Origin of the sequence: Mesorhizobium sp. M0659 (genome assembly GCF_040320605.1) — a bacterium.
Classification (GTDB): domain Bacteria; phylum Pseudomonadota; class Alphaproteobacteria; order Rhizobiales; family Rhizobiaceae; genus Mesorhizobium.
On record NZ_JAMYPY010000011.1, the window covers coordinates 1 to 111,828 of the forward strand.

At 63.2% G+C, this 111,828-nt stretch carries 107 protein-coding genes, 1 tRNA gene and 1 pseudogene (1 of these 109 only partly in view); 57 read left to right on the forward strand and 52 right to left on the reverse strand.

All coding sequences use genetic code 11. The features are described from left to right. Positions 1-243: 243 nt before the first annotated feature. From NKI31_RS18440 to NKI31_RS18460, 5 genes are all read right to left on the reverse strand, one after another. The gene (locus tag NKI31_RS18440) at positions 244-2,277 is read right to left on the reverse strand and encodes an aldo/keto reductase (protein ID WP_352652273.1); all 2,034 of its coding nucleotides are present in this window, start codon (positions 2,275-2,277) and stop codon (positions 244-246) included. 29 nt (positions 2,278-2,306) lie between these two features. Then, a complete protein-coding gene (locus NKI31_RS18445) occupies positions 2,307-3,386 on the reverse strand; it encodes an ABC transporter ATP-binding protein (protein ID WP_352652274.1) in 1,080 nt (359 codons plus the stop codon). Between the two features lie 13 nt (positions 3,387-3,399). Then, positions 3,400-4,236 carry a carbohydrate ABC transporter permease gene (locus NKI31_RS18450; RefSeq protein ID WP_023745910.1) on the reverse strand — a complete coding sequence of 279 codons (837 nt, stop codon included), beginning with the start codon at positions 4,234-4,236 and terminating at the stop codon, positions 3,400-3,402. A 13-nt stretch (positions 4,237-4,249) separates the two neighbouring features. Then, positions 4,250-5,110, reverse strand: a complete 861-nt coding sequence (locus NKI31_RS18455; RefSeq protein WP_023726710.1) for a carbohydrate ABC transporter permease — start codon at positions 5,108-5,110, stop codon at positions 4,250-4,252. Between the two features lie 201 nt (positions 5,111-5,311). Then, entirely contained in the window at positions 5,312-6,580 is a 1,269-nt protein-coding gene (locus tag NKI31_RS18460; protein WP_023726709.1) for an ABC transporter substrate-binding protein, read from the reverse strand. 106 nt (positions 6,581-6,686) lie between these two features. On the opposite strand from NKI31_RS18460, the gene NKI31_RS18465 reads away from it, so the two are divergent. Continuing rightward, positions 6,687-7,556 carry a helix-turn-helix domain-containing protein gene (locus NKI31_RS18465; protein WP_023706782.1) on the forward strand — a complete coding sequence of 290 codons (870 nt, stop codon included), beginning with the start codon at positions 6,687-6,689 and terminating at the stop codon, positions 7,554-7,556. Between the two features lie 192 nt (positions 7,557-7,748). Here NKI31_RS18465 and NKI31_RS18470 read toward each other — a convergent pair whose 3' ends face one another. From NKI31_RS18470 to NKI31_RS18490, 5 genes are all read right to left on the reverse strand, one after another. After that, positions 7,749-9,137, reverse strand: coding sequence for a HAMP domain-containing sensor histidine kinase (locus NKI31_RS18470; protein ID WP_352652275.1), 1,389 nt, complete (start codon positions 9,135-9,137; stop codon positions 7,749-7,751). 56 nt (positions 9,138-9,193) lie between these two features. Continuing rightward, positions 9,194-9,865 carry a winged helix-turn-helix domain-containing protein gene (locus NKI31_RS18475; protein ID WP_023740151.1) on the reverse strand — a complete coding sequence of 224 codons (672 nt, stop codon included), beginning with the start codon at positions 9,863-9,865 and terminating at the stop codon, positions 9,194-9,196. A gap of 120 nt (positions 9,866-9,985) precedes the next feature. Then, positions 9,986-10,606, reverse strand: a complete 621-nt coding sequence (locus NKI31_RS18480) for a cytochrome b (RefSeq protein WP_245260308.1) — start codon at positions 10,604-10,606, stop codon at positions 9,986-9,988. After that, a complete protein-coding gene (locus NKI31_RS18485) occupies positions 10,607-11,407 on the reverse strand; it encodes a COG4705 family protein (RefSeq protein ID WP_352652276.1) in 801 nt (266 codons plus the stop codon). Between the two features lie 33 nt (positions 11,408-11,440). Beyond that, the gene (locus NKI31_RS18490) at positions 11,441-11,731 is read right to left on the reverse strand and encodes a hypothetical protein (protein ID WP_352652277.1); all 291 of its coding nucleotides are present in this window, start codon (positions 11,729-11,731) and stop codon (positions 11,441-11,443) included. A 229-nt stretch (positions 11,732-11,960) separates the two neighbouring features. On the opposite strand from NKI31_RS18490, the gene NKI31_RS18495 reads away from it, so the two are divergent. After that, entirely contained in the window at positions 11,961-12,593 is a 633-nt protein-coding gene (locus NKI31_RS18495; RefSeq protein ID WP_023685059.1) for a methyltransferase family protein, read from the forward strand. On the opposite strand, the gene NKI31_RS18500 is transcribed toward NKI31_RS18495, so the two are convergent. Both NKI31_RS18500 and NKI31_RS18505 read right to left on the reverse strand, forming a co-directional pair. Beyond that, positions 12,587-12,802: a hypothetical protein gene (locus NKI31_RS18500; RefSeq protein ID WP_023672157.1), complete on the reverse strand. Its 216-nt coding sequence runs from the start codon at positions 12,800-12,802 to the stop codon at positions 12,587-12,589. The genes NKI31_RS18495 and NKI31_RS18500 overlap by 7 nt on opposite strands. Further along, complete coding sequence (locus NKI31_RS18505) at positions 12,799-13,554, reverse strand: COG4280 domain-containing protein (protein ID WP_352652278.1); 756 nt, start codon at positions 13,552-13,554, stop codon at positions 12,799-12,801. Before NKI31_RS18505 ends, NKI31_RS18500 begins: the two co-directional genes overlap by 4 nt. 339 nt (positions 13,555-13,893) lie before the next feature. Here NKI31_RS18505 and NKI31_RS18515 point away from each other — a divergent pair, with 339 nt between their 5' ends. After that, positions 13,894-14,895 (forward strand): LacI family DNA-binding transcriptional regulator, encoded by a 1,002-nt coding sequence (locus NKI31_RS18515; protein WP_352652279.1) that lies wholly within the window; start codon positions 13,894-13,896, stop codon positions 14,893-14,895. Positions 14,896-14,900: 5 nt separating this feature from the next. Here the strand turns inward: NKI31_RS18515 and ocd are convergent, their stop codons facing one another. Then, on the reverse strand, positions 14,901-15,962 hold the full coding sequence (gene ocd / locus NKI31_RS18520) for an ornithine cyclodeaminase (protein WP_352652280.1): 1,062 nt from the start codon (positions 15,960-15,962) through the stop codon (positions 14,901-14,903). Next, a complete protein-coding gene (gene rocF, locus NKI31_RS18525) occupies positions 15,959-16,894 on the reverse strand; it encodes an arginase (RefSeq protein ID WP_023687618.1) in 936 nt (311 codons plus the stop codon). The genes ocd and rocF overlap by 4 nt, the downstream gene beginning before the upstream one ends. 146 nt (positions 16,895-17,040) lie before the next feature. Between rocF and NKI31_RS18530 the strand changes: the two genes are divergently transcribed. From NKI31_RS18530 to NKI31_RS18545, 4 genes are all read left to right on the forward strand, one after another. Next, positions 17,041-17,481 (forward strand): Lrp/AsnC family transcriptional regulator, encoded by a 441-nt coding sequence (locus NKI31_RS18530; RefSeq protein WP_023685065.1) that lies wholly within the window; start codon positions 17,041-17,043, stop codon positions 17,479-17,481. A gap of 591 nt (positions 17,482-18,072) precedes the next feature. Beyond that, on the forward strand, positions 18,073-19,287 hold the full coding sequence (locus tag NKI31_RS18535) for a glycosyltransferase family protein (RefSeq protein ID WP_352652281.1): 1,215 nt from the start codon (positions 18,073-18,075) through the stop codon (positions 19,285-19,287). 1 nt (position 19,288) lies between these two features. After that, positions 19,289-20,533, forward strand: coding sequence for a glycosyltransferase (locus NKI31_RS18540; RefSeq protein WP_352652282.1), 1,245 nt, complete (start codon positions 19,289-19,291; stop codon positions 20,531-20,533). Next, positions 20,530-21,678 carry a glycosyltransferase family protein gene (locus NKI31_RS18545; RefSeq protein WP_352652283.1) on the forward strand — a complete coding sequence of 383 codons (1,149 nt, stop codon included), beginning with the start codon at positions 20,530-20,532 and terminating at the stop codon, positions 21,676-21,678. Before NKI31_RS18540 ends, NKI31_RS18545 begins: the two co-directional genes overlap by 4 nt. On the opposite strand, the gene NKI31_RS18550 is transcribed toward NKI31_RS18545, so the two are convergent. Further along, the gene (locus tag NKI31_RS18550) at positions 21,656-22,330 is read right to left on the reverse strand and encodes a class I SAM-dependent methyltransferase (RefSeq protein WP_023687622.1); all 675 of its coding nucleotides are present in this window, start codon (positions 22,328-22,330) and stop codon (positions 21,656-21,658) included. The two genes, NKI31_RS18545 and NKI31_RS18550, sit on opposite strands and share 23 nt — an antisense overlap. Before the next feature lie 259 nt (positions 22,331-22,589). Between NKI31_RS18550 and NKI31_RS18555 the strand changes: the two genes are divergently transcribed. From NKI31_RS18555 to NKI31_RS18565, 3 genes are all read left to right on the forward strand, one after another. Continuing rightward, positions 22,590-25,304: an ABC transporter transmembrane domain-containing protein gene (locus NKI31_RS18555; protein ID WP_352652284.1), complete on the forward strand. Its 2,715-nt coding sequence runs from the start codon at positions 22,590-22,592 to the stop codon at positions 25,302-25,304. A gap of 34 nt (positions 25,305-25,338) precedes the next feature. After that, the gene (locus tag NKI31_RS18560) at positions 25,339-25,806 is read left to right on the forward strand and encodes a cyclic nucleotide-binding domain-containing protein (RefSeq protein ID WP_023672144.1); all 468 of its coding nucleotides are present in this window, start codon (positions 25,339-25,341) and stop codon (positions 25,804-25,806) included. A 111-nt stretch (positions 25,807-25,917) separates the two neighbouring features. Then, positions 25,918-26,772, forward strand: coding sequence for an MBL fold metallo-hydrolase (locus NKI31_RS18565; protein WP_352652285.1), 855 nt, complete (start codon positions 25,918-25,920; stop codon positions 26,770-26,772). Position 26,773: 1 nt separating this feature from the next. Here NKI31_RS18565 and NKI31_RS18570 read toward each other — a convergent pair whose 3' ends face one another. Both NKI31_RS18570 and NKI31_RS18575 read right to left on the reverse strand, forming a co-directional pair. Next, positions 26,774-27,532, reverse strand: coding sequence for a polysaccharide deacetylase family protein (locus tag NKI31_RS18570; protein WP_352652286.1), 759 nt, complete (start codon positions 27,530-27,532; stop codon positions 26,774-26,776). Then, complete coding sequence (locus tag NKI31_RS18575) at positions 27,529-28,617, reverse strand: glycosyltransferase family 4 protein (protein WP_352561063.1); 1,089 nt, start codon at positions 28,615-28,617, stop codon at positions 27,529-27,531. Before NKI31_RS18575 ends, NKI31_RS18570 begins: the two co-directional genes overlap by 4 nt. A gap of 74 nt (positions 28,618-28,691) precedes the next feature. Here NKI31_RS18575 and NKI31_RS18580 point away from each other — a divergent pair, with 74 nt between their 5' ends. The 7 genes from NKI31_RS18580 (at position 28,692) to NKI31_RS18610 (ending at position 38,258) form a co-directional block, all read left to right on the forward strand. Then, entirely contained in the window at positions 28,692-29,870 is a 1,179-nt protein-coding gene (locus NKI31_RS18580) for a DUF3095 domain-containing protein (protein ID WP_027050460.1), read from the forward strand. 299 nt (positions 29,871-30,169) lie between these two features. After that, the gene (locus tag NKI31_RS18585; protein WP_023672139.1) at positions 30,170-31,510 is read left to right on the forward strand and encodes an adenylate/guanylate cyclase domain-containing protein; all 1,341 of its coding nucleotides are present in this window, start codon (positions 30,170-30,172) and stop codon (positions 31,508-31,510) included. A 151-nt stretch (positions 31,511-31,661) separates the two neighbouring features. Beyond that, positions 31,662-33,557, forward strand: coding sequence for an ABC transporter ATP-binding protein (locus NKI31_RS18590; RefSeq protein WP_352652287.1), 1,896 nt, complete (start codon positions 31,662-31,664; stop codon positions 33,555-33,557). Then, entirely contained in the window at positions 33,554-35,452 is a 1,899-nt protein-coding gene (locus NKI31_RS18595; protein WP_023740137.1) for an ABC transporter substrate-binding protein, read from the forward strand. Before NKI31_RS18590 ends, NKI31_RS18595 begins: the two co-directional genes overlap by 4 nt. A 2-nt stretch (positions 35,453-35,454) precedes the next feature. Next, entirely contained in the window at positions 35,455-36,453 is a 999-nt protein-coding gene (locus NKI31_RS18600) for an ABC transporter permease (RefSeq protein WP_352652288.1), read from the forward strand. Continuing rightward, the gene (locus NKI31_RS18605) at positions 36,450-37,631 is read left to right on the forward strand and encodes an ABC transporter permease (RefSeq protein ID WP_031193182.1); all 1,182 of its coding nucleotides are present in this window, start codon (positions 36,450-36,452) and stop codon (positions 37,629-37,631) included. The genes NKI31_RS18600 and NKI31_RS18605 overlap by 4 nt, the downstream gene beginning before the upstream one ends. A 147-nt stretch (positions 37,632-37,778) precedes the next feature. Beyond that, positions 37,779-38,258, forward strand: a complete 480-nt coding sequence (locus tag NKI31_RS18610; RefSeq protein WP_023672134.1) for a class I SAM-dependent methyltransferase — start codon at positions 37,779-37,781, stop codon at positions 38,256-38,258. Between the two features lie 15 nt (positions 38,259-38,273). Here NKI31_RS18610 and NKI31_RS18615 read toward each other — a convergent pair whose 3' ends face one another. After that, positions 38,274-39,689 (reverse strand): adenylate/guanylate cyclase domain-containing protein, encoded by a 1,416-nt coding sequence (locus NKI31_RS18615; RefSeq protein ID WP_023685078.1) that lies wholly within the window; start codon positions 39,687-39,689, stop codon positions 38,274-38,276. Positions 39,690-39,990: 301 nt separating this feature from the next. Here NKI31_RS18615 and NKI31_RS18620 point away from each other — a divergent pair, with 301 nt between their 5' ends. From NKI31_RS18620 to NKI31_RS18630, 3 genes are all read left to right on the forward strand, one after another. Continuing rightward, complete coding sequence (locus NKI31_RS18620) at positions 39,991-40,812, forward strand: hypothetical protein (RefSeq protein ID WP_352652289.1); 822 nt, start codon at positions 39,991-39,993, stop codon at positions 40,810-40,812. Between the two features lie 136 nt (positions 40,813-40,948). After that, positions 40,949-41,467 carry a GNAT family N-acetyltransferase gene (locus tag NKI31_RS18625; RefSeq protein WP_352652290.1) on the forward strand — a complete coding sequence of 173 codons (519 nt, stop codon included), beginning with the start codon at positions 40,949-40,951 and terminating at the stop codon, positions 41,465-41,467. Continuing rightward, on the forward strand, positions 41,467-42,840 hold the full coding sequence (locus NKI31_RS18630; RefSeq protein ID WP_352652291.1) for a hypothetical protein: 1,374 nt from the start codon (positions 41,467-41,469) through the stop codon (positions 42,838-42,840). Before NKI31_RS18625 ends, NKI31_RS18630 begins: the two co-directional genes overlap by 1 nt. Before the next feature lie 20 nt (positions 42,841-42,860). Here the strand turns inward: NKI31_RS18630 and NKI31_RS18635 are convergent, their stop codons facing one another. Beyond that, on the reverse strand, positions 42,861-44,624 hold the full coding sequence (locus NKI31_RS18635) for an adenylate/guanylate cyclase domain-containing protein (protein WP_352514266.1): 1,764 nt from the start codon (positions 44,622-44,624) through the stop codon (positions 42,861-42,863). A gap of 290 nt (positions 44,625-44,914) precedes the next feature. Between NKI31_RS18635 and NKI31_RS18640 the strand changes: the two genes are divergently transcribed. Both NKI31_RS18640 and NKI31_RS18645 read left to right on the forward strand, forming a co-directional pair. Continuing rightward, the gene (locus tag NKI31_RS18640) at positions 44,915-48,199 is read left to right on the forward strand and encodes an adenylate/guanylate cyclase domain-containing protein (RefSeq protein ID WP_352652292.1); all 3,285 of its coding nucleotides are present in this window, start codon (positions 44,915-44,917) and stop codon (positions 48,197-48,199) included. A 19-nt stretch (positions 48,200-48,218) separates the two neighbouring features. Beyond that, positions 48,219-48,899, forward strand: coding sequence for a redoxin domain-containing protein (locus NKI31_RS18645; protein ID WP_023672127.1), 681 nt, complete (start codon positions 48,219-48,221; stop codon positions 48,897-48,899). A 20-nt stretch (positions 48,900-48,919) separates the two neighbouring features. Here NKI31_RS18645 and NKI31_RS18650 read toward each other — a convergent pair whose 3' ends face one another. Both NKI31_RS18650 and NKI31_RS18655 read right to left on the reverse strand, forming a co-directional pair. Then, a complete protein-coding gene (locus tag NKI31_RS18650; protein WP_352652294.1) occupies positions 48,920-51,142 on the reverse strand; it encodes an SAM-dependent methyltransferase in 2,223 nt (740 codons plus the stop codon). Between the two features lie 128 nt (positions 51,143-51,270). Then, a tRNA-Gly gene (locus NKI31_RS18655) sits at positions 51,271-51,345 on the reverse strand. A gap of 216 nt (positions 51,346-51,561) precedes the next feature. On the opposite strand from NKI31_RS18655, the gene NKI31_RS18660 reads away from it, so the two are divergent. The 4 genes from NKI31_RS18660 (at position 51,562) to NKI31_RS18675 (ending at position 54,203) form a co-directional block, all read left to right on the forward strand. After that, positions 51,562-52,059 carry a prolyl-tRNA synthetase associated domain-containing protein gene (locus NKI31_RS18660; RefSeq protein ID WP_023672125.1) on the forward strand — a complete coding sequence of 166 codons (498 nt, stop codon included), beginning with the start codon at positions 51,562-51,564 and terminating at the stop codon, positions 52,057-52,059. 80 nt (positions 52,060-52,139) lie between these two features. Beyond that, positions 52,140-53,147, forward strand: a complete 1,008-nt coding sequence (gene trxA / locus NKI31_RS18665; protein ID WP_023736734.1) for a thioredoxin — start codon at positions 52,140-52,142, stop codon at positions 53,145-53,147. Between the two features lie 111 nt (positions 53,148-53,258). Beyond that, positions 53,259-53,930 carry an LON peptidase substrate-binding domain-containing protein gene (locus NKI31_RS18670; protein WP_023685086.1) on the forward strand — a complete coding sequence of 224 codons (672 nt, stop codon included), beginning with the start codon at positions 53,259-53,261 and terminating at the stop codon, positions 53,928-53,930. Between the two features lie 30 nt (positions 53,931-53,960). Further along, on the forward strand, positions 53,961-54,203 hold the full coding sequence (locus NKI31_RS18675; RefSeq protein WP_023816100.1) for a Trm112 family protein: 243 nt from the start codon (positions 53,961-53,963) through the stop codon (positions 54,201-54,203). A 120-nt stretch (positions 54,204-54,323) separates the two neighbouring features. Here the strand turns inward: NKI31_RS18675 and NKI31_RS18680 are convergent, their stop codons facing one another. Genes NKI31_RS18680 through NKI31_RS18690 form a run of 3 tightly spaced genes read right to left on the reverse strand, consistent with a single transcriptional unit; the run spans position 54,324 to position 60,065 of the window. Then, positions 54,324-57,596 (reverse strand): error-prone DNA polymerase, encoded by a 3,273-nt coding sequence (locus NKI31_RS18680; protein ID WP_352519404.1) that lies wholly within the window; start codon positions 57,594-57,596, stop codon positions 54,324-54,326. Beyond that, the gene (locus NKI31_RS18685) at positions 57,593-59,071 is read right to left on the reverse strand and encodes a DUF6504 family protein (RefSeq protein ID WP_352652295.1); all 1,479 of its coding nucleotides are present in this window, start codon (positions 59,069-59,071) and stop codon (positions 57,593-57,595) included. The genes NKI31_RS18680 and NKI31_RS18685 overlap by 4 nt, the downstream gene beginning before the upstream one ends. Next, positions 59,013-60,065 (reverse strand): ImuA family protein, encoded by a 1,053-nt coding sequence (locus tag NKI31_RS18690; protein WP_023745942.1) that lies wholly within the window; start codon positions 60,063-60,065, stop codon positions 59,013-59,015. Before NKI31_RS18690 ends, NKI31_RS18685 begins: the two co-directional genes overlap by 59 nt. A gap of 229 nt (positions 60,066-60,294) precedes the next feature. Between NKI31_RS18690 and NKI31_RS18695 the strand changes: the two genes are divergently transcribed. The 3 genes from NKI31_RS18695 to NKI31_RS18705 all read left to right on the forward strand — a co-directional run bounded on the left by NKI31_RS18695 (position 60,295) and on the right by NKI31_RS18705 (position 61,394). Continuing rightward, positions 60,295-60,717, forward strand: a complete 423-nt coding sequence (locus NKI31_RS18695; RefSeq protein WP_023673918.1) for a metallopeptidase family protein — start codon at positions 60,295-60,297, stop codon at positions 60,715-60,717. A 65-nt stretch (positions 60,718-60,782) separates the two neighbouring features. Then, complete coding sequence (locus NKI31_RS18700; RefSeq protein ID WP_023673919.1) at positions 60,783-61,103, forward strand: type II toxin-antitoxin system RelE/ParE family toxin; 321 nt, start codon at positions 60,783-60,785, stop codon at positions 61,101-61,103. A 9-nt stretch (positions 61,104-61,112) separates the two neighbouring features. Next, a complete protein-coding gene (locus NKI31_RS18705) occupies positions 61,113-61,394 on the forward strand; it encodes a helix-turn-helix domain-containing protein (RefSeq protein ID WP_023673920.1) in 282 nt (93 codons plus the stop codon). Positions 61,395-61,424: 30 nt separating this feature from the next. Here the strand turns inward: NKI31_RS18705 and NKI31_RS18710 are convergent, their stop codons facing one another. After that, a complete protein-coding gene (locus tag NKI31_RS18710) occupies positions 61,425-61,631 on the reverse strand; it encodes a DUF1737 domain-containing protein (RefSeq protein ID WP_023673921.1) in 207 nt (68 codons plus the stop codon). Positions 61,632-61,670: 39 nt separating this feature from the next. Further along, positions 61,671-62,552: an HpcH/HpaI aldolase/citrate lyase family protein gene (locus NKI31_RS18715; protein ID WP_023673922.1), complete on the reverse strand. Its 882-nt coding sequence runs from the start codon at positions 62,550-62,552 to the stop codon at positions 61,671-61,673. 613 nt (positions 62,553-63,165) lie between these two features. Between NKI31_RS18715 and NKI31_RS18720 the strand changes: the two genes are divergently transcribed. Genes NKI31_RS18720 through NKI31_RS18735 form a run of 4 tightly spaced genes read left to right on the forward strand, consistent with a single transcriptional unit; the run spans position 63,166 to position 68,177 of the window. Beyond that, positions 63,166-64,698, forward strand: a complete 1,533-nt coding sequence (locus NKI31_RS18720) for a DUF4153 domain-containing protein (protein WP_352652296.1) — start codon at positions 63,166-63,168, stop codon at positions 64,696-64,698. Positions 64,699-64,702: 4 nt separating this feature from the next. Continuing rightward, a complete protein-coding gene (locus tag NKI31_RS18725; protein WP_023736741.1) occupies positions 64,703-65,398 on the forward strand; it encodes a response regulator transcription factor in 696 nt (231 codons plus the stop codon). Continuing rightward, positions 65,386-66,981, forward strand: coding sequence for a sensor histidine kinase (locus NKI31_RS18730; protein ID WP_352652297.1), 1,596 nt, complete (start codon positions 65,386-65,388; stop codon positions 66,979-66,981). The genes NKI31_RS18725 and NKI31_RS18730 overlap by 13 nt, the downstream gene beginning before the upstream one ends. Before the next feature lie 29 nt (positions 66,982-67,010). Next, entirely contained in the window at positions 67,011-68,177 is a 1,167-nt protein-coding gene (locus NKI31_RS18735; RefSeq protein WP_352652298.1) for an NAD(P)/FAD-dependent oxidoreductase, read from the forward strand. Between the two features lie 209 nt (positions 68,178-68,386). Here the strand turns inward: NKI31_RS18735 and NKI31_RS18740 are convergent, their stop codons facing one another. Together NKI31_RS18740 and NKI31_RS18745 are read right to left on the reverse strand one after the other, a co-directional pair. Beyond that, positions 68,387-69,118: a DUF72 domain-containing protein gene (locus NKI31_RS18740; RefSeq protein ID WP_352652299.1), complete on the reverse strand. Its 732-nt coding sequence runs from the start codon at positions 69,116-69,118 to the stop codon at positions 68,387-68,389. A gap of 268 nt (positions 69,119-69,386) precedes the next feature. Then, positions 69,387-69,686, reverse strand: coding sequence for a GNAT family N-acetyltransferase (locus tag NKI31_RS18745; RefSeq protein WP_352652300.1), 300 nt, complete (start codon positions 69,684-69,686; stop codon positions 69,387-69,389). A gap of 167 nt (positions 69,687-69,853) precedes the next feature. On the opposite strand from NKI31_RS18745, the gene leuD reads away from it, so the two are divergent. The 5 genes from leuD to leuB all read left to right on the forward strand — a co-directional run bounded on the left by leuD (position 69,854) and on the right by leuB (position 73,752). Then, positions 69,854-70,459, forward strand: a complete 606-nt coding sequence (leuD, locus tag NKI31_RS18750; protein WP_023694556.1) for a 3-isopropylmalate dehydratase small subunit — start codon at positions 69,854-69,856, stop codon at positions 70,457-70,459. Positions 70,460-70,523: 64 nt separating this feature from the next. Next, positions 70,524-71,447, forward strand: a complete 924-nt coding sequence (locus NKI31_RS18755) for an Ivy family c-type lysozyme inhibitor (protein ID WP_352652301.1) — start codon at positions 70,524-70,526, stop codon at positions 71,445-71,447. 305 nt (positions 71,448-71,752) lie between these two features. Then, positions 71,753-72,136, forward strand: coding sequence for a RidA family protein (locus tag NKI31_RS18760; RefSeq protein ID WP_023683820.1), 384 nt, complete (start codon positions 71,753-71,755; stop codon positions 72,134-72,136). A 13-nt stretch (positions 72,137-72,149) separates the two neighbouring features. Next, positions 72,150-72,500 carry a VOC family protein gene (locus tag NKI31_RS18765; RefSeq protein WP_023740123.1) on the forward strand — a complete coding sequence of 117 codons (351 nt, stop codon included), beginning with the start codon at positions 72,150-72,152 and terminating at the stop codon, positions 72,498-72,500. A 148-nt stretch (positions 72,501-72,648) separates the two neighbouring features. After that, a complete protein-coding gene (gene leuB, locus NKI31_RS18770; protein ID WP_023740122.1) occupies positions 72,649-73,752 on the forward strand; it encodes a 3-isopropylmalate dehydrogenase in 1,104 nt (367 codons plus the stop codon). Between the two features lie 8 nt (positions 73,753-73,760). Here leuB and NKI31_RS18775 read toward each other — a convergent pair whose 3' ends face one another. The 4 genes from NKI31_RS18775 to NKI31_RS18790 form a co-directional block, all read right to left on the reverse strand. Further along, the gene (locus tag NKI31_RS18775) at positions 73,761-74,138 is read right to left on the reverse strand and encodes a MarR family winged helix-turn-helix transcriptional regulator (protein WP_023683823.1); all 378 of its coding nucleotides are present in this window, start codon (positions 74,136-74,138) and stop codon (positions 73,761-73,763) included. 70 nt (positions 74,139-74,208) lie between these two features. Next, positions 74,209-74,637 (reverse strand): SRPBCC family protein, encoded by a 429-nt coding sequence (locus NKI31_RS18780; RefSeq protein WP_023708789.1) that lies wholly within the window; start codon positions 74,635-74,637, stop codon positions 74,209-74,211. 193 nt (positions 74,638-74,830) lie between these two features. Beyond that, positions 74,831-75,553 carry a DUF805 domain-containing protein gene (locus NKI31_RS18785; protein WP_352652302.1) on the reverse strand — a complete coding sequence of 241 codons (723 nt, stop codon included), beginning with the start codon at positions 75,551-75,553 and terminating at the stop codon, positions 74,831-74,833. 323 nt (positions 75,554-75,876) lie between these two features. After that, positions 75,877-77,715, reverse strand: coding sequence for a DEAD/DEAH box helicase (locus tag NKI31_RS18790; protein WP_352497740.1), 1,839 nt, complete (start codon positions 77,713-77,715; stop codon positions 75,877-75,879). Between the two features lie 423 nt (positions 77,716-78,138). On the opposite strand from NKI31_RS18790, the gene NKI31_RS18795 reads away from it, so the two are divergent. The 3 genes from NKI31_RS18795 (at position 78,139) to NKI31_RS18805 (ending at position 79,852) form a co-directional block, all read left to right on the forward strand. Beyond that, positions 78,139-79,173, forward strand: coding sequence for an aspartate-semialdehyde dehydrogenase (locus NKI31_RS18795; RefSeq protein ID WP_023671698.1), 1,035 nt, complete (start codon positions 78,139-78,141; stop codon positions 79,171-79,173). A 227-nt stretch (positions 79,174-79,400) separates the two neighbouring features. Next, on the forward strand, positions 79,401-79,616 hold the full coding sequence (locus NKI31_RS18800) for a GNAT family N-acetyltransferase (protein ID WP_023706770.1): 216 nt from the start codon (positions 79,401-79,403) through the stop codon (positions 79,614-79,616). An 11-nt stretch (positions 79,617-79,627) separates the two neighbouring features. Beyond that, positions 79,628-79,852 (forward strand): GNAT family N-acetyltransferase, encoded by a 225-nt coding sequence (locus tag NKI31_RS18805; RefSeq protein WP_352652303.1) that lies wholly within the window; start codon positions 79,628-79,630, stop codon positions 79,850-79,852. A 3-nt stretch (positions 79,853-79,855) separates the two neighbouring features. Here the strand turns inward: NKI31_RS18805 and NKI31_RS18810 are convergent, their stop codons facing one another. Continuing rightward, complete coding sequence (locus NKI31_RS18810; RefSeq protein ID WP_352652304.1) at positions 79,856-80,257, reverse strand: ACT domain-containing protein; 402 nt, start codon at positions 80,255-80,257, stop codon at positions 79,856-79,858. A 357-nt stretch (positions 80,258-80,614) separates the two neighbouring features. On the opposite strand from NKI31_RS18810, the gene NKI31_RS18815 reads away from it, so the two are divergent. The 3 genes from NKI31_RS18815 to NKI31_RS18825 all read left to right on the forward strand — a co-directional run bounded on the left by NKI31_RS18815 (position 80,615) and on the right by NKI31_RS18825 (position 81,983). After that, positions 80,615-81,025 carry a DoxX family protein gene (locus tag NKI31_RS18815; protein ID WP_352652305.1) on the forward strand — a complete coding sequence of 137 codons (411 nt, stop codon included), beginning with the start codon at positions 80,615-80,617 and terminating at the stop codon, positions 81,023-81,025. Between the two features lie 14 nt (positions 81,026-81,039). Beyond that, the gene (locus NKI31_RS18820) at positions 81,040-81,567 is read left to right on the forward strand and encodes an SRPBCC family protein (RefSeq protein WP_352652306.1); all 528 of its coding nucleotides are present in this window, start codon (positions 81,040-81,042) and stop codon (positions 81,565-81,567) included. 152 nt (positions 81,568-81,719) lie between these two features. Then, a complete protein-coding gene (locus NKI31_RS18825) occupies positions 81,720-81,983 on the forward strand; it encodes a YMGG-like glycine zipper-containing protein (RefSeq protein ID WP_023683830.1) in 264 nt (87 codons plus the stop codon). 87 nt (positions 81,984-82,070) lie between these two features. Here NKI31_RS18825 and NKI31_RS18830 read toward each other — a convergent pair. The 7 genes and pseudogenes from NKI31_RS18830 to NKI31_RS18860 all read right to left on the reverse strand — a co-directional run bounded on the left by NKI31_RS18830 (position 82,071) and on the right by NKI31_RS18860 (position 88,656). Then, a pseudogene (locus NKI31_RS18830) lies at positions 82,071-82,860 on the reverse strand (acyl-CoA thioester hydrolase/BAAT C-terminal domain-containing protein). A 125-nt stretch (positions 82,861-82,985) separates the two neighbouring features. Next, entirely contained in the window at positions 82,986-83,387 is a 402-nt protein-coding gene (gene rpsP, locus NKI31_RS18835; protein ID WP_023671705.1) for a 30S ribosomal protein S16, read from the reverse strand. A gap of 105 nt (positions 83,388-83,492) precedes the next feature. Continuing rightward, a complete protein-coding gene (locus NKI31_RS18840; protein ID WP_352652307.1) occupies positions 83,493-83,819 on the reverse strand; it encodes a chorismate mutase in 327 nt (108 codons plus the stop codon). 7 nt (positions 83,820-83,826) lie between these two features. Beyond that, entirely contained in the window at positions 83,827-85,413 is a 1,587-nt protein-coding gene (gene ffh, locus NKI31_RS18845) for a signal recognition particle protein (protein ID WP_352652308.1), read from the reverse strand. A gap of 383 nt (positions 85,414-85,796) precedes the next feature. Continuing rightward, a complete protein-coding gene (locus NKI31_RS18850; protein ID WP_352652309.1) occupies positions 85,797-86,747 on the reverse strand; it encodes a CPBP family intramembrane glutamic endopeptidase in 951 nt (316 codons plus the stop codon). Between the two features lie 149 nt (positions 86,748-86,896). Next, positions 86,897-87,496, reverse strand: a complete 600-nt coding sequence (locus tag NKI31_RS18855) for a DUF1236 domain-containing protein (RefSeq protein WP_023683834.1) — start codon at positions 87,494-87,496, stop codon at positions 86,897-86,899. A 62-nt stretch (positions 87,497-87,558) separates the two neighbouring features. After that, positions 87,559-88,656, reverse strand: a complete 1,098-nt coding sequence (locus NKI31_RS18860; protein ID WP_023683835.1) for a zinc-binding metallopeptidase family protein — start codon at positions 88,654-88,656, stop codon at positions 87,559-87,561. Positions 88,657-88,948: 292 nt separating this feature from the next. Between NKI31_RS18860 and NKI31_RS18865 the strand changes: the two genes are divergently transcribed. After that, on the forward strand, positions 88,949-89,746 hold the full coding sequence (locus NKI31_RS18865; protein ID WP_023694544.1) for a lytic murein transglycosylase: 798 nt from the start codon (positions 88,949-88,951) through the stop codon (positions 89,744-89,746). Positions 89,747-89,884: 138 nt separating this feature from the next. Here NKI31_RS18865 and NKI31_RS18870 read toward each other — a convergent pair whose 3' ends face one another. Continuing rightward, a complete protein-coding gene (locus NKI31_RS18870; RefSeq protein ID WP_352652363.1) occupies positions 89,885-91,108 on the reverse strand; it encodes an argininosuccinate synthase in 1,224 nt (407 codons plus the stop codon). 188 nt (positions 91,109-91,296) lie between these two features. Here NKI31_RS18870 and NKI31_RS18875 point away from each other — a divergent pair, with 188 nt between their 5' ends. After that, the gene (locus NKI31_RS18875; protein WP_352652310.1) at positions 91,297-91,938 is read left to right on the forward strand and encodes a LysE family translocator; all 642 of its coding nucleotides are present in this window, start codon (positions 91,297-91,299) and stop codon (positions 91,936-91,938) included. Here the strand turns inward: NKI31_RS18875 and NKI31_RS18880 are convergent. The 5 genes from NKI31_RS18880 to NKI31_RS18900 form a co-directional block, all read right to left on the reverse strand. Beyond that, the gene (locus NKI31_RS18880) at positions 91,910-92,377 is read right to left on the reverse strand and encodes a hypothetical protein (RefSeq protein ID WP_023694539.1); all 468 of its coding nucleotides are present in this window, start codon (positions 92,375-92,377) and stop codon (positions 91,910-91,912) included. The genes NKI31_RS18875 and NKI31_RS18880 overlap by 29 nt on opposite strands. Further along, positions 92,374-93,606, reverse strand: a complete 1,233-nt coding sequence (rlmN, locus tag NKI31_RS18885; protein WP_352652311.1) for a dual-specificity RNA methyltransferase RlmN — start codon at positions 93,604-93,606, stop codon at positions 92,374-92,376. The genes NKI31_RS18880 and rlmN overlap by 4 nt, the downstream gene beginning before the upstream one ends. A gap of 110 nt (positions 93,607-93,716) precedes the next feature. Then, positions 93,717-94,220: an invasion associated locus B family protein gene (locus tag NKI31_RS18890; RefSeq protein ID WP_023671718.1), complete on the reverse strand. Its 504-nt coding sequence runs from the start codon at positions 94,218-94,220 to the stop codon at positions 93,717-93,719. A 312-nt stretch (positions 94,221-94,532) separates the two neighbouring features. Continuing rightward, positions 94,533-94,895 (reverse strand): YkvA family protein, encoded by a 363-nt coding sequence (locus tag NKI31_RS18895; RefSeq protein ID WP_023687669.1) that lies wholly within the window; start codon positions 94,893-94,895, stop codon positions 94,533-94,535. Positions 94,896-95,014: 119 nt separating this feature from the next. Next, a complete protein-coding gene (locus NKI31_RS18900; RefSeq protein ID WP_352652312.1) occupies positions 95,015-95,311 on the reverse strand; it encodes a 4a-hydroxytetrahydrobiopterin dehydratase in 297 nt (98 codons plus the stop codon). A 104-nt stretch (positions 95,312-95,415) separates the two neighbouring features. Between NKI31_RS18900 and NKI31_RS18905 the strand changes: the two genes are divergently transcribed. Beyond that, positions 95,416-95,943: a low molecular weight protein-tyrosine-phosphatase gene (locus NKI31_RS18905; protein ID WP_023671721.1), complete on the forward strand. Its 528-nt coding sequence runs from the start codon at positions 95,416-95,418 to the stop codon at positions 95,941-95,943. On the opposite strand, the gene thpR is transcribed toward NKI31_RS18905, so the two are convergent. Both thpR and NKI31_RS18915 read right to left on the reverse strand, forming a co-directional pair. Then, positions 95,847-96,443, reverse strand: coding sequence for an RNA 2',3'-cyclic phosphodiesterase (thpR, locus tag NKI31_RS18910; protein ID WP_023818342.1), 597 nt, complete (start codon positions 96,441-96,443; stop codon positions 95,847-95,849). The genes NKI31_RS18905 and thpR overlap by 97 nt on opposite strands. A gap of 270 nt (positions 96,444-96,713) precedes the next feature. After that, positions 96,714-97,358 (reverse strand): arylesterase, encoded by a 645-nt coding sequence (locus tag NKI31_RS18915; RefSeq protein ID WP_352461010.1) that lies wholly within the window; start codon positions 97,356-97,358, stop codon positions 96,714-96,716. A gap of 103 nt (positions 97,359-97,461) precedes the next feature. Between NKI31_RS18915 and NKI31_RS18920 the strand changes: the two genes are divergently transcribed. From NKI31_RS18920 to NKI31_RS18935, 4 genes are all read left to right on the forward strand, one after another. Continuing rightward, positions 97,462-98,163 (forward strand): ABC transporter ATP-binding protein, encoded by a 702-nt coding sequence (locus NKI31_RS18920; RefSeq protein ID WP_023738019.1) that lies wholly within the window; start codon positions 97,462-97,464, stop codon positions 98,161-98,163. After that, the gene (locus NKI31_RS18925) at positions 98,163-100,712 is read left to right on the forward strand and encodes an ABC transporter permease (protein WP_352652313.1); all 2,550 of its coding nucleotides are present in this window, start codon (positions 98,163-98,165) and stop codon (positions 100,710-100,712) included. The genes NKI31_RS18920 and NKI31_RS18925 overlap by 1 nt, the downstream gene beginning before the upstream one ends. Before the next feature lie 240 nt (positions 100,713-100,952). Beyond that, the gene (locus NKI31_RS18930; RefSeq protein WP_023671726.1) at positions 100,953-101,693 is read left to right on the forward strand and encodes a Bax inhibitor-1/YccA family protein; all 741 of its coding nucleotides are present in this window, start codon (positions 100,953-100,955) and stop codon (positions 101,691-101,693) included. Between the two features lie 117 nt (positions 101,694-101,810). Further along, on the forward strand, positions 101,811-102,392 hold the full coding sequence (locus tag NKI31_RS18935) for a GNAT family N-acetyltransferase (protein ID WP_023818340.1): 582 nt from the start codon (positions 101,811-101,813) through the stop codon (positions 102,390-102,392). 114 nt (positions 102,393-102,506) lie between these two features. Here NKI31_RS18935 and NKI31_RS18940 read toward each other — a convergent pair whose 3' ends face one another. From NKI31_RS18940 to acnA, 3 genes are all read right to left on the reverse strand, one after another. Next, positions 102,507-102,893: a DUF2794 domain-containing protein gene (locus NKI31_RS18940; RefSeq protein WP_023683844.1), complete on the reverse strand. Its 387-nt coding sequence runs from the start codon at positions 102,891-102,893 to the stop codon at positions 102,507-102,509. A gap of 609 nt (positions 102,894-103,502) precedes the next feature. After that, positions 103,503-104,282, reverse strand: coding sequence for a DUF1223 domain-containing protein (locus tag NKI31_RS18945; protein WP_023683845.1), 780 nt, complete (start codon positions 104,280-104,282; stop codon positions 103,503-103,505). A gap of 378 nt (positions 104,283-104,660) precedes the next feature. After that, positions 104,661-107,351, reverse strand: a complete 2,691-nt coding sequence (acnA, locus tag NKI31_RS18950; RefSeq protein ID WP_023818338.1) for an aconitate hydratase AcnA — start codon at positions 107,349-107,351, stop codon at positions 104,661-104,663. A gap of 285 nt (positions 107,352-107,636) precedes the next feature. Here acnA and ccmA point away from each other — a divergent pair, with 285 nt between their 5' ends. From ccmA to NKI31_RS18970, 4 genes are all read left to right on the forward strand, one after another. Continuing rightward, positions 107,637-108,245 (forward strand): heme ABC exporter ATP-binding protein CcmA, encoded by a 609-nt coding sequence (ccmA, locus tag NKI31_RS18955; RefSeq protein ID WP_023683847.1) that lies wholly within the window; start codon positions 107,637-107,639, stop codon positions 108,243-108,245. A 229-nt stretch (positions 108,246-108,474) separates the two neighbouring features. Beyond that, entirely contained in the window at positions 108,475-109,140 is a 666-nt protein-coding gene (ccmB, locus tag NKI31_RS18960) for a heme exporter protein CcmB (protein WP_023683848.1), read from the forward strand. A 122-nt stretch (positions 109,141-109,262) separates the two neighbouring features. Next, positions 109,263-109,466 carry a heme exporter protein CcmD gene (gene ccmD, locus NKI31_RS18965; protein ID WP_023683849.1) on the forward strand — a complete coding sequence of 68 codons (204 nt, stop codon included), beginning with the start codon at positions 109,263-109,265 and terminating at the stop codon, positions 109,464-109,466. Then, entirely contained in the window at positions 109,463-110,044 is a 582-nt protein-coding gene (locus tag NKI31_RS18970) for a DsbE family thiol:disulfide interchange protein (protein WP_023683850.1), read from the forward strand. Before ccmD ends, NKI31_RS18970 begins: the two co-directional genes overlap by 4 nt. Positions 110,045-110,228: 184 nt before the next feature. Here the strand turns inward: NKI31_RS18970 and NKI31_RS18975 are convergent, their stop codons facing one another. Beyond that, complete coding sequence (locus NKI31_RS18975) at positions 110,229-110,396, reverse strand: hypothetical protein (RefSeq protein WP_023683851.1); 168 nt, start codon at positions 110,394-110,396, stop codon at positions 110,229-110,231. A 286-nt stretch (positions 110,397-110,682) separates the two neighbouring features. Between NKI31_RS18975 and NKI31_RS18980 the strand changes: the two genes are divergently transcribed. Together NKI31_RS18980 and NKI31_RS18985 are read left to right on the forward strand one after the other, a co-directional pair. Beyond that, the gene (locus NKI31_RS18980; RefSeq protein WP_023671738.1) at positions 110,683-111,603 is read left to right on the forward strand and encodes an SMP-30/gluconolactonase/LRE family protein; all 921 of its coding nucleotides are present in this window, start codon (positions 110,683-110,685) and stop codon (positions 111,601-111,603) included. Between the two features lie 165 nt (positions 111,604-111,768). Further along, positions 111,769-111,828 carry the 5' end (the start) of a tautomerase family protein gene (locus NKI31_RS18985; protein WP_023683852.1) on the forward strand. Its footprint extends 147 nt past the window's final position, so the window shows 60 of its 207 coding nt (coding positions 1-60); it begins with the start codon at positions 111,769-111,771; its stop codon lies off the right edge, out of view.

Here is a 111,828-nt window from a genome sequence, read left to right on the forward strand (position 1 = left end):
GGCCCAGCCGTCACCAACAAGCGATTCGTGTGTCATCGCAGTGTAGAATCACACCCGATTCCGCAGGGCAATACCTATCTTAGCGCCTATGCCCGTGCGGGGGAGATGGCCGGCAGGCCAGAGGGGGTCGGTTCGACTGGGCTCGGCCTACCTGCCGCTGCAGAAGGAGGTTAGCGCTCCACGCGAGGCGACCCCCTCTGTCGCCTTCGGCGACATCTCCCCCTCAAGGGGGGAGATTAGCTGCTAAGCCCGCCGCCTTTCCGGCCCGCTATCCAGCCACGCCACATCCTCCGCCGACAGCCTGATATCCAGCGCCTTCAAACTGTCCTCCAACTCGTCCAGCGTGCGCGGGCCGATCAACGGCACCGACGGAAAGGGCTGCGCCAGCACATAGGCGAGCGCGACGTGGATCGGACTTTTGCCCAGGCGCTGCGCCAGCTCGATGGCACGGTCGCGGCGGCCGAAATTTTTCTCCGAGTACCAGACCCGCACCAGCTCCTCATTGTCCTGCTTGTCGCGGCCGGCGCGGTCGGTGAAGAAGCCGCGGCCCTGGCTCGACCAGGCGAAGTTGGGCATCTGCCTTTTTGTCAGCCAGGATTTCCAGTCGTCGGTGGACGAGGTGATGCAGCCGGCCCAGATTGGTTCCAGCATCTCGGCCAGCGAGAAATTGTTGGAGAGCACGCCGGGCTTCTGCTTGCCGGTGCGCTTGGCATAGGCAATCGCCTCGTCCATGCGCGCCATCGTCCAGTTCGAGCCGCCGAACGGGCCACGGATGCGGCCGGCCTTGACCTCGGCGTCCATGGCGTCGACGAACTCGCCGACCGGCACATCGGGGTTGTCGCGGTGCATGAAATAGAGGTCGACATGGTCGGTCTGCAGCCGGTCCAACGACTGGGCGAGCTGCTTGCCGATGACATCGGGATAGCAGAGCGGCGAGTGCGCGCCCTTGGCGATGATCACCGACTGCTCGCGCACGCCGCGATTCCTGAGCCACTGGCCAAGCAGCGTTTCGGTGTAGCCGGCGCCGTAGACATAGCCGGTGTCGAACAGATTGCCGCCGGCCTCGAAGAAGGCGTCGAGCAGGATTGCGCCCGACGAGAAGGTGCGGAAATCCTCGAAGCCGAGCGCCACCACGGAGGCCGGCTTCGACAGGCCCGGAATCTTGCGCTTGCCGATGGCGGTGCCGCCGGTGCGCAGCGGCCGGCCCGAAAGGGTGTTGGTTCGCTTAGCCGGCTTTTCGATTTCATATTCGAGCCCTACGGCAGCGCGCCATTTGTCGAGCACACGCAGCGTGCCGAGACTGTCGGCCCAGCCCATGCCCGGCCAGGCGAATTCCTGTTTGCCGGCCAGGATCGCCTCGCCGGCGGCGTCGACCTCAAAGGAATAGAGATGGCGGGTTTCGTTGAGGCTGATGGTCTCGCGCGTGTCGTCGGCGAGAGTTACATCGATCCGGCCAGGGCCGCCATCGCGGTTGCCGCCGCCGGCGAACCAGAAATCCGGCACCTCGATGCGGCCCTTGGTGCCGAGGATGCGCAGGACATTGTCCTGTTTGAGCGAGATGCTGCAGGATACCTCGGCAACGATTCCACCGGGAAAATGCAGCAGCGCCGAGGCCCATTCGTCGACGCCGGACTTGCCGAGATGGGCGGTGCCGACAACCTTGTCCGGCTCGGCGAAGGGTTTGCCTGTGGCAGCGCCCGCGATCAGCCGCACCATGGAGACGGGATAGCCGCCGACGTCGAGAATGCCGCCACCGGCGAGATCGTTGGCGTAGAGCCGGTGCTCGGGCATGAAGCCCGGCATGGCGAAGCCGAAGCTCGACTTGATCAGCCTGACATCGCCAATGACGCCCGACTGGATCACCTCGACCAGCTTCGCCGTCTGCGGGTGCAGGCGGTACATGAAGGCTTCGCCGAGGAAGGTGCCGGTCTTGCGCGCGGCATGGATCATGGCGTCGGCCTCGAAGGCGGTCAGCGCCAGCGGCTTTTCGCACAGCACATGCTTGCCGGCTTCCGCCGCCTTGATTCCCCATTCGGCATGGCCGGGATGCGGGATGGCGATATAGACGGCGTCGACCTCGGGGTCGGCGAGCAGCGCGTCGTAACCGTCGAGGATGCGGGCGCCGGGAAACGTCTCGGCCAGGCCTGCCTTGCCGGGATTGCGGGCGCCGAGCGCCACGATCGTGCCGGTGCGCGAGCCTGCCACGCCGCGGGCGAACGCTTTGGCGATGTCGCCGGGCCCAAGTATCCCCCAGCGGAGGGGCGCGGTTGCAGTCATGATCATTCTCCTTGCAAGGCTGGAAGCGCTCAGCGCAGCCGCTGGCCGTCTTCATCGAACAGATAGGATTTGCGGATGGACACGGTGATCTCCTGGGTGTCGGGGACCTTTGCCGCGTCGCGCTGGATCACCAGGTCTTCGCCATGGGCGGTCCTGGCATAGATGAAGCTGGTGCCGCCGAGATGCTCGACCACGTCGATGCCGACTGTGAGGTCGGCGTCGCCTTCGCCGCCATTGCCGAAATGTTCGGGCCGCACGCCGACAATGACCTTGGCTCCTGTTTCTGGCACGGCGCCGGTCAACGGTTGCATAATGCGGGTCTTTTCCTCGCCCACCAGCTCGACGGTGACGCTGCTCGTGTTGCGCCCGACGACGCGGCCCTTGATGAAATTCATCTTCGGCGAGCCTACAAAGCCGGCGACGAACTGGTTGTCGGGATTGTCGTAGAGATCGAGCGGCCGGCCGATCTGCTCGACATGGCCACCGCGCAGCACGACGATCCGGTCGGCCAGCGTCATCGCTTCGGTCTGGTCGTGGGTGACATAGATCATCGTCGTACCGAGCTCCTTGTGCAGGCGCGAGATCTCGACCCGCATCTGGACGCGCAGCTCGGCGTCGAGATTGCTCAACGGCTCGTCGAACAGGAAGACTTGCGGTTCGCGCACGATGGCGCGGCCAATGGCGACGCGCTGGCGCTGGCCGCCGGACAATTGCCTCGGCCGCCGCGCCATCAACTCTGTGATGCGCAGGATTTCGGAGGCCCGCTTCACCCGCCGCTCGGTGTCCTCCTTGGGGTTGCCGGTCATCCTGAGGCCAAAGCTCAGATTCTGCTCGACACTCATGTGCGGGTAGAGCGCGTAGGACTGGAACACCATGGCGATGCCGCGCTCGGCCGGCTCGACATCGTTCATCACCTTGCCGCCAATGGCGATCTCGCCGCCGCTGATATCCTCCAGCCCGGCGATCATCCTGAGCAGCGTCGATTTTCCACAACCCGACGGGCCTACGAAGACGACGAACTCGCCATCGGCGATATCGATGTTGGCGTCATGGATAATCTCATAGACGCCGAAGCGTTTTACGACATTGGTGAGGGTGACTGCCGCCATATCGCTGTTGTCCCTACTTGACGGCGCCGGCGGCGATGCCGGCGATGAAATGGCGCTGCAGCAGCACGAAGACGACCAGCATCGGTACGGTCAGCATGACGGCGCCGGCCATGATGCCCCCCCATGAGACCTTGGTCAGGCCGATCAGCGTGCCGAGCGCCACAGGGGCCGTCATCGCGCCGGGCTGGCTGTTGATCAAAAGCGGCCAGAGATAATTGTTCCACGAGGCGAGGAACAGAATGATGGCGAGCGCCGCCAGCATCGGCCGCGCCAGCGGCAAAGCGACGAACAGGAAGATACGCCATTCCTTGACGCCTTCGACTCGCGCGGCGTCGAAAAGGTCGGCCGGCATCATCGAGAAAGCCTGGCGCATGAACAGCACGCCCAGCGAATTGAACAAGGGTGGCACGATCAACGCAATCCAGGTGTTGGCGAGCTGGAAGTCGCGCGCCACCATGATGAATTGCGGGATCAGCACCACCGCATAGGGCAGCGTGATGGTGCCGAGGATGATCGCCACCACCGCGCCCTTGCCGAAGAACTGATAGCGGGCGAGCGCCCAGCCGGCCATCGAGGTCAGCAGCACCGAGAAGAAGGTGTAGGTCACCGCCACCGCCACCGAAATACCGATAGCGCCGATGAAATTGGTGTCGCGCTGCAGGTTGTTGAAATTGTCGACGAAATTGCCGTGCGGCAGAAGCTCGATGCCGGGGCTGAAAATGCCGTTATCGGGCATGGTCGAAAACACCACCATCATCCATAGCGGAAACAGCCAGATCACCGCCAGCGGCGTCAGGACCAGATGCAGCAGGACGCTGCGGCCGAGCCGGCGTTGCGAGAGCGAACTCATTTCGGCGCCCCTCTCATTTCGGCTCTCGTGTCAGCCACAGCTGCACCAGCGTGATGGCGATTGCCAAGCCCGCCATGGTGTATGCGACGGCCGAGGCATAGCCGAAATTGAGCGAACGGAAGCCCTGGCGGTAAAGCAAGAGGCCGAGCGTCTCGGTGCCGCCGCCGGGACCGCCGCGCTCGGTGATCAGGAACGGTTCGGTGAAAAGCTGCATGGTGCCGATGATCGACAGCACGGCGCAAAACACGATGACCGGCTTGAGCAGCGGCAGCGTTATGTAGAAGAACTGCTTGAGCTTGCTGACGCGGTCGAGCGTCGCCGCCTCATAGACATCCTCGGGGATCGACTGCAGGCCGGCGAGCAGGATGATGGCGTTGTAGCCGGCCCAGCGCCAGGTCACCGCGATCATGATCAGCGCCATGGCCGGGGTGACGTTGGAGAACCAGTCGATCTTGGCCAGGCCGATGCCGGCGAGCAGCTTGTTGATGATGCCGAAATCGAGATTGAACATCAGGCGGAACACGGCGGAATAGGCGACCTCGCCGACCACCACCGGAGCGAAGAAGGCGAAGCGGTAGAGGCCACGTGCTTTCAGCAGCGGCGAGTTCAGCAGCACCGCCATGACGATCGCCAGCGAGATCATCACCGGCACCTGGATGACGAGGATGAGCAGCGTGTTCTTCAGCGCGTTGAAGAAAGCGGGGTCGCCGATCAGGCGGCCCCAGTTGAACGTCGGCGCAAAGCGCCAGGGCACCGTGCGCGTCGCCTGGAAGGAAATCATGAACGAGGAGATGATCGGCCACACCCAGAAGATGGCGAAGATCAGGAGGTAGGGCGTGAGGAAGCGATAGGCCGTGGCGTTCTGGTAGCGCATGGTTCCTCCTCCTTCCTCTTCCCGGCTGATATCCGGCGTGTTGTTAGCCGGCGGACGCCGCCGGCAATTGGCGATCTGTTGGGCGAGAGCGTCCCTTTCCCCGCCACTATACGGGGAGAGGATGCCGGCAGGCAGGTGAGGGGCAGCGCCAACAGTCCGGCAAATTGCCCTATATCTGGCCCGCCAGCATCACCGCCTTGGTCACTTGATCGGCAGTCCCGTCGCCGAAGCGATCTGGCTGGCGGCGTCGTCGAGGGCGGCCTTGGCATCGGGATAGCCGCCGCCGAGATATTTGGTCTGCACGGCGCGCATGATGATTTCGGCGTCGCTCTGGAACGGCGTGCCGCGGCTCGGCACCACCTTGGGCAGCGTGGCGAGAATGTCCTTCCACACTGCCTGGCCGCCCCAATAGGGCAGGCCCTGCGAGACGTAGGGGTCGTCGAGGGCCGAGATCAGTGACGGCACCAGGCCGAAATCCCTGAGCATGGTGATCTGGCCTTCATTGGTCTCGAGCGTGTATTTCAGATAGGCGTAGGCGGCCTCCTTGTTCTTCGAGGCTGAGGTGATGGCGAGCGACGAGCCTCCGAGATTGGCCGCGCGGGGGCCGTCGGCGGTCAGGCTCGGCATTAGGTAGACACCCCATTTGCCGTTTTCGCCGGCGGATTCGGTGCGGATGGTGCCCTCATACCAGCCGCCATAGACCTGGGTGGCGACGGTGCCGGCGGTGTTGTTGGTGATCTTGGTGCCCCAGTCGGCCGACGAGATGATGCCGGCGTCCTTCATGTCCTTGATCTTGGCCAGCGTGTCGACGCATTTCGGCTGGTTGACGGTGATCGACTGCCCATCGGCGGCGAAATAGCCGCAGCCCTGTTCGTTGGAAATCATGCGGAAGAATTCGGTGTCGCCGTTGAAATCGGCATTGGTCATGGTGACGCCGGGATTGGCGGCCTGGACCTTCTTGCCGGCGGCGATGAAATCGTCCCAGGTCTTGATCGAGGCCGGATCGACGCCGGCCTTCTCGTAGAAGTCGCGGCGGTAGAAGGCGGCTACCGGGCCGGAATCCCACGGCATGGCATAGGCCTTGTCGCCGACCTCCAGTTCGGTGCGCTTGAAGTCCGGGAATTTCTTCTGGTCGTCGGCGGTGTAGCCCAGCGTGTGCAAATCGACGAAGCAATCGGGGAACTGGCTCCAGTAGTTCTCGGCCTCGCCGTTTTCGATCGAGACGATATCGGGCAGGCCGACGCCGCCGGCCGCACAGCCGGCGATCGACTTGTCATAGGTCGGCTGGTTGCCGAGATCCTGAACGGTGACCTTGACGTCGGGATACTGTTTGTTGAAGCCGGCCACCGTAGCCTTCAGCGACGAAGCGGCGATATTCCAGCTCCAGATCGTAATTTCGCCGGACTGCGCCAAAGCCGGGGCTGAGCCCAGGCCAAGCGCCAGCGCGGCACAGATCAGTGTCGTGCGCATTGAAATCCTCCCATTTCATTTGCTCTCTCTTCGCGAGCATGGCTAGACTAGGCGGCGCGGAAGGCTTGTCCCTGACAACGGGAATAAAAGATGGGCGGAAAGTAAGATGCCGGAACGGCCGTTTTACCAGCCTGGCGCCAGCAGCGTCGAAGGCCTGCCGATGGCTTTGCAGATGTTTCACAACCATCCGCTGGTGATGCTGAAGCCGCATTGGCATGCCCAGGTCGAGGTCAATTTCATCGTCCGCGGCAGCGTGCACTACCGCATGAACGAGCACGAGATCGCGCTCACGGCGGGCGACATGTGCCTGTTCTGGGGCGGGCTGCCGCACCAGATGGACGATCTCTCCGACGACGCCATCTATGCCGGCGCGCATCTGCCGCTGGTGCATTTCTTCCGCCTGCACCTGCCGACGGATGTCCGCCACCGGCTGATGACGGGCGCCACGCTGGTGACATCGGCGACCGACCAGGCCGATCATCACAATTTCGAACGCTGGAACCGCTATTTCCGCTCGGGCGATCCGGCGATAACCGAGCACGCCGTGAACGAGCTGCTGCTGCGGTTGGAGCGGGTGCGCTTCGAGCCCTACCGGCTGGTGCCGGAAACCGCCATCGGCCAGGAACCCGGCGGCCCGTTCGACCAGCAATCGCTGCGCAATGTCGGTCGCATGTGCGACTTCATCGCCGAGAATTTCCTCTACGACATAGACTGCGTCGACATCGCGGCGGCGGCCGACATCCATCCCAAATACGCCATGAGCATTTTCAAGAAGTCGACCGGCATGACGCTCAACGAATATATGAACCTGCTGCGGCTGAGCTATGCGCAGGCGCTTTTGATGCATGAAGACGCCAATGTGCTGCGCGTCGCCATGGATTCAGGCTTCGGCTCGCTCAGCGCCTTCAACAAATCCTTCCGCAAGCTGGCAGGGATGTCGCCCTCGGATTTTCGCCGGGGTGCGGTGGGCCGATAGGTTCGACGGTCATCTTGATCAACCCGCAGCCGTTCCGGGTGGAAACATGTGCAAGGCTAATCGCGACCGCCTTTGTCGGATGCGATCATCAACTTGGAGAAAGTTGTCAGCGACTTGGCGTTTCATGAGCGCCTTCCCCCACTCCGTCGCTGCTTCGCTCGACGGAGTGGGGTCGACCTGGCTCTGGCGTTGTCATTTCAAGCCGGGACCGGTGCCCTCCGCCCGAGGAAACCCGACAATTACCGCCAGCCCAGGCCGGCGATCCTCCAGCGCAATCATTGCACCATGCAGGTCGGCGATGGCCCGCACAAGGCTGAGGCCCAGGCCGCTGCCGGGCGTGGTGCGGCTGGAGTCCAGCCGGTAGAGCCGCTGGAACACTTTTTCGCGCTCCTGCGCCGGGATGCCGGGGCCATTGTCGGCGACCTCAGCCAGAATGCGGTCGCCTTGCCGCCGCACCGATAGAAGGATTGCCGTGCCATCGGGGCAATGCCGCAGCGCGTTCTCAACCAGATTGGCAAACAATTGCGTCAGCAGGTCGCGGTCGCCGTGGACCAGGCATGGGGTGCCGTGGACGATCGTGGCCGACAGCGACTTGCCGTCATCCTCGGCGACACCGGCGTAGATTTCGGCAATGGCATCGAGGACGCCGGTGAGGTCGAGATCGACAAAGCGCGACTTGCGGGCGCCGGCCTCGATCTGGGCAATACGCAACAGCGCATCGAAAGTATCGTTGATCTGCAGGCTTTCCCCACGTGCCTCCGCCAGCTCATCGGCAACGGCCTCACCCCGCGCGGTCCTGTCGGCCGCAGCTTCCAAAATCATCTGCAGCCGGTTGAGCGGCGTCTTCAGATCATGCGCGATGTCGGCGCTGACCTGGCGCATGCCGTCCACCAGCGCCGCCAGCCGCTCCAGCGCGGCGTTGACCTGGCGCGAGACGCCGTCAATGTCGTCGCCATTGCCGAGCAGTGGAATGCGGGCGTCGAGCCGGCCGTTGGAGACATCGTCCATGGTGGTGGCAATGCCGTCGAGGCGACGCTGCACACGCGACGCCAGCAAGGCGCCGCCAGCCACCGCCAGCCCTGAAATGATCAGGGTGGCCCAGCCGAAGCTCATCAAAACGATGCGTTCCAGCTCCTCGGTTTCGGAGAGCGAGAAGGCGATTGTCAGGCTGTTGGGCCCGACCGAACCGGTCCAGGCGCGGTACATAGTGTCCGGCGCAACGCCTGGCAGGGAAGCGGCAAAATCCGAAAAGCCATCGGGAAGGTCGGCGGCGGTGAAATTCCCGGCCAGGCGATTGCCGGCGGGATCGGTGAGCGAGAACAGCTGTTCCTTGCTCGGGCTGAGCGCGGCGTGGCTGTCGACTGCCGAAACCAGATCCTCCCGGTCGTTTCCGGCATAGGTCACCGCCACGACCGAATAGGTCTCCTTGACCGACTGGTCGAGCTGCTCGGCAAGATCCGCGCTCATCAGCTGGTAGACGATGGCGCCTGACAGGATGAAGGCGAGCACGAACAGCAAGGCGAAGGTCAGGGCCAGCCGAAACGGCGTGCTGCGCAGCAGGCGAGAGCCTGTCTCAGTCATAGTGCGTTTCAGTCATGGCAAGCTTCAGTCATGGCAAGTTTCTGTCATGCCGCGCCTCAGTCGTGAACACTGTAGCCAGTGTTGCGCACGGTGTGGATCAACGTGGTTTCGAACGGCCTGTCGATCTTGGCGCGCAGCCGGCTGATATGGGTTTCGACGACGCTGGTCTTGGGGTCGAAGTGAAAATCCCAGACCCGTTCCAGAAGCATGGTGCGGGTGATGACGCGGCCCTCGCCGCGCATCAGCACTTCGAGCAGGCTGAATTCGCGCGGCTGCAGGTCGATCGCCTGGCCCTGCCTGGTGACGCGGCGCTGGATCAGGTCCATTTCGAGGTCTGCGATGCGCAGCGTCGTCTTCAGCTCCTGCACCGCAGGGCGACGGCCGAGCGCGTTGATGCGGGCGAGCAGTTCGGAAAAGGCGAATGGCTTGACGAGATAGTCGTCGCCGCCGGCCTCGAGCCCTTCAACCCTGTCGTCGACGCCGCCGACCGAGGTCAGAAAGATCGCCGGCGTGCGCACGCCGGCCGCCCGCACCGCCTTGATCATCGACAGGCCGTCGAGGCCGGGCAGCATGCGGTCGACGACGATCACGTCATAGGCGTCGCGTGTCGCGGCAAACAGCGCGTCATGCCCGTCGCGCAGCAGATCGCAGACATGCCCGGCTTCGCTCAGGCCCTTGACGACATAGTCTGCGGTCCTGGGGTCATCCTCAACAAGGAGAAGTCGCATCTCTGTTCCGGTCTGTTGCCGAGGCTTTGCCAGAGCGGCATGCTAGCACCGGCGGCGGTCCGTTCCTAGAATATCCGCCGGCGCCTGGCCGCTCGTGGTCGTTGCACATGTCCATAAGTGTCATCCGACCGGATCGCGCGCAGGGACAAGCATCCTGCGCAGCACGGCGTCTTTCAGAATAAAATGATGGAAGAGTGCCGCACCGGCATGAATGCAGATCAGAACGATGAATACCGGCTTTGCCCAAGTATGGACATCGCCCATCCAGCTCCAAACATAAAAGGCCAGAAGCCCGGAAACAGGAGCGGCAACGAGAAGGCCATAGAACAGCGCATGCGTTGTGCGTGAGGCGAAAGCCATCCATTTCGGCATTGTGGATTGCGGCTTGGGCGCACCGATGAAGAGGCGGACGGCCAGTCGCACGAACACCAGCAACAGGATCGCCAGGCCGACCCAGTAATGGGCGGACCCCATGGTCTGCCCGTAGGACGACAGTTGGCGTCTGTCCGCTGCCGCATCGACATAGATTGTCATGTTTTCGCCGAACAGGAGCTGGAACAGGACAAGCGCCGCTATCATCCAATGCAGGCTAATTTGGAGGCCGCTATAACCGGATTTCCTGGAGTTCATTCTTCCGTCCATGAGGTGAGCGCGATAGCTGCCCAGGGCGACCCACGGCAGGGATCCATTGACGTTTTGGCGCGTTCTCGTCGCGTCAGGCGGGCGTGCAGGTGCTTGCATCTACTCCGATTCAAGCAGGATTTTGTCGGCCTCGCCGGTGCCCTTCTTCAGACTCATATAGAGAACGAGGGCGACGATGCAGCCCAGGAAGATCATGCTGGTGAAGGTGGTGCCGAAGCCGAGGCCGCCATATTCGACCTGCTGCGACAGCAGGTCGCCGAACGAGGCGCCAAGCGGCCGCGTCAGGATGTAGGCCAGCCAGAAGGCGAGGATGGCGTCGAGGCCGAAGGCGAAATAGCCGAGGGCGATGAAGACGATGACCGCGCCGAACAAGAAGCCAGTCGTGAGATAGCCAATGTCGAACGTCTCGGCGACAAGGTCGCCGGCCGCGGTGCCGAGCGAAAAGGTGAACAGGATCGCCAGCCAGTAGAAGATCTCGCGCCTGGTGGTGACGATCGTATGGATGGAGAGCGTTCTTTCGCTGGCGTACCAGACCGCGAATGTCGCGGCGAGCAAGACCGTGAAGGCAATCGTGGTGGTTTGCAGACGGACGCCGAAATTGTCGACCAGATTGTCGGTAATCAAGGTGCCGACGACGCTGATCAGCACCACCGCCAGCCAATAGGCCCATGGCACATAACGCTTCTGCGCGAATTGCAGCGCCAGCGCGACGACAAGGATGCCGGTCATGATCAGCGAGGTGACGGTCAGTCCGAAGCCAAGATTGACGGCCAGATAGTCGGCCGCCGTCTCGCCCATGGTGACCGCCAAAAGCTTGATCAGCCAGAATTCGACGGTGACATCAGGGACCCTGTTGGGTGATGCCAGTGCGGCGGGTGCAGTGCTTGCAGACAAGAGCATGATGGGATCCTTGTCGTTTCGGCGGGGACGGGCCTATTCCCCGGTACGTGCGGCGAGGCTTGGTCTTCCTTCCCCATGATCTTCATGGCCTGAGCGAAGAAGTCGTCGGCGCGCTTGTCGTCGTCGGGCATTGCAGCGCTCGACGCCTTCGGCCTCGAGATCGGATACTTTTGTCTTGTCCGCGGCGCTCAGCGCCGCCAAGGCTTCCGCCGCGCGCAGGTCCTTCAGAGCGTCTTCGCAAGGCGTCGCAGCGGAAGCGGCTGAAAAGACCGGGTTGGCGATGGCAATGGCGCAGAGCGAGAAAGCGAGGGTTAGCTTTTTCATGCTGGTGTTCCTGTCTTGCGCCGATATCCAGGCGGTGATGAAACGATGTCCGGCAGGTCGGCCGGCATAAGGACTATGGGCAGGCGACCTCGCCGCAATCTGTCCGCCCGCTTACAAATTCGTAAGAATGGCTGAAATTCCTGCCGGTTGCCTCGCCATCGCCGCACGGAAGCGCTAGTGGGTGGCGAGACACCGGCGCTATGAGCCCTGCCGGAGAGCAGGAACTATGATGAGCTACGCTCCCCCCAAGCCGGCAGCGAAGGCGTTCGACCAGCACAAGCGCCTGCTCGTCATACAAGTGGCGGCAGCCCTCGCCGTCATGCTGTTGCTGTTCACCAAGCCCTTTCTCGTCGAAGGCTCGGACGGGCACGAATACATCGAGGCGCTGGGCATCGGCTTCGTGCTGGTCTGCTTCCTTGGCCGTCTGTGGAGCATTCTCTATGTCGGCGGCAGGAAGAACGACGAGCTGGTCACCATCGGCCCGTTCTCGATGAGCCGGAACCCGCTCTACTTCTTTTCCACGGTCGGCGCGGCGGGCGTCGGGTTGATGTACGGCTCGGTGCTGGTGGCGGCGGCGCTGGCTCTGGTGAGCTACCTGGTGTTCCGGGTGACGGCGCGCAAGGAAGCCGAGTTCCTGTTTGGAAAGTTCGGCCCCGCCTACAGCGTCTATGCCGAACGCACGCCGCCTTTCTGGCCGAACCCGCTGCTGTTTCACGATCAAGCCGAACGCCGGTTCTCGACAAAGGCGTTGCGGCGGACATTCACGGACGGGCTCTATTTCCTGGCGCTGTTCCCGGCCATCGAGACGATTGAGCAGTTGCGGATCAGCGGCATGCTGCCGGTGTTTTTCACCCTCTACTGACCGGAGCGCCGTGCCGCGCGGCGCACACTGTAGAGCAGGATGACGAGGCAGCCGGGCAGAAGCAGGACGCCGCCGGCAAGCGGCGGCAACGCCAGCAGCTTCACTGCCGCGGCAATCGCCACGATCAACAGCAGCGCCAGCGTCGCAAGGCTGCCGTCGTCGATGAACATGCCGACGAGCTCCTTTAGAATGAGGCGGACGACGTTCATCGAGCAACTCCTTGTGCAGCCTTGGGGTAGCTGGCGCGCAACCAGCGCACCATGGCGAAGCACGCGACGGCGATGATTGCGAAGATGGCCAGCAGCGCCAGATCGGCGCCCGGCCAGTCGGCGCCCAGGCCTTCGCCGGTCCAGAAAATGCCGAAGCTTGTCAACATCAGGCCGACGGCGAATTTGAGCGCGTTTTCCGGCACCCGCGCCAGCGGCCTGTGCACCGCAAGGCCGATGATCGTTACCAGGATGAAGGCCGCCAACGCGCCAAGGCTGGCATAGAAGGTCTGTGCATGCGCGGCGCCGACGGCAATGACGATGAACACCACCTCGACGCCTTCGAGCAGCACCGCCTTGAAGGCTGCGAGCCCGGCCAGATAATCGGCGCGGCGGTCATTGGCCTGCTGCTGCAAAGCGGCGGTTTCCTTGGAAAAGGCTGCTTCCTCGTCATGCAGGGCGATGACGCCGACACTGCGCAAAATGGCCTTTCTCAACCAGCGCATGCCAAATAGGACCAGGAGCACGCCGACGACGAACTGCAGCACCGTAATGGGAACCAGCGCCAGCAGCGGTCCGAAGGCCAGCACCAGAGCCGCCAGCACCGCCAGCGCCAGCGCCGCGCCGGTCAGCGCTGGCCGCCAGCTGCGGGTGACGCCGACCGCCAGCACGATGGTGAAGGCCTCGACCACTTCGACGAAGGAGGCAAGGAACGAGGCGGTCACGGTGGAAAGTATGGGTGTCAGGCCATTCATGAAGGTTTCCTGTCTGCGGGAATCACTGGGCTGAGAAGGATACAGCGCTCCGGCGGAAGGGAGAACGCGCCGGCATTCTCGCCATACTCTATCTGTTGCGTCTCACCATCGGTGGCCCGATCGCCGGCGTTCGCTACGAGCTGCTCGGCGTCGGCGACAATTTTCAAGCCGATCGTGCTAGGCCTTGTCATTGTGCTTGCCGTCATTCTGGATGCCTATCGGGAAAAGCTGTTGAGGGTGATCCGATAAAGCGCGTCGCGCTTTTTGGTTTTTGTTTTATGGATGTCATTTTCCCAGATCCGCCGGACACTCCGGGCGACATGCACTAGGGGACAAGAAATGACGACGATTGCCGATGTCGCGCGCCATGCCGGAGTGTCGGTCGCAACCGTCTCGCATGTGATGAACCGCACGCGCCATGTCGAACCTGAGACGGCCGAGCGCGTGCATTCGGCCATCGCCGCCTTGCGCTACAGCCCGAACACGCTGGCGCGCAGCCTGAGGCGCGGCGAGACCAAGACCATCGGCCTGCTGCTGCCGGACAATTCCAACCCGTTCTTCGCCGGCGTGGCGCGCCAGATCGAGGATGCCGGCTTCCTTGCCGGCTATACGGTGATCCTGTGCAACTCCGACGGCAGCGCCGAGAAGGAGGAGCGCTACCTCCAGGTGCTGATGGCCAAGCAGATCGACGGGCTGATCTTCGCCGGCTCGTCGGATCATGCGCGGGTGTTCTCCAGCCTTCTGCCCGGCGTCCCGGCGGTGCTGATCGACCGCGAGATCCATTCGGTAAATGTCGATTCCGTGCTAGTCGATCACGATCATGGCGGCTATCTCGCCGGCCGCTATCTGGCCGGGCTCGGCCACGAGAAGATCGGCGTCATCGGCGGCCCGCGCGATTCCAGCTCCAGCCCGGCCCGCCTGCGCGGCTTCGCCAGGGCGCTTCAGGAAGCCGGCCTCGACCTGCCGCCGGCCTCGGTGGTGGATTCCGACTATCACTTCGCCGGCGGCCGCACGGCGATGGAGCGGCTAATGGCGCAGGCGCCGGGGATCACGGCGCTGTTTGCCTGTAACGATCTGATGGCCATGGGGGCGCTGACAGTGCTGCGCGGGCGCGGATTGCGGGTCCCCGGCGACATGTCGATGATCGGCTTCGACGACATACCCTATGCCGTCACCACCTGGCCGCCACTGACGACGATCGCACAGCCGGTCGAGAAGATAGGCACGCGCGCCGTCAGCCTGCTGCTCGAGCGGGTTGCCGAGCCTGCGGCGCATTCGCGCCGCGAAGTGCTCACCCCGGTGCTCGTCGAACGGGAGAGCTGCGCGCCGTTGCGCGGCTGAAGCCCTCAGGCGGCGGCCGGCTGCAGCGCTGCCCTGAGCAGCATGCCGAAGAGGTCGCGCGGCTCGTCGGGATCGGCGAGCAGGTCGAGCTCCTCGTAGAGGCCGGTGGCCTGAAGCTGGTCTCTGATATAGCGCAGCGCCGAAAAATCCTCGGTGGCGAAGCCGACGGAATCGAACAAGGTGATCTGTTCCGCCGTCTTGCGACCTTCCGCCTTGCCGGTCATCACCTGCCACAACTCGGTCACCGGATGGTCGGCATGGAGTTGCTGGATTTCGCCCTCGATGCGCGTCTGCGGCGGGAACTCGACGAAGATGTCGGAGCGCAAAAGGATGTCGCGGTGCAGTTCCGTCTTGCCGGGGCAGTCGCCGCCGACCGCGTTGATGTGCACGCCGGAACCGACCATGTTGTCGGTGAGGATGGTGGCGGACTGCTTGTCGGCGGTCACCGTGGTGATGATGTCGACGCCTTCCACCGCATCCTGGCCGGTGGCGCAGATGGTGATGTCGAAGCCTTTGCCGGCGAGGTTGCGGGCGCATTTTTCCGAAGCGGAGCGGTCGATATCATAGAGCCGCAGCCGGTCGATGCCGAGCAGCGCCTTGAAGGCGACGGCCTGGAACTCGGACTGGGCGCCATTGCCGATGATGGCCATCGAGCGCGCGCCTTTGGGCGCCAGATATTTGGCCGCGACAGCGGAGGTCGCCGCGGTGCGCAGCGCCGTCAGGATCGTCATTTCGGTCAGCAGCATCGGATAGCCGGAACCGACATCGGCGAGCACGCCGAAGGCGGTGACGGTCTGGCGGCCTTCCCGCATGTTCTTCGGATGGCCGTTGACATATTTGAAGCCGTACATCTTGCCGTCGCTGGTCGGCATCAGCTCGATGACGCCGTCATGGCTGTGCGAGGCGATGCGCGGCGTCTTGTCGAACAGCTCCCAGCGGCGAAAATCCTCCTCGATATAGGCGGCGAGTTCGGTGAGGAACCGCTCGACGCCGATGGTCAGCACCAGCTTCATCATGCGGTCGACGCTGACGAAGGGGACGATGGCAAGGCGGGAAGGCTGGGTCATGCAATGCTTCCGGAATGGCTGCGGGTGGGGCGGTCCATGATGCGCCGGCCCATCAGGCTGGCGGCGAGGTCGACCATCAGCGTGGCGGTGCGGCCGCGCTCGTCGAGGAACGGGTTGAGCTCGACCAGATCAAGGCTGGAGACTAGGCCGCTGTCGGACAGCATCTCCATCACCAGATGCGCCTCGCGGAAGGTGGCGCCGCCGGGCACGGTGGTGCCGACGGCCGGCGCGATGGAGGGGTCGAGGAAGTCGACGTCGAGGCTGACATGCAGCAGGCCGTTTGCCTTTTCGACGATGGCCAGGAAGGCGCGCAGCAAAGGTGCGACGCCGTGCTCGTCAATGGTGCGCATGTCGTGCACGGTAACCCCCGCTTCGCTCAGCGCCCGGCGCTCCGCCGGATCGACGCTGCGCAGGCCCATGACGCAGATGTGGGCAGGGTCGACGGCGACAGGCAGGTCCGGGAAATAACCGTTGAAGCCCGGCCGGCCGCTGGCATAGGCGAGCGGCACGCCGTGCAGATTGCCGCTGACGGTGGTATCGAGCGTGTGGAAATCGGGATGTGCGTCGAGCCACAGCACGAAGAGCGGCCGGCCGCGTTCGGCGGCGCGGCGGGCTATGCCCGACACCGTGCCGGCCGATATCGCGTGGTCGCCGCCAAGGAAGATCGGCATGGCGTTCCGCGAAGCCGCATAGGCGGTCTCGGCTATCGCCGCGGTCCAGGCGGAAATCTCCGGTAGGGCCTTCAGCGCGAGATTGCCATGGACGATTGCGCGCACGGCGGCCGGTTGCACCGCGCCCCAGTCCTCGACCTCGTGGCCAAGTTCCGACAGCACCGAGACAAGCCCGGCCGTGCGCAGCGCGCTTGGCCCCATCTCGCATCCCATCCTGCCGGCGCCGTCCTGCACCGGCGCGCCAACGATCCTGCAGCGCATGGTTCTTGTTGTCCTTGTAAATTGATTGGGCGGTTGATGCGTGGAATGAACCATCCCGGCCCGGCAGTATGAACAGGCGAAATTGGCATTTCGAGAAGAATGATTTATCAATTCGATAAGTCAGTTTGGTCAAAGTGGATAGAATCATGGACTTGCTCGACGAAAGGCTGGTCACGCTGCTCAGGCATGATGCCCGGCGCAGCATCTCCGATCTCGCGGTCGATCTCGGGGTATCGCGCGCCACGGTCAGGGCGCGCATGGAGCGGCTGGAAAAAACGGGCGAGATCATCGGCTACACGGTGGTGCTGCGCGCCGACGCGGTCGACCAGCGGATACGCGGCGTGATGATGATCGAGATCGAGGGCCATGCCGCCGACCGCGTGGTCCGGGCGCTCGGCGGCCTCGCCGAGGTTTCGACCATTCACACCACCAATGGCCGCTGGGACCTGGTGGTCGAACTCGGAACGGCGTCGCTCACCGATTTCGACGCGGTGCTTAGGCGGATACGGCTCATCCCGGGGATAACCGGCAGCGAGACAAGTCTGCTGCTGGCAACGCCGAGGACGACAAGGGCAAGGTTGGCGTAGCCGTCCTTCCGGCCGGCGTGTTCACGCAAAGCTTTGTGACGGATCTGGCGAATGGGTCGCCTGGCTGACGAATCTCATTGGGGCCGCAGCTATCCTCCACATGACGGAGGAAGCCGGCATGACGCGAGATTGCACCAGCTTCAACGGTGCAAGGACCGGACGCTTGCCACAGGCCAAGGCTGATGGCAGGATAAAAGGCCGCAACGTGCGGCCTCTGGCGGCCGTTGTGTTTCGATGGATTATGAAGCATTTTCCCAAGGTGCGGGTTCTCCTCACAATGTGCGGCAGCCTCGTTTCGCCTTGGTCGCCCTTGATTTTTCGCAATGTGCGCTTTGCCTGCCTCAGGCCGCAGGGCATTTAATTCCACGGGGTCAAGCCTCATGACAGAGATTTGTGCTCGGGCCGTCTATCGTCGGCGAAGACAAGGCATGGCGCCACAATCAGCGCCCCCTGGCATTCGTGACCAGGTGAAGAATGCCGTTGCGTACCTCTCGCCCCCATGTTTCAAAACAGGTCGATAGACCCGCGAGAATGGTTTCGAAGCCTGCGGGGTTGCCCACGGTCCGGCGAGAATTCTAAAAGACGTTCACAATGACACAGCACGCAAAAGACACACGAATTCTCATGTACAGCCACGACACGTTCGGGCTCGGCCATTTGCAGCGTTGCCGAACGATCGCTCATTCACTGGTCGGGGATTTCCGCGGACTTCAGGTGCTTATCATTTCGGGCGCGACCATCGCCGGCGCCTTCGACTACCGCGCCCGCGTCGACTTCGTGAAGATCCCCAGCGTCATCAAGCTGCGAAACGGCGAATACACCTCGCTGGAAAAGGACATCGATCTGCACGAGACGCTAAGGATGCGGCAGTCCATTATCCGCCACACGGCCGAGAGCTTCCGGCCGGATATCTTCATCGTCGACAAGGAACCGCTGGGGCTGCGCGGAGAGATCGAGGATACGCTGTCCTACCTCAAGACGCGGGGCACCACGCTCGTGCTTGGCCTGCGCGAGGTGATGGACGCGCCGCATTTGCTCGAAGCGGAGTGGGCACGCAGGGATGTGATGCGCAAGATCGGCCTGTTCTACGACAAGGTCTGGGTCTATGGCCCGCCGGATTTCTACGATCCGCTGACCGGCCTGGAGGTGCCGCCGGCGGTCAGGGCAAAGATGAAGTTCGTCGGTTTCCTGCAACGGAGCCTGCAGCAGAACCAGTTGCCCGGCCACCGGCCCGAGGGCGACTATATCCTGGTTACCACCGGTGGCGGCGGTGACGGCGCCGACCTGATCCACAACGTCATCGAGGCCTATCAGCAGGATCCGCGATTGCAGCACCGGGCGCTGATCGTGCTTGGGCCCTACATGCCGGCGCGCAAGCGCAACAAGCTGGTCCGGAAGGGGGCCAAGATCCCCTATGTCAAGATCATCGAATTCGACAACCGGATGGAAGAGCTGATTGCCGGCGCCAAGGCGGTGGTGGCGATGGGCGGTTACAACACCTATTGCGAGATACTGTCTTTCGACAAGCCGGCGCTGATCGTGCCGCGCGTCACGCCGCGCGAGGAACAGCTGATCCGGGCACGGCGCGCAGCCGAACTCGGCCTCATCGAGATGCTTTTGCCCGAGGAGGCCGAGGATGCCCAGCGGTTCGCCGATGCGCTGCAGGTTTTGCCGGGCCGGCCCCGCCCATCGCAGAGCAATGCGCATCTGACGCTGGAAGGGCTGCCTCATATTTCCGAAATCGTCGCGGAACTGCTCGACCGGCGGGCCGGCCATCACCTTTCGGTCATTGAAGGCATGAACTGAGTTGCAACACCGCAAGATCGTCGTAGTTCTGAAGGGCTACCCGCGGCTGTCGGAAACCTTCATCGCGCAGGAGCTGCTCGGTCTGGAGCGTGCGGGGTTCGACCTGATACTTTTCGCGCTCAGGCGGCCGACCGACGCAAAACGTCATCCCGTGCATGACGAGATCAAGGCCCCCGTCCATTATCTGCCGGAATATCTGCACAGAGAGCCGCTGCGCGTGCTTCGGTCGCTGTTTGCCTGTCTGCCGCGGCCTGGCTTCTGGCGCGCGCTCAAATCGCTCGCTGCCGATATCCGCCGCGACTTTACCCGCAATCGCGCGCGGCGCTTCGGGCAAGCGCTCGTGTTGGCCGCCGAATGGCCGCAAGACGCGGGCTGGCTGCATGCCCATTTCGCGCACACGCCGGCATCTGTGACGCGCTATGCCAGCCAGCTTCGTGGCTTGCCCTGGAGCTGCTCAGCCCATGCCAAGGACATCTGGACGTCGGCGGACTGGGATCTGGCCGGCAAGCTTTCCTCGGCGCGCTGGACGGTCACGTGCACGAAAACCGGCTTCGACCGTCTGAAAAAACTCGCCAACGGCAGTTCGTCCGTGCATCTGAGCTATCATGGGCTCGACCTTGACCGCTTCGGCAGTTTCGGCGAGGCGCGAAAACAGCGTGACGGCTCGGCGCCGGCCGAACCGGTCATGATCTTGAGTGTCGGACGCGCCGTTGAAAAGAAAGGCTATGATACGTTGCTGGAGGCTCTTGCCCTCTTGCCTGGCGATCTGGCGTGGTGTTTCGAGCATATCGGTGGCGGCGAGGAACTGAAACGGCTGAAGGCGCTGGCGCAAAGGCTCGGACTGGAGGGGCGCGTCTCCTGGAAAGGCGCGCTGGCGCAGGAGCAGGTGCTTGAGCACTACCGCAGCGCCGACATCTTCGCTTTGGCCTGCAGGATCACCGCGGATGGCGACCGGGACGGCCTGCCGAATGTTCTGGTGGAGGCGGCCAGCCAGCGGCTTGCCTGCGTGTCGACCGATATTTCCGGCGTGCCGGAGCTTTTATCGTCGGATGAAACCGGGCTGCTGATTCCCTCGGAAAACCCGACTGCCCTGGCACAGGCGCTGGAGCGCCTGATCCGCGATCCCGTCCTGCGCGTCCGCCTCGGCGACGCCGCGGAGCGGCGCGTGCGAAGCAATTTCGATCATGTGGCAGGCATTGGACAGCTCAAGGAACTGTTCGAGCGGGAGTGGCGGGCCGCCGAATGAAGCGGCTGCGCGCTTTCTTCTATGTTCAGCACCTGCTCGGCATCGGCCATCTCGCGCGCGCCAGCCGCATTGCGGCGGCTCTGGTCGATGACGGGTTCGACGTCACCGTCGTGACCGGCGGAGCGCCGATCGCGGGATTTCCGGGATCGGGTGTAAAATCCGTGACCCTGCCGCCTGTCACCTCCGGTGACGAAGGATTTTCCGGACTTGTCGACCTGCAGGGCAAAGCCGTCGACGATGATTTCAAGACGCGGCGCTCAGAGATGCTGCTGCAGGCTTTCCGGGATTACAGGCCCGACATCGTCATTATCGAGGCGTTTCCCTTTGGACGCCGGCAGATGCGTTTCGAACTCTTGCCGCTGATCGAGGCCATCGAAGCGACATCGCCCAGACCGCTGCTGGCGGCGTCCGTCCGCGACATCCTTCAGGAGCGCGTGAAGCCGAGCCGAAACGAAGAAACGGTCGATATCGTCAACAGGCATTTCGATCTTGTCATGGTCCATGGCGATCCGGCTTTCGCAACCATCGACAAGACATTTCCGCTGGCTGGGGCGATCAGGGCCGAGGTCGCCTACACCGGGCTCGTTGCCGCGCCGCCGGCGCAAGCGGCCTCAGAGCGCTTCGACGTTCTGGTGTCGGTTGGCGGCGGGGCGGCCGGAAAGAGCCTTGTCAGATCCACCGTCGCGGCGGCGCGAAATGCCGATAACGCCTGGACATGGTGTTTGATCACCGGCCCAAACCTGCCGAAGGACGAGTTTGACGCGATTTCACGCGATTCCTCCCCACGCCTGTCCATCTTCCGGTTCCGCGAGGATTTCGCCAGCCTGCTGACCGGCGCCCGCCTGTCGGTCTCGCAGGCGGGTTACAACACGGTCTGCGATGTCATGCGCGCGGGGTGTCGCTCGCTGCTCGTTCCATTTGCAGCCGGCGGGGAAACCGAGCAGACGCGTCGCGCTCTGATGCTCGAAGAGCTCGGTCTTGCAACGGTGCTGACGGAACAGGACCTGACGCCTGAAGGTCTGGCGCATGCGATCGAGCAGGCGCTTGCGGGACCGCCGCCAGCCGCGCATCGTCTCGATCTGGAAGGGGCGCGGCGATCGGCGCAAATCCTGCGCGAGCGCTTCAAACAGTTCCAATCAGCATGAAGCGTGTATAATTTTTTGTCGGCAATTCGCCGGAGAACCTGATCTGCCGCAGCGCCGCCATTGCTTCGAAGGCTGCAAGTGACGCCACGCAGTTGATGTGCGTCGGCTCGCTGAAATAGTCGTTCGACTGCAGCAGCACGTTCGTACCCCGCGGAAGCAGGGCAAGCCAGGCGCTGAGATCGGCTATGTGTTCGCAGCTCGTATTGACCACCAGGTCGGGTCGGCCGGCGCCATAGTCGAGTGCGTACATATCTGCCGTCAGTGCTTGAAACCGCTCGCCGGCTTGCCGGTTGAGTGTCCGGGCGACCGCGCCGACTTCGGGATCGATGTCGATGCTGTCGATCGCCCCGATGTCGAAGCGGGCGTCGTTGAAAAGCATCGCCGGCAATACGCCGTACCATCCACCCAGAACCCATATGCGTTCGAACCCGCCGCCGTCGCTTTCGAACAGCCTGTCGAGCGCCCACATCTTGCAGGCGACCTGCTTGTGGTTGAAGGCGTTCGCGATATTGGCCTGCGGATGCTTGGCGATGACGCGCGCCAGCCCGGCCACGAGAGGGTGGTCGACGTAGGCGGCAATTCCCCGCGTGAGGTCCAGGGCTTGCTCATGCCCACCCATGCCGGCATTGCGTGGTTGCGTGACATCCATCATATTCGTCTTCTATGTTGGGATTTCGGGCGACACAACGCAATCTTGCCTCTTGCCTGTTCGACTTGCGGACGCGACTGTGCCGCAAGCCGTTTCGCCATTGCCCGGAGGAGGCCGATTGAATTTGTCCGGACCATCGGCGCCCATCCGCTTGGCGCGCAGCTGCCGCTTTGAGCTCGTCGTTGGCGGCGAAGACATGGCCGATACACCATTTGCCAGCAGGTGCCTTTACATTCCGCATCCTTCAAACTGACAATCGCATATGGAAACCAGCCTAGCCCGCTATATCTGGACGCACACCAGGAAGCAGCAGCTCTGGATATTGATGATCGTCGTGCTTTCGATGGTCCCGTATTTCATGTCGTTCGACCTGCCGAAGCTGATCGTCAACGGCCCGATCCAGGGCAAGGGGTTCGAGCAACCGGGCGCGACCCTGCCATTCATGCGGTTGCACTATAACCTGCCGTTCATCGGCGAGGTCCAGTTCTTCTCCGGTTTTCAACTGGACCGCACCTCGACCCTGCTTGCGCTCAGCCTTGTGTTCCTCTTGCTGGTCGTCATCAACGGCTTGTTCAAGCTCTACATCAACACTTACAAGGGCCGGCTCGGCGAACGCATGCTGCGGCGTATTCGTTTCGATCTGGTCGATCGTGTGCTGCGGTTTCCGCCGGTTTACTTCAAGCGGGTGAAATCCGCCGAAGTGGCGACCATGGTGAAGGACGAGGTGGAGCCGCTGGGCGGCTTCATTGGCGATGCCTTCCTGCAGCCGGTGCTGCTCGGCGGCCAGGCGCTGACGGCCATGCTGTTCATCATGGTCCAGAACGTCTGGCTCGGAATGATAGCGGTCGTGATCGTGGCGATCCAGATCGTGCTTATCCCGCGAATGCGGCGGCGGCTGCTCGTGCTCGGGCGCCAGCGGCAGTTGACGGCGCGCGCGCTTTCAGGCCGGGTTGGCGAAATCGTCGACGGCATCGGCGCGGTTCACGTCCACGATACGTCGAACTACGAGCGCGCCGACATAGCAGCCCGGCTCGGGCTCATCTTCAAAATCCGCTTCGATCTTTACCAATGGAAATTCATGGTAAAGTTCCTCAACAATTTTCTCGCGCAGCTCACGCCCTTTCTGTTTTACATGATCGGTGGCTATCTGGTCATCCAGGGGCGGTTGGATGTCGGCCAGCTCGTGGCCGTGATCGGCGCTTACAAGGACTTGCCCGGACCGATGAAGGAACTGATCGACTGGGATCAGGACCGGCAGGATGTCCAGGTCAAATATCAGCAGGTCGTCGAACAGTTCACCGTCGAGAATATCATCGCGCCGGAAATCGGAGCACTGACGGTCGACGATCCCGATCCGATGACCAAGCCGCTGTCGGCGGTCAGCCTGTCGATAGCAGACGATGGCGGCGCAATGCTCCTCAATCGCATCTCGCTCGAGGTCAAGCCGGGTGAGACGGTGGCGCTGGTCAGCACCGCAACAGGGGGAGCGGAGGCGCTTGCGGAAGCCTTTGCGCGGCTGACCTGGCCGGACAGCGGAAGGATCGTTTCGGGCTCCGATGACTTGCTCGATCTCCCCGAAGCCGTGACCGGCCGGCGCATGTCCTACGCTTCGTCGGATGTTTTCCTGTTCCAGGCAAGCCTGCGCGACAATTTGCTCTACGGGTTGAAGCATGCGCCGCTGACATCGGTGACATATGACGGCGCCGCGGCGGACCAGCACCGTTGGAATATCGACGAGGCGCGCCGGTCGGGCAATCCGGATCTCGATATCCGCAGCGACTGGATCAACTATGCCTCCGCCGGCGCCACCGGCCCGCACGACCTCTTTGAAGCCGTGCGCCGGGTGCTCGACGCGGTTCTTCTGTCGCGCGACATTCTGGATCTAGGCTTGCGCTCTTCGGCCGACCTCAAGCGCCACACGAAGCTTGCCGGGCGGATCGTCGAATTGCGTGCGGCGCTGCGAACCCGGTTGGAGGAAGAAGGCCTGAGCGCGCTGGTGGTTCCTTTTGAACCGGGCGCCTACAACAAGGAAGCGACGATCGGCCAGAACCTGCTCTTCGGCGCTGCGGCCGGCCCCGAACTGGCTCACAAGGCACTGGCGTCCAATCCCTATTTTGCTTCCGTGCTGAAGCAAGCCGGCCTCGACCGCACGCTCTACGAAATGGGCATGGAGATCGCCGAACAGGCGATCGAGCTGTTTGCCGACCTGCCGCCCGAACACCAGTTCTTCCAGCAGCTCGCCTTCATGAGCGCCGAGGAGATACCCGCCTACGAAACCTTGCTGCAACGGCTCAAGAATCGCCCCTACGATGCGGTTTCGGAGAACGACCGCGCCATGATGGTCACCTTAAGCTTTGCCTATATCGAGCCCCGGCATCGCTTCGGCCTGTTGACCGACGAGCTGATGAGCAAGATCATCGCTGCACGCAACCAGTTCTATGAAAACCTGCCGGCCGAGCTGGAGAAAGCTGTCGAACGGTTTGACCCTGCCAAATACATCGCCGCGGCCACCGTCATGGACAACGTCCTGTTCGGGCGTGTCGGCAACAACCATCCCGACGCGCCGGACCGTATTCGCTCCATCGTCTATGATATTCTTGACGAACTGGGGCTTTATGCCGAGCTTCTGGATGTCGGCCTGGACTTCAACGTCGGCGCCGCCGGCAGGCGGCTGACCGGCGGACAGCGACAGAAGCTCGATGTTGCCCGCGCCTTGCTCAAGCGTCCCGATTTCCTCATTCTCAATCGGCCGCTGTCGGCGCTCGACCAGCGCGTGCAGGACAAGGTGCTGCGGAATGTGCTCGACGAAGCCGGACGCGACGGCCATTCGCCGGCAATTGTGTGGGTGGTGACGAATCCGGCAATGGCGGCGATGTTCGATCGGGTTGTGGTCTTTGACTCAGGCCAATTGGTGGAAGACGGAACACACGAGACACTCTTGGCGGGAAACGGTATCTTCAAGGAACTTGTGTCATAGTCTGGCAAACGCGAATTCAGGAAGGTTTGCGACAATGCTGCTCAAGGATGAAGTTGGAATGCTGCAACGCGTTCCCTTGTTCTCTGGCATCGAGCCGACAAAGCTCAAGCTGCTCGCGTTCACGTCCGATCGCGTGAACTACAGTGCCGGCCAGATTCTTTTCCGGCAGGGCGACGAGGCAGACGCCGCCTATGTCATCCTTTCGGGCAGCGCGGATATTCTGGTCGATTCCGACAATGGGCCGATCAAAGTTGCTGAATTGCTGCCAAATTCGATCGTTGGCGAGATTGCCATATTGTGCAACAGCTCCCGTACTGCCACCGTCAAAGCGGCAAGTGAGCTGGAGGCCTTGAGGATCCGCAAGGACCATTTCCTGAGGCTTATGAAGGAGTTTCCCGAAATGACCATCGAAATATTGCGGGTTCTTGCCGATCGGCTAAGCAGTACGACCGCGGACCTGATCGACGCACGAACGGCCGAGAGCGATTCACAGTTGCACTGAAACGGCGAGCCGCTCTGTTTCTTTGTTTTGATGCAGTTTCCGGAACCGTGTCACACCTTTCCTGGAACGACTCTGGCAGCAGTTGGTTGGCTACGATGGGCGAAAGGGTGCATGGACGACGATTTCTTCCTTGTCAGGTTTTGGGGCGTGCGCGGCAGCATTGCGGTGTCGGGGCCAGAATTTGCTCGCTATGGCGGCAACACGATCTGCATCGAGATGCAATGCGGCAAGCATACGCTTCTGTTCGACGCGGGCTCCGGCTTGCGGCCTGCCGGCAGGACGCTTCGGGCGGCGGGCGTCACCGATTTCGACCTGTTTTTCACCCATTGCCACTACGACCACGTCATCGGGCTGCCGGCTTTCAAGCCTATTTATGAACGAGGCATCAAAGTTACGCTTTGGTCCGGGCATCTCGCTGGACGCATGACGACGCGGCAGATGGTCGATGAATTCATTCGGCCGCCATGGTTTCCGGTGACACTCGGTGTCTGCAAGGCGAGCCTCGACTGCCGCGATTTCACATCCGGAGACGTGCTTCGGCCGCGCGAAGGGGTGGTGGTGCGAACCGGTAGTCTTACCCATCCGGGCGGCTGCATCGGCTACCGGGTCGAATGGGGTGGCCGCGTCGTGGCGGTCATCACAGACACCGAGCACGAGCCGGGCAAACTCGACCAGGCGGTGCTCGGCCTGATCAGAGGTGCCGACCTCGTCATCTACGATTGCACCTACACCGAGGAGGAAATGGAGCGCTACCGCGGCAACGGGCACTCGACATGGCAACAGGGCGTCAAGCTCTGCGAAGCGGCCGGCGCGCGCGGGCTTGCGCTGTTTCACCACGATCCGGCACGCACCGACGATGAGCTGGACGAGATGGAGAAACTGGCCAAAGACAGATTTGCCGGCGCTTTTGCGGCGCGCGATGGCCAGACGCTCACATTTCCAACTTCAGTGAACAAAAAGCGCTGAGCTATTTTCCGGCGCTGCGTTCGGTCAATGTGCTGATCGGAAGCCATGCGCAGGCTTCGGTCCGCGCGGTGATCGTGAACAGCCGTTCGAGGAAAAGCCATGCCGATTCATCATGGACGAGATGGTGGGTGAGCAGGCCGACCGGTTCGCCGCCGTCGAATGCACCCTGCAATTGCGCGACGATGGCCTGAACCAACAGACCATGATCGCGGCAGCCGCGCGTGCCATGCCAATCCATGATGTCGACATTGCTGTTGATGACCGCCAGGGAAGCCGGCCTTGGCGGCCCGAACACCGACAATGCCGCAAATCCTATCGATCTAAGGTCGGGTACCAGGCCGGCGTCGATCCGGTTCCAGGGCGGCACCAGCATCGGAACCGCACGTGCGCCGTGCAGGTCGGTGACACGCGATAGCCCGCCGGCCAGCTCATCCAGCACCACCTCGCGTGGCCGATGCGCGCCGAGCTCCTGCTTTTTTTGACCCTCGGGGGCATGATTTCGGTGCGCCCAGCCATGAATGGCGACCGTGGCATGCGGCGCCGCGTCAAGCCGGACGACAAGCTTCCCGTCGGTCTGGGCCGGAATGACGGCCAGAGTGACCGGAACCGCGAAGTCACCGGTGAGGTCGAGCAACCGATCGAGCGCCGGCGTAGGATCCACGGCGTCATCGTCGCGCAGCCAGAACTCTGCCTTGCGGCCCGCCCGTTGCCGGTGCGCCAGCTCGTCCACCAGGGGCTGCCAAATCGGGTCGGATGTCATGACAACGGGATCATCTTGAGAAGTTCCGCCAGACGGGCCTTTGCAGCACCGAGAGAGCGTTCTTCGAGAACGAAACGTCTGGCCTCTGCAGCCATGATGGTTCTTTCGTCATTGTTGGCCAGAAGCCTTGCAATTGCGGAAGCTAACGCCGCTACATCGCCTGGCGGGGTGAGAAACCCGGTCTGGCCATGCCGCACGACCTCCGGCACGCCGGCAATGTCCTGAGCCACCACCGGAAGGCCGGCGGCCTGTGCTTCAAGATAGGCAATGCCATAGGCCTCGCCGTAACCCGGCCAGACGTAGATTCCCCCGCGATAGAGGACATCCGGCACGGCGACCGGCTCAATCGCGCCAAGCCATTCGATACGGTCGGCGGGCAAGCCGGCGAATTGCGCCTTTACCTCGTCACGGGCAGGTCCGTCCCCGACGACCGACAGCGTCCAGGGGAGATGGCCGATCAACCCGAGCGCCTGCGCCAGCATGCGATAGCTCAAGACCTTGTCGCCCGGGCGCATCATGGCGACGGTCACGAGGCGCGTCGGATAATCCAGTACCGGCATTTCGTGGAATGCCGATGTGTCGATGAAGGGTGAAAGCATACCGAGAGCGGCGTGGGGAACAGCATCCGCCAGCCCCTGGCGATCCCTTTGCGTGAAGCAGATGTTCAGCGCCGCCTGTTCGATGGCTCGCGCCACCAATGCCTGGCTATCGGCCCACGAACCGGCGTTGCGCCGTTCGGAATAAGAGGCTTCGGCCGTCACATAGGGGACGGCAAAGGCCAACGCCAGCTCGGGCCCGATCAGGTCGGGCGCCTTGTAGTAGGGATGATAGGAGAACCAGAGATCGGGCTTGCCGTCACGGTCCCAAAGCCTCGTCAGTCGCGCGGCTTCGTCCCGCGCCTCGATGACGAGCGCATCGAAACTTTTCGGTTCCGGCTGGCGTAGATAGAAGCGCAACTCCGATGCCAGTTCGACGCTATGCCCGCCATGCTGCAGCGCCTGGACCAGCATCCGTGCCATCTGGCGGTCGCCGGAGACAACGGGATGATTGGGCGACTTCAGCGGGGCGTAGAAGGCAATTCGCATCGCGCGATCCTATCATCGCAAAGCCTGCCCAAGTCAATTTCGAGGCATGATCGACTTCACCTTCAAGCGCTGGAATGTGCTATCTGATGCTTATGGAAACAGCTGTCGCGTCCGACCCGTTCGTCGCTTCTTTGCCGGTCTTCGCAAAGTTCGAAAGCGTTGCCGATATCGACAACTATCGGCCTCTCCCCGATGGCTGGGCGCTGGCCACCGCCGACATCGTCGGCTCGACCAAGGCGATCGAAGCCGGGCGCTACAAAACCGTCAATATGGCCGGCGCCAGCGTCATTTCGGCGCTGCTCAATGCACTGGGCCGGCAAGATCTTCCCTTCGTCTTCGGCGGCGACGGCGCGCTCGTGGCGTTTCCCGGCTCGGCGCTGGAGATCGCCCGTAACGCGCTGGCTTCTGTCCAGAGATGGGTGGCGGACGAACTGGACCTGACCTTGCGTGCCGCAATCGTGCCGATAAAGGACATAAGAGCGCAAGGCCTCGACGTTCGCGTGGCGAGGTTCCAGGCCTCCGAAGCAGCCTTCTATGCCATGTTCGCCGGCGGCGGCGGCAGTTGGGCGGAAGCCGAAATGAAAGCCGGGCGCTACCGCGTCGACCCCGCCCCGGCCGGCGCGCGGCCGGATCTGACCGGCCTCTCCTGCCGCTGGAACCCGATCGAAGCCCGGCATGGCGAAATTGTCTCGATCATAGCCGTGCCCGGGGCATCGCGCGACTTGCGTGGTTTCCAGTTTCTGGCTTCCGACATCATCACCCTTGCCGGCAGGCAGGAGCGCGATGGCCACCCGGTGCCGGTGGACGGTCCGGCCTATAGTCTCCTGCCCGCCGGCCTCGATGTCGAGGCACGGGCCACGGCGCCGCCGGGGCGGCGGTGGCTGGCCAAGCTGTGGGTGATCTTCCTGATGACGCTTACGGCCGTCACCGACAAATTGGGCTGGACGATCGGCGGTTTCGATCCGAAGGTCTACAAGCGCGAGGTGGCCAGCAATTCGGATTTCCGCAAGTTCGACGACGGCTTGAAGATGACCATCGACGTCGACGCGGATGTGTTGCAGCGGATCGAGAACCGGCTGAAACAAGCGGAAGAGGCCGGCATCTGCAACTATGGCCTGCACCGCCAGAAGTCGGCCTTGATGACATGCCTCGTCATCTCGCCGCTGCAGCGCGATCATGTTCACTTCATCGATGGCGCCGCCGGCGGCTATGCAATGGCTGCCGCAAGCCTGAAGGCGAAGGCGCCGGTCTGATGACAGCTTGGGGAATCGATTTTCCGCAATGCGCCGCGGCCATGGTTCTTGGGACCCGGCGAGCCCAACGGTGCCTGAGCCGACCAATTATTTGCGCGATGTCAGGATCGGGATTGCACTTCGCCGGCAGCCTCGCCACATAGTGTTGCAGGTGATTTGTGCGGTCGACGTCTGCTTGCTTCCTGCAAGGACAGTCATTCGGGATATTCTTCGCCGGCTTCTGCCCCCGAAGCCGGCTTCATTGACTTCATTTTGCGGATCAAAGGAGATGGCTCGTCTTCGACGGGTTTCGAGATAGCATGAGCACAGCGCAAGCAGAAATTTCCAACATTCTCATGGATAAGGTTGCCGATTGGCTGACGCAATCGGCGCTGGCGGGCGACGACCTGGAAACATTGGTCAAGGGTTTTTGTGAACGGCTGGCTGCTGCCGGCCTGCCGCTGAAGCGGGTGCATTTGAGCTTTTCGATGCTGCATCCGCTTTATGACGCGCTCGGTTTCACCTGGATTCGCGGCCAAGGCCTGGAAGTGGAAGGCTTCCGGAGTGAGAACGGCGTCCATTCCGACAGATTCCTGACCAGCCCATACTACCATCTGCTCAGCAACAAGCTCGACCATCTGCGGCGCCGGCTCGACCCGTCGGTGCGGTCGGAGTTTCCTGTTTTCGATGAGCTCAGGCTTATGGGCGTCACCGATTACATGGCTTTCGTCCATCCCTTCAACGGCGATACAAGTCAGGGCATGTTGGGGTCCTGGTCCACGGACAGTGCTTCAGGCTTCAGCGACAGCATGATTTCGGCGCTGCTGCGGATCCAGAACCATCTCGCCATTGCAAGCAAGATGGCGGTGCTCACCAAGCTCGCCGACAACATGATGACCACGTATCTCGGCGGTGACGCCGGCAGGCGCGTGCTGGACGGCCAGATCAAGCGCGGCGAGGGCGACACAATCCGGGCCGCGCTGGTGATGGGCGATATGCGTGGGTCGACAAGGCTCGCCGAAACCTCCGGCCGCGAAGTCTATATCGATACGCTGAACCAGTTTTTCGATGCCATCGCAGCACCTTTCAATCGCAAAGGCGGGCAGATCATGAGTTTCCTGGGGGATGGATTCATTGCCGTCTACCCCTGCGAAAGGCACCGCGCGCAGTCAGAGATCGCCTGCCAGGCTGCTCTTGCGGCTGCGCACAAGGCCAGCATGCGCATGATGGAGCTCAATCTGCGCAGAAAAGAGCAAGGACTGGGCGACATAAAATTTGGTATCGGCCTGCATGTCGGCAATGTGATGTTCGGCAATGTCGGGCTTACCGACCGACTCACATTCTCCGTCTTCGGCTCGGCTGTAAACGAGGTCCAGCGTCTCCAGACCCTCACCAAGAAATATCCGCACAGCGTTCTCGCCAGCAAGGACTTCGCCGGTTATTGCGGGGCCAACAGTTGGCTGACGCTCGGCGAGGAGGAACTGGCGGGCAGCAAGCAGAAGCTGACGGTGCTTTCACCCGATCTGTCGGGTGCTCTCGCACTCGATGAAGACGCTGCGCTGCAGCCGTTTCACGATCGGATATCGGACGCCGAGCAGGTCATGCTGCTTCATCGCGATGCCGCGCGGCTGTCGGCGGGCGACCGGAGGAAGCTCCAGTAGTCACCACCATCCGATCTGGACGCCCTGGTATGCTGTCCGGCCGCCGGTCGCCGGGGAATTCGTTTCGAATCCAAGTTGCTCTGCGCTGACAATGCGCTAGTCTTGCTTTTTGGGGCCGGTCGGGAGGCGCCAGATTGGGGCTGGTGTGGGAATGGATGCAGGCGTTGATCTGCTGCGGATCGAGGATGTTGGCATCTCTTTTGCCATTGTCGGGGGACCGTTGCATGCCGTCAGGCGGGCAAATCTTCGCGTCCTGCCCGGCAAGGTCACCGCACTTGTCGGTGAGTCCGGTTCCGGAAAATCGGTTCTCAGCCAGGCCGTGATGGGCATCTTGCCGAACACGGCCCATGTTCGCGGCCGTATCCTGTTTTCCGATCCCAAAAAGCCCGGCACGACGCAGGATATCCTGCAGATGCCGCGAGACGGACCCGAAATCCGGGCGTTGAGAGGCAGCCGCATCGGCAAGATCTTTCAGGAGCCGATGACGTCGCTGTCGCCGCTGCACACGATCGGCAACCAGGTCAGCGAATCCCTGCAGATTCATACGCACATCGATCGGACGGAGCGCAAGGCACGGACCGAGGAAATGCTCGGCCTAGTCGGGTTTCCCAATCCCAAGCGCGCCTACGACATGTATCCATTTGAACTTTCGGGAGGATTGCGGCAACGCGCCATGATCGCCATGGCGCTTATCTGCCGGCCCGCTCTGTTGATCGCCGATGAGCCGACGACGGCGTTGGACGTCACCATCCAGGCGCAAATCCTGCAATTGCTTCGTGGGCTCCAGACCAAGCTCAACATGGCAATGCTGCTGATCACGCACGACCTCGGCGTGGTCGCCAATGTCGCCGACGAGGTGGTCGTCATGTACCATGGCGAGATCATGGAAGCGGGCCCTGTGGAGGCAATATTCCGCCGGCCAGGCCACCCTTACCTGAAGGGCCTCATGGCAGCCGTTCCGCATTTCGACCTGAAGCCTGGCGAAAGGCTGAAGGCGCTCCGCGAGGTGCCGGTGAATGTCGGGACCCTGCTGGGCAAGCAGACGGCGCCGGAAGCGAAAGGGCCGGACGACATTCTGCTGTCGGTCAGGGATCTGAAAAAGGTCTACACCATCCGCAACTCCGGATGGTTCAGCGGGAGCAATCAAACCTCTGTTCGCGCCGTGGACGGCGTGAGCTTCGACATCAGGCGGGGTGAGTGCCTGGGCCTGGTTGGCGAAAGCGGCTGCGGCAAAACCACCGTCAGCAAGATCCTGATGCGGGCCGTCACCCCTACCGGCGGCTCCGTGATCTTCAACGGCCGCGACGGACCGATCGACGTCCTGGAAGCAGAGGGAGACGCCCTGCGCTTGCTGCGGGCGAAACTCCAGATGGTCTTCCAGGATCCGGTTTCGTCGCTTTCGCCTCGCATGACAGTGGAAAACATCTTGAGCGAGCCGCTGGAAATCCATCAACGTGGCAATGCCGCGTCCCGGCTAGCCACAGTCAAGAGCCTGATGCAGGCAATCGGGCTCGATCCGCGCTTCATCCAGCGTTATCCCCACAGCTTCTCCGGCGGGCAGCGTCAGCGTATCGGCATTGCGCGCGCGTTGGCGCTGGGGCCTGAGCTGCTGATCTGCGACGAGCCGGTTTCGGCGCTCGATGTCTCCGTGCAGGCGCAGATCCTGAACCTTCTGAAGGACCTGCAGAAGGAACTGGGCCTGACCTACCTGTTCATATCCCACAATCTTGCGGTGGTGGACTACATGGCGGACCGCATCGCTGTGATGTGCGGCGGGCGTATCGTCGAGCTTGCACCGCGCGAAATTCTGCTCAGGAAACCGATCCACCCCTACACGCGCTCACTGCTCGCCGCAGTCCCCTTCCCTGATCTCGACCGGCCGATGGATTTCAAGATGCTGAACCTCGGCGGCGCTTCCGACACCAGCGCATGGGGACCGCAATTCCACGACGAGGGTGAGGAGGATACGCTGTCGCCGATCGATCTTGGCGGCGGCCACCTCGTGCTGGCCCGACGTTCGGCCGATATCAGCGAGCTACGCCATTGATCAGTCGTCGCACCGTCCTTGGACTGATGGCTTCGGCACTTCTTCCGGGCACGGCGCGTGCCGGAGATCTGGAGCCGGATTTTCTTCAGCCGCAGCTGACGGCCAAGGCGTTGCCGGCACTCGCTGAGCGCTTGCCCAAGAGCCCGCGCGCGTTGAACCTCGCTGCGATGGGCCGGCAGCCCGGCCAGTATGGCGGCACGCTGCGTACGATCATCGGCAGCCAGAAAGATATCCGGATGATGACGATCTACGGGTATTCCCGGCTGGTCGGTTATGACGAAAAACTTAACTTGCATGCCGACATTCTCGAAAGTTTCGACGTAGCGGATGATCGCATCTTCACTTTCAAGATACGGGAAGGCCATAAATGGTCCGACGGCAGCCTGCTGACGCCGGAGGATTTTCGCTATTGCTGGGAAGATGTCTGGCTGAACGATGAGCTTTCGCAAGGGGGGCTCGCCCCGACCCTGCTGGCGGACGGCCAGCCGCCGCGCTTCGAGATCGTCGATCCGCTGACGGTGCGCTACAGTTGGGACGCGCCCAATCCCGACTTCCTGCCCAAGCTCGCTGCTGCCGCGCCGATATCGCTCGTTCTGCCGGCCGCCTATCTCAAGCAGTTCCACAAGAAATACCAGGATCCATTCCGGCTCGCCGGCCTGATGAAGGAGAACCGGGCCAAGAAATGGACGCTCCTGCATATCCGCATGTCGCGGCAGTATCGCCCAGAGAACCCGGAATTGCCGACGCTCGATCCCTGGCGGAACCGGACCAAGCCGCCAGCCGAGCAGTTTATCTTCGAGCGCAACCCGTTCTTTCATCGAATAGACGAGAATGGCCGGCAACTGCCCTATGTCGACCAGATCATCATGAATGTCAGCTCGTCGGCGATCATCTCGGCCAAGACCGGTGCGGGGGAGAGCGACCTGCAATGCATGGGAATTGACTTCAGCGATTACTCCTTCCTGAAGGATGCGGAGAAGCGCTACCCGGTGAAGATGCATCTATGGAAACGCACTCAGGGCTCGCGGCTGGCGCTGCTGCCCAATCTGAATTGTGCCGACCCGGTGTGGCGTGCCCTTTTGAGAGACGTGCGCGTGCGCCGCGCACTTTCGCTTGCTGTAGACAGGCGTGAGATCAACATGGCCGTGTTCTATGGATTGGCGCAGGAAAGTGCCGATACGGTGTTGCCGGAGAGCCCGCTCTACCGGCCGGAATACGCGAAAGCCTGGATCGCCCATGATCCCGACAAGGCCAATGCCCTGCTAGACGAGGTCGGGCTTCAGGCCCGTGACGATGACGGCGTGCGGATGCTTCCGGATGGACGCTCTGCGCAGATCATCGTGGAAACGGCCGGCGAAAGCACGCTGGAAACCGACGCGCTCGAACTTATCACCGATCACTGGCGCAAGATCGGCATCGCTTTGTTCATCCGGACTTCGCAGCGCGACATCTTCCGCAGCCGCGCGCTTGGCGGCCAGATCATGATGTCGATGTGGTCGGGCATCGACAATGGCGTGCCGACCGCCGACATGAATCCGTACCAACTGGCCCCCACCATCGACGACCAATTGCAGTGGCCGCTCTGGGGTGCTCACTATCTGTCCCATGGCAAGATGGGTGAGGCGCCCGATCTTCCTGAAGTGGTCGAGTTGATGGCTTTGCTCAAGCGATGGAACGGATCGACCGAAGCCAGCGAGCGCGCCGAAATCTGGAACTCCATGCTGTCGATCTACACCGATCAGGTGTTTTCAATAGGCACGGTGAACGCAACGCATCAGCCGATTCTGGTATCCTCGCGGCTGCGCAACCTGCCTGACAAGGCACTTTTCGGCTATGACCCGACCTCCTATTTCGGTGTCTACATGCCGGACACATTCTGGCTTGGAGGCTCCTGAGCGTGCTTCGATATCTTGTCTGGCGCATCGCCGTGATGGTTCCAACGCTGCTGGTCATATCGGCGCTGGTGTTCACCATCATCGAACTTCCACCGGGCGATTATTTCGACAGCTATGTCGCTGAGCTTCGGGCCCAGGGCGAAGCGGTGGATTCCGACCGCATCCAGATGATGCGCAAGGAATATGGTTTCGACCAGCCGCCGGTCATTCGCTACTTCTACTGGGTGGGCGGGATGCTGCACGGCGATTTCGGCTATTCCTTCGAATATGAGCTGCCGGTTCGCGACGTCGTCGGCGACCGAATGTGGCTGACCGTGCTGGTTTCCTTCGTCACGATCATCTTCACCTGGCTCATCGCCTTTCCGATCGGCATGTACTCCGCCACGCATCAATACAGCTGGGGCGACTACGGCCTGACTTTCTTCGGCCTTCTCGGCGTTGCCATTCCGAATTTCATGCTGGCGCTGATCCTGATGTATTTCGCCAACATCTGGTTCGGCACGTCCATCGGCCACCTCATGGACCAGCAATATCTCGGCGAGCCGATGAGCTGGGCCAAGGCGAAGTCGATCCTCGCCCATCTCTGGATCCCGGTCCTGATCATCGGCACCGGCGGCACGGCGAGCATGATCCGGCGGCTGCGCGCCAATCTGCTCGACGAACTGCACAAGCAATATGTCGTTACGGCGCGCGCCAAGGGCCTGCATCCGTTCAAGGCGCTGGTCAAATATCCGCTGCGCATGGCGCTCAACTTCTTCATTTCCGACATCGGCTCGATCCTGCCGGCCATCATCTCCGGCGCTGAGATCACGGCTATCGTTCTGTCTTTGGAAACGACCGGGCCGATGCTGATCAAGGCGCTGCAAAGCCAGGATATGTATCTGGCAGGGTCATTCCTGATGTTCCTTGCCTTCCTGACGGTTATCGGCGTGCTGATTTCCGACCTGGCGCTGGCGCTGCTTGATCCACGAATTCGTTTGCAGGGTGGCAGCACCAAATGAAGCAGGACTCGCCGCTGCCCGCTCCGGGTGCTCCACTGCAACACTACATTTCCGGCGCGCCTTTCGACCTGCAGTCGGTCGAGGCGATGACGCCGGAGCAATCGAAGGTCTTTCAGGCATCGCAGTTGCGGCTGATGTGGTGGAAATTCCGCAAACACCGGCTTGCGCTTATATCCGGCATATTCCTGGCAGTGCTGTATTTAGGGATACTGATCTGCGAGTTCCTGGCGCCCTACAATCTGCACTCGCGCAACATGGACTACATCTATGCGCCGCCGCAGCACGTGCACCTGTTCCACAATGGCGAGTTCGTCGGGCCGTTCGTCTATGGCCGCCAGATGACGCTGGATATGGACACGCTCAAGCGGAACTACATCGAGAACCACGACGACGTTCAACGGCTCCGTTTCTTCTGCAAGGGCGACACTTATCGGTTCTGGGGCCTGATCGAAGGTGACAGGCATTTTGTCTGTCCTGCCGAAAACGGGCAGCTGTTTCTGGCCGGCACCGACAGGCTGGGGCGCGACGTGCTCTCGCGCATGATCTATGGCGCACGCATTTCACTGACTATCGGCCTCGTCGGCATCAGTTTCAGCTTCCTGCTCGGCATCGTCATCGGCGGACTGGCCGGCTATCACGGCGGTATCTTCGACTTGATCGTCCAACGGATAATCGAAGTCCTGCAATCGATTCCCAGCATTCCGCTATGGCTGGCCCTGGCGGCGATCATGCCGATAACGTGGAGTCCGATCCTGATCTATTTCGGCATCACCGTCATCCTCGGGCTGCTCGACTGGACCGGACTGGCGCGAGCCGTGCGTTCAAAGCTTCTGGCCTTGCGCGAGGAGGATTACGTTCTGGCCGCGCAGTTGATGGGCGCGGGGAGCAGCCGCATCATCAGGCGGCATCTCATTCCCGGCTTCATGTCGCATCTGATCGCGACGGCGACGCTCTCCATCCCTGGCATGATCCTGGGCGAAACGGCGCTGAGCTTCCTCGGGCTCGGCTTGAGGGCGCCGATAACCAGCTGGGGCATCCTGCTCACCGAGGCGCGCAGCGTCAGCGTGATCGCGTTCTATCCATGGCTGCTTTTGCCGATGCTGCCCGTCATCCTCGTCATCATGGCGTTCAACTTCCTCGGCGACGGCTTGCGGGACGCCGCAGACCCCTACAAGTGATATCGCTGTTCCACCGCCCGGCCTGCCGAACACTCCACCCGGTATGACGCTTGTCGGCGGCCGGTTGCGTTATTGCAGGGTTCGTCGTTCGCCTTTATATGCAGCAAGCCTCGATCGGGGCTGCTGGTTCAGGACACACAATCGCATATGAGTCGCCTCGATAATTTCATCAGCAGGATGACCGCGCAGCGCGACATTCTCAATCGAATCTGCCCCGAGGTGGCGAAGATGGAGGGGCTTGTGCTTGAGCTCGGCCTCGGCAATGGCCGGACATTCCACCATCTGCGCGAGCTTCTGCCCGGGCGCCGGATCGTGGTGTTCGACCGCGAAGTTGGCGCGCACACTAGCTCAATTCCCGAAGCTGAAAACCTCGTGCTCGGCGAAATACGCGAGACGGGCCGCAAGTTCATTGGCATCGAAGCCGCCCTTGTTCATGCCGACATTGGCACCGGCTATGACGATCGCGATGCAGTGACCGCTACCTGGCTTCCCGATCTGATTGCGAGCCTGCTTCGCGTCGGCGGCTTCGCGGTCAGTGGCACGCCGCTCGATCACCCGCTGCTGCAACACCTCCCGGCGCCCACTTCGGAGCCCGCCGACCGTTATTTCCTCTGCAAGCGCGTGTGAGCGGTAGAGAACTCTTCAGGGGATCGTATAAACCGCAATCTCCCGCTCGATGCCGCGCAGCGAGACCTCGTGCGGCACGGGCGTCAGCGCGTTCCTGTGCAACAGATCGGCGGTGAGATTATCGTCGACCACCGCACGCGTGGCGAAGATCGCCTGTGCGTTGGCGAGGTTCTGGACCCGCGAAGCAATGTTGACCGTCTGGCCGAAATAATCCTGCCGCTCGTTCATGGACACGGCTATGCAGGGGCCGGCATGAACACCGATCTTGAGCAGAAGGTCCTCGCGCCCGCTTTTGTCATTGAGCGCCCGCATGGCGTCGCGCATCCGCAGCGCCGCGGCAATCGCACGGTCAGGCGTCGCGAAGGTCGCCATCACCGCATCGCCGATCGTCTTCACAACCGCGCCTGCCTCCGCCGCGACGATCTCGTGCAGAACCTGGAAATGCTCGCGCACGAGATCGAAGGCTGAAAGATCGCCCACCCGCTCGTAAAGCTCGGTCGATCCGCGCAGATCGGTGAACAGGAAGGTCAGGCTGGTGATCTTCAGGCGCTGGTTGATGTCGAGCGTATCCGTGCGATAGAGATCCCGGAACGTCTGGTTGGTGAGCAGGCGCTTGGCGGTCACGAAGGGCCGGCGCTTGCCCAGGAAATCATGCAATACCGGGCAGGCGATGAAGACCGTCGGCAGCACGCGCGTGTCGGTCCTGTTTTCCAGCGAAATGCGCAATGGGCCGGGTTGCATCTCCAGCGTCTGGCTCTGGACATGGTCGCGGTCGAAGGCCAGAGAGAGGTTTCGCCGCTCTTTTGCCGGTTCGCCCTTCGCGTCGATGAACTGGGCCGAATGCGTGACCGGCTCGAAGACGATGATGAATTGGGGCGGAAGCTGGATGTGCAGAACCGCCTTTTCACCGGGCGCAAGCTCGATATCTTCCAGCGAGAACGCTTCCATCTTTTCCGCCAGATCCTCGTCCGGCAGATCGGCCCCGGACGCCCAGTAGATCTGGCGGTAATATTCCACCAACGGCAGTTCGTGTGGATTGTGGGCGGCAATCCTGCGCACGCGGGGACTGACGGTGAATGTCACCTCGACCATCTCGTCGAGGGTCGGCGAATAGCCCTGGGAGCACAGCGCGCAGGTGTATTCGTCCTTCTGCATGGTTTTCAGCGTGGCGTTGGTGTCGAGCACGCCGCCACAGCCGGGGCACAGAACATTCCAGGAAATGTCGAAGATGCCCACCCGCGCCGCATGGAGAAAGGCGCTTATGGTGCGTTCCTCGTCGAGGCCATGCTTGCTGGCGAAGGCGAGCGCATTGATGCGGCAAAGTTCGCGGTCCTTGCCCTCGGCGATGGTTTGCCGGATTGCGTCGATTGCCTGCGGATCGACATCGGTCGATTGCCGCAGAAGCGAGAACAGATCCTGAGCTTCGGTCATCGTGCAGGCTCCGGAAATTGCGCCGCTAGAGCATGATGCCGAAAAGTGTGAAGCGGTTTTCGGACGACATCATGCTCTATTTCCTGATTTAGAGGCGGATTCAGATTTCAGGTCGGACAGACCTGAAATCATCCGGCTCTAGGCGTGTTGGCCGGACCGATCTTCGACCCGAACGCTCCATCATACTGCGAAACGGACCGTACGGCCATTCGAATGGACAAGCCTGGTGACAGGTCAATTTCCATTTGTTGAATTCCAAACTATGATAGCCCATGGGGCATTCATCTCTGGGGTTTTCTCCATGCCGACACGCGACAACCCGCCATTTCCGGCGGCCCTTCGCCTTTTCTCGGCGGGGGTCATCATCGTCCTGATCGTTGGGGCCGGCCTGTTTTTCGCGCCTGCGCTGGTCAAGCCGCGCTGGCCCTGGGCCGTCACGCCGTTCAATGCCCGCTTCCTCGGCGGCTTCTACACCGCCGAAATGGCAGTGATGGCGGTGCTGCTGGTCTGGAATCGCTGGTCGCCCGGCAGGCTTGTGCTGGTCATGGCCTTCATCTTCACCGTCATCGTGTCGGCGGCTTCGTTCATCAACCTTGGCTATTTCAACTTCGAGCGCAAAGCCCCCTGGCTATGGTTTCTGGTCTATCTTGCGTCGGCCGCTGTATCCGCGCTGTTCCTGTGGCGGGCAAGGGCCCGCCCTTCTGCAAAAGGCGTGATCTTAAACCCCGCATGGCGCGCCTACCTACCGGTGGAGATGGCGATCCTCGGGCTCTACGGCGTCGGCCTGTTGCTGTTTCCCCTGACATTCGGTGGCTTCTGGCCGTGGCCGATCGATGCCTTCCACGCCCAGGTCTACAGCGCCATCTTCCTGGCGGGTGCCGGCGGCACCTATCTCGTCTGGAGAAGTGCGCCGCGCGAGGAACTGCTGGTGCTCGGCCTGGCGCAGTTTCTAGTTGGCCTGCTTGCTGTTCTTGGCCTCTTCATCACCGACGCCGCCGTGCACCGGATCGACTGGACGGCGGCCGGGACATTGTGCTGGCTCGCCCTTTTCGGCTGGATCGGCATCAGCGGTATCCTCAAACTCTACGCCGCCCACCGGCATTTTGCCGCGCAATCGGCATAGGTCGCAGAGACGGCTGGATTTTCAGGTGACGTCCGGTGCATCGTTCCGGGCATATTGCCTCTGTCCTTTGTTCTGACGCAATTCCGGACGGAAAACCGCTCACACTTTTCCTGGAATTGCTATAGCCGGAAAAGCCATGACCAGCACGCCACCCCTAGAGAAAATCCAGCCGCAGCTCCGGGCCGTCCGGCCAAGCGATGCCGAGGCGCTTTGCGCTATCTTCAATATGCCGGGCTTCCGCTGGGGCACGCTCAGGATGCCGTTCGAGATGGTGGAGCAGGTGGAGCGGCGCATCGCCAAGTCCGGCCCGGAAACCACCTGGATCGTTGCCGAGCTGCACGGCAAGGTTGTCGGCCACGGCAGCCTGGTCGCGCAGGGTTCGCCGCGCCGCTCGCATATCGGCGAGATCAATATCGGCCTCGACGATGGTTTTGTCGGCAGAGGCATCGGCTCTGCCATCCTAGGCGCGCTGCTTGACGTGGCCGACAACTGGCGCGCCCTGAAGCGGGTCGAATTGAGCGTCTATGCCGACAACGAACCGGCCATCCGTCTCTACACAAGCCATGGCTTCGAGGTCGAGGGACGGCATGTGAAGGCCGGTTTTACCGACGGGCAATACCACGACCTCCTGAGCATGGCCCGGCTGCGGTTCTGATGACCACCGTCCCTGCCCTTGCCCCTCCGGTGGACATTTTGGCCGTGCTGTCGCTGCTCTGCCCGGAGGTCGTGCGTGACATCGAGCAGAACTGGAATGCGCCGGTTTCCGATTATGCCCGCCATCTGTGGCGGCCGGTGGCAAGGCCTGCATCGGCCCCGTCGATCGCTGCCCGCTCGATCCTGCGCGACGTCCTGCAGCAGCGCCTCGGTGCGATCATGCAGCCCGAAGCGATCGGCAAGGCCCTCGACGAATTCGACCACAGACCGGTTATCCAGTCCGGCCTGCACTGCCTGCTTCTGATGGATCGCATCACCTTCGATGCCCTGCTGCTTGCCTGGCTCGGCGCGGTCGAAAACGGGCTGTCGGCTTTTTTCGGCTTCATGGGAACGACCATGACCATGGAGACAACCGGCCGGGAGGGGCCGGGATGGCTGGATGTCGGCGACGACAAGGTCAATTTGTTTGGCATGGGCCGCCACAAACTGTGCCGCAAAAGCGCCTGCGCGGCCGGTCCCGTCGCCCTCAACGGGCGCGCGCTCGAAACGGTGGGCAATGAGACGGATGCCAGAAGCTGGCTCGGCACGCTGCTTGCCAGCCAGGACAAGGTATTTGCAACAGCCGCCGATGCGCTGACAGAACTCAACGAGCATCTGGTCGCCGATTGGGATCGTTCCGGCATGGCTCGGCCGGTTTTCGTCGATGATAGGCTGGCCGCGACTGTCGTTTCGCGGCATCTGGAAGATGAAGGCAGCCTTCTTTCCAGGCTGCTCCTCGAGCCCGCAAGGCGCCGGCGTCTCGACCATGCCTTGCAAGAAGCCGCATCGGGCCCATTTGGCAGGTTCCTGCCCAATGCCACGGACTATTTCTGGGGCATCCGCGAGCAGCGCGTGCGCAAGCTCGTCCTCGAGAAGGGGCGGCTGATCGAGCCTGACAGGCCGCATGGTCTTTCCATCCCGTTCGAGCGGCCGCATCTCCAGCAGGCACTGCTGGACGGCCTGCTTTTGCCGGACTTGTTCCTGATGTTCCTCGCCCTTGCCATATTGCCGCGCGTGCGGGTCGTGGGCGGCCTGAGACAGATTGGCTATGTCGCGCTTTTCCACTCGATCCTGCTGGCTGCGCTGGATGAAAACGCGCCAGAAGAGCGCGATCTGGCCGCCGAGTTGCAGGTTCGGGAAAATGCCTGGGGCATGCGGGTCATCGATGAAAAGATCTCGGTCCGCGAGCAGCTTGCCGGCCTGCCGGAAGGGGCGCTCTTCCCGGACCTGCTGCGGCAATACCGGTTGCGGACATTTGCCGAGACGACCGACGACCTGAAACCGGTTCGCGAAAACGCCCGATGGCGCAAGATCGGCCGGGCCTCAGGCCTCTGATCCGGCCGGGCTTTAGCCCGTCATTGCACCACGCCGGCCTTGCGGAGCCCCTCGACCATGAGTTCGAAATCGGCAGGGTTCTTGTAAGGCAAGACTTTGCGACGGTGTTCCAGCGAATAGGCGGGGTTGACGCGAAGCAGGTCCTGCCATGCCGCATGGGCCTGCTCCAAACGGCCCAGATGGCCGTAGCATGCGGCCAGAAGCGCACGCGAGACGTCGGTGACAGCGTTGCGAGCCAGCCGTTGCAGCAAGAGGTCGACGGCCTCTTCGTACCTTCCCAGTTGAAACGATGCCAAAGCCTGGAAGTGCAGAAGCACATCCGGAAAGTATGGATTCAAGGTCTTTCCCCGGGCGAAACTCTCTAGCGCCTCCGCGGGTCTACCCGAATAATACAGCGCCTCGCCGCGGGCGACGTGCGCTTCGGCGAAGTTCGGATTGAGGGCTATCGCGCGCTCGACCTCGCCGATGGCTTCATCGTGCCGCCGTGTGTAAAGCTTGGCCGATGCCAGTGCCCAGTGCGCCCAGGGATCGCTGTCATCCAGCGTTACCGCTCGCGTTGCTGCCTCTTCCGCTTGCGCCATCGAGTCCGACGCACCCCACCTGTTGAGGTAATCGAGCCCGTGCGTGAGGGCTAGGAAAGCGTGGGCAGAGGCAAATTTCGCGTCCAGTTCGATGGCCCGCTGCAAGAGCTCGCGGGCCGCGACGTTCGTGTCCTTCGTCAGCCGGTGCCACAGCTCCCGGCCCCGCAGGAAACAGTCATACGCCTCCGGGTTGCGCTGGTGTTCGGGCGCCAGCCGCAGACGGTCATCCTCGGTCAGATTGAGCGCCAGCGCACCGACGATGTGCTGCGTCACGTCATCCTGCACGGCGAATATGTCGGTCAGATCGCGATCGAACCGCTCCGCCCAAAGATGGCCGCCTGAGATTGCATCGATGAGCTGCGCGGTGATGCGTACCTTGTTCCCCGACTTGCGTACGCTGCCTTCAAGGACATAGCGCACGCCGAGCTTCGTGCCGACATCCTGCACATGGACGTTCTGGCCCTTGAAGATGAAGGACGAATTGCGAGCGATGACGAAGAGCTGTGACAGTTTGGACAGCGCCGTGATGATGTCTTCGGAGATGCCGTCGGCGAAGTAGTCCTGTTCGGCATCACCGCTCATATTGGCGAACGGCAGCACGGCGATCGACAGTTTCGGCGGCGCTGCCGCAGCCGGAGGGCTCGTCGGGGTTTGCGAGGTCGCGGCCACCTTGGCCCCGGCGCCGACTTGCAGCGAATACACTCGGATCGGCTCGGCGATGTTCTTGAGCTGTGTGCTGCCGAGATCGCTGACCGAGAGGTCAAGCCTGGCCTTGACCTGGCGATAGGCATCCTCGGACAGGCAGATGGCGCCGGGCGCCGCAACGCCCTCCAGACGCGAGGCGATGTTGACGCCGTCACCCATCAGGTCGCCATCGCTCTCTTCGACCACGTCGCCCAGATGGATGCCTATCCTGAACTCGATGCGGCGCTCCTGCGGTACGCCGGCATTGCGCTCAACCATACCGTTTTGAATCTCAACGGCGCAGCGCACGGCATCGACCACACTGCGAAACTCAACCAGTGCCCCATCTCCGGTACGCTTGATAACCCGCCCGTGGTGCACTGCAATGATCGGATCGATCAGGTCGCTGCGCAGTGCCCGCAACCGCGCCAAGGTACGATCTTCGTCCGCGCTCGCGAGCCGGCTGTATCCGACCACATCTGCAGCCAGGATTGCGGCCAGCTTACGGTTCTCGCTCATGGGTCGCCTCCTCATCTCCATCATAGCAGGAAGACGGCGGGACGAGGGAATTTTCGCAAATCACGGCCACGCAGCCGCCCGTATCGGCAGTGCTCCACCGCCGAACCCAGACCGATGCCCATTTGCGCTGCCGCTTGCCGGTTGACGACTATCGGTTCATCCTTGTGAATACCCCGGCCGTGACGAGCGTGGCGAGATCACGCGTCATGGCCCAAGGTCAAAGAGATAGAGCATGATGTCGTCCGAAAACCGCTTCACACTCTTCGGCATCATGCTCTGGTGAGGTGTCCATGAACTGCTCGGGCTGCGGTTTCGAGATCGAGGGCGGTTACGCCTTCTGTCCGAAGTGTGGCCGCCGCCAGCCCGTGCCATGCGCCAGTTGCGGCTACGCCTGCGCACCTGATTTCGAGTTCTGTCCTAAATGTGGGGCAAGCGTCGGTGCGTCCGCAAAAGCTGCCGAACGGCCTGCTCCGACACCAAGCCGCACCATTGCGCAGCCCTCTCGAGCTCCATCGCCGAACATCGAAAGCGAAGAGGGGCCGCATTCCGTCTCCGACGCCGATCGACGAACGGTAACGGTGCTGTTCGCCGATCTCTGCGGCTTCACGACACTCAGCGAGCAGCTCGACCCCGAGGTCATGCAGGCGCTGCAGAACGAACTGTTCAAGGAATTGACGGCGGCCGTGCAAGGCTTTGGTGGTTTCGTCGACAAATTCATCGGCGACGCTCTGCTCGCCTTGTTCGGTGCGCCGGTCGCGCATGAGGACGATCCGGAACGTGCGCTTCGAGCCGCTCTCGACATGATCGCCCGGACGGCGCGGCTCGGTGAAAGCACCCGCCACTCCGGCTCGCCGCTGCTGCTCCACATAGGCATAAACACGGGTCCGGTCGTTACTGGCGGATTGGGCATCGGCACCGCGAAATCCTATTCGGTGACCGGCGACACGGTGAATACGGCGCAACGCCTGCAATCGCTGGCTGCACCGGGTGAGGTGCTGGTGGGCGAACTCACGCACAGGCTGACCCGGCATGCCTTCTCGTACGAGTCGCTGGGCGATGTCGTCTTTCGCGGCAAGGCTGGCAGTGTGCTCGTCCACCGACTGGATGCACCGCTTGCGGCGCCGCGTGCAGCGCGCGGGCTCGAGGCGCTCGGCCTCAGTGCGCCCATAATAGGTCGTGATGCGGAGCTCAACAGAATGCTGGCGAGCCTTGACTTGGCGTGCGGCGGCTCGGCCCAGCTTGTCCGCCTCGTCGGCGAAGCCGGTATCGGGAAGTCGCGGTTGGTGAAGGAGTTCGTCGCCCGCGTCGGCGACGAGGATCGTTTTCGCAACGTCGCCGTGCGGCAGGCCACGTGCTCACCGCTGGGTGAACAATCATTTGGCGCCCTGGGTGCAGTGGTGCGCAGCGCTGCCGGGATGATGCAAAACGACAATGGGGACGAAATGCGGGGCAAGCTCGCAGCCTTGCTTGCCGATCTCGGCCTGCAGGGCGAGGAGGCGAAGCGGCTGATGCCTTTGCTCTACCATGTGCTTGGCCTCGGCGACCCCGATGCCACCTTGCAGCATGTCGAGCCCGAGCAGCTGCGGCGGCAAATTCTCTACGCGGTCCGCACAATCATGGAACGGCGGCTTGCGTTGTCGCCGCTGTTGATTGTCGTCGAAGACCTGCACTGGGCCGACTCCGTCTCGCTCGAGGCACTGCGTTTCTTGATGGACAGACTGGAACGCACGCGGCTGATGTTGCTGGTCACGCATCGTCCGGCGTCGGACAACGACCAACTCGACTCAAGTCGGGTCAGCCACACAGCGCTCAGGCTTTCGCCGCTCGACAGCGATGACGGACGCCGCCTGGTGGCGGCGCTTTTCGGCGAGAGCTGGGTAAACGCCGCAGGAGGGCTTCTCGACCAGATCCTCGAGCGCGCGGGCGGCAACCCGCTTTTCTTGGAGGAGATCGTTCGCGGCCTTATCGATCGCGGTGTATTGGTGCGCGAGGGCCAGCAATGGCGGACCGTGGCAGGCGAAGTCGCAACCGGCATCCCCGCCACGATCCAGGCAATGTTGCTTGCTCGCGTCGACCGGCTGCCGCAAGAGGTGCGCCGGTTGGCCCAGGAAGCCGCGGTAATCGGCCCGCGCTTCGATGCCACGCTTCTGAAAGCCGTGGCAGCCGACCCCGGCCGACTGGAAGCGGGCTGCGAACTGCTTTGCGATGCGGAAATCATCGAGGAAGTTGCCGGATCAGGCTCGGTCTCGTCGCAAAGCTACCGCTTTACGCAAACATTGCTGCAGGACGTGATCTACCAGAATCTGCTCCTGCAACGCCGGACCGACATCCACCGCCGGGTAGGTGCCGCCCTGGAGCAACTGTGCGGCGACAAGCCGGAACGGTTCGAGGATCTGGCCGTGCTCGGTCATCATTTCGCTCAGAGCGCCGAGCGGGAGAGGGGCGCGCATTACCTGCAGGCGGCGGGAGATCGCGCTCGCATGATATACGCCAATGACGACGCCCTTCGTTTCTACGAGCGAGCACTGACTGCGTTGGGCGCGATCGGGCAAACACCGCTCAAACTGGCAATTGCAGAGCGCATTGCCGATTTGAGCGGCCCGGCAGGCCGCCGCGAGATTGCACACCGCCACTACGAGGCGGTGCTGCAGGCCTATCGCGAGTCAGCCGATCGTGTCGCGGCGGCGCGCGTTTTGCGCAAGATCGGTCGGCTGTTTTGGGACGTGGGCAAGCGGGACGACGCGGAATCGCGCTACGCTGAAGCGGCAGCGCTCCTCGATGGAGCGGATGTCCCGATCGAGCAGGCGCATCTCTGGCAAGAACGTGGCCGACAGGCGTTCCGCAGCGGAGATCACACTCTCGCGGCAAAATGGGCAGACGCGGCGCTGGATTGCGTACGCTCTCTGACAACGGAACATGTCTCCGATGATGCCACCCTCGTGACCGCCGAGGCACTTAATACCAAGGCTGTTGCGCTGGCTCGCCTTGGGCGAAACCATGAAGCCGTGCGTGAGGTTGAGCGCAGCATTGAATTGGCCGAAGCCGCCGGTCTGCTGGGCGCGGCCTGCCGCGGCTACACCAATCTCGGGGTGCTCTACACGACCATCGATCCGGCGAAGGCGATGGAGGTCTGTCGGCGCGGTCTTGAAGTGGCGCGCCGTATTGGCGATTTGGGTTTCCAGGCGCGCCTCCTCGCCAATCTGGCGGTAGCTTGTTGTACTTTCACGGATCGCTGTCCAACGGAGGGCGTGCCTGCTGCCGAGAAGGCCATCGAGATTGACCGGGCGCTCGACCAGCGCGAGCACCTGCCAGTGCCGTTGATCGTGCTTGGGCAGATCCACCAGTGCAACGGCCATCCGGAACTGGCGATCGGCTTGTTCCACGAAGCACTGGAGGTAGCCCGCGAAACGGGCGAGCCCCAACTTCTGTTTCCGTGCTATGATGGACTCGCAACGCTTAATCTCGACCTCGACAATCTGGCCGAGGCCGAACGCTACTTTTCCCTGGCGCAGGGTATATGCGCCCAGCACGGGCTCGACCCGGAAGCGCTTGTGGTGCTGCCTTTTCTCGACTAGCCGGGATAGGGGGTTGGACATGTCCGCGCCTAGTGGATTGATACCGCTTCAACCGGGCGACCGGGCGCCGAACCTGATACTCGACGCCATTACCCAGGAAGGCAAGATTGCGCTTGACGACTTTCGCGGGCAAAAACCGGTGCTGGTCGGCCTGTTTCGAGGTCTGCATTGTGCGTTTTGCCGGCGCCACATCGCCGCTCAGGCGCGTCTCGATCCGGAGCTGCGCGAAAAGGGCGTGGAGAGCCTGACGGTGGTCAACACGCCGATCGAACGGGCGCGGCTCTATTTCCGCTACCATCCAATGCCGAACCTGCTTGCGGCGTCGGACCCGGAACGCGCTTCACATCGTGCTTTTGGACTGCCCAATCTCGAATTCACCGAGAACGAGACGAACTGGCCGTACAAGGTCGCGATGGCAGCGGCACAGGACATGCGGGTCGACATACCTGGCGAATTGCCCGGTCCCATGGATCCGATGACAGCCGCCGCAATCCTCGACAAGAAGGACCACTACGAACTGACCGAAGCCGACGAGCAGATGATGGCCACGGGACACGGACAACTGGTTGGTCAGTTCCTGCTGGACCGGCAGGGGATCGTCCGCTGGAGCTTCACGGAGGTCCCGGAGGGTGGGCGATACATGTTTGGCGCCCCAAACCCGAAGGAGCTGATGTCAGCCGTGTCGCAAGTCGCCCAATAATGAACTGACAAGTTCACCGTTTATCCGAGCACGGCCTCGACAGTGGCGACAAAGTCATCGAGCGAGCGGTCGCCGCGAATCTCGATGCGCGGAAGGTCGATGAGATCGCTATGGAGGTCCGCCGGCCCGTGCCTGCGGCCGAAGCCTACTCGATAGCCGCACTCCCTAGCCAGCCGGCCAAGCCGTCGGTCGGTGACGGAGAAGGGGGCCGCGAACGCCCTGGTTGGCCGGCCGGTCCAGCGTTCGATGAACAGACGAGAGCGCAGGAGCTCGGCGGCCAGGTCAGCGCTCGACAGACCATCTATGGCGCGATGCGTCGCCATGTGGCTGCCGAAGAAGGCGCCTTCGGCAGCGAGGCGTCGCACCGTCCCGGCGCCCATAAGCGGCGTCGGCGGACCGATGTCGGTGTCCCACTTTGCACTTTCGCCCACCAGGTCCGTCACCAGGAACACTTCCGCGTTCAGGTCGTTGGCGCGCAAGATCGGCCAGGCATGGTCGGCGAAGTTCTGGAAGCCGTCATCGAAGGTGATGAGCACCGGGCGGCCGACGAAAGGCTGACGGTTGGCGATGGATGCTTCCAGCTGCTCGGAGCCAATGGCGTGAAAGCCATTGGCGCGCAGCCATCCCATCTGGCTGGCGAATGCGGCGGGCGTGAGCCGAAAGCGAGCGAGCGCGGCCGGACCTTCATCGGCAACGCCGTGATACATGAGGACAGGGATATGCTGGCGCTGCTCGTTACGTGCGACGTCGCGGCGCAAGGCTCGCGCCCCACCCCAGACGATATTTCGCGCGACGCCGATTTCGATGGGCGCGCGGATCGGCACATGATCGATCACCGGGTCCGTCGCCACATCGCCCGGCGATAGGCGGCGGAAGCGGTCTATGCGGTAGAGCTCGGTCTGGATCGATTGCTCGAGCACCAGGCCTTCGGTCGCTGCCAGCGTCTCGGAGATCGCCTGGGCACCGAATGTGTTCCAGTCGAAGCCCGTCTTTTCGACATTGTCACGCAGCACGAATGCGTGTGCGCTGATGAAACTACCGCCAGGCGCCAACGCCTCGGCAAATTTCTCGGCGATGCGCCGCAACTCGGCGAGATCGTCCAGATAGTAGAGCACCTCCGAACAGAAGATCAGATCCATCTCACCCGGCAGCGTGTCGGCAGCGAAATCGAGTACGCCGAACTCGACATTCGCCTGATTGTTGCATCGGGCGCGGGCTCGCTCGATGGCTATGGCGGAGATGTCGGTTGCGGTCAGATGGCCCACGCGCGGCGCCAGCTGCCGCGTGAAATGGCCCTCCGCACAGGCCAGCTCAAGCGCCCGGCCGATGGGACCGGCAGGCAGGATCTCGATCTGCCGCTCATATTTTTCCTGCTCATAGAGCGAGCTGTAGTTCCAGGGATCCTCGGTCGCGAAATAGCTGTTCCAGAACGCCGTGCGATCCTCGTCGTGCTTGTCCGCGACCCGTGCGCGGCGCGGCGTAACAGGCTCTGACGGTTCAGCGCTCGACCGAACCAGGTCATGCGCCTGTGCGGCCAATTGCGCGAGTTTGCCGAAGTGGCTGTCCTGATCGGGCTCGCTTCCCGCCATGGCAAACGATACCTCGGCTGCAGGCGTGTTTGACGTGGTCGCGCCGGCGCCCTTTTGCGGTCCAGGCGATCCTCCCGCAAGCCGCTCAGCAGGCACTACATCCAGGATCAATTCAATCCAATGATCGCTCGTCACCGTCCCGAGTGCACCGAACTGCACGACAGCCTCGATCCGGCCATCCAGCATCAGATGGGCATAGATCTGATCGATGCCTTCCGGCAGTTCGGTCGCGGTCGGATTGCGAGCGTCGACGCGAATTCCGAGCGTTCGCGCCAGCCTGCGCGGCGTCGCAAGATCGTCGGGTTCGAGAAGCATTTGCTCAAGCTGGTACTGGACGCGGCGAGCCGCTGCGGGATTGTCCCAGATCTTGCCGAGTTCGATGATCAACGCGGTGGTTGCGCTGCCGAACCTCGCCCATCCGGCAGCCAATTGCGCCGGCACCGACAGGCTTCCTGCCATGAGGCCATCGAAGATTACCTTGGCAATCTCATGCGCCCACTTGCGTCCCGCCGGGAGTGCGCGCAGGGGCTGCGGGTCGATCAAGCGCGAGCCTGAGCCGCATTCGGACGCGGCGTTCCGCAACGCCAGCCAAGCAAGCGCTTCAGATGCGGTGCCGCCTTTCGCCGAAATTGAACCCGAGGGATTGTGCGCCACGCCGTCTTACCTGCGCCTGGTTCTGAGGGAGAACAAGTGTTCCGCAACGCGCTTACATCGCCGGTCTGGAAAAAGCAAAAGGCGCCCCGAAAGGCGCCTCTTCATCGCTTGATTCCCCTAGAGGAAACTGGAGCGGGTGAAGCGATTCGAACGCTCGACCCCAACCTTGGCAAGGTTGTGCTCTACCCCTGAGCTACACCCGCTCACACGGCCCTTTGGCCGCAAGCCGGGCCTATATGGCTGAAGAGCGCGGCGATTGCAACAGGGAAATGACGGGCTTTTTGGTCGCGCCAAATCGCTTGGCGGAACCTTGTCGGCCACGCGGGTGGTTCATCGACTTCCCGCATGACGGTCTTGTCTCGGCGGCATCATTGGCCGTAAACGGCTTTGCCGCGCGCCGATACAGGGAAAGACCACCAATGCCGAAGACCGAAGCCGAGCTTTTCGCCTTTCTTGCCGATCTCGGCATATCAGTGTCGACCGTGCGCCATCCGCCGCTCTATACGGTGGCCGATTCGCAGTCGCTGCGCGGCGAGATACCGGGCGGGCACACGAAAAATCTGTTTCTCAAGGACAAGAAGGACAATTTCTTCCTGGTCAGCGTCGGCGAGGAGGCGGTCGTCGACCTGAAGCAGATCCACACGATGATCGGCGCCGCCGGCCGGGTGTCGTTCGGCAAGCCGGAGATGCTGATGGAGCTGCTCGGTGTCATTCCGGGCGCGGTCACCGTGTTCGGGCTGATCAACGACACCGAAAGACGGGTCAAAGTGGTGCTCGACCAGGATTTGATAGCACATGCGACAGTCAACGCGCATCCGCTGACCAATGAGGCGACGACGTCGATCGCGTCCGCCGACCTCATCAGATTCGTCGAGGCAACCGGACATGATGCTGCTATCTTGAAAGTCTCGGCTTGATCGCCACATGGATGGCGAAAACTGACCTCTAGTTAAGGACGTCGCGCTGCTCCGCTGGGCGCGATCGGAAGGGCGACGACATGAGCGACAACAACAATCCGTTTGGCGGCCAATTCGGCGGCAATTCTGGCCAGTACACCACGTCCGTGCAATATGGCGGCGCCGAGCCGGCCAAGTCGGCACTTGGCCCGACACCCGGCGCAGCACCTGCCGCTGGCGAGCTGATCAAGGACACCACGACCGCCACTTTCGCCGCCGACGTCATCCAGGAATCGCGCAAACAGCCGGTACTGGTCGATTTCTGGGCGCCGTGGTGCGGGCCCTGCAAGCAGCTCACGCCGCTTCTGGAAAAGGCGGTCAAGGCCGCCGGCGGCAAGGTCAAGCTGGTCAAAATGAACATTGACGATCATCCCTCGATCGCCGGCCAGCTCGGCATCCAGTCGATCCCGGCGGTCATCGCCTTCAAGGACGGCCAGCCTGTCGACGGCTTCATGGGCGCCATCCCCGAGAGCCAGATCGCCGAGTTCATCACCAAGGTCGGCGGCAAGGGCAATGGCGCGCCGCCGGTGGCCGAAGCACTGGCCGCGGCGGCGGAAGCGCATGCGGCGGGCGATGCGCAGACCGCAGCCGACATTTACGACGCCATCCTGGCGCAAGCGCCGGAGACGATCGAGGCGATTGCCGGGCTGGGCGAGCTTCTGTTCGAGGCCGGCGACAGCGACGGCGCCGAGGCGCTGCTGGCAACGGCGCCGGAGGCCAAGAAAAATGCGCCGGCACTTGCCGCGCTGCGTGCCAAGATGACGCTGGCTGCGGAAGCGGCAGCACTTGGCAATCCAGCTGAATTCGAGCAGCGACTGGCCGCCAATCCCGGCGACCACCAGGCGCGTTTCGACCTCGCCATGATCCAGAACGCCAGGGGCGAGCGCCATGCGGCGGCCGACAATCTTCTGGCGATTATAAAAGCCGACCGGACGTGGAACGAGGACGGCGCCAGGGCGCAGCTGCTGAAACTGTTCGAGGCCTGGGGCATGACCGACGAGGCGACGCTGGCGGCACGGCGCAAATTGTCGTCGCTGCTGTTTTCCTGAGCCGTTTGCCGGCCAAATTGCCGGGGCGTGGCTGTCGGGCCTTGCGGTCGGCGGCCGCCGCGCCAGATTAGGCCGATAACATCGCGCCCGAAGCGGGTCGGAGGAGTGAAGGTGCAGGTCGGAAACGCATTTTACCGGGTCGGCAAGGATCTGCCGGCAACCATTCCGGTGTTTCCGCTTGCCGGCGCGCTGCTGCTGCCGGGCGGGCGCATGCCGCTCAACATCTTCGAGCCGCGCTACCTGCAGATGGTGGATGAGGCGATCGCCGGCGCGCGGCTGATCGGCATCGTCCAGCCCAGCCTCAATGGCGCGTTGCGCGCCGACGGGGAGCCGGAACTGTGCAATGTCGGCTGCGCCGGGCGCATCATCTCGATGGCCGAGAGCGGCGACGGCCGCTATCTGGTTTCGCTGCAGGGCGTCTGCCGTTTCCGCATCACCAGCGAATTGCCGGTGAAGACGCCTTTCCGGCAATGCAAGCTGGCGCCGTTCCTCACCGATCTTGCCGAAGACCAGGCGGCAAGCGAGGTCGACCGGCCGGCGCTGTTGAAAGCGTTTCGCGCTTATCTGCAGGCCAACGATCTCGAAGCCGATTGGGAAAGCGTCAGCCGCGCCGAGAACACCATGCTGGTCAATGCGCTGTCGATGATGGCGCCCTACGGACCGGCCGAGAAACAGGCGCTGCTGGAGGCGCCCGACCTGAAAGCCCGCGCGGAGACGCTGATCGCCATCACCGAAATGGCGCTGGCGCGCGAGAATGAGGACTTTGGCTCCAGCCTGCAATAAGGGCTGAGCCGATGGCTGAAGGGGGATCCAATGGCTGCGGATGGGCGTGACGGCAAGTCGGTCAATGTCGATCCAAAATTGCTGGAGCTGCTGGCCTGCCCGCTGACCAAGGGGCCGCTGGCCTGGGACCCGGTGCGCGGCGAGTTGATCTCGCGGGCTGCCAAGCTCGCTTATCCCGTGCGCGACGGCATCCCGATCATGCTGCCCTCGGAGGCGCGGACTATTTCGGCGGAAGACGTGCTGTCGCCGCCGCGATTGGGTGGGCCGGGCTGAAGGGCCAGGGGTGGTTCAAACGGACCTCAGCCTAAGAAGCCATTCTGTTGGCGATCCTTCGCGCCCCCCTCTGCCCTTGCCGGCATTAATGTCATGGGCTCCCGACCGCCCTGCACTTGCCTACTGAAAATTCCGCCCCTTGGGCATGACCCTTTCAGCTTTGTCCGAGAGGGTGGCAATGTCGGGCCGGGCAGCCGGCGTCATCTCTTCCAGCAGCACCGTCAGCCACGGCGTCAAATCCTCGATCTTCTCGGCGACGATGTGGATGACGTCGGATTCCGACTGCAGCTTGCCGGTGACCTTGACGAAGCGCGCGCCCATGACGATGGGCCGGAAACGGGTAAAGGTCCGCTCCCAGAAAATGACGTTGGCGACGGCCTTGTCGTCTTCCAGCGTCAGGAAGATCGCATTGCCCTTGCCGGGCCGCTGCCGCACCAGCACCAGGCCGGCGACCGAGACCCGCCTGCCGTCGCGCACCGAGCCGAGATTGGCATTGGGAATGACGCCGGCGCGGTCGAGCCGCTCGCGCAGGAAGGCGACCGGATGCGCCTTCAGCGACAGGCCGAGCGCGCGGTAGTCGTGGATGACGTGCTCGCCGAGCGGCATTGTCGGCAGTTTTGTCTCGGGCTCGAGTTCGCGCAGCCGGATCGCCGGCTGGTCGAACAGCGGCAGCCGTTCGGCGGCGCTCTTGCCATCCAGCGCGCGTACCGCCCACAAGGCTTCACGACGGTCGAGGCCGAGCGAGCGGAAGGCGTCAGCCTGCGCCAGTCTTTCGATTTCGCCGACATCGAGGCCCGAGCGCAGCCAGACATCCCTGACGCTTGTATAGCCGGCGCCGCGCCGCGCGGTGAAAGCTTCCATACGCTTCTCGGCCAAGCCCTTGATCTGACGGAAGCCAAGCCGGACGGCGCACCGGGTCTTGATGACACCGCGCATTTCGGCATGGCGCGCAAGGATGCGGCCCGGATCGAATTGGGCTTTCTCCAGGGTGCAGTCCCAGTCGGAAAAATTGACGTCGACGTCGCGGATATCGACGCCATGGTCGCGCGCGTCGCGCACCAGCTGGGCCGGCTGGTAAAACCCCATCGGCTGCGAATTCAGGATCGCGGCGCAGAACACGTCGGGATAAAAGGTCTTGAACCAGCAGGAGGCATAGACGAGCAAAGCGAAGGAGGCGGCGTGGCTTTCGGGAAAGCCGTATTCGCCGAAGCCTTCGATCTGCTTGAAGCAGCGCTCGGCGAAGTCCTTGGTGTATCCCTTGCCGACCATGCCGTCGATCATGCGCTGGCGGTAATTGCCGATGGTGCCGGTGCGCTTGAAGGTGGCCATGGCGCGGCGTAGTTCGTCCGCCTCGCCCGGCCTGAAGCCGCCGGCGACGATGGCGATCTTCATCGCCTGTTCCTGGAACAACGGCACGCCCAGCGTCTTGCCCAGGATTTCTTCCAGTTCCGGCTTGGGGTACTCAGGCATTTCCTTTTTCTGCCGGCGGCGCAGATAGGGATGCACCATATCACCCTGGATCGGACCGGGCCGCACGATCGCCACCTCGATGACCAGGTCGTAGAATTCGCGCGGGCGTAGACGCGGCAGCATAGACATCTGCGCGCGCGATTCGATCTGGAAGACGCCGAGCGTGTCGGCGCGGCAGATCATGTCGTACACGTCGTTCTCTTCCGGCGGCAGGGTGGCCAGCACATAGGGTCGGCCGTAATCATCCCGGGCCTTCGGATAATAGTCGGTGAGCAAGGTGAAGGCGCGTTTGAGGCAGGTCAGCATGCCGAGCGCCAGAATATCCACCTTCAGGATCTTCACCGAGTCGAGATCGTCCTTATCCCACTCGACCATCTTGCGCGCCTCCATCGCCGTCTTGACGATGGGGACGATCTCGTCGAGCCGGTCGCGGGTAATGACGAAGCCGCCGACATGCTGCGACAGGTGCCGGGGAAAGCCCATGATCTCGTTGGCGTGGGCGATCACGCGACGGGTCGAGGTCTCGTTGCGGTCGAGGCCGCCGGCATGCGCCTCCTTCTCGCCGAGCTCCGAGGTCGACCAGCCCCAGATCGAACTGGAGAGCGCACTGCGGACATCGTCCGACAGGCCCATGGCCTTGGCCACCTCGCGCAGCGCCGAGCGGCCGCGATAGCTGATGACGGCGGCAGCCAGCGCGGTGCGCTTGGCGCTGTATTTGGAGTAGATGTACTGGATCACCTCCTCACGCCGCTCATGCTCGAAATCGACGTCGATGTCGGGCGGCTCGTTGCGCTCCTCGGAAATGAAGCGCTCGAACAACGTGTCGATGCGCTCGGGGCCGACCTCGGTGATGCCGATGCAGTAGCAGACGATCGAGTTGGCGGCCGAGCCTCTGCCCTGGCACAGAATGCCCTCATTGCGGGCGAACTGGACGATGTCGTAAACGGTCAGGAAATAGCGCGCATAATTCAGACGCTCGATCAGAGCGAGCTCCTCACTGATGCGCTGCAAGACGGAAGCGGGGACGCCCGCCGGATAGCGCGTGGCGGCCCCCTCCCTGGCCAGACGCTCTAGCTCGGCCTGCGGCCCAAGCCCTGATTGCGTCGGCTCGTCGGGATAATTGTACTGGAGGTCGCTGAGCGAGAAGGTCAGTTCGCCGGCAAAGCGCAGCGTCTCGGCCAGCGCCCGTGGATGGCGGCGGAAGAGACGGGCCATTTCCAGCGGCGGCTTCAGATGGCGCTCGGCGTTGGCCGTCAATTCCAGCCCGACCTCGGCGACCGGCAAATTGAGGCGGATGGCGGTGAGCACATCTTGCAGCGAGCGGCGCTCGGCGCTGTGATAAAGCACGTCGTTGGTCGCCATCAGCGGCACGCCGGCGATGTCCGCCATGCCCGCCGCCTGCTCGATGCGGAAACGGTCATTGCCGCGATAATCCGGCGCCATGCCTAGCCGCAAATTAGCGCCGAAACGGTCTTTCAGTTGACGGACCAATGCCAGGGGATCGTCGGCATTCGCCGAGAGATCCGGCAGCACCGCCAGCGACAGCAGGTCGCCCCATTCGAGCAGGTCGCTGCGCTGGAGAAGGGTCGCGCCCTTCTCGTTTTCATCGCGCAAATTGGCTTGCGTCAGCATGCGGCAGAGATGGCCCCAGCCCTTGCGGTTCTGCGGATAGGCGAGAATGTCCGGCGTGCCGTCGCCGAACACCAGGCGGCAACCGGGGTGATAGGCGAGCTTCTCGACCTTGGCCTGCTGCCAGGCGCGCACGACGCCGGCCACCGTGTTGCGGTCTGCCAGTCCGATCGAGGAAAAGCCGAGGAATTTGGCCGCCACCACCAGCTCCTCCGGCTTGGAGGCGCCGCGCAGGAAGGAGAAGTTCGACTGGATGCCGAATTCCGCATAGGGGATGACGGTCAGCGCGTTCATGCGAAGACCCCATGCATGAACCAGCGCGGCGGCACCTGCGGGTTGCCATAGAGGCCTTGCCGGTAGAGCCAGTAGCGGCGGCCGTCGGCATCCTCGATCCGGAAATAGTCACGCGTCGATGTGAGCGGATCGCTTGACGTTTCACGCCACCATTCCGGCGCGATGCGTTCCGGCCCCTCGGCGCGCGCGACCCGGTAGAGCGCGCGGCGCCAGCGGAAATTCATCGGCGGACCCTCAGGCATTTCGGTGGCCGGCACCTCGATCGGCTCGGGCGAACGGAACAGCCGGATCGGCCGTTCCGGCGGGAAGATGGTTGCGCGCGGCGCGTCTTTCGAGCCCGGCTTCCTGAGCGGTGTTTTGCGTTGTGGCGCTTCCGAGAACGGGATGGTGGCGATGGCGCGCTCCGGCAGATGGCTCTCGAGGGCGACCGGTTTCAGCACCGCACTGTCGCCGAGCCTGGCGCGGATGCGGTCGGCAAAGAGTGCCATGTCGGCGCCGTCATCCTCGGTCTCGCCGGTCAAATCGGCCTGCTGCATGTCGAAGCCGGCGGCCGCCAGCACCGAAAGCCGCACCAGGTCGAAGCCGTAGCCGGCATCGATGTCCTGTTCGAGCGCGGCCAGCCGCTCATGGAACAGGCGCTGGATAAGCTTGGGTTCGCGCAACGGTCGCGAGGTACCGACAGCGATGCGGCTGACGGCGCCGTCGACGCGAAACAAAAGCAGCGCCAGCATCCTTGCGCCCTCGCCGCGGCGTTCGAGATCGGCCTTCAGCGTCACCGCCAGCAAGAGCACCAGCCGTTCGATCTCGGCGTTCAGCACGACCGGCTCGGCCAGGTGGCGTTCGACCGAAAGCGGGGCCACGGGCAGGCGCGGCGATACCGCCTCGTCGAGGCGGCCGAGCGCCTGGTCGAGCCGCAACAGCAAGGTCGCGCCGAAGCGACGGGCGAGCGGCGCGCGCGGCGCTGCCATGACCGCGCCGGCGGTCCGCAGGCCGACGCTTTCCAAGCTGGCGCGGATATCGGCCTCGATGCGCAGTGCCGCCAGCGGCAAGGGGGCGAGCAGCGCTTCCTCCTCGCCGGAGACAACGATGCGGTTGCCGCAGAAGCGCGCCGCCGCCCAGGCTGCACCCGGCGTCGCGGCCAACCCGGCGCGGACATCGAAACCCTGCTGGAAAAACCGCGCAAGGATGTCGTCCAGCATGGCGCGCTCGCCGCCGAACAGATGCGTGCAGCCGGTGACGTCGAGATAAAGGCCATCAGTACCGTCGAGCGCCACCAGCGGCGTATAGCGATCGCACCAGTCGGCGAGGCCTTCGAGCAGCCGGCGATCGGCGTCCGGATCGGCCTCGACGATGTCGATCGAGGGATGCATGGCGCGCGCATCGGCAATGCCCATGCCAGGCTTCAGATGCAGCGCCTCAGCCCGCTCGTCGAGGGCCGATATGCGCTGGGCGTTGCGGTCGCGATGGCTGATCACGAGCGGTGGGTGAGATGGCGGCAGATGATCCGAAGGCCGGGAACGCCACGACCGTCCCAGGCGCTGGCGCAGGATCCGTTCTGCCGCCAGATGCGGGAACCACAGCGACAGAATTCTCTGCCCGTTTTTCGCGGGGCTTTCTTTCTTCGAATGCGTGTTCATCGGGGTTCCACTCCAGTGTGAATTGTCCAGGCAGAGCGGTGCGGCTCTTGCCGATGCTGACGGTGAAGGCAGGCCGGCCGATCGAGCCGGCGAGCGACCCGGCGATCGTCCGGCGGCTCGCCGCTGGTGCAGCCGACACGATGAGGCGCACCGGGGCGGCGGTCGGCTCGGCTTCGCCGGCCTGGCGCAGCAGGAACACCGGCCGGCCGGCGTTTTGGGCGCGCGCGTGCAGCCGGCGCGTCGCGGTGAGGTCGAGCCGCTGCGGGCTGCCACGGATTTCGAGGATGATTGCGGCGAGCGCCGTCATCTTCGCGGCCTCCTCGGCTACCCACAGCGCATCGGTGAGTTTCGGCGCCTCGGAAAACAGCAACTGCTCCGGTGCGATACCGAACATGCCCTGCACTCCCCTGGCATAGGGAAAGCCGGCCTCGCGAAAAATCTCCGACGTGCCGATCCACAGCACGGGCAAGGGCTGGCCCTTGAGGATCAGGCTGACCAGCGACAGCACAAAGCCGGCGACGGCCCCGGCATTGCGGGTCTCAAGGCCATGGATTTCGCTCAAGGCGGCTTTCGGAAGGCCGCCGCTCAGCGCCGCATCGAGGCGCTCGACGCCGGTGGCCAGGAAAGCATCCGGCGAAGCCACGGCAAGCCCGCGCCGGATGATGGTGACATCGGCATCGGGTTCAGGCGCGGCGTCGAGACCGCCGCCAGGACCCGCGCGCAGCCCCTCGCCAGCCGGCGCGGCCAGGCGCTCGGGCAGCGTTCCCTCGATCTTCGCGATCTGGCGGCGCAGGGCAAAAACAGTCTCCCGCGCCACGGCTGATGTCGCCATGACGGTCAATTTCTCTCACAACTGTTCCTGTTATGTTCCTATAGATTCCAGAGGGTGCCGGAAGAGTCAAGCGGAGTCAGAAGGAATTTATTCCTTGATCAAAGGTGACGAGGCCAACCTTGGACTTTGGTCGCAGCCATTCGGCGCAAAGAAACAGTCATTGGCCAGGTACCCGGTCCATTTGCCGAGTCCGGAGGGAAAGCCTATATGCCGGATCAAAGGACAAAGCATGGCCCGCATCTACAAGACCCGCACCTGGCACGATGAACTCTCGCCTTCGATCGAGGAGATCGAGTTTCTGGCGCTGGAGGCGTACGCACATCTGCCCGACGATTTTCGCAAGCTGACCGGCGAGATCGTCATCATGATCGCCGAATTCCCGACCGACGAGATCATGGACGATCTGTCGCTGGAGACACCGTTTGATCTGCTTGGCCTGTTCGAGGGCCGCGGCATCGCCGAGCGCTGGAACCCGCAGACCGGCGAAGGCCCGAACCGCATCACCCTCTACCGCCGCGCCATCCTCGACTATTGGGCCGAAAACGAAGAGACGCTGGGCGACATCGTCACCCACGTGCTGATCCACGAGATCGGCCACCATTTCGGCCTGTCGGACGACGATATGGAAAAGCTTGAAGAGGCGGCGGAGTAAGGCTGTGCGATATTCAGGTGGCGAGCCTGCTTGTGAAATTATACAAGTTTTGATATAAAGTCTGTATGCCGACCAAGCGACTGGAGTTTCTTGGAGATTCTCTTGCCAAGCTCCGGGCTTTTCCAGAGGCGGTGCGCAAGGAAACGGGCGTTCAACTGCACAAGGTTCAACTCGGATTTGAGCCAAGCGATTGGAAGCCGATGACGACGATAGGCCTAGGCGTACGGGAAATCCGTGTCCGAGACGATGCTGGCGCGTTCCGGGTGCTTTACGTCGCCAGCATAGGTGACGCCGTCTTTGTCTTGCACGCCTTCCAGAAGAAGACGCAACAGACGGCGAAACGAGACTTGGCTCTTGCCGCATCGCGGTTCAGGCAAATTCAGTGAGACATGCTCATGGAACGTCAAAGCTTTGAAAATGTCTGGGATGCGCTGGAAGACACCCCGGCTCAGTCCGCCAACATGACTATGCGCTCCAATTTGCTGATCGCGATCGAACAGCGGGTGCGGAGTTGGGACGTTACCCAAGCCGAAGCAGCCAACCGGCTCGGGATTACCCAGCCACGCCTTAGCGATCTTCTGCGGGGCAGGATCGCGAATTTTAGTCTGGACACCTTGATCAATCTGGCCACACAGGCCGGACTTACAGTGCGTCTTGATATTGCCGAGGCAGCCTAGCGCTGTCTTAGACAGGCTGGCAAAGCTCGCCTACCAATCACTCAGCTTCGTATCCGGCCCGTATTCCTGGCCGTCGATATCCTTCACCACCGCCTGGCCGCAGCGCATCGATTTGGTCTTCTTGTCATAGGCGTAGGTCGGTGAGCCGTACAGGTGCCAGCCCTTGTTCAGCGCCGCGGTGACCTTGTGGCAGAAGGTTGAATCGTCGGGGGCGGACAGAAAGCGGTAAAGTCTCATGGGTCAGATCCTGTCGTGAGTTCGTCTTTTCGGGGCGGATCATGCGCCGATGGCGGCGGCCTTCGCCAGCAGTTTTTCGGCTTGCACCAGGTGCAGCCGTTCGACCATCCTGCCATCCAGCGCAATCACGCCCTTGCCGGCATTTTCGGGCAAGGCGAAAGCCTCTTTCACCGCGTGCGCCTCGGCCAAGGCTTCGGGCGCGGGCGCAAAGGCGCGGTTGGCGGTTTCGATCTGGGCGGGGTGGATCAGCGTCTTGCCGTCGAACCCCATGGCGGCGGCTTCCGTGCATTCGCGCGCAAACGCGTCGAGGTCGCGAAAATCGTTGGAGACGCCGTCGAGTATGTCGATGCCGCCGGCTCGCGCCGCCAGCACCATCTGCATCAGCCAAGGCACGAGGTAGCGCCGATCAGGCGTCGCCAGAATGCCGGTTTCCTTGACCAGATCGTTCGTTCCGGCAACGAAACAATTTAGCCGCGAAGCGCGATCGCGGCCGAGTTCGGCAATGGCGCCGATATTGAGCATGGCCTTGGGCGTCTCGATCATCGCCCAGAGCTTGACGCTGTCGGGGGCAAAATTGTCGTCGAGCACGTCGCCGACTTCGAGGATATCGCGCGGCGTGGCGACCTTGGACAACAGGATGCCGTCGGGCTCGAATTTCGCCGCGGTCAGCAGGTCATCGTTGCCCCATTCGCTGGACAGCGCGTTGACGCGCACGATCATCTCGCAGCGGCGTTTCGGTCGGCTGGCGAAAATGCCGGCCAGTTTGTCCCGCGCGGCGATCTTGTCTGAGGGCGCGACGGCGTCTTCGAGGTCGATGATCACGGCATCGCAGGCCAGCGTCGCGATCCTGGCCAGCGCCTTGTCGTTGGAGGCGGGGACGTAAAGCACCGAGCGGCGCGGGCGGTAAGGTTCGCTTGTCATGGCCGATCTATGCCGCGTGGGGGCGGGTGAGGCAAGCGTCCGACCGGTACCTGATGACGAGCCAACTGCGAAAGCTTGCGCTGCCCCGCCCGTCCCGCAGCAGTTGCGGAAGGGGGGCCTTTCCTCTCCCCCGTCGATCGGGGGAGAGGTGTCGAGCGAAGCTCGACGGAGTGGGGGTCGACCCATGCGCTCAGTGCCCTTCCGATGTCCGTTCGCGGCGACTGCCAGGTGGTTCCCCCACTCCGTCTCGGCTTCGCCGAGCCACCTCTCCCCCCTCCGGAGGGAGAGGAAAGGAGCCTGGCTGGGACAGCGCCAACGTCCGGAAAGATGGGGGGGAGCGCCCCGGCCGTAAGCACAGGTCCTGCACGAAAACTGCACATCTCTGCGGAAAACCTCCTCCGCTGCGCCCTGCCGTATCCATGCGCAGCCACCACAACAGCGGCATGCAACAGCGAAACCGTTGGTCCCTGCCCTATCGTCTCAGCAGCGAAAGCTGGTGGCTGGTCGATCCGCCTCGCACGGAGGCCGGCCTTTGCCTGGAGGCAAGCCTGCTCCCTTTTACCCCCAGACATCCGCCCGTCGGCCGGATCCAGCCCATCAGGAAAGTCCGAGCATGACGCAGTCCCTTTCCCCGACCTTTTGCCGCCGTTTCGGCATCGCCGTCCTGCTCGTGGCGCTGGCGGATTTTTTCTTTTACGGCCAGCCCGCCGGGATCACGGTGCTGCTGTTTGCCATCCTGATCGCCGGCGCGGTGGTCGCTGTGCATCCTGCCGCGCTGAATTCCACCCGACCCTGGCTCAAGCCGGCCGCTTTGTTCGTCGCGCTGCTGCCGCTGGCCGAGAACGTCAGCCCGCTGTCGGTGGCGATAGCTGTCGTGGCGCTGGTGGTGTTTGCGCTGTCCCTGTCCGGGCGGCTACGGCACGGCATCGCCCGCATTGCCGGCCAGGTGGCGCTGTTCCTGCTGGCGGCGCCGCTGCGCCTTATCCGTGACTTTTTCCAATGGCGCCGCACGGTGCGCCGGCTTGGCGGCCGCCGCATCCGCCTGGCGTCCATCATCGTCTGGGTCATGCCGGTGACGCTGGGCGCGGTGTTCCTGTTCTTGTTCGGCGCCGCCAATCCGGTCATCGAATACTGGCTGTCGCTGATCGACCTGATGAAGCTGCTCGATCTCATCCAACTGGCGCGGATCGTCTTCTGGCTGTTCGTGATCGCCGGCGTCTGGGCTTTCCTGCGGCCTCGCCTGCCGCGTTTCCCGCGCCGCCTTCCACCTTTGACGCCGCCTGCAGCCGTGGCCGCACCGGCCGCGACTAAACCAGCGACAACGATCGAGGCCGTCGTCTTCGGCAAGGCCGCGATCCTGCGCGCGCTGATCGTCTTCAACGCCTTGTTTGCGCTGCAGACCGGGCTCGACGCAGCCTATCTCTGGGGTGGGGTCGCCCTGCCGGACGGGTTGAGCTATGCCGCCTATGCGCATCGCGGCGCCTATCCACTGATCGCCACCGCGCTGCTGGCCGCCGGCTTCGTGCTGGCGGCGCTGCGGCCGGGCAGCGAAACCTCAGGCGATCCGCTGATCCGCCGGCTGGTCTATGCCTGGGTGGCGCAGAACATCGTGCTGGTCATCTCGTCGATTCTCAGGCTCGATCTCTATATCGGCGTCTATGCACTGACCTACTGGCGCATCGCGGCTTTCGTCTGGATGGGGTTGGTGGCGTCAGGGCTTGCACTGATCATTGCCCGCATCGCGCTTGGAAAATCCAACGAATGGCTGCTCTCCGCCAATCTTGCGACGCTATCGGCGACGCTTTATGCCTGCTGCTTCATCAACTTCGCCGCAACGATCGCCAATTTCAATGTCGACCATTCCCTTGAAATGACCGGCGACGGCACGCCTATCGATACCGAATATCTGCGCTCGCTCGGCGCTGCCGCCATGCCGGCGCTGGACCGCCTCTACATGCACCAATTCGGAAACCAAACCACCTATCTGGCCGACCAAATGATGATCGACGACACTATCGCCGAGCAGAAGCAGTGGCGCGCCTGGAGCTTTCGCGGCTGGAGGCTCGTGCAGGTTCTCGACAAGAGAGGTCCGCTCGTGCTTCCTCCACCTACCCAGCCCTCGCAACCTTCAGTGCCGGACCGTTAGATCCATGCCGCATCAGATCCTGGTCGCCGACGACGATCCGCACATACGCGAGATCATCTGCTTTGCGCTGGAAAAGGCCGGGATGAAGACGCAGGCCGTGTCCGACGGCGCCGCGGCCCTGCAGGCGATCGAGCGCCGCGTGCCCGATCTCGTCGTGCTCGACATCGGCATGCCGGAGATGGACGGGCTGGAAGTCTGCCGGCGGCTGAGGCAGCGCTCCGACGTGCCGGTTCTGTTCCTGTCCGCGCGCGACGAGGAAATCGACCGCATCCTCGGGCTCGAAATGGGCGGCGACGACTACGTGACGAAACCGTTCAGCCCGCGCGAACTGGTGGCGCGCGTCAACGTCATCCTGCGCCGCGCCCGCCCGGTGGCGCCCGACCCCGCCGACGACAAGAACTTCGCGCATGGCAAGCTCAGCCTGGCGCCGGCCAGCCACGGCGCCAGTTTCGACGGCAAGGCGCTGGCGCTGACGGCGATCGAATTCTCGATCCTCAGGGGATTTCTGGCGCGGCCGGCGCATGTGCTGGGCCGCGACCTGGTGGTCGCCAGCGCCTATGCCGCCAACATCCACGTCGCCGACCGTACCGTCGATAGCCACATCCGCAACATCCGCGCCAAGCTGGCGGCGGCGGGCTGTCTCGACGCCATTGAAACCGTGCATGGTGTCGGTTTCCGGCTCGGCCGATGCGGCGCCTGAGCGACGCCAAATGGATCGGCACCAAATGGCGGCCAAGGCTAGCCACGGTGGTTCTCGCCATCCTCATCATGGTGCTGGCGCTGCCGCTGGTCGGCCTGTTCTTCTTCCGGCTTTATGAAAACCAGCTGATCCGCCAGACTGAGGGCGAGTTGATCGCGCAAGGCGCCGTCATCGCCGCCATCTATGCACAGAATATCAGTGACGCCGGCATTGCCCCGGAGAAGCTTGGGGTGCCGATGCAGGCTGACAGCGGCGATGCCAGCCGCGGCGACGACACGCCTTACCAGCCGATCGAGCCGACACTCGATCTCGCCTCGGACTATTTGCTGCCGACCCGGCCCGCCGGCGTCGCTGCCGCCACCGATCCGGCCTTTGCAGCGATCGGGGCGCGGTTGTCCGGCATCCTCGACACGACGCAAAAGACCACGCTGGCCGGCTTCCGGCTGCTCGACCCACATGGCGTCGTCATTGCCGGGCGCGACGAGGTCGGACTGTCGCTCGCCCATGTCGAGGAGGTGCGCACCGCCCTTGCCGGCCACTATGCCAGCGCCCTCAGGCAACGAATTCCCGACCAGCCGCCGCCGCCGCTCTATTCGGTCAGCCGCGGCACTAAGGTTCGCGTCTTCGTCGCCATGCCAATCGCGGTCGACGGCCATGTCGCCGGCGTGATCTATCTGTCTCGAACGCCGAACAACATCGTCAAGCATCTCTATGGCGAACGCGGCAAGGTGACGCTGGCGGCCATTGCCGTGCTGTTCGGCACGCTGCTGATCGCGCTGGTCTTCCTGCGCACCGTCAGCCGGCCGATCTACGCGCTGATGGAGCGCACCAGGCGCATCGCCGCCGGCGACCGCGACGCGATCCGGCCGCTCGACCATCACGGCACGCGCGAAATGGCGGAGCTGTCCGCCGCCTTTCTCGACATGGCCGAAAAGCTGCAAGCGCGCTCCGACAGCATCCAGACTTTTGCCACCCATGTCTCGCACGAGCTCAAATCGCCGCTGACGGCGATCCAGGGCGCGGCCGAGCTGCTGCGCGATTCCGGCGAGGCGATGGATGCCGCCGAGCGCAAGCGGTTCTCCGGCAACATCGTCAATGACGCCGGCCGGCTCAATCTGCTGGTGCGTCGCCTGCTCGACCTGGCGCGCGCCGAAAATCTGGCGCCGAGCGGCGAAAGCACATCGCTCGATGCAGCGCTGGCGCTGCTTCCGGTCGATGGCCGGCTGGCGGTCAACATTGAGGCGGGTGGCGAAATCGGCCTGCGGATATCAGCCGAGAATGCGGCGATCGTGCTTGCCAATCTGATCGACAATTCGGCCAGGCACGGAGCCACCCAGGTTCTTCTCTCTGCGGCCACCGCCGACGGTAAGGCGACCGTTGCGGTCAGCGATGACGGCGCCGGTATTTCGCCGAGCAACAGGGCCCGCATTTTCGAGCCGTTCTTCACCACGCGCCGTGAGTCCGGCGGCACCGGCATGGGCCTCGGCATCGTGCTGGCCCTCCTGAAAGCGCATGATGGCACGATCGCGCTGGTTGACTCCGGACGCGGCACGCGCTTCGAGATCATTGTGCCGGCGGCGTGAAGCATACCGGCGGCCGGATCGGAGAAAACGTGCGCTACGACATTGTCATCATCGGCGGGGCCATCGTCGGCTCCTCTGTCGCCTATTATCTGCGCGAGGAAGGCTTTACCGGCTCGATTGCGCTGATCGAACGCGATCCGCAATTCGCCCATGCGGCAACGACGCTGTCCATGGCCTCGATCCGTCAGCAATTCTCGATCCCGGAAAACATCCGGCTGTCGCAGTTCACGCTAAACCTGTTCCGGCGGCTGAAGGAGACCTTCGGCGCCGATGCCGATATCGGCTTTCGCGAGGGCGGCTATCTGATCCTGGCCGGCGAGGCCGGGCTGCCGATCCTGAAAGCCAATCACGAAGCGCAGGTCGCAGAGGGCGCCGACATTCTGCTCGAGGATGCCGACCAGCTGGCAAAGCGTTTTTCCTGGCTGTCGACGGAAGGCATCAGCGCCGGCGCCTTCGGCCGCACCGGCGAGGGCTGGTTCGACGCGCATGCCATGCTGACGCTGTTCCGCAAGGCGCTGCGCGACAGACAAATCGATTTCATCGCCGCCGACGTCACCGGCATCGAGAGGCAGGGCAACCGCGTCACCGGCGTGGACCTCGACAATGGCGAAAGACTGCAAGCCGGCATCGTCGTCAATGCCGCCGGGCCGAATGCCGGCAGGGTGGCCGGCATGGCGGGACTCGTGCTGCCCGTCGAGCCGCGCAAGCGCAACGTTTTCGTCTTCGAGGCGCGGGAAAAATACGCCGACATGCCGCTGCTGGTCGACCCATCCGGCATCTATGTCCGGCCGGAAGGCTCGGTCTATCTCACCGGCGGCGCCGAGCCGGAGGAGGGCGATGGCCCCGCCGACCCCCGGGATTTCGGCGTCGACTGGCCGCTGTTCGAAGAGGTGACCTGGCCGGTGCTGGCAACCCGCATTCCGGCTTTCGAAGCAATCAAGCCGACCCGCGCCTGGGCCGGCCATTACGACTACAACACGCTCGACCAGAACGCGGTCATCGGACCGCATCCCGAGGTCGAGAATTTCATCTTCGCCAACGGTTTTTCCGGCCACGGCCTGCAGCAGGCGCCGGCCGTCGGCAAGGCGCTGGCGGAGTTGTTGGTGCATGGCGGGTATCGGACGGTGGATTGCTCGGCGTTTGGGTACGAACGGGTGGCCGAAGGTCGGGCGTTTCGGGAATTGAACGTGATTTGAGGCGGGCGGAATAGGATCGCTCTGTCGAGTTCCCGCCCACCCCCCTCTGCCCTGCCGGGCATCTCCCCCGCAAGGGGGGAGATGGCAGCTTCGGCGAAGGCGCCATTCTTGCAACGTCGGAGATTGGCGAAAACGGTCGCGGCATCTGATCTCCCCCCTTGCGGGGGAGATGGCCGGCAGGCCAGAGGGGGGTGCTGTCCCGCGAGCGTCTAAGCAACCATCGCACTGACAGCCATCGCGTTGCCCAGTGCATGCCCGGCGGCCGTGTTGTCGAAAATGCCCCAGACCTCGGCACCGGAAGCGGCCGCTGCTTCCACCTGCCGCGCAAACCGGTCGAGCGCTTCGGCATCGTGGTCCGAATAGTAGACGCGCGGCGCGCCGTGCCAGCGGAAATAGGCAAGGCCGGGCCAGCCACCCGGCATCGCCGCCTCAGGGATCGGGGCCGGGTCAACGGCCACGCGCGTGATCCGGTTGTCAACAAGGAGTGCGTCCGCCTCGGCACTGAACCAGGTGGGATGGCGCGGCTCGCATGCCAGCCTTGCCCGGATACGCTTGCCCAACATGTCGAAGAAACCGCCGGCGACCTCCGGCTCGAAGGGCAGGCTTGGCGGCAGCTGCACCAGAAGCACGCTCAGCTTTTCGCCGAGACCTTCGACCTGCCCGAGAAAGTCCTCCGTCAGCCCCTCGCAATCGGCGAGGCGATGCTCATGGGTCATGCTCTTCGGTGCCTTGACCGCGAAGCGGAAGTGCTCCGGCACGGCGTGCGCCCAGCGCTCATAGGTCTCGCGGCGGTGCGGTTTGTAGAAGGAGGTGTCGATTTCCACGACCGGAAAGCATTTTGCGTAACGTTCGAGATGCGACCCGGGCTGCGGAAAGTCAGCCTTGTATCGAGACGGAATTCCCCATCCGGCGGTGCCTATCAGAGATCGGCGATTTCCCATGCTGCGGATTTGGACCGGATGAAGCGCGGGTCAAGGGCGGCGGCGGCAGGCGTTGTTCCGCGGGGTCCTGAACACCGTTCCGCATTGCCCGAGAACCTTGCCCGCCGCCCGGTCCCTATCGGCGATTGCTTCTGACGCCACGTCAGCCCTTGCGTGAGAACCAGAACGCGTCGGGCATGCGCTTCATGCCGATACGCTCGTAGAAGCCGACGGCGTCGGGCATCGAGATCAGGCTGATGGCGACCGAAGGCCCAAGCTGCCGGCGGGCCTAGTCCATCAGGCCCTTGCCGATGCCGACGCCTTGCGCCGATTGCGACACGGCGAGCTCTGAGACGTAGCACACCCAGGAAAAATCGGTGATGGCCCTGATAACGCCGATCAGCGGCCTGCCTTCAATGTCGAGCCGCGCCGTGAGCACCAGGTTCGCGCCTGAAAGCATCGCTTGCAGCCGGGCGTCGTCATCGACGGGGCGTGTTTCGCCGAGCGTGGATTCGACCAGCACGCGGCGGAACTCGGCGACGTCGAGCTCAGGCTCCCTGGCATAGATAATCTTCGATTGTGCGGTCATGGGCGTAAGGTGCACCAACGGCAGCTGGTTTTAAAGACAGTGCCGCGCCGATCTTTCGATCGGGGCCGCGCACCAACAGTTGCCTTTTATTTGCCGGCGGCTTTGTGTAAACCGGGCGCCAGCAAACCCTGACGCAACGAATTATCGATCAAGAACGGGCAAAAGCCATGGAAAAATTCACCAAGCTCACCGGCGTCGCCGCACCGATGCCGATCGTCAATGTCGACACCGACATGATCATCCCCAAGGATTATCTCAAGACGATCAAGCGCACCGGGCTCGGCAGCGGCCTGTTCGCCGAAATGCGCTACAAGGACGATGGCTCGGAAAACCCCGACTTCGTGCTCAACAAGCCAGCCTACCGCAAGGCGCAGATCCTGGTCGCCGGCGACAATTTCGGCTGCGGTTCGAGCCGCGAACACGCGCCGTGGGCGCTGCTCGATTTCGGCATTCGCTGTGTCATCTCGACGTCGTTCGCCGACATTTTCTACAACAACTGCTTCAAGAACGGCATCCTGCCGATCACCGTCAGTCCGGAAGATCTGGAGAAGCTGATGGACGACGCCTCGCGCGGCTCCAATGCGACGGTTTCGGTCGACCTCGAGGCCAAGGAAATCCGCGGCCCCGACGGCGGCGTGGTCACCTTCGACCTCGACGACTTCAAGCGCCACTGCCTGCTGAACGGTCTCGACGATATCGGCCTGACCATGGAGAAGGCCGGCGCCATCGCCTCGTTCGAGAAGAAGAACGCTGCCGAGCGTCCTTGGGCCTGAGTGGTACGAGATGGCCCGGCCGCCACAAAGCCGGGTTCGTGGCGGCTGAACGGAGGGGACAGTCATGACACGTTTTCTTCTTGCAGGCGCCTGCGCGCTGGCGTGGATGCTGATGCCGGTGGCCGGCGCGCAAGCACAGACCGACACGGTCCTCGTGCCGGCAGAAGATCCGTCCGCCGCCGATCCGGGCGCCTCGAGCGATGCGGCCCTGGCGGACGATGACAGCCAGGGGCCGGTCCCGTTCGAGGGCGGGCAGCTGACCATCACCCAGCCGGAGCAGGATGGCGAAAAGGTGCTGGCCTATGACGGCAAGCAGCTGGCCAGCAATTACGACGTGTTCTTCGACAGAACAGTCAAGGTCGGCGGCGTCAACGTGGCGCTGGTCGATGTCGGCGACGGCGGCAACCAGTGCGGCCCGGCCAAGGTCATCGTCTGGAAGCCGGAAGGCGGCGAGATACAAAGCCTCAAGGTCGAACAGGACGAATGCGGCGCGCCGCCGGCGGCGGTGGCCGACAACGCCATCTATTTCGTGCCGTATCTGTTGCCGGGCGGTACGAAGCAAGCGCTGCAATGGTCACCCAGCGACGGGCTGACGATCTCGGGCGACCTGACCTACGCGCCGGAGCCGGGTACGGACTGGAAGGACGTCGATCCGGCCAAATACCAGAACATCATCGACGCCTTCCACAATGAGGCCGTCTACAACGCGGCGCAGACGCTGCTCGGCGACACCATGCCCGACATGGCAACCAGCCTGCTGGTCGGCGGCGGCACCGAAAAGATGGCGTCGGGCCCCTTCTACGCCACCGGCTGCGTGCCGCACGCATGCGGCAGCAATGACGGTTTCATGGCGGTCGACCCGGCCAAGCACACGCTCTACTTCGCCCGCCGCGGCGACAATGGCGAGCCGCAGGCCTGGCCGCCGGTGGCGGACTGGCCGGCGGATGTGAAGGAAGCAATGGACAAGGCGCAGGAGTCGGGGAACTAGGGATTGCGGCAGCGCGGCGAACACTCGGTGTTCATGCTTGTTCCGTCGCGATCCGTCACACCCCCTCTGCCCTGCCGGGCATCTCCCGCTCAAGGGGGGAGATCAGACGTCACTCTGGCTTTCGCCAATCGCAAATGTGGAAAGCGAGAAAGGCGTCCGAACTGCTAATCTCCCCCCTTGAGCGGGAGATGGCCGGCAGGCCAGAGGGGGGTGCTGTCCCGCCGACGGCCAAGATTTGCACCTGACTTGGCCCATGGCCTGGCCGGCCCTTTCCTGCAAAGCGTCCGAAACCACAGCGAGGCTCCATGCGCACACTCATCTCCACCGGTTCGCCCTTCGAAAAAACCGCCGGCTATTCGCGCGCGGTGGTGCAGGGCGACTGGTGCTTCGTGTCGGGAACGACCGGCTACGACTATGCGACGATGACCATGCCGGAAACGGTGGAGGCGCAGACGCGCAATTGCCTGGCGACCATCGCGGAGGCGCTGAGGGATGGCGGCTTCGACATGGCCGATGTGGTGCGGGCGCATTACTACATCACAGACCGGGCCATCGTGGACGTCGTCTTCCCCATCCTCGGCGAGGCTTTCGGCGAGATCAGGCCGGCGGCGACGATGATCGTGTGCCAGCTCAACAAGCCGGAAATGAAGATCGAGATCGAAGTCACGGCGCTGCGGCGCACGGCTTGAGGAGGCCAAAGCCATGACGGTCCGGCGCATCGTAGCCAATATCGGGACGCAGGACGCGGCGGCGGCGAAACGCTTCTATCAGGACGTGCTTGGCCTCGATGTGCTGATGGATCAGGGCTGGATCGTCACCTACGGGTCCGACGAACGGATGCAGGTGCAGATCAGCTTCATGGCCCAGGGCGGCTCCGGCACGCCGGTGCCGGACCTCTCCATCGAGGTCGACGATGTCGATGCGGCGCTGCAAGGCATGAGGGCCGCCGGCTTTGCCGTCGAATACGGTCCGGCCGACGAGCCGTGGGGCGTACGGCGGTTTTATGTGCGCGATCCGTTCGGCCGGTTGGTGAATATTTTGTCGCACAAGTGATTTGTTCCTCTCCCCCGCCTCTGGCCACGGCGAGGAACCCAGGTCTTGAGAGGCGGGCGCCGTCGTAGCGTTCTTCATCCCCTTGCGCCGCAAGCTCTTGGCGTTTAGCAAGGCCGCGGTTTCTCCAAACAGCATCGGACGGTTCTCCATGGCTTCGAAAAATCTTCTCCTGCTCGCCGGCGACGGCATCGGCCCCGAGGCGATGGCCGAGGTGAAGAAGCTGATCGCGGCCATGAACGCAAAGCTCGGCAGCGGTTTTGCCACTGATGAAGGCTTGGTCGGCGGCTGTGCCTACGACGCGCATGGCGCGGCGATTTCGGATGGCGACATGGCAAAGGCGATGGCTGCGGACGCCGTGCTGTTCGGCGCCGTCGGCGGGCCGAAATGGGACAAGGTGCCTTACGAGGTGCGTCCCGAGGCCGGGTTGCTACGGCTGCGCAAGGATATGGAGCTGTTCGCCAATCTCCGGCCCGCCATCTGCTATCCGGCGCTGGCCGCGTCGTCCTCGCTGAAGCAGGAAGTCGTCGAGGGCCTCGACATATTGATCGTGCGCGAGCTTACCGGCGGAGTCTATTTCGGCGAGCCGAAGCAGATCATCGATCTCGGCAACGGCCAGAAGCGCGGCATCGACACGCAGGTCTACGACACGTTCGAGATCGAGCGCATTTCCGGCGTCGCTTTTGAGCTGGCGCGCACGCGCAAGAACCACGTGACATCGATGGAAAAGCGCAACGTGATGAAATCCGGGGTGCTGTGGAACGAGGTCGTCACCCAGACCCACGCAGCCAGATATGCCGACGTCAAGCTCGACCACATGCTGGCCGATGCCGGCGGCATGCAGCTGGTGCGCTGGCCAAAGCAGTTCGACGTCATCGTCACCGACAATCTGTTCGGCGACATGCTGTCCGACATCGCCGCCATGCTGACCGGATCGATCGGCATGCTGCCGTCGGCCTCGCTCGGCGCGCCCGATGTGAAGACCAGGAAGCGCAAGGCGCTGTACGAGCCGGTGCATGGCTCGGCGCCCGACATTGCGGGACAGGGCATCGCCAACCCGATCGCCATGATCGCGTCGTTTGCCATGTGCCTGCGCTACTCCTTCGGCATGGTCGATGAGGCCGACAAGCTCGAAGGCGCCATAGCCGCCGTGCTCGACGACGGGCTGCGGACGAAGGATATTTTGTCCGAGGGCATGACCGAAGTCGGCACTGTCGCAATGGGCGATGCCATCATCGCCAAGTTCCTGGCTTAGCGGCCGACTCAGCGGATCTCGCCGGCCAGCCGTTTCAGCAGGCCGACGAGTTGCGCCTCATCCACGGTTGAGAAAAAAGCAGCGTCGGCGGCTTCGACGGCGACGATAGCGCGCTGGACTGCGGCCGTCCCCGTCGTGGAGACGCGGATCACCTTGGCGCGGGAATCCCGCGGGTCGGTGTCCCGCACAATCAGTCCCTTTGCCTCAAGCCGGGCGACGACGTCCGACGTCATCTTCACCTCGGTGCCGGCCTGGGCGGCGAGTTGGACCTGGTTGGGCGGCTCGCCATAGCGGCCGAGCCACATCGCCGAAGCCAGCAGCACGAACTGGACATGGGTAAGGTCAAGCGGGGCCAGCGCCGCCGTCATGACGCGCTGCCAGCGCATGGTGGTTCGCCAGAGCAGCAAGCCGGGGCTCTCGGATGGTCCGCTGAAGCGCGTGTTCAGATCCCCTTGATCAGCCACCGTTCGCCAACACCATTGCCTGCTCGAACAGTTTGGCCATCGAAGTGTCGAAATCGCCGCTGATCTGCGGCCCGAGCTCTGGTCCGACCTCGGCGGCCGATGGGCCGGAAATCTCGAGGCGATGAGTCACTTGAGTGCCACCCTCGACCGGCGTCAGCGTATGCCTGAACAGCAGTTTCGTGTCGCCGAACGAGGTCTCGTCGGCATAGGTTACAGCGTCGACGAGGTCGACGATCGTCGATTCGAAGGTGTCCTGCCCGACGGGCGTTACAGAGACGCGGGTGCCCTTGGCGAACGGGCCGTGCAGCACGAAGGTATCGGACCCTTCGTAGGTGAGGCGGCCTTCGTGCAGCGCCTTGAGCGCGTTCCAGATGGCCTGCGCCGAAAGGGGGGAAATTGCGGTGTACTCGTTGGTCCACATTTGTCTTGGCTCCATCATCCGTTTTCGATCGTCGATTTGATGATTGCACAGATTATCTGTGCACAGACTAAATGGCAAGAGAAATATTTCGTTCGTTCGGTCAAAACAGCAGCTGCCTTCCCGGCTGCGACCTAAGCCATTGTTATAGCACGGCTGTCCGCAAACAGCCGGCTGCTCATTTCTTGGTGCGGGTCTAGGCTCCGCCTCCTCTAGGCACCGGCCCCCACTGGTTTTCGTGGGCCTGGGTCGGGATCAATCCGAGTATCAGCGCGAGGATCAGCGTAGCCGGAGCGAACATGAAGGTGATTGCGAAGTAAGGTATTGCCAGCCAGCCGGTCAGGCCGATGTCGTGCAAGCGGCGCACGACGATCCCGACCCAGGGCAGGAACGTCGCTAGCCAAAACAGCCCCCAGACGCCGATCATCACAATCGGCCAGTTGCCGGCATCGAAATTGCCGACGGCCTGGTCGGCGAGGGCGCCGGCAATTCCGACCAGGATGAAGCTGACGGTCCAGAACAGGCAGTAGCCCCAGAATTCCTTGCGGCGGGCGCGTTCGGCGAAGTTGATGTAGTTGCGCGTCACGCCTCGCCAGAAATAACCCGGCAGTCCGCTATCGCGAACCGCGCCGTCTTCCGCCAGGCGGCCGAAATGCTGTGGGGCGGCTGAAGCGGCAGCCGCCTTGGGCGGCGCGGCGCTTGCCGCTGGCGCAGCGGTGGCGGGACTGGCGGGCTGGGCGCGGATTGAAAAAACGTCGCGCGCCTGACCGCTTGCCGGCAGAAACTCGACCACAGCGCCGTTCGCGATCACGGTATCACGGCGCAGTTCCTCGCGCGCGAAGGTGTAGCGGTTGCCGTCCGCCCCGGTGATGAAGCCGAAACCCTGGGCCTCGTCATAGTGAAGAACTTCGCCGCGCATTTAGCCTCGCCCCCGTGCAGGCACAGACTGTTCAAAGTTGCGGCGGACTGCAAGGGGGTGGACGAAATGGAGGGCAAACGGTTCAGGCATGAGTTGCTTTATTTTCCGGTGCGTTGGCGCTGCCCCTCACCTGCCTGCCGGCATCCTCTCCCGTATAGTGACGGGGAGAGGGGTCGCTGTTATCGACGATTCCGCCAATCACCAACGCTGCAAGAAGAGCGCCAAGGCTGCGGTCCGCCCTTTCTCCCGTCACTATACGGGGAGAAATGCCCGGCAGGGCAATGAGGGGCAGCGCCTGCATTTGTAATTGGCCGATAAGAGCCTCAAACCGGCCGCTTCTTCGGCTTCTTGTTCTTCGGCGGTCCCGCCTTGTCGAATTTCGGTTTCCCGGCCCAAGGCTTTGCATCGCCGGCGGGCCGTTCCCGCTTCTCGAATTTCGGCTTGTGTGCGCTTTGCGGCGCCTCGAACGGTCGCTTGCCGCGATGCGGTTTCTTGTCCGGCTTCGGCGCCTGGTAGCCGGCCCGCGACAGGTCGGGCGTGCCGTCCAGGCGCTTCACCACGATGTTGCCCTGCAGCTTCTTGTCGGGGCCGATGGCGGCGAGGAAGCGATCGGCCCAGTCGGCCGCGATCTGCACGTAGGTCTCATCCTGCTGCATCTTGATGGAGCCGATCTCGCGCTTGGAGATGTTGCCGGTGCGGCACAGCATCGGGATCAGCCAGCGCGGCTCGGCATTTTGCTTGCGCCCGATCGACAGCGAGAACCAGACACTGTCGCCGAAGTCGTCGCGCCGGCTTGGCGCTTCATCGCGCTCGAATTTTTCGCCCGCCGGTTTGTCACGCGAAGGCGTGAACGGTGCGACATCCGTAAGCTCCTCGGGCGCCGAGCGGCTGGCGCGGCATTGGCGCACGAAGGCGGCGGCCACCTGTTCGGCGCCATGCTTGGCCAGAAGCGCGTCGATGAAGCCGCGCTCGTCCTCGGCAATCGGCTCTTCGAAGGCTGGATCGGCAAGGATGCGCTCGTCGTCGCGCTTGATGACGTCGTCGGCGGAGGGCGGGCTCGCCCATGTCGCCTTCAGCCCTGCATTCTGCAGCAGCCGTTCGGTGCGCTTGCGGGCGCCGTTGGGCACGATCAGCGCGCTGACGCCCTTGCGTCCGGCTCGGCCGGTTCGGCCGCTGCGGTGCAGCAGCGTTTCGGGATTGGTCGGCAGATCGGCGTGGATGACCAGTTCGAGATTGGGCAGGTCGATGCCGCGCGCTGCGACGTCCGTGGCAATGCAGACCTTGGCGCGGCCGTCGCGCATCGCCTGCAGCGCGTGGGTGCGTTCGTTCTGGCTGAGCTCGCCCGACAGTGCGACGACGGAAAAATTGCGGTTGTTGAAGCGTGCCGTCAGATGATTGACGGCGGCGCGGGTGTTGCAGAACACCAGCGCGTTCTTCGCCTCGTAAAACCGCAGCACGTTGATGATGGCGTTCTCGCGGTCGGGATAGGCGACATTCAGCGCCCGGTATTCGATATCGAGATGCTGCTTTTCCTCGCCGCCGGCCGAGATGCGTACGGCGTCGCGCTGATAGCCTTGCGCCAGCGTGGCGATCGAGCGCGGCACGGTGGCCGAAAACATCAGCGTGCGGCGCTGAGCCGGTGCGGCATCGAGGATGAATTCGAGGTCCTCGCGAAAGCCCAGGTCGAGCATCTCGTCGGCCTCGTCCAGCACCACGGCTTTCAGCGCCGACATGTCGAGGGAGTTGCGGGTGATGTGGTCGCGCAGGCGGCCGGGCGTGCCGACGACGATGTGGGCGCCGCGCTCCAGCACGCGCCGTTCGGAGCGCATGTCCATGCCGCCGACGCAGGACGCGACGGTGGCGCCGGTCGGCGCGTAGAGCCATTGCAATTCGCGCATCACCTGCAGAGCGAGCTCGCGCGTCGGCGCCACGGCCAGCGCCAGCGGTGCGCCAGCCTGGTCAAAACGTTCGGCGCTTCCAAGAAGGGTCGGCGCCAAAGCGAGGCCGAAGGCGACGGTCTTGCCTGAGCCGGTCTGCGCCGACACCAACGCGTCGGACTCGCCGAGCTCCAGCACGGCCTTCTGCACTGGCGTCAGCTCGGTATAGCCGCGTTTTTCCAGCGCTTCTGCCAGCGCAGGAACAATAGCTTCGAAATTGGACATCTCACTCTTTCGGAATTCAGGGTCTGGGCTCATCATGGAGCACATGCCGGGGCTGACGCACGCCAGCCAAACACTATTTGGGCGTTCGTACTTCTTGCGGCCGCTATTGTACAGGGCAGGCGTGTGCCTGGCCGCAATTGACTCCTGACGCAAACCGCGTAAAAGCCGGCATCGAACGGGATCATTTTCGATGCGCGGCCTTCTGATGGCTCTTCTTGCATTCGACTTCCCCGGCCACAATCATGGGGCCGGGCGCGTTGGCGCGTCTTACCGTTCCAGCAAAACTATGGCCAAAACCACCACCAAAACGGTGTGATTCCCTTGGCCTAACCACCCTCTCCCGGGTCCGGCCCGGGGGACGAAACCCGCATTGGCCGGCGGGTTTTCTCCAAAAACCAAGCGGAGAGGGACAGGAGATTTCTGATGAGTTTCAAGGTTGCGGTAGTCGGCGCCACGGGCAATGTGGGTCGCGAAATGCTCAACATACTGGAAGAGCGCGGCTTTCCGGTAAGCGAAGTCGTGGCGCTGGCCTCGCGGCGCAGCCAGGGCACCGAAGTGTCGTTCGGCGACCGTTCGCTGAAGGTCAAGACGCTCGACCAGTATGATTTTTCCGACACCGACATCTGCATCATGTCGGCCGGCGGCAACGTCTCGAAGGAGTGGTCGCCGAAGATCGGCAAGCAGGGCTGCGTCGTCATCGATAACTCGTCGGCCTTCCGCTACGACCAGGACGTGCCGCTGATCGTGCCGGAAGTGAACCCGGATGCGATCTCGCTGTTCACCCGCAAGAACATCATCGCCAATCCGAACTGCTCGACGGCGCAGCTGGTCGTGGCGCTGAAGCCGCTGCACGATGTCGCCACCATCAAGCGCGTCGTCGTCGCCACCTATCAATCGGTATCCGGCGCCGGCAAGGAGGGCATGGACGAACTCTTTACACAGACCCGCGCGGTGTTCGTCGCCGATGGCGTCGAGGTCAAGAAGTTCACCAAGCGCATCGCCTTCAACGTCATTCCGCATATCGACGTCTTCCTCGACGACGGCTCTACCAAGGAAGAGTGGAAGATGGTCGCGGAGACCAAGAAGATGCTCGACCCCAAGATCAAGCTGACGGCGACCTGTGTGCGCGTGCCGGTGTTCATCGGCCATTCCGAAGCCGTCAACATCGAGTTCGAAAAGCCGATCACCGCCGACGAGGCGCGCGATATCCTGCGCGAAGCGCCGGGCTGCCAGGTCTTGGACAAGCGCGAGGATGGCGGCTACATCACGCCGCTGGAATCGGCCGGCGAGGACGCCACCTTCATCTCGCGCATCCGCGAGGATTCGACCATCGACAACGGCCTGTCGATGTGGATCGTCTCCGACAATCTGCGCAAGGGCGCGGCGCTCAACGCGGTGCAGATCGCCGAGCTTCTGGTCGAGCGCGGCCTGATCCAGCCGAAGAAGAAGGCGGCCTGACGGCTGGTTTGTTTTCGCTCACGGGGTTCGGCCTTCGGCCGATTCCGTTTATTCGCTCACGGGCCGTATCGCCGCTGCCGCGGCGGGCCCTCCGCGGGGGCGCCGGAAAGCCGGCGGCCCGCAGTCGCGGGCTCGGCCTTCGGCCGAAGCCTTCCTTCTCCCCGTTCACGGGGAGAAGGTCCCGGCAGGGGGATGAGGGCAGCGCTGACCTCTGTTGAGAAACGCCTTTGAACGATCCCACCAAAATCGTGCTGCGCCCCGCCACGGCTTTGGATGCCGCGACCATCGCCATTGTCATGCGGGCCGCACTTGGCTCGTTCTCCTGGATGCCGGTCATCCACACGCCGGATGAGGATCTTGCCTTCATCCGCGAGATCGTGCTGTCCCGGCAGCAGGTGACGGTCGCCGAGGCCGGCACGGCATTGTCGGCTTCATTGCCCTGAGCGGCGATTGGGTGGAACAGCTCTATCTCGACCCCGCCTGGATGGGGCAAGGCATCGGCAGCCGGCTGCTGGTGCAAGCGACCGCCGCGCTACGGATCGTTAAACTGCATTGTTTCCAGGCCAACACCGGCGCGCGTCGCTTCTACGAGCGCCATGGCTTTCGCCCCGAGGCGTTCGGCGCGGGCACCACCAACGAAGAAGGCCTGCCGGATATTCTCTACGTGCGTCGAGCTTGATATTCAGCCGGCGTTATCCTTGGCCAGTTGGCGCAATAACTCCATCGCTTCCTCGGCCCGCTCAGCGGGCACGAACAGATGGTCATGATAGAAAGCAGAGACCGGATTGACGCCCATGCCGGCGGCGGCCAGCCGGGCGGTGATGGCGGCGAGGAAGCCGACGGCTTCCAGCGAGGAGTGGACGTTCAGGGTGATCATGCGGCAGCGGAAGGCGGACTGCAGCCCGGCGGCCTGGTCTTCGGGCAAGATCAGCGTCGTGCCCTCCTTCTCGCGAAACAGCATCACCAGATTGAGCGTCTCGGGAACCGGTGCACCGGGGACCAGGGTGGCGAAGACATGGACGCCGGGAAGCAGTTCCGGCGTCATCGCCGCCAGCAGCTTTTTCAGATCAGTCTCGCCGGCCATTCGCTCGTCTCTCGCCCAGCCCTATCAATAGCCGTGACTGGTGGATGTCGATAGTCCGTCAAGGTCGAGGGACAGCACCCCCCTCTGCCCTGCCGGGCATCTCCCCCGCAACGAGGGAGATCGGCGGTTTCGATGCTCCGCTCATTCATGGAACATTGCCGAAGCGGTCGAGCGTGTAATCTCCCCCCTTGCGGGGGAGATGGCCGGCAGGCCAGAGGGGGGTGTGAAGGATCGCCACGCAGCGGCTTTTGCTTGCTGCTACCCAAAAAGAACCCGCACCCTGTAGGATCGCCGCCCCATCGCTCGTCCTTGGTCCGAAGCCAGCAAACGGCTCGAACCGATTAGGAGGGAACACCCGTGAGTATTTCTCAAACCATGCCCGTCTCGTCGGGCGCCCTGTGGACCGGCCGCGTGCTCAGCGGCCTCGTCATCCTGTTCATGATCTTCGACGGCGTCATCAAGCTGCCGCCGCTCGATGTCGTCACCCAGACCATGGTGTCGCTCGGCTGGCCGGCCGATGTCAATGTCGCGCGCACGCTCGGCATTATCGGGCTGATCTCGACCGCGCTCTATGCGCTGCCCCGCACCTCGGTGCTCGGCGCCATCCTGCTCACCGGCTATCTCGGCGGCGCCATCGCCACAAATATGCGCGTCGGCAGCCCGTTGTTTTCGCACACGCTGTTTAGCGTCAATCTCGGCATCATCCTGTGGGGCGGTCTCTATCTGCGCGACCCAAGCGTGCGCGCCCTGATCCCGTTCAGCCGTTAAGCGAGGAGAAAAACATGCTCAGCACCATTCTCATCATCCTGGTCGTCATCATCGCCGCCGTGCTCATCTATGCGGCGACGAGGTCGAATGATTTCGTCACCGCCCGCACCGCCAGCATCAAGGCCGCGCCGGAAGCGATCTTTCCGCTGATCAACAATTTCAAGCACTGGCCGGAGTGGTCACCCTACGAAAAGCTCGACCCGCTGATGAAGCGCACGCTGTCGGGCGCTGATGCCGACAAGGGCGCCGCCTACGCCTGGGAAGGCAATGCCAAGGCCGGCAAGGGACGCATGGAGATCGTCAATTCCGTGCCATCCTCGCTGGTGTCGCTGAAGCTCGACTTCGAGAAGCCGTTCCGGGCCAACAACAGCGTCGACTTCACCCTGAAGCCCTCGGGCGACACCACCGCAGTCACCTGGGCAATGCGCGGCAGCCGGCCCTTCATTGCCAAGCTTTTGGGCCTCTTCATGAATTTCGATACGCTGATCGGCAAGGATTTCGAGGCTGGCCTCGCCAATCTGAAGAAGGCCACTGAAAGGTAAAACGTCCTGCATTTCAACAAGCTCGGCGGCGGTCGTTACGAATGTGACAGGCGCGCGCACCGGGATCTCTCACGTTTTCGGGATCAAATCAGCTGTCTGGGAGTTAGAGCCGTGGCGGCGAGGACGGCGATCCGCGTGAGAGAGGAACGACAATGAAAAAAGCGATGATCATTCTGGTACTGGCGACCGCACTGGGTGCGTGCTCGCAAACCGAAAAGGGTGCCGCGGTCGGCGGTCTCGGCGGCGCGGCGGTTGGCGCAGCTGTGGCAAATGATCCGGTTCAGGGCGCCGTCGTCGGCGGCGCCGTCGGCGCCGTGGCCGGCGCGCTGATCGGCCGTGCCAGCGAAAGCGGTCAATGTCGCTACCGCGGCCGCAACGGGCGCACCTATATCGCCAGCTGCCCCGACGGTTATTGAACACAGCCAGGTCCAACATCGGAAACCGGCGGCTATAGATCGCCGGTTTCGCTGTTGCCCAAGGCAGCTGGACCATGGCTGCCTGCGCTACAGCAATCCCCGGATATGCTCCCAAGCCAGGCGGCCAGGCGCGTGTCGGCGTCGTCATTGCCGCCATGGGCATGCAGCCTCGAGCGCGGCGTGATTTCGCCCGGCAGCAGAATGCGGTGGCCGGCGTCGGGCACTGAGACGAGGCAGGTGGTCATTGCGGTGTCCTGGCGACGCCGAACGATCGACTGGGCAAAATCCAGCGATGGCCATAGCGCGTCGTCGCCGCCCGCAACCAGAACAATGTCGGCTGAAATAGCTTCGACGGGAATGGCAGCCTTGGCCGCTGCGTCCTTGAAGGTTTGCAAGGCACGTAGGAAGAGCCCCCGGTAGGACACCAGACCATCGACATACTCAGCGTTCCAAGCGGGATTGCTTGGGACAAACGGCAAAGGAATCCCCTCGAGCGTCCACGACGATCGTTCCGGCCAGCTGACGCCGTCGCGGCCCGGCCCGATATTGCCCCAGACCACCGATGTCGGGCTGATCGCAACCACGACGCCGATGCGTGGATCATGAGCCGCCGCAAGCAGGGAGGCCTCGGCGCCTTTCGAGGTCCCGACATAGACGATGCGCCGGCATCCCATCTGGACAAGATAGCCGGTCGCCGCGAAAAACGTTTCGAGCGGGATCTCGCAATGCCGGGCACCTGACCTTCGCCGCCAAACCATTGCAGCGCGAGAGCGGATGCTCCTTCCTTGGCAAAGAGCCGGGCGCGGGCGACGTCGATGCGGCCGCTCGATCCGCTGAGCACGACGACGCCTGTCGTGGCGCCGGCGCATCGCAACAGCGTCCCGGCTACGCCGCCGAAAAGGGCCTCTTCATCTTTCGTTCGAACGCATATGGGGCATCGCCGCACAATAGCAAAACGGCGGGCACAGGCCCGCCGTTTTGTCGATGCGATGACGCGGTTGCTTATTCGGCGGTGGCGGCTTCCGCTTCGGCCGGGGCTGCAGCAGCGGCGGCAACGGCGGCGGCGGCGTCTTCCTGGGCCTTCTTCAGCAGAGAGGCGCGTTCCTGCGCCTTCTTGCCGGGCTCGGCCTTCTTCGGGTTGGAGCGGGCTTCGCGCTTGAGGAGGCCGGCCTCATCGAGGAAGCGCAGCACGCGGTCGGTCGGCTGGGCGCCGTGCGACAGCCAATGCTTGACGCGGTCGGCGTCGACCTTGACGCGCTCGCCGTCCTTGGGCAGCAGCGGGTTCCACGAGCCGATCGACTCGATGAACCGGCCGTCACGCGGCGAACGGGCGTCGGCGATGACGACGTGGTAGTAAGGGCGCTTCTTCGAGCCCGCACGGGCCAGTCTGATCTTCAAGGGCATTTCGTTTCTCCTAAAATTTCTGATGTCAGTGTTGGGTTAATGGCTTTGTCTGGTGCAGGTCGTTGTCCCAAAACCGCTGCGCACTTTTGGGCGACATGCACTTTGTTAGCCGGTTTTGCTTGCGCCGTTGGACGCGGCGATCTGCTCGTGATGGCGGATCACTTCGCGGACGACGAAGTTGAGGAATTTTTCCGCGAAATCGGGGTCGAGATGGGCGTCCTTCGCCAACTGGCGAAGGCGGGTGATCTGCTCCTGCTCGCGCGCCGGGTCGGCGGGCGGCAGGCCATGCTCGGCCTTGAGCACGCCGACCGCCTTGGTGCAGCGGAAGCGCTCGGCCAGCATATGGATGAGGGCGGCGTCGATGTTGTCGATCGAGGCGCGATAGCCGGCCAGGATGGTGCGTGCGTCGGCCATGTTTTTTTCTTCGTTCATAGCGTCCTCACTTCTTCTTTCCGAGCCCGGGCAGACCACCGCCGCCAAGGCCGGGAAGCTTCATGCCGCCGGGCAGACCGGGCAGGCCACCGCCGCTCGGGGTGGGCAGGCCCTTCATGCCGTCAAGACCGGGCATTTGCTTCTGCAAGGCTTCGAGCTGCTTGGGATCCATCTTGGAGAGGTCGGGCATGCCGCCGCCCATCATGCCCCCGGGGCCGCCCGGCATCATGCCGCCGAGGCCCATCTTGGAGGCAAGGCCGCCCATCATGCCGCGCATCAGGCCGCCGCCTTTGCCCTTGCCGCCCATCGCCTTCATCATGTCGGCCATGCCGCGATGCATCTTCAAGAGCTTGTTGATCTCGGCCGCATCGGTGCCGGAGCCGGCGGCGATGCGCTTCTTGCGCGAATGTTTGAGCATGTCCGGATTGGCGCGCTCGGCCTTGGTCATCGACGAGATGATGGCGAGCTGGCGGCCGAACATCTTGTCGTCGAGGCCGGCGGCCGCCATCTGGTCCTTCATTTTGCCCATGCCGGGCATCATGCCCATGATGCCGCCCATGCCGCCCATTTTCGACATCTGCTGAAGCTGGCCGGCAAGGTCGTTCAGGTCGAACTTGCCCGACTGCATCTTCTTGGCCATCGCCGCCGCCTGCTCGGCGTCGATGTGTTCGGCGGCCTTTTCGACCAGCGAGACGATGTCGCCCATGCCGAGGATGCGGTCTGCAATACGCTTGGGGTGGAATTCCTCCAGCCCGTCCATCTTTTCGCCGGTGCCGATCAGCTTGATCGGCTTGCCGGTGACGGCGCGCATCGAAAGCGCGGCACCGCCACGGCCGTCGCCGTCCATGCGAGTCAGCACCAGGCCGGTTATGCCGACGCGCTCATCGAAGCTTTTGGCAAGGTTGACGGCGTCCTGGCCGGTCAGCGAATCCGCGACCAGCAGGATTTCGTGCGGGCTCGACACCTTCTTGATGTCGGCCATCTCCACCATCAGCGGCTCGTCAATATGGGTGCGGCCGGCGGTGTCGAGGATGACGACGTCATGACCGCCGAGCTTGGCTGCCTGGACGGCGCGCCTGGCGATGTCGACCGGGTTCTGGCCGGCAATGACAGGCAGCGTCGCGACTTTGACCTGCTCGCCGAGCTGGCGCAGCTGCTCTTGTGCCGCGGGCCGCCGCGTGTCGAGCGAGGCCATCAGAACCTTCTTGTTCTGGCGCTCGGTCAGGCGCTTGGCGATCTTGGCCGAGCTCGTCGTCTTGCCGGAGCCCTGCAGGCCGACCATCATGATGACGACCGGCGCCGGCGCATTGAGGTCGATGGCGACGCCCTCGGCGCCGAGCATGTCGACCAGCTCGTCATGGACGATCTTGACGACCATCTGTCCGGGCTTGATCGACTTGACGACGGCGGCGCCGACGGCCTTTTCGCGCACCTTGTCGGTGAAGGAACGCACCACTTCCAGCGCAACGTCCGCCTCGAGCAGCGCACGGCGCACCTCGCGCAACGCCGCCGAGACATCAGCCTCCGACAGCGCGCCGCGGCCTGTCAGGCCGTTCAGGATGGAGCCAAGGCGCTCCTGAAGTGATTCAAACATTGGTCAACCCGCCGCGCGAGAGCGCCTTGGATTCATGGTGATCCCTGTCGGGCCGATGGCCCTCCACGCCTCTTGTGCGCTCCTGCAGCGATTCAAACATTCCGTTTCCTTTTTCTCAGGCACCCCGATGGTGCCCGAGAGGTAGTGCGTTCGCGCCGCTCATCCAAGCAAAGCTCAAAACCAAAAAGCACCCGGGGGCGCTCAGCGCTGCCGGGTGTTGGCCTCCAGGATCTGTTTACAGCACCCACCTCAAAAGGTTTTGGCGTCCTGGTCGGCTTGCTCGGAGGGATACTCGTCGCGGATTTCGGGGCTGTAGACAGGAAATCGGCCGAAGAGTCAAGACAAGGGCGGCTTGCCGGTCTCTGGATCGGTCCCTGTTTAGTTCACCCTGCATCCCGAGGGTCGGCCGTAACCTTCAGCGGCGAGCGCGGGTGCAGAAGCAGCAGGATCGTCAGCAAGGTGCAGACGATACCGATGGCGGCGATGATGACGGCATCCGTCATCGTCCAGTCCGGACCTTCCAGCGGCTTGGCGTTGAACAGGGCGAAGGAATTGTAGTTCTCCTGATGCGAGATCAGCAGGAAGCCGGTGAGATTGTTGCTGAGATGGGCGCCGAAGGCGGCGCCGAGATTGCCGGTGACATAAACCACCAGCGTCAACAGCAAGGCGAACGCGGCGATCGAGGCCAGCACGCAGGCGTTGATGGCGGGGGTCGAGCCCGGGCTCCAATGCAAGGAGGTGAACAGCAAAGCGGGCAATAGCGCCCACACGTAAGGGCTCTCGAAGCGCTTGGCCAGGCCGCGCAGCAGATAGCCGCGAAACAGCATCTCCTCGGACGAGGTCTGCAGCAGGGTCAGCGCCACGATCGGGAGCAGGAACAGCAGCCAGGTCGATAGGTTGATCGTGCCGCGGGCGATTTCGGGCTGTAGCCAGTAGAGCAGGATTTCGGAAAGCGCCGATGTGATCAGCACCGCGACCAGGCCCTTGAGGAAGCCCGACAAGGACACGCGGCGGCTGGCACCGAAAAGCGCCGAGAGCGGCTCGCCATGGACGAAACGCATGGCAAGCCAGAGGCCGAGCCAGATGCCGGCAAACGAGGTGAGTGCGGTGAGTATGCCGATGGGCGAGGCCAGAAAGCCCTGAAGCGGCCCGCGCGGATAGCCCGGCAATACATGCCAGAGGATGGCGACATAGGTGCCGCCAAGCACCACAACCAGGGTGATCGCCACCCAGAACAGGACGACGACCGCCGTTCCGATTATCAGCCGCGGCAGGTTCGTCTTTTCGGTGGCCGTGTTGCGATAGCGCTCGAAGGCGGTTGGATCTGATATCACGCGAGTTCCTCTGCCGAACGCATCGGGTCGCATGATCTAGGGGATCGTCGGCTCTCGCGCAATTGCTGCTGTTTCAGCGAGCCCTTGTGCCGCCCTCAGCCTCGGCAGGAGGGCGGCACGAGTTCACTTGTCATTCTTTCCAGGCAAAATCAGCGCACGACGTACATGATGCGCCGTGTCTGCGGGTCGACCAGCGCCTGCTGGCCATTCACATAGACGTAGCGGTAGCGGTAGTCGGGGATTTCGCGTAGTTCGACCGTGTCGGGCAAGGTAGCACCGGTCACCACCTCGCCCTCGAGATAGACAGGATCGAGCCGGTGCGTGCTGACATAGGTGCCGACTTCCGCCGGTGGCCTGTCGATGGCGTCGACGGGGCCGTCGTCGGACAGAATCGCACCGGTATAGGTATCGGGATAATCATCCTGCGGCGGTGTAACCACGGTGATGGCGGCGTCGGCGGGGCGGCGTGTCAGAACGACCCGGTTGCCGCCGAAATCGGCCGTGACATAGTCGGAATAGACCCAGCCCTGGCCTCCGGCTTCGGCAATGGTGCACCATTTGCTGTTTTCGATGCAGCCATTGAGCGTCGCCGACTGGCCGGCGGCGAGCACGCCGATCACGGGATATTGCGGGCCGGGGCCGGCGCGCACATTAAGATCGGTGACGGCCGAGACGGCGGTATCGGCGAGTGCCGCACCCGACATCGCGACAAGCGCCCCGGCGACGGCCGGAAACAATATGCGTCTCATGGTTTCTCTCCCTTTCATGGTCCCTCGCGACACCCAACGAAACCAGAGCGCATGCGTTCCGGCTAAAATACCGACGCCAGCTCACGATTTGTTCCGGTTTCTTTCGGCAAACCGGTCAAAAGCTCATGCACGAAGCTGAGTTTCTGCGCCGTCACGTCCGAAATGACGAAGGGATAGAGGTCGGGCAGGCCCATGCAGCGGTTGATCGAGTTTGAGGCTTCCGAGAGTACCAGCCAGCGGGCGAGAATCTTTCCGAACGGCTCGGGCACGGCGTTGGGTTCCGCGGGCGCCGCCTGCAACCGGCCGCCGGTGTCGCCTTGCGGCAGCACATTGGTCTCCATCGTCTCAAGCTGGCCGAGTGGAAAATTCAGCGCGTGCACCATCTCCAGCGTGTCGGTGATGTGGAGATGGTGCGCCCAGGTCTCGGCCCAGTCCTCCCATGGATGCGACGTCGCATAGGCGGAGATGTGGTTCTGCTGCCAGTCGGGCGCAGCGCCATTGGCGTAATAGGCCTTCAGCGCCTGCTCGTAGTCCGGGCGTTCGTCGCCGAACAGCGCCCGGAAGGCTTCGAGCCGTTGCGGCACGTCGCGGATCAGCCGGTCCCAGTAGTAATGGCCAAGCTCATGACGGAAATGACCAAGCAGCGTGCGGTAATTTTCGCCCATCTCGACGCGCCGCCGCTCGCGCTCGGCCGAGTCCGCCTCGGCGACGTTGAGCGTGATCAGGCCGTTGTCGTGGCCGGTAAGGATGCGTTCGCCGCCGGGACCGCCGCCGATCGGATCGGCAATGAAGTCGAAGGCGAGGCCGATTTCGTCGCCGTGCTTGTGCTTGGGCGCGACCGGAAGGCCGAAGGCGAGCAGCGAATAGACGGCGCGCTTCTTGGCCGCCTCGACGCGAATCCAGCGGCGGCGGTTGCCGTCGACGGAGAGGTCGGGGATCAGCTGGTTCAGCACGCAGGCGCGGCAGTAGGTATGACCCGGTTCGGCCATCCAGTTGCAGGCGCATTCATCCGCATTGGTGCAGTGGAAGATGCCGTCGACGTCAGACAAGGCAAAGCGCGCATGCTCAGGATCGTAAAGCACGAGACTCCCGCAATTCAGGCACTGCGCATTCTCGAAGTAGAGGCGGTGGCCGCAATGCGGGCAGTCGAACAGTTTCATGTCGATCTCGATGCGTCAGGCGTTGGCGTATGGCGTCAGAGGAGGAATATGTGCGGAGCGGCGCCTCGCCCAAACGCCCGCCACGGGCCGCCGTTCCATGCCCCCGTCACCTCTTTTTACCCGAGCAGCGAATTCGCCTGCCCGGCGCCGGGCGTTTCGGCCACAATAAGCACTTGATCGTAAGCAAATTCCGCTGCATTGGCCAGGGTAGCGCCGGGGGTACGGTGACAATGGCGCGTTTCGCTGGCAAGTTCGCAACCGGGACGTGATTCAGGCAATCAGGAGAGAAAGCATGGCATTGCTTGCCAAGGGAAAGATTATTGCTGCCGCGGTGGTCGCGGTACTCGCGCTGGCGACGGGCGCGCAGGCGGCGGCCAGCTGCGGCAAGACCGGCGCGGGCTTCGAAGCGTGGAAGCAGGACTTTGCCGCGCAGGCCAGGTCCGAAGGTGTTGGTGGGAAGGGTCTGGCTGCTCTGGCCGGTGCCAGCTACGCGACAAAGACAATCTCCGTCGACCGCGCCATCCACAAGGCGTTCAGCGGTTCGGTGGACGCCTTCATGAAGCGCCGTGGCGGAGCTGCGATCATTTCCAGGGGCCGTGCGCTGAAGAAGTCGAATGCGGCGATGTTCGACAGGATCGAGAGCAATTACGGCGTGTCGCCGGGCGTGTTGCTGGCCATCTGGGGCATGGAAACCGGCTTCGGAGCCTCCCTTGGCAACCAGAACACGGTCTCCGCCATTCTGACGCTTGCCTATGATTGCCGTCGCCCGGGGTTCTTTTACCCGCATGCCATTGCGGCGCTGAAGCTGGTCGATCGCGGCGCGCTGAGCGCCTCGTCGGTTGGGGCTGCGCATGGCGAGATCGGCCATACGCAGTTCCTGCCCGGCAATGTCCTGAAGTACGGCGTCGGCAACGGAAATCTGCGCGACAAGGCGACGGCCTTGGCTTCGACGGCCAACTTCCTCAAGGCTCATGGCTGGCGGGCGGGTGCTAGCGCGAGTGCGAATATGGGCGCCATCGCCGGCTGGAATTCCGCCAGCGTCTACCAGCAGGCCATCGCCCAGATCGCCGACGCGATCGACGGCAGCTGAACGATAATCTTCATTCGACATGAAAGCCCGGCCAACGCCGGGCTTTTTTGTTGGTGCATGGCCATGCGAATAATCAAGAGCCCGGCGTTAGCCCCTCTTGGCAGTCTCCGCCGGGTTTTCCTGGAATAGTAGTTGGGCTCAACCCTTGCGGTTGCGCGCGGCCAGCGTCCTCAGCCGCAGCGCGTTGAGGCGGATGAAGCCGGCGGCGTCCTTCTGGTCGTAGGCGCCGCGGTCATCCTCGAAGGTGACCAGTGCGTCGGAATAGAGCGTCTTCTTTGACTTCCGGCCGGTGACCATGACATTGCCCTTGTAGAGTTTCAGGCGCACCGTGCCTTCGACGTCCTCCTGGCTCTTGTCGATCATCGCCTGCAGCATCAGCCGCTCGGGCGAGAACCAGAAGCCGTTGTAGATCAGCTCGGCGTAGCGCGGCATGAACTCGTCCTTGAGGTGGCCGGCGCCGCGGTCGAGCGTGATCGATTCGATGGCGCGGTGGGCGACGATCAGGATGGTGCCGCCGGGGGTCTCGTAGACGCCGCGCGATTTCATGCCTACGAAGCGGTTCTCGACCAGATCGAGCCGGCCGATGCCATTGTCGCGGCCAAGATCGTTAAGCGCCGTCAGCATGGCGGCCGGCGACAGCTTCTTGCCGTTCAGTGCAATCGGATCGCCCTTCAAAAATTCGATCTCGATCTCGGTGACCTTGTCCGGCGCCTCCATCGGCGAGACGGTGCGCTGATGGACGAATTCCGGCGGCTCGCTCCACGGGTCTTCCAGCACCTTGCCCTCGGAAGAGGAGTGCAGAAGGTTGGCGTCGACCGAGAACGGCGCCTCCCCCCGCTTGTCCTTGGCCACCGGGATCTGGTGTTGCTCGGCGAAGTTGATCAGGTCGGTGCGCGACTTGAACGACCAGTCGCGCCACGGCGCGATGACCTTGATGTCGGGGTTCAGCGCATAGGCGGAAAGCTCGAAACGGACCTGGTCGTTGCCCTTGCCGGTGGCGCCATGCGCAATAGCATCGGCGCCGACCTCCTGGGCGATCTCGACCAGGTGTTTGGAGATCAGCGGCCGGGCGATCGAGGTGCCGAGCAGGTAGGTGCCTTCATAGACGGCATTGGCGCGAAACATCGGGAAGACGAAGTCGGCGACGAATTCCTCGCGGACATCGACGACGCGGATATCCTTGATGCCCATCATCTCGGCCTTCTTGCGCGCCGGCTCCAGCTCGCCACCCTGGCCGAGATCGGCGGTGAAGGTGACGACTTCGGCGCCGAGCTCGGTCTGCAGCCATTTCAGGATGATGGAGGTGTCGAGACCGCCGGAATAGGCGAGCACGACCTTCTTGACGTCTTTTGTCTTGGGCATTGCTGGGGACATTTTGGCGGTTCCGCGCGTGAGTTTCGCGGGCGAGGTATCACGGCATTTCCGGCCAGCGCAAGGGATGAACGGGCGCCGGCCGCCGCAGCCGCTGGACCAGATGCCACGCCAGTCAGTTGCTGGCGTGAGCGGGGAGGCTGCGTTATAGACCGACGATCATTCGCTAGGGGCCACCGATGTCCTTCATTCCCGATACCACGACGCTGATCCAGTTCGCCATCGCCACCATGGTCCTGGCGATCACGCCGGGGCCGGATATGACGCTGTTCGTCTCGCGCACACTGAGCCAGGGCCGCGCCGCCGGCTTTGCCTCGCTGGCGGGTGCTCTGTTCGGAACGCTGATCCACACAACTTTGGTGGCGGTCGGCATCTCGGCGCTGATCGTCGCCTCGCCAATGGCCTTCCTGGTGCTGAAAATCTTCGGCGCCGTCTATCTGGTGTTCCTGGCCTGGCAGGCGATGACCAAGGGCTCGGCGTTTTCACCGCAGAAGAAGAATGGCCCGCAGATTTCGCTGTTCCGCAGCTGGGCCGCCGGACTCGGCGTCAACCTGCTCAACCCGAAGATCATCCTGTTCTTCATGATGTTTCTGCCGCAGTTCGTCTCGGCTCACGATCCGAACGCGCCGGGAAAACTGTTCTCCCTCGGCCTCATGTTCATCGTGCTGTCGATCCCTGTGACGGCGCCGATGGTGTTTGCCGCGGAAAGGTTTTCGGCGGCGATGAAGGCCAGCCCGCGCGTAACGCGGGTCGTCGACTATCTCTTTGCCGGTGTGTTTTCGGCCTTCGCGCTCAAGATCCTGACCGCTCAGGCGAAGTAGCGGCCTGCCACCAGCTTCCGGCCCAGCGGCCGGCGCTTAGCCAGTAGAAGATGCCGCCGACCATGCCGCAGCCGATCACCGCGGCGATGGCGCGCGGTTCGGTGACGTCGAAATCCACGTTCTGGTGGACGAAGCCGAGGAAGGCCGCGGCCACCAAGCCGCCCGCGAGTGCATAGAACAGCCAGTCGCGGCGGCTGAGGACCTCGGAGATCAGGATTGCGACCACCGCCGGTATGAAAGCGAAATAGGCGACAAACAGCGCCACGAACGGGATCGAAAAATACAGCGCCGCGGCCGCCGCTGGGTGCGCATCGTCCGGCATATAACCGACGGAAGCCAGGAACAGCACGTTGAGAAAGGCGCTCGCCGCCAATGAGGCGACGACATAGCCGAACAGGATGACAGCGAAACGGAGGATATAGGCGAAGAGGCGGCTCACGCCTCGCCATGCCCCGCAATCATCATGGCTTCCAGCGCCAGGCGGTCGACCTTGCGCATGCGTTCGGAGTCCGATTTGAGCTGCCCGCAGGCGGCCAGGATGTCGCGGCCGCGCGGCGTGCGGATCGGCGAGGCATAGCCGGCATTGTTGATGTAGTCGGCAAACTTCTCGATCGTCTCCCAGTCCGAGCACTGATAGTTGGTGCCCGGCCACGGGTTGAACGGGATCAGATTGATCTTGGCTGGAATGCCCTTGAGCAGCTTGATCAGCCCCTTGGCGTCCTCGATGGAATCGTTGACGTCCTTCAGCATCACATATTCGAAGGTGATGCGCCTGGCGTTGGACAGGCCGGGATAGGCGCGGCAGGCCTCGATCAGTTCCTTCAGCGGATACTTCTTGTTGATCGGCACAAGCAGGTCGCGCAGATCGTCATTGGTGGCGTGCAGCGAGATCGCCAGCATGACCCCTATCTCCTCGCCGGTGCGGAAGATCTCGGGCACCACGCCGGAGGTCGAGAGCGTAATGCGGCGCTTCGACAGCGACAGTCCGTCGCCGTCGGAGGCAATCAGCAGCGCCTTCTTCACGGCTTCAAAATTGTAGAGCGGCTCGCCCATGCCCATCATGACGACGTTGGAGACTTTTCTGCCCTCGGCAGGGACGATGGCGCCGTCGGGTGTGTCGCGGTCGGGGAAATCGCCGAGCCGGTCGCGGGCGGTGAGCAATTGCGCCAGGATCTCTTCCGCCGTCAAATTGCGCACCAGCTTCTGCGTGCCGGTGTGGCAGAACGAGCAGGTCAGCGTGCAGCCGACCTGCGAGGAGATGCATAGCGTGCCGCGGCCTTCCTCGGGGATGTAGACGGTCTCGATCTCGACGGGACGGCCGGCGCCGCGCGGCGGAAAGCGGAACAGCCATTTGCGCGTGCCGTCGGAGGAAATCTGCTCCTCGACGATTTCGGGCCGGGCGACGGTAAAATGCTTGTCGAGTTCGGCGCGCAGATCCTTGGAGATGTTGAACATGCCGGCAAAATCGGAGACGCCGCGCACATACATCCAGTGCCAGAGCTGCTGGGCGCGCATTTTCGCCTGGCGCTCGGGCACGATGCCGGCACTGACAAGGGCTTGACCGAGCTCGGCCCGGGTCAGGCCGATCAGCGACGGCTTCTCGGGCGTGGCGCGAGCGCGCAACGCGTCGCGTGCGCCCTCAGTGGTGAGATCGAAGGAAAGGGTCATATCAGCGCCAATATAAGCGAATTGCGGCCGATTTCATCCATCGTGCCGAAAAGAAGCGCGGCGCATAGCACAGGTTGCGGCGAGAGTCATGCGGCGGGAACCGCGCCAGCCTACTTGCACTTGGCGATCGACGTCAGCGCGGCCGAGATGCCTTTCAGCGAAAACACATAGGTCGTCGGATTGCCGCGGCCGGACTTCGCCGAGACCTTCATGTCGGTGCCGGTCTTCATGGCGGCGATCAGCACCGGCTCTTCGGCGGCGTTCTCGACCCAGGCCGACTTGCCGCGGGTGAACATCGAGAACGTCTTCTTGTCGATGGTGACGGTGGCCTTGGAGCCTTCCTGGAATGTGTAGCCGGCGATGAATTGCGGCTCGTAGGACACTTGCTGGCCCGGCCGCTGGCTGACGAAGAAGAACATGTCGCCGTGATCGAGCGTCGGCGGCTGCTTGTCGGTCGGCACGGTGAGCACATAGCAGACCTTGCCGCCCTGCGCCTGGTAGCTGTAGGTGCCCCAGGCATTGTGCTGGCCGATCTTGGTCGCCTGCTGCGCCAGCGCCGGCGCGGCAAAAGCCACCAGGACCAGGCTCGAGACTAGTGCAATCAATCCGCGCATCGCTTTTCCCGTATTCCAAATGGTGCGGGGCAGGCCGGCTTGGCGTCCTGCCCGTCGCTTCATTTTGATTTAATCTGGGTTACCAAACGGTGAATTTCCCTTGGAAAAGGACATTCACCCATGGAAACCACCGCCATTTCCGCGCCGCTTCTTGAAAAAACGGCTTTCGCAATGTCCCTGCGGCGACTTGGAGGCCACGAAAGCGGCAAGAGTTTGACTTTTCGAACGGCCGCAGCGGAACCCGAAGCCAAGCCGCTATCGTCCTGTTTGAGCGGAGGATTTCTTCTGAACCCAGTTGCCAACGACGCCGATTCAGCTCTTGTCGGCGATCGCCTCCTTGGCGGCCTTGCGGTGCGCAGGGGTGATATGGGCGCTTACCGCGGAGATCGCGGCGGTCAGCACGGCGATGTCGTCGGTGAAGCCGAGGCCGAAGACGAAATCGGGTATGACATCGACCGGCAGCACGAAATAGCCAAGCGCTGCCAGCAATATGCCCTTGGCACGCAAAGGCGTCTTCCTGTCGAGCGCGCAATAATAGCCGGCGACGACCTCTTCCATGAACGGAATCTGCCGGGCGGCCTTTTTGGCCGTGCGCCAGAATTTGGCGCGCACTTCACTCTCGTCGCCGAGCTTGCTGCCGAAGCCGAAGAAATCAAAACCGGGCTGCTGCGCCATCAATCCTCTCCTTGCCGGCCGTCGCGCTACGCGTTGCGCGCGGCCGCCACGGAAAATGTGGTGAAAGTCCCGGTCCACTGCAAGAGGATGGCGCCGATTTGGCGTTGCCGCCCCAGCGTTCAGCCGCCAGCATACCCATTCATCTTCTTGGCCAGCGCGATGTCGAGCGCGGTGACACCGTCGGCATCATGGGTGTTGAGCGTCACGTCGACAGTCTTGTAGACGTTCGACCAGTCGGGATGATGGTCCATCTTCTCGGCGGCCAGCGCGACGCGGGTCATGAAGGCGAAGGCCTCGGAAAAATTCTTGAAGACAAAGCTGCGCTTGATGGAGGCGCCATCGGCTGCCTGCGACCAGCCAGGCAGTTCGGCCAGTGCGGCGGCGATGGCGTCCTTGCTGAGTTTCTCTCTCTTCATGATGATTTCCCGTGCTATCCCAGATATCGACCCTCACCATAATGCAAGTCGCCCAAAAGTCCTTTGCGTTTTGGGCTTCCAAATGCACGAACGGCGCATATCGAATGAGCGTAAAGCCGATAAATTCCATACTCTTCGTCTGCCTCGGCAACATCTGCCGTTCACCCCTGGCCGAAGGCGTGTTTCGCGCCGTGCTGGCGGAGCGCGGCCGCGACATGGTGCTGGACGATATTGTGCTGGACTCTGCGGCGACCGGCGGCTGGAACCTCGGCGAAGCGCCCGACCCGCGCTCGATCGCGATTGCGGCCCGCCACGGCATCGACATATCAGGGCAGCGGGCACGCAAGGTCAGGCCGGGGGATTTTTCGCGCTTCGACCTGATCCTCGGCATGGATCGGCAGAATGTCCGCGACCTCAAGGCGTTGGCGCCGGCCGGTGCGCGCGAACGTATTCATCTCTTGGCAGAGTTTGCGCAGGGCAAAACCCGCGACGTGCCGGATCCCTATTATGACGGGGCCGAAGCGTTCGCTTCGGTCTACCGCATGATCCGCGAAGCGTCGGAGGCGCTGGCGACGAGATTGGTGGCGCGGGCGTCGACGCCGGAGAGCGGCCACGCCTCCTCGACAATGTAGGGACCGCCGCCGACCGAATCGCGCGACGACATCAGCACGAAGCGGCCGACGCGAAACGGTAGCGTCGCAAAATTGCCGCGCGCCGACAGGTACTGGGCGACGTCGAGCGGGCTCGAATTGCGCAAGCGTGCCAGCGTAACATGCGGGGTGAACTTGCGCGGGTCGGCGGGCAGGCCGAGCCGCTGGCAGATGCGGTCGATTTCGCTCTGCAGCGCCGAAAGGTCGGGCGAGGCGAAGACGCCGGCCCAGACGGCGTGCGGCTTCTTCTGGCCGAAAGCGCCAACTCCGGACAGGGTGAGCGAGAAGGATGGGCGGTGCACCCGGTCGAGTGCGTTGGCGATTTCGTCGGCGACATGGCCTTCGACGTCGCCGATGAAGCGCAGCGTCAGATGGTAGTTTTCGACATCGATCCAGCGGGCTCCGGGCAGGCCGCCCCTGAGCAGGGACAGCGAAAGAGCGGCGTCACGCGGTATTTCGAGGGCGGTGAAAAGACGCGGCATGGTGAGCCTCCCTTCCTCGAATCGAACTGTGCCCCTAGCGAATCATCGATAGTCAAACGGGGCAAGTGGTTTGTTGGTTGCAGGCATTTTTACGAACAGGCGACCCGGGCCCTCTGCAGCCCGGTCTTTTGTTTCAAAGTTCGCGCGAGGCGAACAGCGTCCTCTCTCTTGATGATAATGGCCATATGACCCTCCTTTTGGAGGCTATATGTCCTTTTTGGCCACACCGGTCAAAATGATCGCCGCGTGTTATTCTCGTCACGCCGGCGTTCAACCGCCACCCTGAACTGCCGCAATCGCCTTCTCCACGGCGGGCAGGATGCGCTCGACCATCGCTGCGACGCCCTTCGGATTGGGATGCAGGCCATCCTCCAACTGCAGGCCGGACTGCCCGGCGACGCCATCGAGAAAAAACGGATAGAGCGGCACATCGTATTTCGCGGCAAGCTTTGGATAGATCGCATCGAAGGCGTTCTGGTAGTCGGCGCCGAGATTGGGAGCGGCGCGCATGCCGGCCAAAAGCACCGCGATCTTGCGCGCTTTCAGCTTCGCCAGCATGTCGTCCAGGTTCTTTTCCGTAATGCTGGGCGAGACGCCGCGCAGCATGTCGTTGGCGCCGAGTTCGAGGATAACCAGCCTTGTCCCATCCGGCACCGACCAGTCAAGCCGCGCCAAGCCGCCGCTCGAGGTGTCGCCTGAAACGCCGGCGTTGGCTACGGTGACGTCATGGCCTTTGGCCCGCAGCGCAGCTTGCAATTTGTCGGTAAAGCCATCGCCAGGCCCGAGGCCGAAACCGGCCATCAGGCTGTCGCCGAACCCGACGATGGTGAACGTCTCGGCGCGTACCGACGAAATGGCGCCGCAAAGGGTGACGAAAAAGACGAGCCCTGCGGCATTCAAGCGTTTGAAAGACATCTTGCGTTTGAAAGACATGTGGCAGGCCCCATATACCCGAGGATTCTTCCGGCGACGGCTTCCGGCAAGCAGAGCCTTCATCCTGATATAGGACGCTTTAATTGTGACAGAAGCCGTCATCGCGCTGAAAGACATATCCCTGACCCTGGGCCAAGGGGCTTCGTCTGTGCATGTGCTGAAAGGCGTCAGCCTTGACGTGACGCGCGGCGAGGCGACCGGCATTGTCGGCCCTTCGGGTTCCGGCAAGTCGACCTTGCTGATGGTGCTGGCCGGGCTGGAGCGGGTCGATTCGGGCACGGTGCGCATTGCCGGCGAATTGCTGAACGGCCAAAGCGAGGACCAGATCGCCTCGTTTCGGGGCCGAAACATAGGCATCGTCTTTCAGTCCTTCCATCTCATTCCCAACATGACGGCGCTCGAAAATGTCGCAGTGCCGCTGGAACTGGCCGGCCATGCCGATCCGTTCGGCGTCGCCGCGCGCGAGCTGGCAGCGGTGGGCTTGAGCGACCGCGTCACCCACTATCCGGGCGAGCTGTCCGGCGGCGAACAGCAGCGCGTGGCGATCGCCCGCGCGCTGGCGCCGTCGCCGCGCATTCTCATCGCCGACGAGCCGACCGGCAATCTCGACCAGGCGACTGGGCGGCAGGTCGCCGACCTTTTGTTCGCCAAAGCGGCCGAGCGCGGCATGACCTTGGTGCTGGTCACGCACGATCCGGCCCTTGCGGCGCGCTGCTCGCGCCAGGTGTCGATGCGCTCCGGCCGCATCGAGGATGCGCCGGTAGCGCAGGTCAAGGTGCCGGCCTGATGCCACTGTCGCAGACGCTGAAGCTCGCGTTCCGCTTTTCGCTGCGCGAGATGCGCGGCGGACTGTCCGGCTTCATGATCTTCCTTGCCTGCATCGCGCTCGGCGTCGCTGCAATCGGCGGGGTCAATTCGGTGGCGCAGGCGATCACCGCAGGCGTTGCCGACCAGGGCCAGACGCTGCTTGGCGGCGACTTGCGCTTCCAGCTCAACCAGCGCGATGCGACGCCAGCCGAAAGCACCTTCCTCGACCGCCTCGGCACTGTGTCGCACAGCGCCAATATGCGCTCGATGGCGCGGCTGGAAGACGGCTCCGACCAGGCGCTGGTCGAGGCCAAGGCCGTCGACGACGCCTATCCGCTCTATGGCGCGATCGAGACCGCGCCGCAGCTTGGCAGAAAGGATTTGTTCGGCGAGAAATCAGGCGTCTTTGGCGCCGCCGCGCCCGACCTGTTGTTCGACCGGCTGAATGTGGAGATCGGTGACCGGCTGAAGGTCGGCAGCGCGACATTCGAATTGCGGGCCAGGCTGGTGAGCGAACCGGATGCGGTGTCGGACGGTTTCGGCTTCGCGCCGCGGCTGATGGTCTCGACCGCGGGGCTTGCCGCGTCCGGCCTGATCCAGCCGGGCAGCCTAGTCGAGAATGCCTACAAGGTTCGGCTGCCGGCCGGCGCCAGCCAAGCCGATCTCAAAGCCATCCAGGATCGGGCGGCGAGCGATTTCCCTGAAGCCGGCTGGTCGATCCGCACGCGTTCCAATGCGGCGCCGGCGCTGTCGGCCAACATCGAGCGCTTCTCGCAATTCCTGACGCTGGTCGGGCTGACGGCGCTGGTGGTCGGCGGCGTCGGCGTTGCCAATGCGGTGCGCGCCTATCTCGACGGCAAGCGCGGCGTCATCGCCACCTTCAAGAGCCTTGGCGCCTCGGGCGGCTTCGTCTTCACCGTCTATCTCGTGCAAATCCTGATGATCGCCGGCCTCGGCATCGCGCTTGGCCTCATCCTCGGCGCCGCCATGCCGTTTGCAGCCAGCGCTGCGCTCCAGTCGGTCATTCCGGTGCCGGCCGAAGGCGGCTTCTATCCCGGTGCGCTGGCTCTTGCCGCGCTGTTCGGGCTGCTGGTGACGCTGGCCTTCGCGCTGTTGCCGCTCGGCCGCGCCCGCGATGTGCCGGCGACCGCGCTGTTTCGCGAAATGGGTTTTGAGGGCCGAGGCTTTCCACGCCTGCCCTATCTTGCCACGGCGGTCGGCATCGCGCTCGCTTTGGCGGCTTTGGCCATCCTGTTTTCTGGCGACCGGCGCATCGCCTTGATCTTCGTCGGCGCGACGATCTTTGCCTTTCTGGTGTTGCGCCTGGTCGGTGCTCTGGTGCAGTGGGTGGCGCGCAAAAGCCCGCGTGTGCGCTCGGTCGCGCTTCGGCTCGCCATCGGCAACATCCACCGGCCCGGCGCGCTGACGCCGTCCGTCGTGCTGTCGCTCGGGCTCGGGCTGACGCTTTTGGTGACGCTGGCGCTGGTCGACGGCAATCTCAGGCAGCAGATCTCCGGCAGTCTGCCGGAACGGGCGCCGAATTTCTTCTTCGTCGACATCCAGAATAGCGAGGTCGATGCCTTCTCGACATTGATCGGCAAAGAGGCGCCGAAGGGAACGCTGGTCAAGGTGCCGATGCTGCGCGGCCGGGTGATGGCGCTGAACGGCGTTAGTGTCGACAAGGCCAATGTGCCATCGGAAGGCGCCTGGGTGCTGCGCGGCGATCGCGGCCTGACCTACGACGCCAAACAGCCGGCCAATGCGACACTGACCGAAGGCATCTGGTGGCCGGAGAATTACAGCGGCGAACCGCTGGTTTCGTTCTCCAACGATGAAGGCAAGGCGCTCGGCCTGAAGCTTGGCGATACCGTCACCGTCAATGTGCTCGGACGCAATGTGACGGCCAGGATCGCCAATTTCCGAGAGGTGCAATGGGAGACGATGGGCATCAACTTCGTCATGGTGTTCTCGCCCAACACTTTTGCCGGCGCCCCGCATGGCTGGCTGGCGACGCTGACCGAAAAGGATGCCACGGCAGCAGAGGATGCCCGCCTGCTGAACGCCGTCACCCGCGCCTTCCCGGCGGTGACGACAGTTCGGGTCAAGGACGCGCTCGATGTCGTCAACCGGCTGGTCGGCCAGCTCGGCACGGCGATCCGGGCCGCGGCCGGCGTTGCCTTGATCGCTTCGGTGCTGGTGCTTGCCGGCGCGCTCGCCGCGGGAAATCGCGCCCGCATCCACGATGCCGTGGTGCTGAAGACGCTGGGCGCCACGAGGCGCACGCTTATCACGGCGTTTTCGCTGGAATACATGCTGATCGGCCTGGCCACCGCGGTGTTCGCGTTGGCTGCCGGCGGCGTCTCCGCCTGGTACATCGTTGCCCGCATCATGACACTGCCGTCGCATTTCATGCCGGAGGTGGCAGTGGCGACCTTGGTGTTTGCGCTGGTGATCACGGTCGGCATCGGCCTTGCCGGCACCTGGCGGGTGCTCGGCCACAGGGCGGCGCCGGTGCTGCGCAACCTCTAGGCCCCAAGCGGCAAGGTTGGCCGAATCTGCCGTTTCCGATTAAATCTTGGTAATGTGCAGTCATGGAAGCCCAAGAAAACCGGCTTCCGGAGATTCACCAAGCGTTGCAGCCCCGTTACGGTCTTGTTCTTGACGTCAAGAAACATCATATTTCGCCACAGGCATGCTGGAGCCCCGCCAGCGGCGCCCAGGTCCGAAAGGGCCTGACACCGTACGGGGCAGAAGCAACAGAGGATTCCAATGGCTGAGCCCATTCGCAACTACCAGACTTCGGCCGTGCCGGGCGCGCGCGCCGACATTGACCAAGGCCTGCGCACTTACATGCTCAAGGTCTACAATTTGATGGGGCTTGGCCTCCTCATCACCGGCGTCGCCGCCTGGGGCGCTTTCCAGCTCGCCGTCACCGGCGACGGACAGCTGACCGCTTTCGGCACGCTGATCTATGCCAGCGCCTTCCGCTGGGTGGTCATCCTGGCTCCGCTCGCCGCCGTCTTCTTCCTGTCGTTCAGGATCCAGTCGATGAGCGTGGCCGCGGCGCAAACCACCTTCTGGGTCTATTCGGGCCTGGTCGGCCTGTCGCTGTCGACCATCTTCCTGGTCTACACCGGCGCGTCGATCACCCAGACGTTCTTCGCCACGGCGGCCGCCTTCGGCGCGCTGTCGCTCTACGGCTACACGACCAAGCGCGACCTTTCGGCCTTCGGCTCGTTCCTGGTCATGGGCGTGGTCGGCCTGGTGATCGCCATGCTGATCAACATCTTCCTGCAATCGTCGGCGCTCGGCTTCGCCATCTCGGCGATCGGCGTGCTGATCTTCGCCGGGCTCACCGCCTATGACACGCAGACCATCAAGGAAATGTACTACGAAGGCGATCAGGCCGACGTTGCCGGCCGCAAGGCGATCATGGGCGCGTTGAGGCTATATCTCGACTTCATCAACCTGTTCATGTTCCTGCTGCAGTTCATGGGCGATCGCCGCTAGGCGGTCTTCCCATCAGGCAACTGGACCAGCTGATATCAAGAGGGCGGCCAACGGCCGCCCTTTTCTTTTGTGCCGGCCTTTGCTGTCATGGAGGCAGATGAATCGTCTGCATAAATCATGAGCACTATTTCCATCCGCGCGGCCTTGGAAGGCGACCTCGGCCGAATCACCGAGATCTACGGCGATGCCGTGACGCATGGCACCGCGAGCTATGAGCTGGAGCCGCCCAGCCGCACTGAGATGGGTGGGCGCTTCGACAGCCTGACGGCGGGGGGCTTTCCCTATCTGGTGGCGGAACGAGGTGGCGCGCTGCTCGGCTACGCCTATGCCGGCGCGTTCCGGCCGCGCCCGGCCTACCGCTTCATCGTAGAGGATTCCGTCTATGTCGCGCCTGATGCGAAGGGCCAGGGCGTCGGGCTGCTGCTGATGCAGGCGCTGATTGAAGCCTGCCGTATGGCGGGCTTTCGCCAGATCGTCGCGGTGATCGGCGACGGCCATGCAGACAGCGCCTCGGTGCGGCTGCATGAAAAGCTCGGCTTTCGCCATTCCGGTCGCCTGGAAGGCTCCGGCTACAAGCATGGGCGCTGGCTTGACACGGTGTTCATGCAGCTGTCGCTGAATGGCGGCGTAACGGTTCCGCCCGATCCGCATTCGCTGCCGGAGCGGAAGTTTCGTGAGAGCCTGAGGAGGGGGAATTGAGGAGTTGAAGAACTGAAGAATTGAGGATTTGAATAGCTGAGAACAAACCCGGCGGTATTTCGACCGTTACATCCTCTTTTCAATTCTTCAGTTCTTCAATTCCCCAATTCTCAATTAGGCCTGGACAATCTTCAGCTTAGCATCGAAGACGTTGAGCACGCGACCGAGTTCTTGGCCGCGCTTGAGGATTCGGCCGCCGGCGGCGATGACGGCGAAGGCGCCTTGCCGGCGCGCCAGTTTCGGATCCTTGACGATCTGGAACAGCGGCACTTCGCTGGCCCGGCGGAAGACTGAAAACACAGCCCGATCAGACAGATGATCGATGGCATAGTCGCGCCATTCGTTGGCGGCGACCATGCGTCCGTACAGCCTCAGGATCTCGTCGAGTTCACGCCGGTCGAAACGGACCGGCTGGTCGAGGCGTTCGCGTCGCGCCTCGTGCAGCGGGATCAATATTGCGGATGCGTCCCCATCCTCCGTCCCACCGCTGCGATCGGTCATCCCGCGATCCCTTTGAAAATGAATCTCGCTTGCAGAAGTTGGCGTGTTCGCCGTGGAATTGCAAGGCCCGGCTAACCATCCCGGGACCGCGCTGTTTTCGCAACGTCCAGTCACTTTTATAAAACGCGGTGTTTGAATTGGTGATGCCTCGCCACATTTCCGCCTTTTTTTATCCGCGCTCATGCCCCAATGTCCGACGAATTTACGGGCGTTGCCTGAGACGGTTCGGTCCGGCACCGGCTCGTAAACCCCAAGCCCCCCGCCCACGGGTCTGCGTCGGATCGAACCAACCTCGGACTTTCCTCAGGGAGAGACCGGGTGCGACGATCCCAAAGCCTAAATGACCGACGTCAGAAGCAAGCTGACGTCGGTTTTTTTGTTGGGCGGCGCCAGACACTTGTCGTCGTGATCCTTCACACCCCCTCTGTCCTGCCGGACATCTCCCCGCAAGCGTGGAGATCAGATTTCGCGTTTGCTTTCGCCAATCTCAAACGTGGGACAGGATGGCGGATGTGGCGAAGCTGCCAATCTCCCTCCTTGCGGGGGAGATGGCCGGCAGGCCAGAGGGGGGTGCTGTCCCGCCGATATCAAAAGATATGGACCAGCCTCTTAAGGCTTGTGAATAAACGCCGCGCCCAGAATAGGCCCCGGCAGGCCGTCCTTGCCGACCGATTGCAGCAGCACGGCGCAGCCGCCTTTCTTGGCGATCTCGGTCATCGGCAATTCGTAGCGCTGCGCCTTGCCGTGCCACATGCCGGCGGTCTGGATGCCGGTGACAGCGTTCCAGTAGGTCATGCTGCGGCCGGTGTTCTCGCCCTTGGCGATGGTCACCGTCTGCGGTGGTTCGAAATAGACGATGACGACATGGGCGTCGCTGGGGCCGCTACCGGCGTCGCCGGCATCGATCATGACGCGATCGCTGGTGCGGCTGACCTTGACGCTGACCCGCATGCCTTCACCGGATTTCTCCATGCGGGCAAGCGCGCCGTCGACCTCCTTGCGGCTGGCGCCGTTGACATGGCTGCGACCATTGATGACGGCTTGCGGCGTGTAGACGGAGCGGGTGCCGAAGGCGCGCATATAGTCATATTGCCGGTCGGTATTGTCCTTGCTGCTCAGCGTGTCCTGCCAGCCGAGATAGTCCCAGTAATTGACGTGGTAGGCGAGCGCGACGACGTTGTCCTTGGCCGCCAGCTCGGCAAAGAAAGCGTCCGCCGGCGGGCAGGAATTGCAGCCCTGGCTGGTGAACAGCTCGACCACGCCCAAGGGCCTGTCAATCTGCGGTTTGTCGGTCTGGGTCGTTCCCGATTCCTCGGCGAACCCGGTCCCGGCAAGCGCCGAGAAGGCCAGCGCAAAAGCCGCAAGCCGGAGAGGGTGTCGAGGTGCCATGATCGTTCCGATTCCCGCCGGTGACGCCGGCCTTGTTCTGGTTGCCCAGATTTGTGGCAGAAGCGACAGTCAACGGGAAGTCACGTTGCGGTGAAATTTTTGCTGCCGCAACCATGGGTATGGCCATCACAGGGGGAGCACTTCACCGCCCGGTTCGATCGGGAGCATGGCATCAGGAGCGTGGGGCAGATCTTGCTGAGCCCAGCCGGTTTTTACTCCTGTCGTACAGGGCGGGGCTTCGATCGGGTCGGGCAATGCTTTGGAAAGACTGGGAGTAGGGAGTAGGGAGTAGGGAGTAGGGAGTAGGGAGTAGGGAGTAGGGAGTAGGGGATGTCGTTCCCCGCTACCGCCCAATCCCTACTGCCTAAGCCCTGGCCGCTACGCGGCCAGATCGCGCAGCACGTATTGCAAAATGCCGCCATTCTTGAAGTAGTCGAGTTCGTCCAGCGTATCGATGCGGCAGATGATCGGCACGTTCTTCACGGTGCCGTCGCCATAGGTCACCTTGGCGATCATCGTCTGGCGTGGCTTGATGGTGCTTATGCCGTCGATCTCGACCAGCTCGTCACCCTTGAGGTTGAGCGAGGCCCATGAGGTGCCTTCCTCGAAGACGAAGGGGATGACGCCCATGCCGACTAGGTTGGAGCGATGGATGCGCTCGAAGGACTGGGCGATGACGGCACGGACACCGAGGAGATTCGTTCCTTTAGCTGCCCAGTCGCGCGAGGAGCCGTTGCCGTATTCGACGCCGGCGAAGATGACCAGCGGCACGCCTTCCTTTTTGTATCTCATCGCCGCGTCGTAGATCGATTCCTCTTCCTTCGACGGGTAGTGGATGGTGTAGCCGCCCTCGCGGCCGTTCTCGCCCAGCATGTGGTTGCGGATGCGGATGTTGGCGAAGGTGCCGCGCATCATCACCTCATGGTTGCCGCGCCTTGTGCCGTACTGGTTGAAGTCGGCAACGCCGACGCCATGGTCGGTGAGGTATTTGCCGGCCGGGGAAGCGGCCTTGATCGAACCCGCCGGTGAGATGTGATCGGTGGTGATCTTGTCGCCGAACAGGCCGAGCACGCGCGCGCCCTTGATGTCGCCGATCTTGCCGAAACCGGAGGTCATGCCGGCGAAATAGGGCGGGTTCTGCACATAGGTCGAGTTGTCGTCCCAGGCATAGGTCTGGCCTTCCGGCGCCTTGACGTTCTGCCAGTATTCGTCGCCCTTGAAGACGTCGGCATATTTGCGGGCGAATAGCTCACGTGTGACGTTCTTCTCGATGAACTCCTGGATCTCGGCCGAACTCGGCCAGATATCCCTGAGATAGACCGGCTTGCCGTCGCGGCCTTCGCCGAGTGGCTCGGTGGTCAGGTCCTTGGTGACGGTGCCGGCCAAAGCATGGGCTACCACCAGCGGCGGCGACGCCAGATAGTTCGCCTGCACGTCAGGTGAAACACGGCCTTCGAAGTTGCGGTTGCCGGAGAGCACTGCGGCGGCGATCAGGCCCTTATCGTTGATGGTCTTGGAGATCGGCGCCGGCAGCGGGCCGGAATTGCCGATGCAGGTGGTGCAGCCGAAACCAACCAGGTTGAAGCCGATCTGGTCGAGCTCCTTCTGCAGGCCGGACTTTTCCAGATATTCGGCGACCACCTGGCTGCCCGGCGCCAGCGAGGTCTTCACCCACGGCTTCTGCTTGAGGCCGAGCCGGTTGGCGTTGCGCGCCAAGAGGCCGGCGCCGATCAGCACGCTCGGGTTGGAGGTGTTGGTGCAGGACGTGATGGCGGCAATCACGACATCGCCATGGCCGAGATCATGGTCGGTGCCTCCGACGGCATAGCGCTTGTGGATTTCGGCAGCCTTCTTGTACTCGGTCTCCATCGCCTTGGCGAAGCCGGCCGGAATGCCTTCGAGCGGAACGCGGCCTTCGGGACGCTTGGGACCTGCCATCGACGGCACGACGCTGTCGAGCTCGAGTTCGAGCAGGTCGGTGAAGACAGGGTCGGCCGAGCCGGCGTCACGCCACATGCCTTGCGCCTTGGAATAGGCTTCGACCAGGGCGATGCGGCTTTCCTCGCGGCCCGACATTGTGAGGTAGCGGATGGTCTCGCCATCGACCGGGAAGAAGCCGCAGGTGGCGCCATATTCGGGCGCCATGTTGCCGATGGTGGCGCGGTCGGCCAGCGTCATGTTGGACAGGCCCGGGCCGAAGAACTCGACGAACTTGCCGACGACGCCCTTCTTGCGCAGCATCTGGGTGACGGTCAGCACCAGGTCAGTGGCGGTGATGCCTTCCCTGAGTTTGCCGGTGAGGCGGAAGCCGATGACTTCGGGCAACAGCATGGAAACCGGCTGGCCGAGCATCGCCGCCTCGGCCTCGATGCCGCCGACGCCCCAGCCGAGCACGCCAAGGCCGTTGATCATGGTGGTGTGCGAATCGGTGCCGACGCAGGTGTCGGGATAAGCGGTGGTTTCGCCGTCTTCCGTGTTGGTCCAGACGACCTGACCGAGATATTCGAGGTTGACCTGATGGCAGATGCCGGTGCCGGGCGGCACGACGCGAAAATTGTGGAACGCCTGCTGGCCCCATTTCAGGAATTTATAGCGCTCTTCGTTGCGCTCATATTCGAGCTCGACATTCCTGGCAAAGGCCAGTGGCGTGCCGAATTCGTCGACGATGACGGAGTGGTCGATGACGAGGTCGACCGGCACCAGCGGATTGATCTTCTGCGGATCCCCGCCGAGCGCCTTGAGGCCGTCGCGCATGGCGGCCAGGTCGACCACCGCCGGGACGCCGGTGAAATCCTGCATCAGGACACGCGCGGGGCGATAGGCGATCTCGACGCCGGCGGTGCCCTTGTCGGTCAGCCAGCCGGCAACAGCCTGGATAGAGTCCTTGGTGACGGAGCGGCCGTCTTCATTGCGCAAAAGGTTTTCCAGCAGCACCTTCATCGAATAAGGCAGCTGGGCAATGCCGGTGAGGCCGTTCCTCTCGGCCTCGACCAGATTGTAATAGACATAGTCCGCGCCACCCACGGTGAGGGTGCGGCGGCAATTGAAACTGTCGAGGGATTTTGACACGTGCGGTCCGTCCTTGTCTGTTCAGCCTGAAAGGGAACGGACGCCGATGGGCATGCAATCACGCGCAAAGGTGCGGGTACGGCCATTTCCGCTGTCCGTTCCCAGCCAACCCGAGCCGTTCAAGGCGGCGCGTGCGCTGGTTCGGCGCAAATTCTGTTCCCGTGCCGACCGCTGGCACGGATGTCCCGCATATAGAGAATTTTCTGGAATAGTTCTAGACAGTTGCGGAGCAAATTTGTGCGATGCGGCAGCTATCGCGCGGTAAAGTTTTCGGGACGGGCAGGCATGCGGCTGATTGCCGAAAATCTGGGCGGCGAACGCGGCGGCGAGACGGTCTTTTCCGGCATCGGTTTTGCGCTCGACAAGGGCCAGGTGCTGGTCGTCACCGGGCCGAACGGTTCGGGCAAATCGACGCTGCTCAGGGTCATCGCCGGGCTGCTGCCGAAGGCGCAAGGCGACGTGCGCATCGAGGGCGGCGGCGAGACGTTTCCGACGATCGCTTCGGCGGTCCACTATCTCGGCCACCTCAATGCAATGAAGACGGCGCTCAGCGTGGCGGAGAATCTGCGCTTCTGGCGCGATTTCAACGGCGATGGGCAGTCGGGTGTCGAAGAGGCGCTGGAGACGGTTGGTCTCGGCGGCATCGGCCACCTGCCTTTCGGCTATCTGTCGACCGGGCAAAGGCGGCGCGCGGCAATTGCGAAATTGCTGGTCAGTCATAAGCCGCTGTGGCTGCTGGATGAGCCGACGGCCGGGCTGGACAAGGCTTCGGATGCGCGGTTTGCGGGGCTGATGACGAGGCATTGCGCGGAGGGCGGGATTATTGTCGCGGCGACGCACCTGCCGCTGGGATTGGATGGAGCACAGGCATTGAGGATGGGAGCAACAGGGTGATGCCGGCATTCCCGCCCACCCCCCTCTGCCCTGCCGGGCATCTCCCCCGCAGGGGGGGAGATCAGATGTCATGCCGGCTTTCGCCAATCACCGGCATTGAAAAAGAGGCGTCAGCAGTGGAGCTGCCAATCTCCCCCCTTGCGGGGGAGATGTCCGGGAGGACAGAGGGGGGTGTGAAGGAACGCCACCTTCGGCAAGATGGCGATCAAACCGCAGGCGCGGCTTGGCAATGCTAGCCCTCTTCCTGCGCGACGTCCGTCTCTCAATCCGCGCCGGCGGCGGAGCGCTCACCGGCGTCATCTTCTTCCTCGCCGTCATCGCCACCATCCCCTTCGGTGTCGGACCGGACCTGAAGCTGCTCGCCCGCATCGGTCCGGCGATCCTTTGGATCGGCGCTCTGCTCGCCTGCCTGCTCGGCCTCGACCGGCTGTTTCAGGCCGATCGCGAAGACGGGTCGCTCGATCTTCTGGTGCTGGGCAATGACCGCCACATGCTGGCGTTGACGGTGCTGGTGAAGTGCCTGGCGCATTGGGCGGGCAGCGTTCTGCCGCTGGTTGTTGCGGCACCTCTGCTGAGCCTGTTCATGAACATGGAGCCGCTCAGCATCGGCGCCACCGCGCTCACGCTGCTGGCCGGCACGCCGGCGATCACTTTCATCGGCGCGGTCGGGGCGGCGGTGGCGGTGGCGCTGCCGCGTGGCGGGCTGCTGATCTCGGTGCTGGTGCTGCCGCTGACGATCCCGGTGCTGATCTTCGGGGTGTCGGCGAGCTACGGCGCGGTGGCCGATCCTGATCCGTTCCTGCAGCCCTTCCTCATTCTTGCCGCGCTGACGCTGTTTCTTGCCGTGCTGGGTCCGGTGGCGGCAGCACTGGCGCTGCGGCATGGAACGGATTGATATGACCGCTGCGGCGCGACGATCAATTGCGAAGCCCCAGCCGCAAAGCTAAGAAAGCCGCAAAGCTATGGGAAGGCCATGATCGAGCACGACGAAGTGACGGTGGAAGGGGAGCGAAGCGCATGAGTGCACACGCACTCTATGTCGCGGCCGCCTATGGCATCACGGTGATCGTGCTGGCCGGGCTGATCGGCTGGATCCTGCTCGACCAGCGGACCCGCAAGCGCGAACTGGCAGACCTCGAAGCGGCCGGCGTGCGGCGTCGCTCGGACAAAGCCGGTACTGGGGCCAGCACTGGGGCCAGCACTGGGGCCAGCAAGCCATGAGCACGGAAAGCGAAACGCCGGCGTCGCCGCGCCGCCGCCTGGTCGTGCTGTTGCCGCTGCTGGTTTTTCTCGGCCTCGCCGGATTGTTCCTGTCGCAGCTTTTGTCGGGACGCGATGAGGCGGCAGTGCCGTCGGCGCTGATCGGCCTGCCGGCGCCGCAGACCAACCTGCCGGCGCTGGAAGGGTCAAACCTGCCCGGGCTGGATTCGAAAGCCTTCGCCGGCAAGGTAACGCTGGTCAACGTCTTTGCATCGTGGTGCGCGCCGTGCCGGGAAGAGCATCCGGTGCTCTTGCAGCTGTCGCAGGACAAGCGCTTCGTCATGGCCGCGCTAAACTACAAGGACCAAGCGCAAAACGCGCGCCGGTTCCTTGGTGATCTCGGCAATCCGTTCCAGGCGATAGGTGTCGACGAGGCCGGCCGCACGGCCATCGACTGGGGCGTCTACGGCGTGCCGGAAACCTTCGTCATCGGCAAGGACGGCAAGATTGCCTACAAGCATGTCGGGCCGCTGACAGGGGAGTCGGCGAGGGATGTTCTGTTGCCGCAGATTGAAAAGGCGCTCGCGGCACCGGGCTGACGTTGGCGCCATGCCCCCTCATCGAGCCGCTACGCGGCCACCTTCTCCCCGTGGGGAGAAGAGGGAAGCATCGGCACAGGCTAGCTCCTCTCCCGGGGGGAGAGGTCGAATTGCCCGAATTGCTCATGCAATTCGGTTTGGCAATCCGGGTGAGGGGGCGGTGCCCCGCTGACGTCTGAAATGCTCAGCCGTAGATCTGCCTGTGGATCTGGTAGAGCATTTCCGAGCGGTCGGCGCGCAGGTCGGCCAGATCGCGGCTCGTTAGGTTTTCGATTTCCGCGACGAGGCGGTTGTAGTGGCGGCGCTTGGCCATCGAGGAGCGCGCGCGGGAGAAGAGGTTGTCAAAAGCCATAGCAAGGGTCCTTTCGTGCCGCATATCAGCGGTGAATTTGTTCCTCCCTTGGTCGTTCGCACCATGACATAGGAATGGTGCGATGCAAAAAGAAGATGTTGCAATGCACCATTGCACAGGGCGCATAGCGGGTTAATACAGCGCTACAGCACCATAAACGGCCGGACAGGCTGGCGGGCCATGCCGGCCGGGCACCTTTTGTCTTACAAATTGCGCCTGCGCCACCTTGCCATCGCGCCCGCAGGCTGGCTTGATCCGCGCGTCACGTGATGCCCGGAGGAAATGCATGGCGACCGCAGACTATTACGAAATTCTGGATCCGCGTTTCGCGCGGCTGTTCAACGGCAACGCCCAGGTGGAAAAGCTGTTTACCGGATGTCAGTGGGCGGAAGGGCCGGCCTGGTTCGCCGCCGGCCGCTATGTCGTCTGGTCCGACATCCCCAACAACCGCATGCTGCGCTATGACGAGACCGACGGCAATGTGAGCGTCTTCCGTCAGCCCTCCGGCAATTCCAACGGCAACACCGTCGACCGCCAGGGCCGACTGGTGACGTGCGAGCATTCCGGCCGCCGCGTCAGCCGCACCGAGCATGACGGTTCCGTCACCACCATCGCGGCCGAATGGAAAGGCAAGCGGCTGAATTCGCCCAATGACGCGGTCGTGAAATCCGACGGCTCGATCTGGTTCACCGATCCGAGCTACGGCATCGACACCGACTATGAGGGCGACAAGGCCGAAAGCGAGATCGGCGCTTGCAATGTCTACCGGGTCGATCCGGATACGGGCGAGGTCGAGGCCGTCATCACCGACATGGTCCGGCCGAACGGGCTTGCCTTTTCACTGGATGAAAGCCAGCTCTATGTCGTCGACACCGGCCGCACGCATGGCGCGCAGAACCCCGCGCATATGCGGGTCTTCAACGTCGGCAAGCACGGCAAGAAGGTCTCGGGCGGCAAGGTGTTCGCCGACTGCACGGCCGGCCTGTTCGACGGCTTCCGGCTCGACGAGGCCGGCCGCATCTGGACCAGTGCCGCCGACGGCATCCATTGCTACGATCCCGACGGCACGCTGATCGGCAAGGTCAAGGTGCCGGAAGTGACCGCCAATTGCGTGTTCGGCGGCAACAAGCTGAACTGCCTCTACATCGCCGGCACCACGTCGCTCTACATGGTGCGGCTGATGGTGAACGGGGCGAAGACGTATTGAGGCTGCTGCAAACGCTTCTCTGGCGGCCCTTGATGGCGTTTCTGCGCCTGCCGGCGGCGCCTGTTGCGCTGCGGCCGCCGGAACCACCGCCAAGCGGTTCGCCGGAGCGGATTTCGAAGCCGCCCAGCGGCGGCGGTATCAGACACAATTCAAGGGGAGGACATCATGCCATTCGTCAACATCCGCATCGTCAAGGAAGTGATCGCCGCTGATCCCGCTGGCAAG

What these genes read in the sequence shown, in the direction of transcription:
- NKI31_RS18440 (WP_352652273.1), bottom strand. Translation starts at nt 2,277, where the DNA reads ATGACTGCAACCGCGCCCCTCCGCTGGGGGATACTTGGGCCCGGCGAC.
- NKI31_RS18445 (WP_352652274.1), bottom strand. Translation starts at nt 3,386, where the DNA reads ATGGCGGCAGTCACCCTCACCAATGTCGTAAAACGCTTCGGCGTCTAT.
- NKI31_RS18450 (WP_023745910.1), bottom strand. Translation starts at nt 4,236, where the DNA reads ATGAGTTCGCTCTCGCAACGCCGGCTCGGCCGCAGCGTCCTGCTGCAT.
- NKI31_RS18455 (WP_023726710.1), bottom strand. Translation starts at nt 5,110, where the DNA reads ATGCGCTACCAGAACGCCACGGCCTATCGCTTCCTCACGCCCTACCTC.
- NKI31_RS18460 (WP_023726709.1), bottom strand. Translation starts at nt 6,580, where the DNA reads ATGCGCACGACACTGATCTGTGCCGCGCTGGCGCTTGGCCTGGGCTCA.
- NKI31_RS18465 (WP_023706782.1), top strand. Translation starts at nt 6,687, where the DNA reads ATGCCGGAACGGCCGTTTTACCAGCCTGGCGCCAGCAGCGTCGAAGGC.
- NKI31_RS18470 (WP_352652275.1), bottom strand. Translation starts at nt 9,137, where the DNA reads ATGACTGAGACAGGCTCTCGCCTGCTGCGCAGCACGCCGTTTCGGCTG.
- NKI31_RS18475 (WP_023740151.1), bottom strand. Translation starts at nt 9,865, where the DNA reads ATGCGACTTCTCCTTGTTGAGGATGACCCCAGGACCGCAGACTATGTC.
- NKI31_RS18480 (WP_245260308.1), bottom strand. Translation starts at nt 10,606, where the DNA reads ATGCAAGCACCTGCACGCCCGCCTGACGCGACGAGAACGCGCCAAAAC.
- NKI31_RS18485 (WP_352652276.1), bottom strand. Translation starts at nt 11,407, where the DNA reads ATGCTCTTGTCTGCAAGCACTGCACCCGCCGCACTGGCATCACCCAAC.
- NKI31_RS18490 (WP_352652277.1), bottom strand. Translation starts at nt 11,731, where the DNA reads ATGAAAAAGCTAACCCTCGCTTTCTCGCTCTGCGCCATTGCCATCGCC.
- NKI31_RS18495 (WP_023685059.1), top strand. Translation starts at nt 11,961, where the DNA reads ATGAGCTACGCTCCCCCCAAGCCGGCAGCGAAGGCGTTCGACCAGCAC.
- NKI31_RS18500 (WP_023672157.1), bottom strand. Translation starts at nt 12,802, where the DNA reads ATGAACGTCGTCCGCCTCATTCTAAAGGAGCTCGTCGGCATGTTCATC.
- NKI31_RS18505 (WP_352652278.1), bottom strand. Translation starts at nt 13,554, where the DNA reads ATGAATGGCCTGACACCCATACTTTCCACCGTGACCGCCTCGTTCCTT.
- NKI31_RS18515 (WP_352652279.1), top strand. Translation starts at nt 13,894, where the DNA reads ATGACGACGATTGCCGATGTCGCGCGCCATGCCGGAGTGTCGGTCGCA.
- ocd (WP_352652280.1), bottom strand. Translation starts at nt 15,962, where the DNA reads ATGACCCAGCCTTCCCGCCTTGCCATCGTCCCCTTCGTCAGCGTCGAC.
- rocF (WP_023687618.1), bottom strand. Translation starts at nt 16,894, where the DNA reads ATGCGCTGCAGGATCGTTGGCGCGCCGGTGCAGGACGGCGCCGGCAGG.
- NKI31_RS18530 (WP_023685065.1), top strand. Translation starts at nt 17,041, where the DNA reads ATGGACTTGCTCGACGAAAGGCTGGTCACGCTGCTCAGGCATGATGCC.
- NKI31_RS18535 (WP_352652281.1), top strand. Translation starts at nt 18,073, where the DNA reads ATGACACAGCACGCAAAAGACACACGAATTCTCATGTACAGCCACGAC.
- NKI31_RS18545 (WP_352652283.1), top strand. Translation starts at nt 20,530, where the DNA reads ATGAAGCGGCTGCGCGCTTTCTTCTATGTTCAGCACCTGCTCGGCATC.
- NKI31_RS18550 (WP_023687622.1), bottom strand. Translation starts at nt 22,330, where the DNA reads ATGATGGATGTCACGCAACCACGCAATGCCGGCATGGGTGGGCATGAG.
- NKI31_RS18555 (WP_352652284.1), top strand. Translation starts at nt 22,590, where the DNA reads ATGGAAACCAGCCTAGCCCGCTATATCTGGACGCACACCAGGAAGCAG.
- NKI31_RS18560 (WP_023672144.1), top strand. Translation starts at nt 25,339, where the DNA reads ATGCTGCTCAAGGATGAAGTTGGAATGCTGCAACGCGTTCCCTTGTTC.
- NKI31_RS18565 (WP_352652285.1), top strand. Translation starts at nt 25,918, where the DNA reads ATGGACGACGATTTCTTCCTTGTCAGGTTTTGGGGCGTGCGCGGCAGC.
- NKI31_RS18570 (WP_352652286.1), bottom strand. Translation starts at nt 27,532, where the DNA reads ATGACATCCGACCCGATTTGGCAGCCCCTGGTGGACGAGCTGGCGCAC.
- NKI31_RS18575 (WP_352561063.1), bottom strand. Translation starts at nt 28,617, where the DNA reads ATGCGAATTGCCTTCTACGCCCCGCTGAAGTCGCCCAATCATCCCGTT.
- NKI31_RS18580 (WP_027050460.1), top strand. Translation starts at nt 28,692, where the DNA reads ATGTGCTATCTGATGCTTATGGAAACAGCTGTCGCGTCCGACCCGTTC.
- NKI31_RS18585 (WP_023672139.1), top strand. Translation starts at nt 30,170, where the DNA reads ATGAGCACAGCGCAAGCAGAAATTTCCAACATTCTCATGGATAAGGTT.
- NKI31_RS18590 (WP_352652287.1), top strand. Translation starts at nt 31,662, where the DNA reads ATGGATGCAGGCGTTGATCTGCTGCGGATCGAGGATGTTGGCATCTCT.
- NKI31_RS18605 (WP_031193182.1), top strand. Translation starts at nt 36,450, where the DNA reads ATGAAGCAGGACTCGCCGCTGCCCGCTCCGGGTGCTCCACTGCAACAC.
- NKI31_RS18610 (WP_023672134.1), top strand. Translation starts at nt 37,779, where the DNA reads ATGAGTCGCCTCGATAATTTCATCAGCAGGATGACCGCGCAGCGCGAC.
- NKI31_RS18615 (WP_023685078.1), bottom strand. Translation starts at nt 39,689, where the DNA reads ATGACCGAAGCTCAGGATCTGTTCTCGCTTCTGCGGCAATCGACCGAT.
- NKI31_RS18620 (WP_352652289.1), top strand. Translation starts at nt 39,991, where the DNA reads ATGCCGACACGCGACAACCCGCCATTTCCGGCGGCCCTTCGCCTTTTC.
- NKI31_RS18625 (WP_352652290.1), top strand. Translation starts at nt 40,949, where the DNA reads ATGACCAGCACGCCACCCCTAGAGAAAATCCAGCCGCAGCTCCGGGCC.
- NKI31_RS18630 (WP_352652291.1), top strand. Translation starts at nt 41,467, where the DNA reads ATGACCACCGTCCCTGCCCTTGCCCCTCCGGTGGACATTTTGGCCGTG.
- NKI31_RS18635 (WP_352514266.1), bottom strand. Translation starts at nt 44,624, where the DNA reads ATGAGCGAGAACCGTAAGCTGGCCGCAATCCTGGCTGCAGATGTGGTC.
- NKI31_RS18640 (WP_352652292.1), top strand. Translation starts at nt 44,915, where the DNA reads ATGAACTGCTCGGGCTGCGGTTTCGAGATCGAGGGCGGTTACGCCTTC.
- NKI31_RS18645 (WP_023672127.1), top strand. Translation starts at nt 48,219, where the DNA reads ATGTCCGCGCCTAGTGGATTGATACCGCTTCAACCGGGCGACCGGGCG.
- NKI31_RS18660 (WP_023672125.1), top strand. Translation starts at nt 51,562, where the DNA reads ATGCCGAAGACCGAAGCCGAGCTTTTCGCCTTTCTTGCCGATCTCGGC.
- trxA (WP_023736734.1), top strand. Translation starts at nt 52,140, where the DNA reads ATGAGCGACAACAACAATCCGTTTGGCGGCCAATTCGGCGGCAATTCT.
- NKI31_RS18675 (WP_023816100.1), top strand. Translation starts at nt 53,961, where the DNA reads ATGGCTGCGGATGGGCGTGACGGCAAGTCGGTCAATGTCGATCCAAAA.
- NKI31_RS18680 (WP_352519404.1), bottom strand. Translation starts at nt 57,596, where the DNA reads ATGAACGCGCTGACCGTCATCCCCTATGCGGAATTCGGCATCCAGTCG.
- NKI31_RS18690 (WP_023745942.1), bottom strand. Translation starts at nt 60,065, where the DNA reads ATGGCGACATCAGCCGTGGCGCGGGAGACTGTTTTTGCCCTGCGCCGC.
- NKI31_RS18695 (WP_023673918.1), top strand. Translation starts at nt 60,295, where the DNA reads ATGGCCCGCATCTACAAGACCCGCACCTGGCACGATGAACTCTCGCCT.
- NKI31_RS18700 (WP_023673919.1), top strand. Translation starts at nt 60,783, where the DNA reads ATGCCGACCAAGCGACTGGAGTTTCTTGGAGATTCTCTTGCCAAGCTC.
- NKI31_RS18705 (WP_023673920.1), top strand. Translation starts at nt 61,113, where the DNA reads ATGGAACGTCAAAGCTTTGAAAATGTCTGGGATGCGCTGGAAGACACC.
- NKI31_RS18710 (WP_023673921.1), bottom strand. Translation starts at nt 61,631, where the DNA reads ATGAGACTTTACCGCTTTCTGTCCGCCCCCGACGATTCAACCTTCTGC.
- NKI31_RS18715 (WP_023673922.1), bottom strand. Translation starts at nt 62,552, where the DNA reads ATGACAAGCGAACCTTACCGCCCGCGCCGCTCGGTGCTTTACGTCCCC.
- NKI31_RS18720 (WP_352652296.1), top strand. Translation starts at nt 63,166, where the DNA reads ATGACGCAGTCCCTTTCCCCGACCTTTTGCCGCCGTTTCGGCATCGCC.
- NKI31_RS18725 (WP_023736741.1), top strand. Translation starts at nt 64,703, where the DNA reads ATGCCGCATCAGATCCTGGTCGCCGACGACGATCCGCACATACGCGAG.
- NKI31_RS18730 (WP_352652297.1), top strand. Translation starts at nt 65,386, where the DNA reads ATGCGGCGCCTGAGCGACGCCAAATGGATCGGCACCAAATGGCGGCCA.
- NKI31_RS18740 (WP_352652299.1), bottom strand. Translation starts at nt 69,118, where the DNA reads ATGGGAAATCGCCGATCTCTGATAGGCACCGCCGGATGGGGAATTCCG.
- NKI31_RS18745 (WP_352652300.1), bottom strand. Translation starts at nt 69,686, where the DNA reads ATGACCGCACAATCGAAGATTATCTATGCCAGGGAGCCTGAGCTCGAC.
- leuD (WP_023694556.1), top strand. Translation starts at nt 69,854, where the DNA reads ATGGAAAAATTCACCAAGCTCACCGGCGTCGCCGCACCGATGCCGATC.
- NKI31_RS18755 (WP_352652301.1), top strand. Translation starts at nt 70,524, where the DNA reads ATGACACGTTTTCTTCTTGCAGGCGCCTGCGCGCTGGCGTGGATGCTG.
- NKI31_RS18760 (WP_023683820.1), top strand. Translation starts at nt 71,753, where the DNA reads ATGCGCACACTCATCTCCACCGGTTCGCCCTTCGAAAAAACCGCCGGC.
- NKI31_RS18765 (WP_023740123.1), top strand. Translation starts at nt 72,150, where the DNA reads ATGACGGTCCGGCGCATCGTAGCCAATATCGGGACGCAGGACGCGGCG.
- leuB (WP_023740122.1), top strand. Translation starts at nt 72,649, where the DNA reads ATGGCTTCGAAAAATCTTCTCCTGCTCGCCGGCGACGGCATCGGCCCC.
- NKI31_RS18775 (WP_023683823.1), bottom strand. Translation starts at nt 74,138, where the DNA reads ATGCGCTGGCAGCGCGTCATGACGGCGGCGCTGGCCCCGCTTGACCTT.
- NKI31_RS18780 (WP_023708789.1), bottom strand. Translation starts at nt 74,637, where the DNA reads ATGTGGACCAACGAGTACACCGCAATTTCCCCCCTTTCGGCGCAGGCC.
- NKI31_RS18785 (WP_352652302.1), bottom strand. Translation starts at nt 75,553, where the DNA reads ATGCGCGGCGAAGTTCTTCACTATGACGAGGCCCAGGGTTTCGGCTTC.
- NKI31_RS18790 (WP_352497740.1), bottom strand. Translation starts at nt 77,715, where the DNA reads ATGTCCAATTTCGAAGCTATTGTTCCTGCGCTGGCAGAAGCGCTGGAA.
- NKI31_RS18795 (WP_023671698.1), top strand. Translation starts at nt 78,139, where the DNA reads ATGAGTTTCAAGGTTGCGGTAGTCGGCGCCACGGGCAATGTGGGTCGC.
- NKI31_RS18810 (WP_352652304.1), bottom strand. Translation starts at nt 80,257, where the DNA reads ATGGCCGGCGAGACTGATCTGAAAAAGCTGCTGGCGGCGATGACGCCG.
- NKI31_RS18820 (WP_352652306.1), top strand. Translation starts at nt 81,040, where the DNA reads ATGCTCAGCACCATTCTCATCATCCTGGTCGTCATCATCGCCGCCGTG.
- NKI31_RS18825 (WP_023683830.1), top strand. Translation starts at nt 81,720, where the DNA reads ATGAAAAAAGCGATGATCATTCTGGTACTGGCGACCGCACTGGGTGCG.
- rpsP (WP_023671705.1), bottom strand. Translation starts at nt 83,387, where the DNA reads ATGCCCTTGAAGATCAGACTGGCCCGTGCGGGCTCGAAGAAGCGCCCT.
- NKI31_RS18840 (WP_352652307.1), bottom strand. Translation starts at nt 83,819, where the DNA reads ATGAACGAAGAAAAAAACATGGCCGACGCACGCACCATCCTGGCCGGC.
- ffh (WP_352652308.1), bottom strand. Translation starts at nt 85,413, where the DNA reads ATGTTTGAATCACTTCAGGAGCGCCTTGGCTCCATCCTGAACGGCCTG.
- NKI31_RS18855 (WP_023683834.1), bottom strand. Translation starts at nt 87,496, where the DNA reads ATGAGACGCATATTGTTTCCGGCCGTCGCCGGGGCGCTTGTCGCGATG.
- NKI31_RS18860 (WP_023683835.1), bottom strand. Translation starts at nt 88,656, where the DNA reads ATGAAACTGTTCGACTGCCCGCATTGCGGCCACCGCCTCTACTTCGAG.
- NKI31_RS18865 (WP_023694544.1), top strand. Translation starts at nt 88,949, where the DNA reads ATGGCATTGCTTGCCAAGGGAAAGATTATTGCTGCCGCGGTGGTCGCG.
- NKI31_RS18870 (WP_352652363.1), bottom strand. Translation starts at nt 91,108, where the DNA reads ATGCCCAAGACAAAAGACGTCAAGAAGGTCGTGCTCGCCTATTCCGGC.
- NKI31_RS18875 (WP_352652310.1), top strand. Translation starts at nt 91,297, where the DNA reads ATGTCCTTCATTCCCGATACCACGACGCTGATCCAGTTCGCCATCGCC.
- rlmN (WP_352652311.1), bottom strand. Translation starts at nt 93,606, where the DNA reads ATGACCCTTTCCTTCGATCTCACCACTGAGGGCGCACGCGACGCGTTG.
- NKI31_RS18890 (WP_023671718.1), bottom strand. Translation starts at nt 94,220, where the DNA reads ATGCGCGGATTGATTGCACTAGTCTCGAGCCTGGTCCTGGTGGCTTTT.
- NKI31_RS18895 (WP_023687669.1), bottom strand. Translation starts at nt 94,895, where the DNA reads ATGGCGCAGCAGCCCGGTTTTGATTTCTTCGGCTTCGGCAGCAAGCTC.
- NKI31_RS18900 (WP_352652312.1), bottom strand. Translation starts at nt 95,311, where the DNA reads ATGAAGAGAGAGAAACTCAGCAAGGACGCCATCGCCGCCGCACTGGCC.
- NKI31_RS18905 (WP_023671721.1), top strand. Translation starts at nt 95,416, where the DNA reads ATGAGCGTAAAGCCGATAAATTCCATACTCTTCGTCTGCCTCGGCAAC.
- thpR (WP_023818342.1), bottom strand. Translation starts at nt 96,443, where the DNA reads ATGCCGCGTCTTTTCACCGCCCTCGAAATACCGCGTGACGCCGCTCTT.
- NKI31_RS18915 (WP_352461010.1), bottom strand. Translation starts at nt 97,358, where the DNA reads ATGTCTTTCAAACGCTTGAATGCCGCAGGGCTCGTCTTTTTCGTCACC.
- NKI31_RS18925 (WP_352652313.1), top strand. Translation starts at nt 98,163, where the DNA reads ATGCCACTGTCGCAGACGCTGAAGCTCGCGTTCCGCTTTTCGCTGCGC.
- NKI31_RS18930 (WP_023671726.1), top strand. Translation starts at nt 100,953, where the DNA reads ATGGCTGAGCCCATTCGCAACTACCAGACTTCGGCCGTGCCGGGCGCG.
- NKI31_RS18935 (WP_023818340.1), top strand. Translation starts at nt 101,811, where the DNA reads ATGAGCACTATTTCCATCCGCGCGGCCTTGGAAGGCGACCTCGGCCGA.
- NKI31_RS18940 (WP_023683844.1), bottom strand. Translation starts at nt 102,893, where the DNA reads ATGACCGATCGCAGCGGTGGGACGGAGGATGGGGACGCATCCGCAATA.
- NKI31_RS18945 (WP_023683845.1), bottom strand. Translation starts at nt 104,282, where the DNA reads ATGGCACCTCGACACCCTCTCCGGCTTGCGGCTTTTGCGCTGGCCTTC.
- ccmA (WP_023683847.1), top strand. Translation starts at nt 107,637, where the DNA reads ATGCGGCTGATTGCCGAAAATCTGGGCGGCGAACGCGGCGGCGAGACG.
- ccmB (WP_023683848.1), top strand. Translation starts at nt 108,475, where the DNA reads ATGCTAGCCCTCTTCCTGCGCGACGTCCGTCTCTCAATCCGCGCCGGC.
- ccmD (WP_023683849.1), top strand. Translation starts at nt 109,263, where the DNA reads ATGAGTGCACACGCACTCTATGTCGCGGCCGCCTATGGCATCACGGTG.
- NKI31_RS18970 (WP_023683850.1), top strand. Translation starts at nt 109,463, where the DNA reads ATGAGCACGGAAAGCGAAACGCCGGCGTCGCCGCGCCGCCGCCTGGTC.
- NKI31_RS18975 (WP_023683851.1), bottom strand. Translation starts at nt 110,396, where the DNA reads ATGGCTTTTGACAACCTCTTCTCCCGCGCGCGCTCCTCGATGGCCAAG.
- NKI31_RS18980 (WP_023671738.1), top strand. Translation starts at nt 110,683, where the DNA reads ATGGCGACCGCAGACTATTACGAAATTCTGGATCCGCGTTTCGCGCGG.